Annotated in this window: 108 protein-coding genes, 1 tRNA gene and 1 pseudogene (2 of these 110 cut by a window edge); 49 read left to right on the top strand and 61 right to left on the bottom strand. The window is 40.8% G+C overall.

Translation table 11 applies throughout. The annotated features are described in order from the left end of the window. Positions 1-592, bottom strand: the 5' portion of a protein-coding gene (locus BCY91_RS14175; protein ID WP_120182701.1) for an FKBP-type peptidyl-prolyl cis-trans isomerase. 122 nt of this gene lie to the left of the window's left edge; only the first 592 of its 714 coding nucleotides appear in the window; its start codon is at positions 590-592; its stop codon lies off the left edge, out of view. A gap of 372 nt (positions 593-964) precedes the next feature. Between BCY91_RS14175 and argS the strand changes: the two genes are divergently transcribed. Continuing rightward, complete coding sequence (argS, locus tag BCY91_RS14170) at positions 965-2731, top strand: arginine--tRNA ligase (RefSeq protein ID WP_120182700.1); 1767 nt, start codon at positions 965-967, stop codon at positions 2729-2731. A gap of 413 nt (positions 2732-3144) precedes the next feature. Here the strand turns inward: argS and BCY91_RS14165 are convergent, their stop codons facing one another. From BCY91_RS14165 to BCY91_RS14115, 10 genes are all read right to left on the bottom strand, one after another. Next, complete coding sequence (locus BCY91_RS14165) at positions 3145-3966, bottom strand: enoyl-ACP reductase FabI (protein WP_120182699.1); 822 nt, start codon at positions 3964-3966, stop codon at positions 3145-3147. 73 nt (positions 3967-4039) lie between these two features. Continuing rightward, entirely contained in the window at positions 4040-5701 is a 1662-nt protein-coding gene (recN, locus tag BCY91_RS14160; protein ID WP_120182698.1) for a DNA repair protein RecN, read from the bottom strand. Positions 5702-5914: 213 nt separating this feature from the next. Beyond that, positions 5915-6811: a type IX secretion system protein PorD gene (gene porD, locus BCY91_RS14150; protein WP_120182696.1), complete on the bottom strand. Its 897-nt coding sequence runs from the start codon at positions 6809-6811 to the stop codon at positions 5915-5917. A 39-nt stretch (positions 6812-6850) separates the two neighbouring features. Then, positions 6851-8050, bottom strand: a complete 1200-nt coding sequence (coaBC, locus tag BCY91_RS14145; RefSeq protein WP_120182695.1) for a bifunctional phosphopantothenoylcysteine decarboxylase/phosphopantothenate--cysteine ligase CoaBC — start codon at positions 8048-8050, stop codon at positions 6851-6853. Between the two features lie 27 nt (positions 8051-8077). Next, positions 8078-8413 carry a DNA-directed RNA polymerase subunit omega gene (locus tag BCY91_RS14140; RefSeq protein WP_120182694.1) on the bottom strand — a complete coding sequence of 112 codons (336 nt, stop codon included), beginning with the start codon at positions 8411-8413 and terminating at the stop codon, positions 8078-8080. Continuing rightward, positions 8403-9269, bottom strand: coding sequence for an outer membrane protein assembly factor BamD (locus BCY91_RS14135; RefSeq protein WP_120182693.1), 867 nt, complete (start codon positions 9267-9269; stop codon positions 8403-8405). The genes BCY91_RS14140 and BCY91_RS14135 overlap by 11 nt, the downstream gene beginning before the upstream one ends. A gap of 169 nt (positions 9270-9438) precedes the next feature. After that, complete coding sequence (locus tag BCY91_RS14130; protein WP_120182692.1) at positions 9439-9888, bottom strand: RES family NAD+ phosphorylase; 450 nt, start codon at positions 9886-9888, stop codon at positions 9439-9441. Position 9889: 1 nt separating this feature from the next. Next, positions 9890-10315 (bottom strand): antitoxin Xre/MbcA/ParS toxin-binding domain-containing protein, encoded by a 426-nt coding sequence (locus tag BCY91_RS14125; protein ID WP_120182691.1) that lies wholly within the window; start codon positions 10313-10315, stop codon positions 9890-9892. Between the two features lie 84 nt (positions 10316-10399). Further along, positions 10400-12691: an ATP-dependent helicase gene (locus tag BCY91_RS14120; RefSeq protein ID WP_120182690.1), complete on the bottom strand. Its 2292-nt coding sequence runs from the start codon at positions 12689-12691 to the stop codon at positions 10400-10402. A gap of 85 nt (positions 12692-12776) precedes the next feature. Next, positions 12777-13892 carry a tetratricopeptide repeat protein gene (locus tag BCY91_RS14115; RefSeq protein ID WP_182995396.1) on the bottom strand — a complete coding sequence of 372 codons (1116 nt, stop codon included), beginning with the start codon at positions 13890-13892 and terminating at the stop codon, positions 12777-12779. A gap of 531 nt (positions 13893-14423) precedes the next feature. Here BCY91_RS14115 and BCY91_RS17665 point away from each other — a divergent pair. Together BCY91_RS17665 and BCY91_RS14110 are read left to right on the top strand one after the other, a co-directional pair. Further along, entirely contained in the window at positions 14424-14579 is a 156-nt protein-coding gene (locus BCY91_RS17665; protein ID WP_182995395.1) for a hypothetical protein, read from the top strand. Between the two features lie 79 nt (positions 14580-14658). Next, on the top strand, positions 14659-16029 hold the full coding sequence (locus BCY91_RS14110; RefSeq protein WP_120182688.1) for a dipeptidase: 1371 nt from the start codon (positions 14659-14661) through the stop codon (positions 16027-16029). A gap of 271 nt (positions 16030-16300) precedes the next feature. Here the strand turns inward: BCY91_RS14110 and mqnC are convergent, their stop codons facing one another. The 5 genes from mqnC to BCY91_RS14090 all read right to left on the bottom strand — a co-directional run bounded on the left by mqnC (position 16301) and on the right by BCY91_RS14090 (position 20386). Further along, the gene (mqnC, locus tag BCY91_RS14105) at positions 16301-17422 is read right to left on the bottom strand and encodes a cyclic dehypoxanthinyl futalosine synthase (RefSeq protein WP_120182687.1); all 1122 of its coding nucleotides are present in this window, start codon (positions 17420-17422) and stop codon (positions 16301-16303) included. Between the two features lie 88 nt (positions 17423-17510). Continuing rightward, positions 17511-17633 carry a hypothetical protein gene (locus BCY91_RS17975; RefSeq protein WP_262696821.1) on the bottom strand — a complete coding sequence of 41 codons (123 nt, stop codon included), beginning with the start codon at positions 17631-17633 and terminating at the stop codon, positions 17511-17513. Between the two features lie 9 nt (positions 17634-17642). Next, positions 17643-18116 (bottom strand): 23S rRNA (pseudouridine(1915)-N(3))-methyltransferase RlmH, encoded by a 474-nt coding sequence (rlmH, locus tag BCY91_RS14100; protein ID WP_120182686.1) that lies wholly within the window; start codon positions 18114-18116, stop codon positions 17643-17645. 85 nt (positions 18117-18201) lie between these two features. Beyond that, positions 18202-18576 carry a response regulator gene (locus BCY91_RS14095; RefSeq protein WP_120182685.1) on the bottom strand — a complete coding sequence of 125 codons (375 nt, stop codon included), beginning with the start codon at positions 18574-18576 and terminating at the stop codon, positions 18202-18204. A 292-nt stretch (positions 18577-18868) separates the two neighbouring features. Continuing rightward, on the bottom strand, positions 18869-20386 hold the full coding sequence (locus BCY91_RS14090) for an amino acid permease (protein ID WP_120182684.1): 1518 nt from the start codon (positions 20384-20386) through the stop codon (positions 18869-18871). 230 nt (positions 20387-20616) lie between these two features. On the opposite strand from BCY91_RS14090, the gene BCY91_RS14080 reads away from it, so the two are divergent. The 5 genes from BCY91_RS14080 to BCY91_RS14060 all read left to right on the top strand — a co-directional run bounded on the left by BCY91_RS14080 (position 20617) and on the right by BCY91_RS14060 (position 28439). Next, entirely contained in the window at positions 20617-22239 is a 1623-nt protein-coding gene (locus BCY91_RS14080; protein WP_120182682.1) for an alanine/glycine:cation symporter family protein, read from the top strand. Positions 22240-22342: 103 nt separating this feature from the next. After that, entirely contained in the window at positions 22343-23950 is a 1608-nt protein-coding gene (locus tag BCY91_RS14075; RefSeq protein WP_120182681.1) for a S8 family peptidase, read from the top strand. A 181-nt stretch (positions 23951-24131) separates the two neighbouring features. After that, on the top strand, positions 24132-24950 hold the full coding sequence (locus BCY91_RS14070; RefSeq protein WP_120182680.1) for an SDR family oxidoreductase: 819 nt from the start codon (positions 24132-24134) through the stop codon (positions 24948-24950). Positions 24951-25091: 141 nt separating this feature from the next. Next, the gene (uxuA, locus tag BCY91_RS14065) at positions 25092-26276 is read left to right on the top strand and encodes a mannonate dehydratase (RefSeq protein WP_120182679.1); all 1185 of its coding nucleotides are present in this window, start codon (positions 25092-25094) and stop codon (positions 26274-26276) included. Positions 26277-26741: 465 nt separating this feature from the next. Further along, positions 26742-28439: a sodium/sugar symporter gene (locus tag BCY91_RS14060; RefSeq protein WP_120182678.1), complete on the top strand. Its 1698-nt coding sequence runs from the start codon at positions 26742-26744 to the stop codon at positions 28437-28439. Between the two features lie 262 nt (positions 28440-28701). On the opposite strand, the gene asnS is transcribed toward BCY91_RS14060, so the two are convergent. From asnS to pdxH, 6 genes are all read right to left on the bottom strand, one after another. Beyond that, complete coding sequence (gene asnS / locus BCY91_RS14055) at positions 28702-30150, bottom strand: asparagine--tRNA ligase (RefSeq protein ID WP_120182677.1); 1449 nt, start codon at positions 30148-30150, stop codon at positions 28702-28704. 174 nt (positions 30151-30324) lie between these two features. Continuing rightward, positions 30325-30573: a PIN domain-containing protein gene (locus BCY91_RS17775; RefSeq protein WP_220699482.1), complete on the bottom strand. Its 249-nt coding sequence runs from the start codon at positions 30571-30573 to the stop codon at positions 30325-30327. A gap of 165 nt (positions 30574-30738) precedes the next feature. Beyond that, entirely contained in the window at positions 30739-30978 is a 240-nt protein-coding gene (locus tag BCY91_RS14045; RefSeq protein ID WP_120182676.1) for a hypothetical protein, read from the bottom strand. Between the two features lie 171 nt (positions 30979-31149). Beyond that, a complete protein-coding gene (locus BCY91_RS14040) occupies positions 31150-32298 on the bottom strand; it encodes an NADH-quinone oxidoreductase subunit D (protein WP_120182675.1) in 1149 nt (382 codons plus the stop codon). A gap of 60 nt (positions 32299-32358) precedes the next feature. Beyond that, the gene (locus BCY91_RS14035) at positions 32359-32859 is read right to left on the bottom strand and encodes an NADH-quinone oxidoreductase subunit C (protein WP_120182674.1); all 501 of its coding nucleotides are present in this window, start codon (positions 32857-32859) and stop codon (positions 32359-32361) included. Then, on the bottom strand, positions 32856-33509 hold the full coding sequence (pdxH, locus tag BCY91_RS14030; protein ID WP_120182673.1) for a pyridoxamine 5'-phosphate oxidase: 654 nt from the start codon (positions 33507-33509) through the stop codon (positions 32856-32858). The genes BCY91_RS14035 and pdxH overlap by 4 nt, the downstream gene beginning before the upstream one ends. A gap of 89 nt (positions 33510-33598) precedes the next feature. On the opposite strand from pdxH, the gene BCY91_RS14025 reads away from it, so the two are divergent. From BCY91_RS14025 to BCY91_RS14010, 4 genes are all read left to right on the top strand, one after another. Beyond that, positions 33599-34099, top strand: coding sequence for a hypothetical protein (locus BCY91_RS14025; protein WP_120182672.1), 501 nt, complete (start codon positions 33599-33601; stop codon positions 34097-34099). A 79-nt stretch (positions 34100-34178) separates the two neighbouring features. Continuing rightward, positions 34179-34490 (top strand): 50S ribosomal protein L21, encoded by a 312-nt coding sequence (gene rplU, locus BCY91_RS14020; protein ID WP_120182809.1) that lies wholly within the window; start codon positions 34179-34181, stop codon positions 34488-34490. 43 nt (positions 34491-34533) lie between these two features. Further along, positions 34534-34929 carry a 50S ribosomal protein L27 gene (gene rpmA / locus BCY91_RS14015; RefSeq protein WP_120182671.1) on the top strand — a complete coding sequence of 132 codons (396 nt, stop codon included), beginning with the start codon at positions 34534-34536 and terminating at the stop codon, positions 34927-34929. Between the two features lie 821 nt (positions 34930-35750). Continuing rightward, positions 35751-37046 (top strand): LamG-like jellyroll fold domain-containing protein, encoded by a 1296-nt coding sequence (locus BCY91_RS14010; RefSeq protein ID WP_120182670.1) that lies wholly within the window; start codon positions 35751-35753, stop codon positions 37044-37046. A 117-nt stretch (positions 37047-37163) separates the two neighbouring features. On the opposite strand, the gene BCY91_RS14005 is transcribed toward BCY91_RS14010, so the two are convergent. The 3 genes and pseudogenes from BCY91_RS14005 to BCY91_RS13990 all read right to left on the bottom strand — a co-directional run bounded on the left by BCY91_RS14005 (position 37164) and on the right by BCY91_RS13990 (position 39149). Continuing rightward, a complete protein-coding gene (locus BCY91_RS14005; protein WP_182995394.1) occupies positions 37164-37394 on the bottom strand; it encodes an MBL fold metallo-hydrolase in 231 nt (76 codons plus the stop codon). Positions 37395-37397: 3 nt separating this feature from the next. After that, positions 37398-38045, bottom strand: a pseudogene (locus BCY91_RS17900) (MBL fold metallo-hydrolase). A 192-nt stretch (positions 38046-38237) separates the two neighbouring features. After that, a complete protein-coding gene (locus BCY91_RS13990) occupies positions 38238-39149 on the bottom strand; it encodes an NAD(P)-dependent oxidoreductase (RefSeq protein ID WP_120182666.1) in 912 nt (303 codons plus the stop codon). A gap of 74 nt (positions 39150-39223) precedes the next feature. On the opposite strand from BCY91_RS13990, the gene mnmE reads away from it, so the two are divergent. Both mnmE and BCY91_RS13980 read left to right on the top strand, forming a co-directional pair. Beyond that, on the top strand, positions 39224-40591 hold the full coding sequence (mnmE, locus tag BCY91_RS13985) for a tRNA uridine-5-carboxymethylaminomethyl(34) synthesis GTPase MnmE (protein WP_182995392.1): 1368 nt from the start codon (positions 39224-39226) through the stop codon (positions 40589-40591). Positions 40592-40710: 119 nt separating this feature from the next. Next, entirely contained in the window at positions 40711-40947 is a 237-nt protein-coding gene (locus BCY91_RS13980; protein WP_245989149.1) for a helix-turn-helix domain-containing protein, read from the top strand. 126 nt (positions 40948-41073) lie between these two features. Here the strand turns inward: BCY91_RS13980 and rodA are convergent, their stop codons facing one another. From rodA to BCY91_RS13955, 5 genes are all read right to left on the bottom strand, one after another. Next, positions 41074-42333, bottom strand: a complete 1260-nt coding sequence (gene rodA, locus BCY91_RS13975; RefSeq protein WP_120182665.1) for a rod shape-determining protein RodA — start codon at positions 42331-42333, stop codon at positions 41074-41076. A gap of 3 nt (positions 42334-42336) precedes the next feature. Next, the gene (gene mrdA, locus BCY91_RS13970) at positions 42337-44262 is read right to left on the bottom strand and encodes a penicillin-binding protein 2 (RefSeq protein WP_120182664.1); all 1926 of its coding nucleotides are present in this window, start codon (positions 44260-44262) and stop codon (positions 42337-42339) included. Beyond that, positions 44259-44774 (bottom strand): rod shape-determining protein MreD, encoded by a 516-nt coding sequence (locus BCY91_RS13965; protein ID WP_120182663.1) that lies wholly within the window; start codon positions 44772-44774, stop codon positions 44259-44261. The genes mrdA and BCY91_RS13965 overlap by 4 nt, the downstream gene beginning before the upstream one ends. Then, entirely contained in the window at positions 44767-45606 is an 840-nt protein-coding gene (gene mreC, locus BCY91_RS13960) for a rod shape-determining protein MreC (RefSeq protein WP_120182662.1), read from the bottom strand. The genes BCY91_RS13965 and mreC overlap by 8 nt, the downstream gene beginning before the upstream one ends. Before the next feature lie 268 nt (positions 45607-45874). After that, positions 45875-47059: a cation:proton antiporter gene (locus tag BCY91_RS13955; RefSeq protein WP_120182661.1), complete on the bottom strand. Its 1185-nt coding sequence runs from the start codon at positions 47057-47059 to the stop codon at positions 45875-45877. Positions 47060-47330: 271 nt separating this feature from the next. On the opposite strand from BCY91_RS13955, the gene BCY91_RS13950 reads away from it, so the two are divergent. From BCY91_RS13950 to BCY91_RS13930, 5 genes are all read left to right on the top strand, one after another. Next, positions 47331-47759: a GNAT family N-acetyltransferase gene (locus BCY91_RS13950; RefSeq protein WP_120182660.1), complete on the top strand. Its 429-nt coding sequence runs from the start codon at positions 47331-47333 to the stop codon at positions 47757-47759. Positions 47760-47783: 24 nt separating this feature from the next. After that, positions 47784-48854 (top strand): alanine racemase, encoded by a 1071-nt coding sequence (locus BCY91_RS13945; RefSeq protein WP_120182659.1) that lies wholly within the window; start codon positions 47784-47786, stop codon positions 48852-48854. Positions 48855-48956: 102 nt separating this feature from the next. Further along, positions 48957-49676: an SIMPL domain-containing protein gene (locus BCY91_RS13940; RefSeq protein WP_120182658.1), complete on the top strand. Its 720-nt coding sequence runs from the start codon at positions 48957-48959 to the stop codon at positions 49674-49676. Between the two features lie 10 nt (positions 49677-49686). After that, positions 49687-51765 (top strand): hypothetical protein, encoded by a 2079-nt coding sequence (locus BCY91_RS13935; protein WP_120182657.1) that lies wholly within the window; start codon positions 49687-49689, stop codon positions 51763-51765. Beyond that, complete coding sequence (locus tag BCY91_RS13930; RefSeq protein ID WP_120182656.1) at positions 51752-52369, top strand: trimeric intracellular cation channel family protein; 618 nt, start codon at positions 51752-51754, stop codon at positions 52367-52369. Before BCY91_RS13935 ends, BCY91_RS13930 begins: the two co-directional genes overlap by 14 nt. Here BCY91_RS13930 and BCY91_RS13925 read toward each other — a convergent pair whose 3' ends face one another. The 5 genes from BCY91_RS13925 to yihA form a co-directional block, all read right to left on the bottom strand. Continuing rightward, a complete protein-coding gene (locus tag BCY91_RS13925; RefSeq protein WP_120182655.1) occupies positions 52370-52669 on the bottom strand; it encodes an FtsB family cell division protein in 300 nt (99 codons plus the stop codon). 82 nt (positions 52670-52751) lie between these two features. Next, positions 52752-53003, bottom strand: a complete 252-nt coding sequence (locus tag BCY91_RS13920) for a hypothetical protein (protein WP_120182654.1) — start codon at positions 53001-53003, stop codon at positions 52752-52754. 63 nt (positions 53004-53066) lie between these two features. Next, entirely contained in the window at positions 53067-54776 is a 1710-nt protein-coding gene (locus tag BCY91_RS13915; RefSeq protein ID WP_120182653.1) for a M3 family oligoendopeptidase, read from the bottom strand. Further along, a complete protein-coding gene (locus tag BCY91_RS13910; protein WP_120182652.1) occupies positions 54773-55633 on the bottom strand; it encodes a 4-hydroxybenzoate octaprenyltransferase in 861 nt (286 codons plus the stop codon). Before BCY91_RS13910 ends, BCY91_RS13915 begins: the two co-directional genes overlap by 4 nt. Positions 55634-55720: 87 nt before the next feature. After that, positions 55721-56353, bottom strand: a complete 633-nt coding sequence (gene yihA, locus BCY91_RS13905) for a ribosome biogenesis GTP-binding protein YihA/YsxC (RefSeq protein WP_120182651.1) — start codon at positions 56351-56353, stop codon at positions 55721-55723. 127 nt (positions 56354-56480) lie between these two features. On the opposite strand from yihA, the gene BCY91_RS13900 reads away from it, so the two are divergent. From BCY91_RS13900 to BCY91_RS13860, 9 genes are all read left to right on the top strand, one after another. Next, a tRNA-Leu gene (locus tag BCY91_RS13900) sits at positions 56481-56564 on the top strand. A gap of 155 nt (positions 56565-56719) precedes the next feature. Next, positions 56720-57313: an OmpA family protein gene (locus BCY91_RS13895; RefSeq protein WP_120182650.1), complete on the top strand. Its 594-nt coding sequence runs from the start codon at positions 56720-56722 to the stop codon at positions 57311-57313. Positions 57314-57375: 62 nt separating this feature from the next. Beyond that, positions 57376-59184 (top strand): MutS-related protein, encoded by a 1809-nt coding sequence (locus BCY91_RS13890; protein ID WP_120182649.1) that lies wholly within the window; start codon positions 57376-57378, stop codon positions 59182-59184. Positions 59185-59503: 319 nt separating this feature from the next. After that, the gene (locus BCY91_RS13885) at positions 59504-61045 is read left to right on the top strand and encodes a T9SS type A sorting domain-containing protein (RefSeq protein ID WP_120182648.1); all 1542 of its coding nucleotides are present in this window, start codon (positions 59504-59506) and stop codon (positions 61043-61045) included. Between the two features lie 103 nt (positions 61046-61148). Continuing rightward, a complete protein-coding gene (locus tag BCY91_RS13880) occupies positions 61149-61646 on the top strand; it encodes a pyridoxamine 5'-phosphate oxidase family protein (protein ID WP_120182647.1) in 498 nt (165 codons plus the stop codon). A 20-nt stretch (positions 61647-61666) separates the two neighbouring features. Then, positions 61667-62473, top strand: a complete 807-nt coding sequence (locus BCY91_RS13875) for a hypothetical protein (protein WP_120182646.1) — start codon at positions 61667-61669, stop codon at positions 62471-62473. Next, positions 62466-63368 (top strand): histone deacetylase family protein, encoded by a 903-nt coding sequence (locus BCY91_RS13870; protein ID WP_120182645.1) that lies wholly within the window; start codon positions 62466-62468, stop codon positions 63366-63368. Before BCY91_RS13875 ends, BCY91_RS13870 begins: the two co-directional genes overlap by 8 nt. 3 nt (positions 63369-63371) lie before the next feature. Further along, positions 63372-64427 carry a nucleoid-associated protein gene (locus BCY91_RS13865; protein ID WP_120182644.1) on the top strand — a complete coding sequence of 352 codons (1056 nt, stop codon included), beginning with the start codon at positions 63372-63374 and terminating at the stop codon, positions 64425-64427. 14 nt (positions 64428-64441) lie between these two features. Then, on the top strand, positions 64442-65731 hold the full coding sequence (locus BCY91_RS13860; RefSeq protein WP_120182643.1) for a nicotinamide mononucleotide adenylyltransferase: 1290 nt from the start codon (positions 64442-64444) through the stop codon (positions 65729-65731). 20 nt (positions 65732-65751) lie between these two features. Here BCY91_RS13860 and BCY91_RS13855 read toward each other — a convergent pair whose 3' ends face one another. The 12 genes from BCY91_RS13855 to BCY91_RS13800 all read right to left on the bottom strand — a co-directional run bounded on the left by BCY91_RS13855 (position 65752) and on the right by BCY91_RS13800 (position 78217). After that, positions 65752-66339, bottom strand: coding sequence for a histidine phosphatase family protein (locus BCY91_RS13855; protein WP_120182642.1), 588 nt, complete (start codon positions 66337-66339; stop codon positions 65752-65754). A 462-nt stretch (positions 66340-66801) separates the two neighbouring features. After that, positions 66802-67047, bottom strand: coding sequence for a hypothetical protein (locus BCY91_RS13850; protein WP_120182641.1), 246 nt, complete (start codon positions 67045-67047; stop codon positions 66802-66804). A gap of 33 nt (positions 67048-67080) precedes the next feature. Continuing rightward, complete coding sequence (locus BCY91_RS13845; protein ID WP_120182640.1) at positions 67081-67758, bottom strand: DUF3291 domain-containing protein; 678 nt, start codon at positions 67756-67758, stop codon at positions 67081-67083. Positions 67759-67836: 78 nt separating this feature from the next. Beyond that, a complete protein-coding gene (locus BCY91_RS13840; RefSeq protein ID WP_120182639.1) occupies positions 67837-68412 on the bottom strand; it encodes a MarC family protein in 576 nt (191 codons plus the stop codon). Positions 68413-68422: 10 nt separating this feature from the next. Further along, on the bottom strand, positions 68423-69178 hold the full coding sequence (locus BCY91_RS13835; protein WP_120182638.1) for an SGNH/GDSL hydrolase family protein: 756 nt from the start codon (positions 69176-69178) through the stop codon (positions 68423-68425). Between the two features lie 81 nt (positions 69179-69259). Continuing rightward, positions 69260-70891, bottom strand: coding sequence for a sensor histidine kinase (locus BCY91_RS13830; RefSeq protein ID WP_120182637.1), 1632 nt, complete (start codon positions 70889-70891; stop codon positions 69260-69262). 150 nt (positions 70892-71041) lie between these two features. Beyond that, positions 71042-71398 (bottom strand): response regulator, encoded by a 357-nt coding sequence (locus BCY91_RS13825; RefSeq protein ID WP_120182636.1) that lies wholly within the window; start codon positions 71396-71398, stop codon positions 71042-71044. Positions 71399-71417: 19 nt separating this feature from the next. Beyond that, positions 71418-71993 carry a chemotaxis protein CheB gene (locus tag BCY91_RS13820; protein WP_120182635.1) on the bottom strand — a complete coding sequence of 192 codons (576 nt, stop codon included), beginning with the start codon at positions 71991-71993 and terminating at the stop codon, positions 71418-71420. Next, positions 71975-72799, bottom strand: coding sequence for a CheR family methyltransferase (locus BCY91_RS13815; protein WP_120182634.1), 825 nt, complete (start codon positions 72797-72799; stop codon positions 71975-71977). Before BCY91_RS13815 ends, BCY91_RS13820 begins: the two co-directional genes overlap by 19 nt. Before the next feature lie 3 nt (positions 72800-72802). Next, positions 72803-73165 carry a response regulator gene (locus BCY91_RS13810; protein ID WP_120182633.1) on the bottom strand — a complete coding sequence of 121 codons (363 nt, stop codon included), beginning with the start codon at positions 73163-73165 and terminating at the stop codon, positions 72803-72805. Between the two features lie 9 nt (positions 73166-73174). Beyond that, complete coding sequence (locus tag BCY91_RS13805; protein WP_120182632.1) at positions 73175-76738, bottom strand: response regulator; 3564 nt, start codon at positions 76736-76738, stop codon at positions 73175-73177. A gap of 15 nt (positions 76739-76753) precedes the next feature. Further along, positions 76754-78217, bottom strand: coding sequence for an ATP-binding response regulator (locus BCY91_RS13800; RefSeq protein WP_120182631.1), 1464 nt, complete (start codon positions 78215-78217; stop codon positions 76754-76756). Between the two features lie 193 nt (positions 78218-78410). Here BCY91_RS13800 and ubiE point away from each other — a divergent pair, with 193 nt between their 5' ends. The 12 genes from ubiE (at position 78411) to BCY91_RS13740 (ending at position 89320) form a co-directional block, all read left to right on the top strand. Continuing rightward, positions 78411-79145 (top strand): bifunctional demethylmenaquinone methyltransferase/2-methoxy-6-polyprenyl-1,4-benzoquinol methylase UbiE, encoded by a 735-nt coding sequence (gene ubiE, locus BCY91_RS13795; RefSeq protein ID WP_120182630.1) that lies wholly within the window; start codon positions 78411-78413, stop codon positions 79143-79145. Continuing rightward, positions 79142-79903, top strand: coding sequence for a type IX secretion/gliding motility protein PorT/SprT (porT, locus tag BCY91_RS13790; RefSeq protein WP_120182629.1), 762 nt, complete (start codon positions 79142-79144; stop codon positions 79901-79903). The genes ubiE and porT overlap by 4 nt, the downstream gene beginning before the upstream one ends. Positions 79904-80052: 149 nt before the next feature. Continuing rightward, positions 80053-80826 carry an SDR family NAD(P)-dependent oxidoreductase gene (locus tag BCY91_RS13785; protein WP_394341558.1) on the top strand — a complete coding sequence of 258 codons (774 nt, stop codon included), beginning with the start codon at positions 80053-80055 and terminating at the stop codon, positions 80824-80826. Positions 80827-81028: 202 nt separating this feature from the next. After that, positions 81029-81475 (top strand): GatB/YqeY domain-containing protein, encoded by a 447-nt coding sequence (locus BCY91_RS13780; protein WP_120182628.1) that lies wholly within the window; start codon positions 81029-81031, stop codon positions 81473-81475. A 114-nt stretch (positions 81476-81589) separates the two neighbouring features. Further along, entirely contained in the window at positions 81590-82351 is a 762-nt protein-coding gene (locus BCY91_RS13775) for an alpha/beta fold hydrolase (RefSeq protein ID WP_120182627.1), read from the top strand. Next, a complete protein-coding gene (locus BCY91_RS13770) occupies positions 82352-83014 on the top strand; it encodes a CBS domain-containing protein (RefSeq protein ID WP_120182626.1) in 663 nt (220 codons plus the stop codon). Between the two features lie 80 nt (positions 83015-83094). Continuing rightward, positions 83095-83979 (top strand): NAD kinase, encoded by an 885-nt coding sequence (locus tag BCY91_RS13765; RefSeq protein ID WP_120182625.1) that lies wholly within the window; start codon positions 83095-83097, stop codon positions 83977-83979. Positions 83980-83989: 10 nt separating this feature from the next. Next, a complete protein-coding gene (porG, locus tag BCY91_RS13760) occupies positions 83990-84787 on the top strand; it encodes a type IX secretion system protein PorG (RefSeq protein WP_120182624.1) in 798 nt (265 codons plus the stop codon). Between the two features lie 22 nt (positions 84788-84809). Beyond that, positions 84810-85550, top strand: a complete 741-nt coding sequence (locus BCY91_RS13755; protein ID WP_120182623.1) for an isoprenyl transferase — start codon at positions 84810-84812, stop codon at positions 85548-85550. Positions 85551-85610: 60 nt separating this feature from the next. Continuing rightward, on the top strand, positions 85611-88136 hold the full coding sequence (gene bamA / locus BCY91_RS13750; protein ID WP_120182622.1) for an outer membrane protein assembly factor BamA: 2526 nt from the start codon (positions 85611-85613) through the stop codon (positions 88134-88136). Positions 88137-88177: 41 nt separating this feature from the next. After that, complete coding sequence (locus BCY91_RS13745) at positions 88178-88705, top strand: OmpH family outer membrane protein (protein ID WP_120182806.1); 528 nt, start codon at positions 88178-88180, stop codon at positions 88703-88705. Between the two features lie 102 nt (positions 88706-88807). Further along, complete coding sequence (locus tag BCY91_RS13740) at positions 88808-89320, top strand: OmpH family outer membrane protein (protein ID WP_120182805.1); 513 nt, start codon at positions 88808-88810, stop codon at positions 89318-89320. A gap of 403 nt (positions 89321-89723) precedes the next feature. Here the strand turns inward: BCY91_RS13740 and BCY91_RS13735 are convergent, their stop codons facing one another. Further along, positions 89724-91352, bottom strand: coding sequence for a GLUG motif-containing protein (locus tag BCY91_RS13735; protein ID WP_120182621.1), 1629 nt, complete (start codon positions 91350-91352; stop codon positions 89724-89726). Positions 91353-91500: 148 nt separating this feature from the next. Here BCY91_RS13735 and murI point away from each other — a divergent pair, with 148 nt between their 5' ends. The 7 genes from murI (at position 91501) to BCY91_RS13700 (ending at position 97862) form a co-directional block, all read left to right on the top strand. Then, positions 91501-92313, top strand: a complete 813-nt coding sequence (gene murI / locus BCY91_RS13730; RefSeq protein WP_120182620.1) for a glutamate racemase — start codon at positions 91501-91503, stop codon at positions 92311-92313. A gap of 235 nt (positions 92314-92548) precedes the next feature. Beyond that, the gene (locus tag BCY91_RS13725; protein ID WP_120182619.1) at positions 92549-92956 is read left to right on the top strand and encodes a cytochrome c maturation protein CcmE domain-containing protein; all 408 of its coding nucleotides are present in this window, start codon (positions 92549-92551) and stop codon (positions 92954-92956) included. A gap of 5 nt (positions 92957-92961) precedes the next feature. Continuing rightward, a complete protein-coding gene (locus BCY91_RS13720) occupies positions 92962-95409 on the top strand; it encodes a heme lyase CcmF/NrfE family subunit (protein WP_120182618.1) in 2448 nt (815 codons plus the stop codon). Further along, positions 95406-96167 carry a Rossmann-like and DUF2520 domain-containing protein gene (locus tag BCY91_RS13715; RefSeq protein ID WP_120182617.1) on the top strand — a complete coding sequence of 254 codons (762 nt, stop codon included), beginning with the start codon at positions 95406-95408 and terminating at the stop codon, positions 96165-96167. The genes BCY91_RS13720 and BCY91_RS13715 overlap by 4 nt, the downstream gene beginning before the upstream one ends. 43 nt (positions 96168-96210) lie before the next feature. Further along, complete coding sequence (locus tag BCY91_RS13710) at positions 96211-96543, top strand: 2Fe-2S iron-sulfur cluster-binding protein (RefSeq protein WP_120182616.1); 333 nt, start codon at positions 96211-96213, stop codon at positions 96541-96543. Between the two features lie 8 nt (positions 96544-96551). Beyond that, positions 96552-96794 carry a Fe-S cluster assembly protein IscX gene (gene iscX, locus BCY91_RS13705; protein ID WP_120182615.1) on the top strand — a complete coding sequence of 81 codons (243 nt, stop codon included), beginning with the start codon at positions 96552-96554 and terminating at the stop codon, positions 96792-96794. A gap of 75 nt (positions 96795-96869) precedes the next feature. After that, positions 96870-97862, top strand: a complete 993-nt coding sequence (locus BCY91_RS13700) for a YpdA family putative bacillithiol disulfide reductase (protein WP_245989148.1) — start codon at positions 96870-96872, stop codon at positions 97860-97862. Between the two features lie 4 nt (positions 97863-97866). On the opposite strand, the gene BCY91_RS13695 is transcribed toward BCY91_RS13700, so the two are convergent. From BCY91_RS13695 to BCY91_RS13685, 3 genes are all read right to left on the bottom strand, one after another. Next, a complete protein-coding gene (locus tag BCY91_RS13695; RefSeq protein ID WP_120182614.1) occupies positions 97867-99126 on the bottom strand; it encodes a chloride channel protein in 1260 nt (419 codons plus the stop codon). A gap of 117 nt (positions 99127-99243) precedes the next feature. Beyond that, on the bottom strand, positions 99244-99774 hold the full coding sequence (locus BCY91_RS13690) for a hypothetical protein (RefSeq protein ID WP_120182613.1): 531 nt from the start codon (positions 99772-99774) through the stop codon (positions 99244-99246). Beyond that, positions 99771-102083, bottom strand: a complete 2313-nt coding sequence (locus BCY91_RS13685) for a patatin-like phospholipase family protein (protein ID WP_120182803.1) — start codon at positions 102081-102083, stop codon at positions 99771-99773. The genes BCY91_RS13690 and BCY91_RS13685 overlap by 4 nt, the downstream gene beginning before the upstream one ends. Before the next feature lie 156 nt (positions 102084-102239). On the opposite strand from BCY91_RS13685, the gene BCY91_RS13680 reads away from it, so the two are divergent. Continuing rightward, entirely contained in the window at positions 102240-102698 is a 459-nt protein-coding gene (locus tag BCY91_RS13680) for a hypothetical protein (RefSeq protein WP_120182612.1), read from the top strand. A gap of 85 nt (positions 102699-102783) precedes the next feature. On the opposite strand, the gene BCY91_RS13675 is transcribed toward BCY91_RS13680, so the two are convergent. After that, positions 102784-103233, bottom strand: a complete 450-nt coding sequence (locus tag BCY91_RS13675; protein WP_120182611.1) for a YMGG-like glycine zipper-containing protein — start codon at positions 103231-103233, stop codon at positions 102784-102786. Positions 103234-103424: 191 nt separating this feature from the next. Between BCY91_RS13675 and alaS the strand changes: the two genes are divergently transcribed. After that, positions 103425-106031: an alanine--tRNA ligase gene (gene alaS / locus BCY91_RS13670; protein WP_120182802.1), complete on the top strand. Its 2607-nt coding sequence runs from the start codon at positions 103425-103427 to the stop codon at positions 106029-106031. Between the two features lie 170 nt (positions 106032-106201). Here alaS and BCY91_RS13665 read toward each other — a convergent pair whose 3' ends face one another. From BCY91_RS13665 to nosZ, 9 genes are all read right to left on the bottom strand, one after another. Next, positions 106202-108223: a TonB-dependent receptor gene (locus BCY91_RS13665; protein ID WP_182995391.1), complete on the bottom strand. Its 2022-nt coding sequence runs from the start codon at positions 108221-108223 to the stop codon at positions 106202-106204. A 13-nt stretch (positions 108224-108236) separates the two neighbouring features. Beyond that, the gene (locus BCY91_RS13660) at positions 108237-109049 is read right to left on the bottom strand and encodes a FixH family protein (RefSeq protein ID WP_182995390.1); all 813 of its coding nucleotides are present in this window, start codon (positions 109047-109049) and stop codon (positions 108237-108239) included. Between the two features lie 267 nt (positions 109050-109316). After that, entirely contained in the window at positions 109317-109688 is a 372-nt protein-coding gene (locus BCY91_RS13655; RefSeq protein WP_120182608.1) for a hypothetical protein, read from the bottom strand. Between the two features lie 27 nt (positions 109689-109715). Next, positions 109716-110483 carry an ABC transporter permease subunit gene (locus BCY91_RS13650; RefSeq protein WP_120182607.1) on the bottom strand — a complete coding sequence of 256 codons (768 nt, stop codon included), beginning with the start codon at positions 110481-110483 and terminating at the stop codon, positions 109716-109718. Further along, the gene (locus BCY91_RS13645) at positions 110476-111192 is read right to left on the bottom strand and encodes an ABC transporter ATP-binding protein (RefSeq protein ID WP_120182606.1); all 717 of its coding nucleotides are present in this window, start codon (positions 111190-111192) and stop codon (positions 110476-110478) included. Before BCY91_RS13645 ends, BCY91_RS13650 begins: the two co-directional genes overlap by 8 nt. Then, positions 111180-112463, bottom strand: coding sequence for a nitrous oxide reductase family maturation protein NosD (locus BCY91_RS13640; protein WP_245989146.1), 1284 nt, complete (start codon positions 112461-112463; stop codon positions 111180-111182). Before BCY91_RS13640 ends, BCY91_RS13645 begins: the two co-directional genes overlap by 13 nt. Further along, positions 112435-112872 (bottom strand): nitrous oxide reductase accessory protein NosL, encoded by a 438-nt coding sequence (locus BCY91_RS13635; RefSeq protein WP_120182605.1) that lies wholly within the window; start codon positions 112870-112872, stop codon positions 112435-112437. Before BCY91_RS13635 ends, BCY91_RS13640 begins: the two co-directional genes overlap by 29 nt. Positions 112873-112903: 31 nt before the next feature. After that, positions 112904-113491, bottom strand: a complete 588-nt coding sequence (locus tag BCY91_RS13630) for a hypothetical protein (RefSeq protein ID WP_120182604.1) — start codon at positions 113489-113491, stop codon at positions 112904-112906. A 76-nt stretch (positions 113492-113567) separates the two neighbouring features. After that, a protein-coding gene (gene nosZ, locus BCY91_RS13625; protein WP_120182603.1) for a Sec-dependent nitrous-oxide reductase crosses the window boundary here: on the bottom strand, positions 113568-115343 show its 3' portion. 204 nt of this gene lie beyond the right edge of the window; only the last 1776 of its 1980 coding nucleotides appear in the window; the start codon falls outside the window, past its right edge — the gene reads right to left on this strand; it ends in the stop codon at positions 113568-113570.

Here is a 115343-nt window from a genome sequence, read left to right as displayed (position 1 = left end):
CAACAGGCATTAATTGCACGCCTTCTGTCCAACCTTTGATAACGCCATCTAAAGGTAAAGTAATTGGCTCGCCACGGTCGTAAGAGCTGTCAAACTGTGTTCCGTCTACCAAAGTGCCCTTATAATGTACGGTTACGGTGTCTGTTGCTTTTGGTTTTACGCCTGTGCCAGGTTGAAGCACTTCGTATTGCAACCCACTAGCTGTGGTGGTAATTTTGGGGTTCTTTTTATTTTCTTCCAAAAACTTTTTGCCTGCTTCTTCTAAGGCCGCGTATTTTGCTTTGCTAATTTTTTGCAGAAACTGGTTGATGGTTTGGCCAGCCTGTTCGTCATTTACCACCAAGGTTTTTCCGGTAAAAACGTCTTGCATTCCCTGTTTTAGCAAATCGTAGTTTAAGGCCTGTACACCGTCGGATTTTAAGCCCTGTGCAATCTTCATCCCGAAAGAATAACTTGCAGAATCCAGCTCGGTTAAGGTTTTAGCAGGAGCGCCAGCAGGTTTTTGAGCCGCCGGCTTTTTTGTGTTTTGCGCATTTGTAGCCAATACGCAGCAGGCGCTAAGGCCCAACGTTAATAATGCTTTTTGAATCATCTTTTTTAAATAAAAACCGTTGAAGATAGGGAAAAGAAGTGAGTATAGGGTATTGAGTATAGAGTATAGGGTATTGAGTATAGAGTATAGAGTATAGGGTATCAAGATGATGCGCTCTTAATGTTAGCTGGCTCTTTACTAAACCAACTCGCTCCTAATGAACCAATGAACTCCTAAAGACTAATGAACTCTTAACGGACTCCTAAAAAACTAATGAACTCTTAACGGACTCCTAAAAAACTAATGAACTTCCTCCTAATGAACCATTTTAACGTTTTTATTGCCTAATCTGTGCTTTCCTAGCAAATCTATCAGAATTTAAATCGATACAAAAAACGTCTATAATGATTTTACTTTAGCTATTTTTGCGCCATGGAATTTTTACAAAAAGCCATTGTAAAGGCTTTCGCCGATGTTTTTGAAACCGAAATTTCGGCCACTCAGGTTAATTTAGAGCAAACCAAGAAAGAGTTTGAAGGGCATGTGACTTTTGTAGTTTTTCCTTTTGTCCGACAAACCAAAAAATCGCCAGAACAAACCGCAACTTTATTGGGCCAATATTTACAGGCTAACTGCCAAGAGGTGGAAAGTTTTAACGTAATTAAAGGTTTTTTAAATCTGGCTTTAACCGATGCTTACTGGCTTGGTGTTTTTAAAAACGAAGTTTTAGCGCCCGATTTTGGCCAACTGCCTAAAAACGGACAAAAAGTAATGATAGAGTATTCATCGCCTAATACCAATAAACCGTTGCATTTGGGTCATGTACGCAATAATTTGTTAGGTTTTGCCGTGTCTAACCTTTTGAAAAGCGCCGGCTTTGAGGTGATAAAAGCTAATTTGGTAAACGATAGGGGAATCCATATCTGCAAATCTATGTTGGCTTGGCAAAAATTTGGCAAAGGGGAAACACCAGAAAATGCCGGTTTAAAAGGCGACCATCTGGTGGGCAAATATTATGTGGTTTTTGATCAGGAATATAAAAAGCAAATTAACGAACTGCTAGGGCAGGGATTAAGCGAAGAAGAAGCAAAAAAGCAAGCACCTTTAATTAAAGAAGCGCAACAAATGTTGCTAAAATGGGAGCAAGGCGACGCGGAGGTGATTTCTTTATGGAAAAAAATGAACGGCTGGGTTTACGCGGGCTTTGATGAAACTTATAAAAAACTGGGCGTAAGCTTTGATAAATATTATTACGAGTCGGACACCTATTTGTTAGGGAAAGATTTGGTAGAGGAAGGCTTGCAGAAAGGCGTTTTCTTTGAAAAAGCAGACGGTTCTGTTTGGATTGATTTAACTGCCGACGGTTTGGACGAGAAATTGGTTCGCCGCGCCGACGGTACATCAGTTTACATTACGCAGGATTTGGGCACCGCGCAGTTAAAATACGACGAATTTAACTGCGATCAATCTATTTATGTAGTAGGTAACGAGCAGGATTACCACTTTAAGGTGCTGTTTCTGGTTTTGGAAAAGTTGGGCAAAAGCTGGGCAAAAGGCTTGTACCATCTTTCTTACGGGATGGTGGACTTGCCATCGGGTAAAATGAAGTCTAGGGAAGGCACGGTGGTAGATGCCGATGATTTGATTGAAGAGATGAAGCTGACGGCAAAAGAAAAAACGGAGGCTTTGGGCAAAGTAGATCACTTTAGCGACGAAGAGAAAGACCAGCTTTACCAGATGATTGGGCTAGGCGCACTTAAATATTTCTTGTTAAAGGTGGAGCCTAAGAAGCGTTTGCTTTTTGACCCTAACGAATCCATCGACTTTCAGGGGAATACCGGCCCTTTTATCCAATATACCCACGCCAGGATTAAATCGGTGCTTAAAAAAGCCGGTTTTGTTACAGGTGAAGTAAGTTTTCCGGCGCAACTTGGCACCACAGAAGTGGAGCTATTACAACTGCTGAGCCGTTATCCGCAAATTGTGGAGCAAGCAGCAAAAGATTATAACCCAGCTGCTATCGCAAATTTTGCTTATGATTTGGCTAAAACCTATAATAAGTTTTACCAAACCGAATCTATTTTAAAAACCGAACACGAATTGGTTAAAGCTTTTAGGTTGCAGTTATCAGCCAGCACGGCGCAAACCTTAAATATGGCTATGGCAATTTTGGGAATTGAGGTGCCAGAGAGGATGTAGATGTTTTAATATTTTAGACTTACGAAATTTTTGAAACTTCGGTAAAGTCTTTTTTTAGCGTTAAGCCTATTTTAGAAACTGTTTAAACGGATCAATTATAAGACTCGTCATTAGGCAACGAGACATCTCATATATAGGTTGCCACGCGATACGCATAAGCCTTGCTAGTGAGATGCTTCGACTTCGCTAAGCATGACGTGGTGGGCGTTCTTACTTAAAATACCTTTTAAAAAATTTCATGATATAAATTTAAAAGATTTATAGACTTACGAAGTTTTTGAAACTTCGTAAGTCTTTTCTTAATAGCGCTCGTTGGGAACGAGCGCTTGATCTGGGTATTCCGTTTTAGTTATTTTATTGATTACCTAAACTTAATTCTTAATATTATATATTAATCAGCGTTTTTTCTAGTTTTACTCCGCACCTTCGCCAATTGCGTTCATCACATCCATACTTACACCAGTTGAAGAATAACCGCCATCATGGAAAAGATTTTGCATGGTAACCATACGCGTTAAATCAGAGAATAGGCTAATGCAATAATCTGCACACGATGCGGCATCGGCATTTCCCAATGGTGCAATCTTATCTGCATAATCAAAGAAATTATCGAAACCTTTAATACCCGAGCCGGCAGTGGTGCGTGTAGGAGATTGAGAAACGGTGTTAATTCTCACTTTCTTCTCTAAACCATAATGGTAGCCGAAGCTACGTGCAATAGACTCTAACATCGCCTTAATGTCGGCCATGTCGGTATAAAAAGGGTAGGTGCGCTGTGCGGCCATGTAGGTTAAGGCAACCACGCTTCCCCATTCGTTAATGGCATCCAACTGTTTAGCTACGGCCAACATTTTATGTAAAGACAAAGCAGAAACATCTATACCTTTTAAAAAGTAGTCGTAATTAGATTCGGTGTACGGGATTTTTTTGCGGATGTTCACGCTCATGCCGATAGAGTGAAGCACAAAGTCGATTTTACCGCCTAAAACTTCCTGAGACTCGGTGAAAAGTTTGGTCAAATCTTCAACGCTGGTTGCATCGGCAGGAATGATTTTAGAGCCTGTTTTTTCTGCCAAAGCGTTAATTTCGCCCATGCGCATGGCAATTGGGGCATTGGTTAAAACGAATGTTGCACCTTCTGCGTGAGCCTTTTCGGCCACTTTCCAAGCGATAGAATTTTCATCTAATGCACCTGTAATGATGCCACGTTTTCCTTTTAATAAGTTATAAGCCATATATCGATTGTTTAACTTGCTGTTTTAATAGACTATTTTTGTAAAACTGCGTAAAGATAAAAATTACGTTCAATTAATTTTGCAGTAATTCCCGCGCGTTCTGTAAGGCAGATTCTTTAGGGTTTTCGCCGCTCAACATTTTGGCAATTTCTAGCACTCGTTCTTCATCTTTTAACTTTTTAATACGGGTGTAAGTGGTTTCGCCTTCATTAACTTTGTGCACAAAATAATGCGATTTTCCTTTGCTGGCCATTTGTGGCAGGTGCGTAATCGCAATTACTTGCATCGCCTTAGAAAGCTCGGCCAGTATTGCGCCAACGCGGTTGGCAACCTCACCAGAAATTCCGGTATCAATCTCGTCAAAAATAATAGTGGGCAAAGCCGTTTTTTGTGCGATCAGTGACTTGATGCTCAACATTAAGCGCGAAAGCTCGCCTCCGGAAGCTACTTTATGGATTTCGTTAGGAGATTGACCTTTGTTTGCGCTAAACAAAAATCTTATTTGGTCTGCACCATTACTATCAAAACCATTGCTGTCCAAAGTTTGCTGTTCTATTTTAAGCTTTGCATCCGGCATACCTACTTCTGCCAAAAGCGCGGCAACTTTTTGTTCAATCTCCGGAATTACCTTTGCCCGCTTAGCGCTGATTGCTTTTGCCTCTTGTGCTAATTGCTGTTCTTCTTTTTTTAGCTGTGCGGCCAATTGTTCCAGTTCTTCATCGGCAAACAAAATTTGGTTAAGCTTTTCCAGTAAATCGCGTTGCATAGCCAAAAGTTCGGCGCTGGTATTTACACGGTGTTTTTTCTGCAAACCGTAAATTATGCTCAACCGTTCGTTTATCGTGTCTGCCCGGTTTTCGTCATAATTGGTTTTTTGCTCAAGACTGTCCAGTTCTTCGGCAATGTCTTTAAGTTCAATCTGGCAGCTTCGTAAGCGCGAGGCTAGTGCGGCAATCTCTTCATCGTAATGCTCAATGCTGTGCAATTGCGTTAAAGCATCTTTAATTTTTGATAAAGCAGCCTCCTCAAAACCGTTTAGCTGCGCGTTGACGTTGTATAAATTCTTTTTAATTTCTTCGGCATGGCTCAGCGCGTTTAGCTCTTTTTCTAAGTTTTCCTGTTCTTCCTCCTGTATCAAGCTTCCTTCCAATTCGTCGTACAGGTACTGAAAATAATCTTGGTCCGCCTTTGCCTTTTCGTTCTCATCTATCTTGGCCTGATAAGCTTTTTGATTTCTGCGGTACTGTTGGTACGTTTTGCGGTAATTTGCTACCGCAGATTGTTGTTCGGCCATTACATCTAACACCAGCAACTGAAAAGCAATCTCGCTAATTTCTAAAGTAGCATGTTGTGCATGTATATCTATTAACTGCTGGCCTAGCGCTTTTAGTACGCTTAAGGTAACCGGCGTATCGTTAATAAAAGCCCTAGATTTTCCGTCGAGCGCAATTTCACGGCGTAGCACCGTTTCATCTTCATAGTCCAGATCATTCTCTGAAAAAAAATCTTTGAAATTATAATCGGCAATGCTAAAAAAACCTTCTACTACGCACTTCTTTTGTTGGTTAAAAAAGTACTTACTCTCCGCGCGTTGACCTAAAATTAAGCCCAATGCACCCAGCACAATAGATTTTCCTGCGCCAGTTTCACCGGTAATAACATTTAAATCGCCTTCAAAACTAATATCGAGGTTATCTATTAAAGCGTAATTTTTTATGGTTAATCTGCTTAACATGGGTTAGGATTGCGTAGTATTGAGTATTGAGTAGTGAGTAGTGAATTGTCCGGTAGTCCATTGTCCATTGACCATTGTCCATTGACCATTGTCCATTGACCATCGTCCATTGACCATTGTCCATTGTGCATCGTCCATTGACCATTGACCATTGTCCATCGTCCATTGTCCATCGTCCATTGTCCATCGTCCATTGACCATCGTCGACGTCCGCTACCTCAATTTTTTCAGTTCTTCGTATTTGGAGGTGTTAGCCGGATCGGCATCAACCATCACGTTATAAACTTTGGTGCGTTCCATGGGGTTTCCTTTGCTAAAAATGTCCACAATTTCATCAGCCTTAGCGGAAAAGAATACTTGGTTAAGCATAGCGCCTTGTTTTTGCTTATCCAGTTGCGCAAGTTCGGGCAAACTTTCTGCAATGGCTTTTCGGCCTTTATTCAAATCTTCGCTCATTACATCCAAACCTAAACGATGATAGGTGTAAAGAATATCGCGCAAGGGCGCAAAGCTTTTGTTGTTCAAATTTTCTGCTAACCAATATCTATTTTTTAAGCCTTCAAAAGCTTTCCATCCGGCAAACGCCGCGTTTTGCGCATTATTAACCACGGTTTGTGCTTTGGCATAATAAGGCGCACCGCCCATTTTTCCAAAGGTATCCGCATCTAAACCAATGATGACGTAAGCGTAAAAAGCAAGTATAGAGCTCAGATTGTTCTGGTAATTTTGATCCGAATAATCCAACGGCTGACCCTGCGTATAACTAAAATCGAAGTTTTTATCGTTTAAACTTAATACCGTGGTATTATAAGAAGTGCCGTAAACAGGTCTGCTGCTTAAAATTTGCGCTTCGCCTTGGTAGTTGCTGCCACCGTCCCAACTTTTTAGCGTAATAACCAGGTTGCAATCAACGCGTTCTTCGGGTTTTAGCTCAAAATTAGCCCATTTTCGGTTGTTCAAAAATTCGCTTATCGCGATTTGTAACTCCTCCAAAGGTCTTTTGTTGGTGTTTTGTATTTGTGGCGAGAGGATTTGTACCCTGCAATTTAAATCTTGCGCAAAGCTGGGCAAGCTAAGCGCGAAAAATAGGATAGCAATTAGTTTTTTCATCTTTTTAATAATTATACCTGATACTTGCTACTCAATTTCCTATTTGTCGGCAAAAATCGAGACTATTTTCTCGCAAATATCCGTAGCTACCTCATCTTTGCTTTTAAGCGGAAAAACCGTCTTCTCCAAAGTTTTGTCAATAATGGTTATTTTATTGGTGTTGTTTTGGAAGCCTGCACCGGCATCGTTCAACGAATTTAAGACAATAAAATCTAAGTTTTTCTTTTTTAGCTTTTCTGTGGCGTTTGCCTCTTCGTGATCGGTTTCTAAGGCAAAACCCACCAAAATCTGAACTGTTTTTACAGCTCCTAAAGTTGCCAAAATATCCGGCGTCTTCTTTAGTGGGATAGTGAGCGAGCTATCTTTCTTTTTTATTTTAAAAGGTGCAACTTCTTCTACGGTATAATCGGCCACAGCCGCCGCCATCACACATATTTGGCTATCGCTAAAATGCTTTTGGCAGTTTTCAAACATTTCTGCTGCCGAGGTTACGCTAATTCTGTTTACGCCCTTCGGTGCATCTAAAGCCGTTGGACCGCTTATCAACGTTACCGTGGCGCCCAGCTCCTTAAGTTTTGCGGCAATGGCATAACCCATTTTGCCCGATGAATGATTGCCGATAAAACGCACCGGATCTATCGCTTCATAAGTTGGCCCTGCGCTTACCAAAGCTTTTTGCCCTGCCAAAGGTTTTGTTTCGGATAGTTTTTGATTGATGAAATTTACAATTTCTTCCGGCTCCGCTAATCGGCCTTCGCCGTACAGTCCGCTAGCTAATTCGCCTTTCGCCGGAGAAATAATTTCATTACCATAATGGCGCAATTTTACGATATTGTTTTTGGTGCTCAGGTGTTTCCACATGTCTAAATCCATGGCCGGCGCAACGTATATAGGGCATTTTGCAGATAGGTAAACCGCCGAAAGCAAATTGTCGCACAAGCCATTGGCAAATTTTGCAATGGTATTTGCTGTTGCAGGGGCAATCACAATTAAATCGGCCCAAAGGGCTAGCTCAACATGGTTGTTCCAAACCCCAGTATCAGCGTTTGCATAGGTACTGTAAACCGGATTTTTAGATAACGTAGAAAAGGTGAGGGGCGTGATGAAGGCTTTTGCGCCATCTGTTAAAATTACCTTGACGTTTGCACCGGCTTTCACTAACAATCTTACAATTTCTGCAGATTTATAGCTTGCAATGCTACCGCAAACGCCAAGGATAATGTTTTTGTCTTTAAGCATTGTGGACATGCTCAAATATAAAACAAATTACTTTTGTTCTTTAGACGGGTTTCTGTAATATACTTTGCCGTTGATGAATTCGTCAATAGCTATCAAAGAAGGTTTTGGCATTCTTTCGTAATGCTTAGAAATTTCAATTTGCTCTCTATTTTCAAAAACTTCTTCCAAATTGTCGTTAGAGCTGGCAAACTCGGCCAGTTTGCTGTGTAATTCTTCTTTAATGTTAGAAGCAATTTGGTTGGCTCTTTTGCTGATGATTACCAAAGATTCGTAAATGTTTTTGGTATCTGTATCAAGCTGTCTTAAATCTCTGGTTACCGTTGTATTGGCAACAGTTGGTTTATTTGCGTCTTTATTGTTCATCTTCTTCTGTCTCTTTATTTTTATAGCCGTAGGCTGCTAATGTTGCTTTGGTTTGTTCTATTCCTTTTAATGAAGCTTCTTTTAAATCTAGTGCTTCTTTAGCGAAGGCGCTTTTCGGATACCTCTCGATAAATCTTTCGTATTCGTCTATCGCTTCGTTATAACGGTCCTCTTGTTTAGTTTCTAAGCTGTTTTTTGCGTACAGATATTGCGCTTTAATGGTTAAATATTCCATCTCTTCCGCATATTTTGTATCTGGGAAATCTTTCGCCGAGTTTCTGAAAGCAATGACCGCCGCTTGGTAATCACCGATATCTAAAAACAACTTGGCATTCTCGAATGATTTACGCTCCAACTTGTCTCTTAAATCTGCAATTAGCTTGCTGGCTTCTGCAACGCGTTCACTTTTTGGATACAGGTTGATAAAAAGCTGCAAAGCTTCTATTGCTTTGTAAGTATTGTCTTGATCTAAAGAATAATTCGGAGATTCTAGATAATAGCAGTAAGCAGCTAAAAACCGGCATTCTTCTGCTTTGGGGCTACTGGGATAAGTGTCTGCAAAAGTTTTAAAATGATACCTTGCTGATAGGTAGTCTTTTAGCTTATAATTAGTATAGGCGTAATAGTAATAAAGGTCTTCCGACTCGGCACGGCCACGGTAACGCTGTACCAGGTCATCAAACAAAACTAAAGCTTTAGAATAATCTTTTTTGTTGTACAAACGAATGGCTTCTTGGTATTTTTTAGCCACGTCTGTGCTGGCTCTCAGTTTTTCGAACCTGCTTTTACAACCTGTAAAAACTATGGCAATTAATAAGAAAGAGGCTAAAAGTGCTAAGCGCCCGTTTTTAAACATCCTGCAAAGATAGATTAATAAATAATACTTGTCAATTTTAAATCGTGTGGACACGAAAGTAAATTTTTTATTGCTTTTGGCAAGAGGAATTAACAAATTTTAACGATGCTTTGCTGGTTTGGTTTTCTGTGCTGGTTATTAGGAGGAATTATTGATTTGCTAATTTTTGTCAGAGTAATCGGCTGTCCCAAACCCACTCTTCGGATTTAATGATTTTCACCTTTGTGCCAAAGTCGGTGTGTTTTGTGTTGATGATGTAATTAAATTCTTGCGCTACAATTGCAGATGGCACTTTCAAAACTAGGTGTTCGCACTCTTGGTACCACAAAGAACCAACATCTTGCAAATGAGGATATGCATCCAAACTTTGCCAACTGATAGGGAGTTGACTAGATTTAATTTCTTTAATTGATGTTTGTCCGTCAAGAGCAATTGTTATAAGCCTGTAACGATTTGAAATATTAATTGATGCGCGGTGTGCGATGTTTTCAAGTACAGACAGGGCAATACTACTCCCTGTATAAATAACAAACTCGTCTTCCTTATTCCAACGGTTGGCAATTCCAGAAGCAGATAAATGATCTGCATATATGTCTCGGCAAATTTTATAAACCAACATGTTATACGTTGTCGCCGTATTCTAAAGCAGTTAGCCGTGTGTCAACAAACTTTATTCCCGTTATCGTTCCTAAAAAATCTTTCGGAGCTTGGTTGTCTAAAAATTTGTTTTCGCTTAGCAACCACTGGTCAAAAGCTTCTGTATTTCCAAAGACTTCGATACCGTGCTTGTATAACGAAATTAACAACACAAGATGCTCTTTAATATTGTCTTTTGAATTGCTTTCTGGTTTGCGGTACGTTCTTAGTGTTTTTGAATTTATATTAAGCCAAGTCGACGTGATCTCGTCATTTAGTGTTGAAATATCTCTGAAATACTTGAAATAACGCCAATTGATATCGTTATCTTTTAGGAAGAAAAAGAGCTTTGCAAAATCATTAACGGCAGGGATTTCCGCAACTTTCTCGTGTTTCAACGCAATTTCCATCTGAAAATTCTTTTTTCCAAATATAATCAAAATTACCTTCGCAAAAAGGAGATTTTACCGCGTTTTTACGCCGTGCCTATCTGCTCAAACGATCCTTAGCTTCGCAAACTTTAGCAACAATTGCTTTTGCCCAATTTCTTTAAAAAATATGGTCGCTTTAATATCTGGCTTGTTGCCTTCCAAAGTTAATACCTTGCCGTATCCGAAGCGCTCATGCTCCACCTCGTGCCCAACCTGTAGGTTTGAAGTGTCGCTAGGCGCAAAGCCTTCGCTTGGCACGTGTGCTTTTGCCAGTAAAGAAGTTGTTTTTAAAGGTTTTGTAGCCGGTTTAGGTTTAGAAAACACATCTGCTTGTGCCGGCTGATAACGGGTATTGCTTTGCCATTGCGTCCGTTCGTCATCAAAACTGCCCGAGTTAGCAATGGAGGCTTTTTTAGGCAGTTCAATTTCCAAGTAACGCGGATCAATCTCGTCCAAGAAACGGGATGGCTCACAGTTAATTAAGGTGCCAAACTTAAAGCGCGACGTTGCATAGCTAATATTCAGTTTCTTCTCTGCACGGGTAACGGCTACATAAAACAAACGGCGCTCTTCTTCCAAATCTGCTCGCGAATTGAGCGACATTTGCGAAGGGAAAAGGTTTTCTTCTAAACCTACAATATAAACCTGCGGAAACTCCAAGCCTTTAGAGGAGTGGATAGTCATTAAAGAAACCGAATCTTTGTCATCTTTATCCTTATCATCATTGGTAAGCAAAGCCACATCTTGCATGAAAACGTCTAAGCCCCGGTCTTCAATATCTTCGCGTTCAGAAAACTCTTTAATACCGTTCAGCAATTCTTGGATATTTTCGTAACGGTTGATACCCTCTACAGATTTATCATCGTACAAATCTTTCAGCAAACCCGATTGTTGCGCAATATGTAAAGCCGCATCATAAGCCGATTGATTTTTGGCTACCACGGCAAAACTTTGTATCGCAGTGGCAAAATTGGACACCGCAGCTGCCGCACGGGCATCTAAATATTGCTGCGCATCAACAATAACATCAAAAAGTGTTTTGTTCTCTTTATCAGCAGCTAAGATAATTTTATCTAAAGTAGTTTTTCCAATGCCACGCGCCGGGTAGTTAATCACCCTCTTGAAAGCTTCCTCATCTGCCGGATTAAACGTTAAACGGAAATAAGCTATCAAATCTTTAATTTCCTTACGTTGATAAAATGAAGTGCCGCCGTAAATTTTATAAGGCACGCCCAACTTTCGCAAGGCTTCCTCCATCGACCTTGATTGGGCGTTGGTACGGTATAAAATGGCAAAATCGGACCAGTTTAGGTTGGCGTCCGCACGCTCTTGTGCAATAGCTTCGGCTACTTGTTTGCCTTCCTCGTTATCGGAAAAAGAGCGGGTAACTTTTATTTTATCGCCGGTTTCATTGGCAGAAAACACGTTTTTCTCCAGTTGGTTTTTGTTGTTGGCGATAATGCTGTTGGCAATATTTACGATGTTTTGTGTGGAGCGGTAATTTTGTTCCAGCTTAAAAACCTTTACATCCGGATAATCTTTTTGGAAATTGAGGATGTTTTGGATGTTGGCGCCGCGGAAAGCATAAATACTTTGTGCGTCGTCGCCTACTACGCACAGGTTTTCGCGGATGGCAGCCAGTTTTTTCACAATCAAGTATTGCGAAAAGTTGGTGTCCTGGTACTCATCCACCATCAAATACTTAAACTTGTTTTGATATTTATATAATACCTCGGGCTGTTCTTTAAGCAGTACGTTGGTTTTAAACAGCAAATCGTCAAAATCCATTGCACCGGCTTTAAAGCAACGGTTTACGTAGGTTTCGTAAATTTTACCTAAAAAAGCACGCCCCGAGCTATGGTCGTCGGCCTGTATCTGCTCGTTCTGCTGATATTCGGCAACCGATATCAAATTGTTTTTGGCCATAGAGATACGCCCGTACACATAATTGTGGTGGTAAAGTTTATCGTCTAAACTCATTTCTTTCAAAATGGTTTTAATTAAACTTTTACTGTCGTCCGTATCGTAAATGGTAAAGTTGTTAGGATAGCCAATGTGGTGCGCCTCCACACGTAAAATCTTGGCAAAAACAGAGTGAAAAGTGCCCATCCAAATGTTTTTAGCTTCCGTACCAACTACCTTGGTGATACGCTCTCGCATTTCTTTTGCCGCTTTATTGGTAAAAGTTAAAACTAGGATGTTGAAAGGGTCGATCCCTTTTTGGATGAGGTGCGCAACGCGATAGGTGATTACCCTGGTTTTTCCCGAGCCGGCGCCGGCTACAATCATCACTGGTCCTTCTGTTTGTTCAACCGCTTCTCTTTGCGTTACGTTTAATCCTGCTAAATAATCCAAATCTGTAAGGCTTTTATTGCTTGCGAAAATAGCAAAATGAGACGGAGATTGAAACCTTGGGGCAGGCTTATTTTTGAACAGGTGCTTAGCTTAATCCTTTTTTTGTAGGGTCGTTAAGCGCATCGTTGATGTCCATGATTTTAGTGTCGATATCGTCCACGCATTTTTTAATCTGTGGCGCAATCTCGTTGCTTTGGACCATGTTTTCTTCCACCAACATCATCAAACCTTTTAAAGTAGCCACCGGTCCGCGTATTTGGTGCGATAGGTGCGACGAGTATTCGGAAAGCTTTTGGTTTTTGATGATGAGGTCTTTGGTTCTTTCCGCAATCAGCTCTTCTAGCTGATGGTTTATACGGTCAACCTTATTTTTCTGCGTGATGATTTCATCGTTCAATTCTTGCAGTTGCTGGTTTGATTCTTTTGAGCGCCTGTTGCTTTTTATGAGTAAAAAGATAACGAAGAAAGAAAGCACGGCCACAATGCCTATGGCTAAAGAAAGTTTTTTAGCATTCCGTTGCGATTGAATGGTGAGTTCGTTTTCTTTTTGGGTTTGTTGTTGTTTAAAGGTTTGTTGGACTAATCCGATGTTTGAGGCAAGGTTGCGTCTGTAGTTTAAGCTGTCGTATATATAGACTTCTTTTAAGTAGCCTAGCGCTTCTTTGAAATTATTTTGTTTTTTTTCGAGTTCGTATAGGCTATAAATAAACTGTTTTTTTCGGTGTTCATCACCAATCAGATTTGCAAATGCCAAGCCTTCGGTTATGCAATTACTGGCAGCCGGAAAATTGTTCTTCGCCATGTAAATAGAACTTAAAGTAAGATTCAGCATTGCGATGGTGTTATTTAAAGAGTATTCTTGCGCCCTGGCTTTGGCCAACAAAAGATAATTTTCAGCTAGCTCGAGATTACCTGTCCGATAATATATCAATCCGATATTTTGTAGACTTTGCGTTAATCCGATTGTGTTTTTAGTGACAGTAAAAATTTTTCTGCTCTTTTCATAATTATCCAACGAGATTTTGTATTGCTTATTTTGGTAATAAGCGTTTCCGATGTTTAAGTATGCTCCGGCAGTAAGATCTTTTACGTTTCGTTTTAACGCAATTTTCAAAACCCGTTTGAAATACACTAAACTTTTTTCATAATCAATATCCACCCAAATATTAGCAATATTGTTGGATACTCTTGCTTCCCCCAATTCGTCTTCATTTTTTTGAAATAAGCTTAGTGATTTTAAATATTTGTTTATTGCGGAATCCCTTTCGTTTAAATATGTAAACGCTATCCCAGATATGCGATACGCTTCTGCTAGCTCATTGGAATCACCGATCTTAAGTGCGATGCTTTCGGCACGCCTGGCAAAGGATAGGCTTAACTGTGGATCCGTAAGACGTAAACCATATGCTTTTTGGTGGTAAGATTTTGCTGTTTTGGCGTTGAGTGTGTCTGGTGAATTGTATGTTGCTGGAAACGCTTCTTGCACGTGTGTACCAAATCTTATTAAAAAGATTAATAAAATCAAAGTTCTGAACAGAGTGCGATTCATGTACAGTAAAGGTATTTAATAATTTAAATCTTCAATATTATTTAGAAAAAATACTTTTAAATTAATTTTTTTTTCTTTAAAATTTTAATTGATATTGTAAAAATATTTTTTTATTAAAAAACATTCTTTATAAAATAAAAAGTTCGCTTATTTGAGCTGTTTTAAATTTTAATCCCAAAGATCATGAAAAAGATTTTATTATTATCCGCTATATGCGCAACCATTTTTGCTACTTCGTGCAAAAAAGATTCAGAGGCTACTCCTTCGAAAAATAATGTAAAGGTTATGGATGATAAGATTAAACCCATTAATGGTGGCGATTATGGAAAATACGACTAACCTCCCTGCAACCTAATTAATACATCTGGCTCCAAAAAAGCTAGCCTGTATTTGATATATTTGCGTAAAACAGGTTTTTATGCAAGTAATCAAAAATTATATCGAGCAAAATAAGGCTCGTTTTTTAGACGAGCTATTTGCGCTCTTAAGATTTCCGTCTATTAGTGCCGATCCAAAATATAAGGACGATGTGCTGAACACGGCAGAATTTGTCGCAGAGAAACTGAAAGAAGCCGGTGCAGACCAAGTTGAGGTCTGCACAACCGACGGCTATCCGATAGTTTACGGCGAAAAAATTATAGACAGCCAATTGCCAACCGTTTTGGTTTATGGGCATTATGATGTGCAACCGCCAGACCCTATTGAGCTTTGGCATACGCCTCCTTTTGAACCTACCTTGCGCGACGGCAAAATTTACGCGCGTGGCGCCTGCGATGACAAAGGGCAGTTTTACATGCACGTAAAAGCTTTCGAGCTGATGATGCAAACCGGCAGCTTGCCTTGCAACATTAAGTTTATGATTGAGGGCGAGGAAGAAGTGGGCTCTGATAACCTCGGGAAATTTGTTGCTCAAAACCACGAGCGACTAAAAGCTGACGTAGTGCTAATCTCAGATACATCTATGCTGAGCATGGAAACGCCGTCTTTAGAAACTGGCTTGCGCGGTTTAGCTTACATGGAAGTGGAAGTGCAAGGCCCTAACCGCGATTTGCACTCTGGCGTTTACGGAGGCGCCGTTGCTAACCCTGCAACCATCCTTTGCCAAATGATTGCCTCACTTCATGATGAAAACAACCACATCACCATTCCAGGTTTTTACGATAACGTTGCCGTTTTAAGCGATGCGGAAAGAAAAGCTCTGAATGAAGCTCCGTTTGATCTGGAAGCGTATAAAGAAGATTTGGGAATTGAAGATGTTTGGGGCGAAGCAGGTTATTCTACCATCGAACGCACAGGTATCAGGCCAACCCTAGAAGTAAACGGCATTTGGGGCGGTTATACCGGTCCGGGGGCAAAAACGGTGCTGCCAGCAAAAGCCAATGCTAAAATTTCTATGCGATTGGTTCCGGGACAAGATTGGCAGCGTATTTCGGATCTTTTTAAAGCACATTTTGAAAAAATTGCTCCAAAATCTGTTAAAGTAAGTGTTGTGGCACATCACGGCGGAGCGCCCTACGTAACTCCGGTTGATTCCGTAGCTTTTAAAGCCGCGCACAATGCGATTGAAGAAGCTTTCGGTAAAGAACCAGTGCCAACGCGGGGCGGCGGAAGTATTCCGATTGTGGCATTGTTTGAAGAAGAACTTGGCATAAAAACCGTATTAATGGGCTTTGGTTTAGATAGCGACAACCTACACTCACCAAATGAGAAGTACGATGTTTTCAATTATTTCAAAGGCATCGAAACCATTCCGTTATTTTATAAAAACTTTGCGGAACTTAGTAAGTAGCAAGTACTAAGTATTAAGATCTGGGAGGTCGCTCTATTGAGTGTCCTTCCAAGTTTTTAATTGAGAAAGTTTACAAATGAGGTTAGCTGGTTTTTAAGCCTAATCCACAAATGAACTTGTGACTTTTTGTATAAAGCTGACTAGTTAACCGATCCATAAGAAACTAACACCTATAACCACCTGATTACTAACCATCTAACCCCCAACCAACTAATCAGTTAATGACTAATGAATTAATCCCTAACAAACTAACGCCGAACCACCTAACCAACTAATAATCAATTACCTGTTGCTCTAGATGGTCCACATTGCGCCATTCGTAACGTTGCGTTCTCAGTTGCGGTTCAAAACCTGCTTCTTTAATGGATTCTTGAATGCCGTTTGAAGTAAACCTGTGCGGTGCACCTGCTGCGCTTACTACATTTTCTTCTATCATGATGGAGCCAAAATCATTTGCGCCCGCATGTAAACAAATTTGTGCTACCTGCTTTCCAACAGTTAGCCATGAAGCCTGAATGTTTTTGATGTTAGGCAACATGATCCGGCTCAAAGCAATCATTCGGATATATTCGTCGCCGTTGACATTATTGGTAATACCGCGCACTTTTTTAAGCAGGGTGCCGTCATCTTGAAAAGGCCACGGGATAAAAGCAATAAAACCATAGTTTCCCTCTGGTTTTTCGCTTTGCACCTCGCGCAACCAAATCAAATGCTCAAAACGTTCTTCAATGGTTTCTATATGGCCAAACATCATCGTGGCCGATGTTGGGATGTTGAGCTGATGCGCCGCCCGCATGACATCCAGCCATTCTTGGCCGCCACATTTTCCTTTGGATATTAACCGCCGAACGCGATCATTTAAAATTTCTGCGCCTGCGCCGGGTAAAGAATCCAAGCCCGATTCCTTCAAAGCCTTCAGCACATCGTAATGGCTCATGTTTTCCAACTTGGCCACGTGCGCCACCTCGGGCGGACCTAAAGCGTGTAACTTCACATCCGGATATAATTTTTTAAGCTCCCGAAATAAATCTGTATAAAATTTTAAACCTAAATCTGGGTGATGTCCGCCTTGCAGAAGCAGTTGATCACCGCCGTAACGGAGAGTTTCTTCTATCTTTTGTTTGTAGCTCTCGATATCCGTAATGTAACTTTCGGCATGGCCTGGCCTGCGGTAAAAATTGCAGAATTTGCAGTTGGCGATGCAAACGTTGGTGGTGTTTACGTTGCGGTCTATCTGCCAAGTTACTTTTCCGTGCGGTACCTGTATTTTGCGAAGTTCGTTGGCTACGTACATCAGCTCGGGGGTAGAGGCATGATGGTAAAGATGCATACCTTCTTCTAAGCTAAGAAATTCAAAGTTTAAAGCCCTTTTTAATATTTCGGGAATATTCATAGCCAAAAATAAGGCAAATTTTAAAATTATCGTTGGCACCGGCTTTTAAAGCGCAAATGCTGACGGATTTTTGATAATGCGACGTTTATTAGCCGTATTCGGCAATTAAAATGAAGATTAAGCTTACGATGATTACTAAGATCCAAAATAAACGGTTCTCATTTTGGTTGCCATCGCCTTTAAACCTAAACTGTCTTTTAGTGCCAAACATTTTATTGCTTTATTCGTGATGATAAGGTTCGCCTTTTAAAATGGTAAAAGCGCGATAAACTTGCTCTACAAAAAACAAGCGGATCATCTGGTGCGAGAATGTCATCCGCGACAGCGAAAGTTTATAATGCGCTCTTTGATAAATGCTATTGTCGAAACCGTAGGGACCACCTATTAAAAATACCAAGTTTTGCACACTGCCAATCATTTTACGGTTCAGCAGGTCAGAAAAATGCGTTGAGCTTAATTCAATCCCACGTTCATCTAATACAATTACTTCGTCCGTGGGGTTGATCGCCTTAAAAAAAAGTTCTGCTTCTTTACTTTTTTGCTCGTCTTGGCTTAGGTGCTTTGTTTTTTTTAAATCGGGTATAATCTTAATCTCAAACTTAATGTAATGTTTTAAGCGTTGGAGGTATTTGTTTATGCCTTCAAGAATGTAATCGTCGTCTGTTTTGCCAATAGCAATCAAAATAATTTTCATCTGCGGTAGGTGTGATAGCTTCTGATTTAATGTTTTTAAGCACCCGTCAATACTGGAGCGTCAAAAACAGTGCAAAAAAAGGATTTTAAACAGAGGCGTTGCGCGTTTCCAAAGCTTGCCTTACTGTTTCTAAAATTACGTTAGGATAAATGGGCTTGTTGATAAAATCATAGGCGCCCATCTTTATCAGCTCTGCGGCTAAATTAGGATCGCCAAAGCCACTCACGATAATAAAAATCAGGCCCGGATAGTTCTTTTTAATGTGACGGAGGATTTCACGGCCGTCGGTGTCTTCGAGCCTAAAATCACAAAGCACTAAATCAAATTTATGCTGCGCCATTAGCTCAAAAGCTACTGCACCGCTTTCGGCGGTCACTGTTTCGTAGCCATTTTTAGACAAGAACTTAGACATTATCAAGCATATTCCAATCTCGTCGTCAATAATTAAAATCTTCTGCATATCGGATTTGCCGGGGGTCTAAGTTGTTTGTAGTGAACGAATAAAAATAGGTATTTATTTTATTGTTTATAATAGATTATTTGAAAATAGCTTAACATTTCATTTACAAATATGCTCATTATTTTTGCATTTCTACTTTTTTAGAGCGAGTGCAAAAGATAAATTGTTTCAAACTTTCGTAAAAATTAACCATCCCACTTTTGGTTTATAAAGCAGATCAAAGCTTTAAAAGAGCCTCGGAATTCACGGGATTCTAAATTTTAAAATTTACATTAGACAGTGCTTATCAGCTTTACTCTTCAATTTTTGGCGCGGGCGGATCTTTCGGGTCAACTAAAATCCCTTTCTGCAATAAGGAGTGTTTGCGGCTGTAAAGAAAGTAGATGGCCAAACCTATTGCCAGCCAAATAAATAAACGTAACCAATTAAGCCATCCTAAACCGTAAATCATTAAACCACAAACTACAATGCCTGCAATTGGCACAAATGGCACCCAAGGAGTTTTAAACTGGCGAGGCAAATCTGGATTGGTTTTTCGTAAAATAATCACCGCACCGCAAACCAACATAAAAGCGAATAAAGTACCGATACTTGTCATGTCACCCACAATATCTCCCGGCACAAATGCCGCAAATAAGCCCACCAAAATCAAAATGAACAGGTTTGCTTTATAAGGTGTTTTATATTTAGGATGCAACTGGCTAAACATTTTTGGCATTAAGCCATCACAGCTCATGGCATAAAAAACACGCGATTGGCCAAGTAGCATGACCAAAATAACAGACGAGAAACCAAATAATATCGCAATGGTAACGGTATGGCCTAGCCAAGCGTAACCCGTCATGTATTTGTTTATGGCAAAAGCTACTGAGGCTTCGCGGCCGGTGGTTCTAAAATCTTCTATTGATGCTACGCCGGTTAATACATGGCCAAATAAAATGTACAAAACGGTGCAAACCGCCAGCGAACCCAAGATACCGATTGGCATATCTTTTTTGGGGTCTTTGGCTTCCTGGGCAGTGGTGCTTACCGCATCAAACCCTATAAAAGCAAAAAACACAACGCCGGCGGCGCCTAATATCCCTAAAATACCGCCATAGTCAAACGTTATGCCCTGGTTGTCTGTATAAGTGCCTGCTGGCGGAATGTACGGCGTATGGTTTACCGGATTGATAAATCCCCATCCTATCACAATAATTAAAATAACGATGGCCACCTTAGCAACTACAATAATGCCGTTTACCAAAGCCGATTCATGCGTGCCCTTAATCAGCAAAAACGTAAGTATCGTTACAATAAGCAGGGCAGGGAGGTTGATAATGCCCGTGTGCAATCCGTCTAAACTAGTTTCAAAAGGAGAGTGGCTAAGTTCGTAGGGTATAGGGCTGGTGCCTATCACGTTGACCAGTAGGTTGTTGAGGTACTCTGTCCAGGCAATGCCTACGGTTGCGGCACCAACAGCATATTCCAAAATTAAATCCCACCCGATAATCCAGGCAATCAGCTCGCCCATGGTGGCGTAACTGTATGTATAAGCACTTCCAGCAATAGGTATGGATGACGACAGCTCGGCATAGCACAATCCGGCCAGCGCACAGCCTATAGACGCTATTAAGAATCCAATAGTCACAGCTGGGCCTGCGTGCTGGGCCGCCGCCGCTGCCGTGCGTACAAATAATCCGGCGCCTATGATCGCTCCAATACCTAAAGCAACCAATGAACTGGCCGAAAGCGTTCTTTTGAGGCTCTTGTCGGTTTCTTTGGCATCTGCCAATAATTGGGTGATTGATTTTTTCAGAAATAAATTCATCTAGAGAATAACCATGTTTCAAAGCCTTTATCGGCTTTAGGGAAAACTAAATTAGAATTTATTTTTTTTATGATGCGGTTTTCAGCACAAAATATTTGACAATCGGCTAACAAAAATTTTCGGCTTTTCCGATTTTTAGATACCTTAAACCGCTTAAACCAAAAATAAACAGATGATAGCAGGTCCAAAATATTACTGATACCTGCTTTTTTAAACAAAAACGAAAATCGATGAGAAACAAGTTACAAATTGTATGTTCTACTTTTTTACTGATGTTAATTGCAAATACGGTTGCTGCAGCAGAAGGCATTGATGACAAAATAAATAAAGCCTTTGAGCCCGTAGCCAACGCTTGGGAAGCTTTTGTTTTTACTTCTGTACCACTCGGCGATTCTTTAATGGTACCCATCGTATTAATTGTTTTAATTGGCGGTGCAGTGTTTTTTACGTTATACTTTTCTTTTGTAAATATTAGGCGCTTTCCTATGGCTATTAAAGTAGTGCAAGGAAAATATGATTTTGTAGAGGGCAACAACAATATTAAAACGCATCCCGATGAAGATGCACCGCTGCCCATCAGCGAGGAAGAACGCAGGGAAGGCGAAGTAAGCCACTTCCAGGCTTTAACTGCGGCCGTTTCGGGAACGGTTGGCTTAGGAAATATAGCAGGTGTGGCGGTGGCAATAGCGGTAGGCGGACCTGGCGCTACATTTTGGTTGGTGGTTGCAGGCTTGCTTGGCATGTCGTCTAAATTTGTAGAATGTACCTTGGGCGTAAAATACCGGGATGTGGAGGCAGATGGCACAGTGCATGGCGGACCAATGTATTACCTTTCCAAAGGTTTTAAAGAGCTGAAAATGGGTGGCCTTGGTAAAGTTTTCGCCTTAGTGTTTGCTGTTTTGTGTGTGGGCGCATCGTTTGGCGGGGGCAATGCTTTTCAATCTAACCAGGCGGTGGCTCAAATAGCCTCGACTTTTAATCTAGAGGGAGGCTTTATAAAAACTTTACTGGGTTTAGTAGTTGCCGGAATTGTTGCCATGGTAATTATTGGTGGCATTAAACGTATTGCTGTATGGACAGAGCGCTTGGTGCCTTTTATGGCCGGCCTCTACATGCTCGCCTGTCTAATTATTATTGGCGTACATATATCTTACCTGCCAGAGGCTGTCCGATTGATATTTTCAGAAGCTTTTTCTCCGTCGGCCGGCTTAGGAGGCTTTTTGGGAGTTTTAATTACCGGATTCCGGCGCGCAGCCTTTTCTAACGAAGCGGGAGTTGGCTCCGCAGCTATCGCCCATTCGGCAGTGAGAACCCGTTATCCGGCAAGTGAAGGTGTAGTTTCTTTGTTAGAGCCTTTTATTGATACCGTAGTAATTTGTACTATGACAGCTTTGGTAATCATCTTTTTTAACAAAGACGGCATTTTCGACTATGGCTTAATTAATTCGGCAGGCAACGTGGTTATCAAAAGCACCGGCCAGTCAGTAGGTGGTGTAGATTTAACTACCCTTGCTTTTGACGCGGTTATCCCACATTTTTCTTATCTACTTACCATAGCCATTGTTCTTTTTGCGTTTAGCACGATGATTTCATGGTCCTACTATGGTTTGCAGGCTTGGAAATATCTATTCGGACGCTCAAAGGCTTCAGATATCACTTATAAGGCTTTATATCTTGTTTTTGTGGTGATAGGTGCTGCCGCAACTTTAGATTCGGTGGTCAAATTTTCTGATGCCATGATCCTAGCAATGGTGGTCCCTAACATGATCGGGCTGATTTTACTTTCGCCAAAAGTAAAAATGGAGTTAGAACGTTATGTCACAGCGGTAAAAAAGGTTTTCAAGGCCGACTAATACCGCTTTATGATAATTAATTTTCTGTAAAATTTATGTGCTAAGTATTAAGATGTTAAAATATTTTAAACTTTTGTAGGTTCTAAGATAAAAAAAGACGCTTATGCAAAAATTCAATTATAAGCTGAATTTCATTTTCAGCTTCCTTTTTCTCCTGTTTACCACAGGTAATTTATTGGCGCAAAATGCCGATAAGCAAAACTGGCAACATCTTGATTATGCGAAAGACTCTGTAATGGGCGTAAGCGCAGATAAAGCTTACGCAGAAATTTTAAAAGGTAAAAAATCGACTCCGATAATTGTTGCGGTGTTAGACGGTGGCGTTGAAACCGATCATGAAGATTTAAAAACAGTTATTTACGTTAATGCAAAAGAAAAACTTAACGGTAAAGACGATGACGGTAACGGCTACATTGACGATGTTAACGGATGGAACTTTTTGGGAAAAGGCGATAAAGACATCAACTATGAAACTTTAGAGTTGGTCCGTCAAATCCGCAAGCTGAAACAAAAATTTGCGGTTACGCTAATGGACAGCGCACAAATGGCCAACAATGCCGAATATCAAAAACTGCTGGCCATGGAAAAAGATTACCAACAGCAATATGATGAAACCAAACAAACCTTAGAGGGCATCTCTCGCTTTAAGCAGCTATTGGAAGCTGTGGAAGCAAAAATTGGAAAAGATGCGTTGACTTTAAACGGTTTCAAAAGTTTTGAACCGAGTAACCCCGGTGAGGAACATATTAAAAAAGTAGTAATTGGTGTTTTAGAAGATAGCGGAATGGACTACGCTACTTTTAAAGCTACCCAGGTAGATAACGGTTACGAGCACTACTACGAAAAGCTGAACTATAATCTCAATATGGATTATATGCCTCGGAAAGAATTGGGCATTGACGATGCAACGCGCTTTTATGGCAACAACCACGTTGAGGGACCAGATGCGATGCACGGAACACATGTTGCGGGCATTATCGCAGCTAACCGTAAAAACAAATTGGGTATGATGGGCATTGCCGATAACGTAAAAATCATAGGCGTGCGTACCGTGCCAAACGGCGACGAGCGAGATAATGACGTAGCCAATGCCATCCGTTATGCGGTGGACCGTGGCGCAAAAATCATCAATATGAGTTTCGGCAAATCTTATTCGGATGATAAAAAGATTGTTGACGATGCCGTAAAATATGCAGTTTCAAAAGATGTTTTGTTGATCCACGCGGCAGGCAATGACAATAACAACCTGGACCAGCAATCTAACTTTCCTAACAAAAGATACGAAGATGGCGGAACGGCTTCTTCTTGGTTAGAGGTGGGCGCTTCTGGCCCAAACAACGACGAGAGTTTAAAAGCAAGCTTTTCTAATTATGGGAAAACTACCGTAGATGTTTTTGCACCCGGCGTACAAATTTATTCTACCATCCCAGATTCAAAATACCGCGCTTTAAACGGAACTAGCATGGCATCTCCGGTAGTAAGCGGTATTGCTGCCTTAATCCGCAGCTATTATCCAAGTTTAAGCGCTACCCAAGTGAAACAGATTATTATGGACTCTAGCGTTAAAGTTAATCACCCGGTTACGGTAATGGTTGACGAAAAGCCAACGCAAATCAACTTTTCTGATTTAAGCATTAGCGGAGGCGTGGCCAATGCCTATGAGGCTTTGAAAATGGCGGATACCATCGCTAAATCAAAAGCCAGTAAGTAAAAAACAAATTGGAAAAAAGCTGCCTTCCCCCTAAAAGAAGGCGGCTTTTTTTATACACTACTCCCTAACCACCTAACCAACTAAACGGGAACGGTTGCGTAGTTTTCGTCCACTAAATCATGTAAGCCGTGGTTTTTTTCCCGAATTTAGGGCGTCTTTAACCAATTTAATACAGAATACAATGGAAAAAAACATTTTCGACCTTAGCGGAAAAGCAATTGTTGTTACCGGTGGCACAGGTGTATTAGGCGCATCATTTGTGAAAGCGATTGCGCGCGCAGGTGCTAGCGTGGCCATTTTAGGCCGAAACAAAGAAACAGCAGAGAGCCGCGCCCAAGAAATTAATGCAAATGGCGGCCATGCAATTGCAGTAGTGTGCGACGTGCTGAATGAGCAATCTTTAATCGCAGCAAAAGACCAGATTTTAAAAGCTTTCGGAAAAATTGATGGTTTGGTAAATGGCGCAGGCGGAAATATGCCAGGCGCGGTAGTAGACCCAAGTGCATCGGTTTTTAGTTTAGATATGGATGCGCTTACGCAAGTGATGAACCTCAATTTGTTTGGCACATTATTGCCCACGCAGATTTTTGGACAAGAGATTGCCAACAACGGTGGTGGCAGCATCGTAAACATCTCATCCATGGCCTCGCAAAGAGCGATTACCAAAGTATTAGGCTATAGCTTGGCAAAAAGCGCAATAGACGGCTATACTAAATGGTTTGCCGTAGAGCTTGCCAACCGTTACGGAGATAAAATAAGAATGAATGCCATTGCTCCGGGTTTCTTTTTGACCGAGCAAAACAGAACTTTACTGACTAAAGAAGACGGTAGTTATACGGACCGAGGTAACCTGGTAATTAAACAAACGCCATTTAACCGTTTCGGTACGCCCGAAGAATTGGAAGGCGCTTTAATTTGGTTGCTGAGCGATGCTTCTAAATTTGTAACCGGAAGTATTGTTAACGTAGATGGCGGCTTCCCTGTATTTAGCGGGGTGTAGGTAGTAGTAGTGAGTAGTGAGTGATGAGTAGTCAGTATCAAGATTGCTAGACTAAGTGCTGGTTGTTCATTCACTCAAAATTCAGTCATTCACTCCTTCAAAATTCACTCTTTCAAATTCAATCATTCGCTCATTTAAAAAATGAATAACTATAAAATGATGCCGACTATGCGTTGGTATGGGCCAAATGACCCGGTTAAATTAAGTGATTTGTTACAGGCCGGTTGTACCGGGGTAGTGTCGGCCTTGCACCATATCCCAAACGGAGAGGTGTGGACGGTTGAAGAAATAAAAAAGCGCCAACAAATTATCTCAGATGCAGGCTTAGTATGGAATGTTGTAGAGAGCGTTCCGGTTTCCGAAGCCATTAAAACCCGCACCGGCGATTTTCAACGTCATATCCAAAATTATAAGCAAAGCATTATCAATTTGGCCAGTTGTGGTATTAAAATCATCACCTACAATTTTATGCCGGTACTGGATTGGACCCGCACCGATCTGGAGTTCGAAGTTGCCGACGGTTCAAAGGCGCTAAAGTTTGAAAAGGCAGCTTTTGTAGCTTTTGATGTTCTGATGTTGAAAAGAAAAGGCGCACAAGCAGATTATACCGACCAAGAAATAGAAAAAGCAAAAAAACGCTTTGCGGGTATGAGTGATGCTGAAAAACACACTTTAGAGCGGAATATTATTGCAGGCCTTCCCGGTAGCGAAGAGAGTTTCACTTTAGAAAAGTTTCAGCAAGCTTTAGATGCTTACGCCGATATTGATGCGCAACAACTGCGCGAGAACTTAGTGGCTTTTTTACAATCGATTATCCCGGTTGCAGAAAAAGAAGGGGTAAAAATGGTCATCCACCCAGATGATCCACCATTCCCAATTTTAGGTTTGCCACGCGTGGTAAGCACCGCTGCAGACATTGAATATCTGGCGAAAGCGGTTCCTTCTTTAAGTAACGGCCTATGTTTTTGCACGGGTTCTTTCGGTGTGCGTGCAGATAATGATTTGCCGGCTATGGTAAAGCAATTTGGCGAGCGCATAAATTTTCTGCATTTGCGCAGTACGCGTAGAAATGCGGATGGAGACTTTTATGAGGATAACCATCTAGAAGGTAACGTGGATATGTACGCCGTGGTTAAAGAAGTAGTTTTGCTAATGCAAAACCGTCAGCTCAGCATCCCAATGCGCCCGGACCACGGCCATCAGATGCTTGATGATTTGACAAAGAAAACAAACCCAGGTTATTCTGGCATTGGAAGGTTACGGGGTTTAGCCGAATTACGCGGACTAGAGATGGGAATCTCCAGGTCATTAGTTTATGATGCTTAAATACATTGCATATTATTAATGCAAACCATAAGAAAGCGCCTTAAGCGGGCGCTTTTTTTATGCTTATATTTTTTCAGATTTTGTTAATCGCCACATTTTTGACGTTATTTCAGCACTTTTTTTCGTCCTAAGGCCTCTCTATTAGCGCACGAAAACGCTTTTAAAAGCTGTTTTTTTTAATTCTTCCGACCTAAATTACATTCGATTGCATAAAAAAATAATGTCCATTCTGTAGAAATAAATACGTTTTATTTGTTTGTAAATCAAATGTTTATTTTAAGATTGTGCTTCAATTATCATGTTATTGTAAAACATAATTTTGATACTTATTGTAAAAAATACACTTCCATAAAAATTTATTTTGCATATTAGCTTTTATAAATCTTTAAAATTGTACATTGGACACTTCTAAAATGACAAGCTTGAGATTAACGAAATTTTAAAACCTAAATCATTTAAAAATTAATGAAAACACTTTCAACTGCGGATTACATTGTATTCCTAATCTATTTTGTGATTGTTGCCACCTACGGTATCTGGATTTACCGGAAAAAGCGGAGTGCTAAAAACGATTCTAAAGATTATTTCCTGGCAGAAGGTTCCCTCACTTGGTGGGCAATCGGTGCTTCTTTAATTGCCTCAAACATCTCTGCCGAGCAGTTCATCGGGATGAGTGGTTCGGGTTTCCAAATGGGTTTAGCCATCTCTACCTATGAGTGGATGGCAGCTATTACCCTAGTTGTGGTAGCGGTGTTTTTTATTCCCGTTTACCTTAAAAATAAAATTTTCACCATGCCACAGTTCCTTCACCAAAGGTACAACGGCACGGTAGCTATGATTATGGCAGTGTTCTGGCTGTTCTTATACATCGTTGTCAACTTATTGTCTATCTTGTATTTAGGCGCAGTTGCCGTAAGCGGGATTTCGGGCTTTAACATTTATGCCTGTATCGTGTTCTTAGCCATCTTCGCTATTATTATTACCCTTGGCGGGATGAAGGTAATCGGTTATACAGACGTTATTCAAGTATTCTTCTTAATCTTAGGAGGTTTAGTGGCTACTTATATCGGTTTGCAGTACATCAGTGATTTATCTGGCGAAACCGGTATTACTAAAGGTTTCCATATTTTATATACCGAAGCCAATGACCACTTCCACATGATATTTGACAAAAGCAACCCTAACTACATGGACTTGCCAGGTTTAACCGTATTAATTGGCGGTATGTGGATTGTGAACTTAAACTATTGGGGCTGTAACCAATACATTACCCAGCGTGCCTTAGGTGCCGATTTAAAAACTGCCCGCGGTGGTATTTTGTTTGCTGCTTTCTTGAAATTGTTAATGCCGGTTATTGTGGTTTTGCCGGGTATTGCCGCTTATTACCTGTACCAAAAAGGAATGTTCCAACAAGAGATGTTGGATTCTAAAGGTATTTTAGATGTAAACAAAGCTTATCCATCTTTATTAAACTTGTTGCCGGTAGGGATGAAAGGTTTGTCTTTCGCCGCTTTAACAGCAGCCATTGTGGCATCTTTAGCTAGTAAAGCAAACAGTATCGCTACCATTTATACCTTGGACATTTATAAAAAGTCAATCAATCCAGAGGCTTCTGAAGAAAAACTAGTTTTCTACGGAAAAGCAACTGTAGTTGTGTCTATGATTATTGGCGTTATTCTTTCTTTAATCATCGGTGATAAATTGATGGGCGAGGGTAAACAAGGTTTCCAATACATTCAAGAGTACACCGGTTTCGTTTCTCCGGGTATTTTTGCTATGTTCATTTTAGGTTTCTTCTGGAAAAAAGCATCTTCTAACGCTGCGATGTTTGCTACCATCGGCGGGTTCATTTTCTCGGTAATCTTGAAGTTTTTGCCGCTAATGGTAAACCTAGAGTTTTTGTCTTCAACAGGTTTCTCAAAAGCAGTTGTGCAGGCAGACGGTACTTCGGTTTACGAAATACCATTCTTAGACCGTATGGGCTTTGTGTTTGTATTGTGTATGGTGGGCATGTACGTAATAAGCTGGTACGACCATAAACGTGGAATCAAAACTAACGGTTTAGAGGTAGATTCTTCTATGTTTGTACCTAATAGATCCTTCACCATAGGTTCAATTGTAATTGTTGCAATTTTAACCGCATTATATACTTACTTCTGGTAAGATAGATTTGTTGAAACAACAATAAAAAAGCCTCTTGAGCAATGGCTCAAGAGGCTTTTTATTTTAAACATACTAGCGCAGGCGTGTTGTGTATACTTTAAATGCTTTAACGGATCAATGTAAGCAAATGAGATACGCGTGTGCCAGCTAATTAATTAGCAGAAGAAGACGCGATATACATTCGTCCAACTTTAGTAAGGTTCCATAAAAAAACCTGTTAGGTTTTTAAACCTAACAGGTTTCCTAATAAAAAAACGTATTCTTAAAACTCAGCGTTTTTAGGGAAACGCGGAAAAGGAATTACGTCTCTTATGTTGGTCATTCCGGTAACGAACAGCACTAATCTTTCAAAACCTAAGCCGAAACCAGCATGTGGTGCGCTGCCAAAACGGCGCGTATCCAAGTACCAATACAGTTCTTCTTCTGGAATGTGCATTTCTTGCATACGCTGTTGCAGTTTCTCTAAACGCTCTTCACGTTGCGATCCGCCTACCATTTCGCCAATGCCAGGGAATAAAATGTCCATAGCGCGGACGGTTTTCCTTCCATCGGCATCCGGCTCGTTCATGCGCATATAAAACGCTTTAATATCGGCCGGATAATCTGTTAAGATAACCGGCTTTTTAAAATGCTTTTCTACCAAATAACGCTCGTGTTCCGATTGTAGGTCAACGCCCCAATCTTCTACCAAATATTTAAATTGTTTCTTTTGGTTAGGTTTAGAGTGTTTTAAGATATGGATAGCTTCTGTATAGGTTACGCGCTCAAAATCATTTTCCAAGCAGAAGTTTAATTTGCTCATTAAATCCAGCTCGCTGCGTTGGTTTTGCGGTTTGCTTTTTTCCTCTTCTGCCAAGCGGTTGGCCAAGAAGGCCAGTTCATCCGGACATTTGTCCATCGCATAGCGGATCACATATTTTAACAGATCCTCCGCCAGGTTCATATTGTCTTCCAAATCGGCGAAAGCAACCTCAGGTTCAATCATCCAAAATTCGGCAAGGTGACGGGTGGTATTTGAGTTCTCGGCTCTAAAAGTTGGGCCAAAAGTATAAATCTCTCCTAAAGCCATGGCGCCTAATTCGCCTTCTAACTGACCGGATACCGTTAAGTTAGCTGAGCGGCCGAAGAAATCCTCTTTAAAATCAACTTCGCCACTGTCTGTGCGTGGTGTGTCATCAAATGGGAGGGTAGTTACCCTAAACATCTCGCCGGCACCTTCTGCATCAGAAGCGGTGATGATAGGTGTGTGCAGATACACAAAGCCGCGCTCATTAAAAAACTGGTGTATGGCAAAAGAAAGCGCATTACGCACCTTGAAAATAGCATTGAAAGTATTAGTTCGGAAACGTAGGTGCGCAATTTCGCGCAAAAACTCCAGGCTGTGTTTCTTAGGTTGCAACGGGAATTTCTCCGGATCGCTCTCTCCTAAAATTTGCACGCTGTCTGCTTTAATCTCACATTTTTGACCTTTGCCTAAAGATTCTACTAGTTTTCCGCTTGCGCTGATGGCGGCTCCGGTGGTAATTTTCTTTAATACCTCTTCCGGCGTATTGGCAAAATCAACCACCACCTGTAAATTGCTCATGCACGAGCCATCATTAAGCGCAATAAACTGGTTGTTTCTAAAAGTTTTTACCCAACCCATCACCGTGGTTTCACGGTTAAACTCGGTAGAAGAAAGTATATCTTTAATTTTTTCTCTTTTAATCATATCGGCAATAAAAATATCAGGTTGCTAAAATACGGATTGATAGGGGATTTTAAGGATGGAAGCGGAAATTTTAAAGCTGATTTGGGGAGGGCAGGGCTTAGGGTTTAAGGTTTATGGTTAAAGCATAATGCTAAACTTGGAAAGCGAGGATTAAAATACATTAAAACAGTTCGGTTAAAACCGTTGAAAACAATTCTCAGTTTTAAGATTTTTTATATGCTGAAAATCCTTTAAGTTGTCTGTCACTAAAGTTAATTCATTGGCGAGTGCTGTTACTCCAATAATTAAGTCAAACTCATCATGCATCGGGGTGCCGTTTTTCCTAAGCGCAGTTTTTATTTCCGCATATTCCTTTATTGCGCTTAAAATAGGTATGATAGTGATACCTATTACAAAAATTTCTACAGCTTTGTGAGATCTCACAGGACCATCACTGTTCTCTGCCCCCTACTTCAGCTCAAAGACCGTAATTTCAGAAATAAAACAATTATAAATTCCTTTCTCTTTAATAAGTTTATTAAGATCGAGCTTCCCTCGAAGAAAGAAAACGCAAATACAAAGTATCTAATAAATACTGCATAAACCTTATTACAAGTAAAGGTCTTTATCTTTAAAGCTTCTACTTTTTTTGATTTCTTTCACAATTTCTTCTGCAGTTTTATTAGGCGCAAAGGCACCAAAAGAAGTGAAAAAGTCTTTTTTTTGGCGGGGTACCTCCGCCTTTAGCGCAGTCACCATTTTCTGCAATAATTTGACCTTGCTTTTAAAACTCAAATTCTCAAAAATTGTTGAGTAAGTTTCTAAAATGTGTTTTTCAGCGTAAGTCATTTTGTTTAATGGTTTTCTAAAAAAATTAATTTAAGATGTGTAATTGTTGAAAGTTTAAAACCTATCAAATTCTAAACGGTTGATCCCGTGGATTTCGGGTTGAACCCCATCTGATTCTACACACAGTGTTCCGCCCCCAAATCTTTCGTCCATACTCTTTACTCCAAAAAATCACCTGTCCACTTCACCCAGCACAATATCCAGCGAGCCGATAATCGCAATTAAATCTGCAATCATAACGTTTTTAGAGATGGCAGGCAGTACGCTTAAGTTACAAAAGCTAGGGCCACGAGATTTAATGCGGAAAGGTTTGTCGGACCGGCCGTCGGCGATAAAATAAAAACCAATTTCGCCTTTAGGGTTTTCTGCACGCACATAAAAATCCTGCGCTTTTGGCGTCGTCTTTTTCGGGCATAAAGCTCGCGGATCAAACTCTTTCGTGCGTTTATGTTCTTTAGTGAGTTTTTCAACGCATTGCTCTATAATTTTTAAAGATTCCTCGACTTCCACCACGCGCACTTGGTAACGGTTCCAGCAATCGCCAACGGTCCCAATTTCGCCTTTGGCATAAGCCACTTCAAAATCCAGCTCGGGATAAACCGAATACTCATCCACACGGCGCAAATCATATTTTAAGCCCGACCCGCGCAACATAGGACCCGAGCAACCGTAATTGATGGCTACATCTAAAGGCAAGATGCCCACATTGGCCGTGCGCGAGATAAATATCTGATTATCCGTTAATAGCTCGTTCAGCTCTTTTAGTTTTGGTTTAAAATAGTCAACAAATTCTTTGCAGCGTTCTTCAAAACCTACCGGGATATCGTAAAACAAGCCACCTACCCAAATATAATTATACAGCATACGCGCCCCGGAAGCCCATTCGAGCATATTCATGATATGTTCTCTATCGCGAAAGCACCATAAAAAAGGTGTAAACGCGCCAATATCAATGCCGTAAGTGCCGATAGCGATAAGGTGGGATGCGATGCGGTTTAACTCGCACACCAAAACGCGGATATATTCCACCCTTTTCGGGATGTCGTTTTCGATGCCTAACATGCGCTCAACGCCCATCACGTAAGCGTGGTTGTTGTTCATGGATGCCAAATAATCCATCCGGTCCGTGTAGGGGATTATCTGGGCGTAGTTTAGCGCTTCGCCGTGTTTTTCAAAACAGCGGTGCAGATAACCAAGGTGGGGGATTACTTCTTTAACAATCTCGCCATCGGTAATCAACTCTAAACGTAAAACACCGTGGGTGCTGGGGTGTTGCGGGCCAAGGTTTAAAACCATTTCTTCGGGCAATACCGAAGCCATTTTATTTTGGTAGTTAATTAAACCTTGCTGATATTTCTGAGGGATAAGACGCTCCAAAACTTATAAGTCAATTTTAATGTTGTGGTAACTTTCTGCGTTTTTATAATCCTTGCGCAAAGGGAAGCCCTCCCAGTCATCGGGCAATAAAATACGCCTTAAATCGGGGTGGTTTTCAAAATAAATGCCCAGCATATCAAAAGCTTCACGCTCGTGCCAGTCGGCCGCTTTATAAACCGCGCTGATGCTTTTAAAAGTAGGCAAATTTTCTTCGCTACGGTCATTAGACGCAATTACCTTTAAAACAATTGTATGTTTTTTGATGATAGAGCTGAGGTGGTACACCACGCCAAACTGTTGTTTTTCCACGCCATAATCAACCCCGCTAAGGCACGATAGAAAGTCGAACCAGGTTTCGGGATGGTCGCGTAAAAACAGACATACCTCATCAATTAAATCTGCTTTTATAATTAAAGCGGGCTGTTTTTGTTCGGCTTCTTCGGCAACAATCACATCTGCGCCAAATTTTTGTCTAAGCAATTGTTTTACGGTATCAAAAATCATGGCGCTAAACGTTCAAATCTCCAACTCTGATCTTTTTCTTGTACGTATAATATACGGTCATGCAAACGGCTGGATCGGCCTTGCCAAAACTCAATGCGGTTTGGAATAACGCGGTAACCGCCCCAATGCTCGGGCCTTTGTATGTCCTTTTCCTTGTATTTTTCGGTGAGTTTAGCCAGTTTATCTTCTAAATAACTGCGGTTAGGTATCATTTCGCTCTGCGGCGATGTAAGAGCGCCTAGCTGGCTTCCACGCGGCCTCGATTTAAAGTAAGCATCAGATTCTTCCTCGCTAACCGTTTCAACCACGCCTTCTATGCGGATTTGCCTTTCCAAATCGGGCCAAAAAAACACCAGCGCAGCAAAAGGGCTTTCTGCAATTTCGCGGCCTTTTTTGCTGTTATAGTTGGTGTAAAAAACAAAACCTTCATCGGTAAATTCTTTCAACAAAACAATACGCGCCGATGGTACACAATTAGCCGTTGTAGTAGCCAAGGTCATGGCATTGGGCTCTGCAACCTGTGCGTTTAGCGCTTCCTGAAACCATTTTTCAAACTGCTGGTAGGGGTTTTCGGCTACTTCGCTTTCATCTAAAGATGCCGAGCGGTAATCTTGGCGGAGGTTTTGGATCGTCGATTTTTCGATACTCATGTAGGCAAAATTAACGAATGTAAGTATGGAATTAAAGGTTATGCGCAAATTAATACACTGTTTTTATATATTTGGAGAAAAGCTATGCTATGAACGGATTATTGGTTGCTTTGATCATCATTTCCTTTTTGATTAAAGCCTATCAGAACTTTAAAAAGGAAAGCGAGAAAGCTGCAGAACGCGCTAAGCAGGCCGATGCGCAACGTCGGGCTTCGCAAAGCCAAACAGTGCCAACGGTCCCGCACCCGCCGGTATTGGTAGAACAGCCATCGCGTAAGCAAACCGCTAAAACCTTGCAAGAAGAACATCCGCGCCAAGCAGAAAGAAAATCCGCTTACCGGGCCGAAACAAAGCCGGCTTACCAAGCTGTGCCTGTGCAAAATAAGAAAGCGGTAAAACAAAAGGAATTGCTAACAACAGACTACTACAATCCCGAAATACCATCTGCAGAGGTGCTGGCCAACCGTAAAATACACGAAAAGCACAAACACGGCATTAAACTGCCGAAACGGGAACGGCACGTAGCGGCCGATTTTAATTTTAAACAAGCTTTAATATACGATGCGATTTTGCATCGGCCAAAATATTAATGTCCTATAATTTGCTTTGTTTGCGAATATTATTTTTCTATATTTGCACCTCATTTTAAAAACACAAATTTATTTAATAATGTACGCAATAGTAAATATAGCAGGGCAACAGTTTAAAGTTGCAAAAGACCAGCAGCTTTTTGTACACAGGTTACAAGGAGATGAGGGCGCTAGTATTGAATTTGACAATGTTTTATTGGTAGCTAATGATGGTAAATTTACAGTAGGTACACCTGCGGTAAAGGGCGCAAAAGTTTCTGCTAAGATCGTGTCTCATTTAAAAGGCGATAAAGTAATCGTTTTCCACAAAAAAAGAAGAAAAGGTTACAAAAAGAAAAACGGTCACCGTCAATCTTTTACCAAAATCCAGATCGATAGCATCACAGTTTAATTTTAAAATTTACAGCTTTTCTAAAGCTAAACAGATATAAAACATGGCACATAAGAAAGGAGCCGGTAGCTCTAACAACGGTAGAGAATCGCACAGTAAACGTTTAGGTATCAAAATTTATGGCGGACAGGCTGCAATCGCAGGAAACATCATCGTTCGTCAGCGCGGTACCAAACACCACCCAGAAAAAAATGTGGGCATGGGTAAAGATCATACCCTTTTTGCTTTAATTGACGGTAAAGTAGCTTTCAGAAAAAAAGCAGACAACAAATCATATGTTTCTGTAATCCCTTTTGAAGCAGTTAGCGCTGCGGTTGAAGCACCTGCAAAAAAAGCAGCCAAACCTGCAGTAAAAGAAGAAGTAGCAGCAGAAGCGCCTGCAAAAAAAGCCCCGGCGAAAAAAGCGGCTAAGAAAACTGGCGACGCAGCAGCGGAATAGTTCTTACTATAATAATAAAAAGGGAAGCCTTGGTTCATTGAATCAGGGCTTTTTTTATTGCCTTTGTTTTGAAAGCATAAAACTTAGTAAAACGGCAGTTTTTAACAGGAGCTAAGTGCATTAATTGAAGTGTGATTTTATTTTTATATATTAAGCAGGTTTAAAAAATTAATATCCCATTAAAAAGTTATCTAAAGAGCTTCAGTCTTCGCCGTTTCAATTTAAAAATGGCTTTTACGAATTGCCTTATATTTCCAATTCGCCCGAACTACTTATTGGTAGTTTGAAACATCTGCTAGGTTCTGAATTTGATGATAATAGCAATTATTTCTGCATTAATAATGCCTACACCAACGGAACTGTAAGATATAGGAAAGTGGAACAGGGGTTTTGGGTAGTAGCTTTAGAATGTCTAAATTTATATTGCAAAAATTTTCACAAGTTCCTTTTTAAAAAAGGGAGCGCCCACTATGTCATGCTGAGCGGAGTCGAAGCATCTCACTTGCAGGGTTGCCACACTGTCGGCATTACCTTATTTGTAGGATGTTTTACTGTTCGTCCGTACCGACCGGGCGGACGTTCAACACAAAAATGCTCAGATAATACCTTCTCAGAGCAATTTTAGACAGCCTCTTAGATTTAGGTGATTTGTTTAAAATATTAATTATAAAAACAATAAAAATCAATTTTATGCATAAGAATCAATTTTTATTGTTTTTATAAGAAAAAAAAGATGTTTGCTTTTTTGTTGTTGCAGAAATAAAGGTGAAGTTTTAGATTTGCTACTCTTAATTAATAGTTTTGTGTGTAAATTAAAAAATATGAAAAAAAACTTACTGAATTGTTTCGCAATTATTTTCTTGTCGCTTGTTTCTTTAAATAAAAGCAATGCGCAAAACAATGCTCTCCATTTTGATGGGGATGCTTCAATTACAGGCTTGTCTGGCATTTCCCCGGGAAACTTTACTATTGAATTTTGGATGAAGTCCACTTATTCGGGCAGTAACCGTTATCAGGGCATTTATTGGCAAAATTCTGGTAATGAACACGGCATCTTTATGGATAATTATGAAGCAGATTATTCCCATTCTCAAACATTATCAATATTTCCTAACGCTTCAGATTATACTACATTTCAGTCATGGTCTGCCTCTACTCCTGACGGTGACATTCCATCTTCCCAACAAAATATCTGGAGGCATTATGCTATTACTTATGATGGTAGCAACATCAAATTTTACTTTGATGGCACATTGATTCGTACTGTAGCTTACTCTGGAGCAATATTGCCAACCACTAATGTGCAAATAGGCGGAACAACTTATCCAATTACAGATTACTCTTTAGATGAACTACGTATATGGAATTTTGCCAAAACCGAAACACAGATACAAGATCAGAAAGATGTAGAAGTCTCTCCGTCGTCACCGGGTTTGGTAAGATACTATGATTTTAACCAAGGAGTGGCCGGAGGAAATAATGCGAGCGTAACCACACTTATAGAAAGGGTAGGAGGAAATACAAATGGTACGCTAAACAATTTTACACTTAGTGGCGCTACATCTAATTGGGTTGGCGGAGCGCCGGTAAATAATGTTCTACCGGTAAAGCTTTCCGGATTTTGGGTTAAAACCGCAGCAACGGGCGCTATACTTGAATGGCAAACCTCGTTGGAGCAAAACCACAGCGGATTTGAAATATATAGAAGCGGGGATGATAAACAATTTGTAAAGATAGGCCAGATATCGGCTTCTTTAAATTCTTCACTTCCTGCTTTCAATTATAGTTTTACAGATAAAAGCCCCCTAAACGGTAATAATTATTATAAACTGGTACAGGTAGATGACAATGGTACAGCAACAGAATTAGGCCTTAAACAGGTTACCTTCAACCTTCAGCCTTTAACTCTTAATTTGTATCCCAACCCGGTAAAAACTCAACTGACATTTACAGTTGCTTCAACAGGAGAGGTGCTACGAATTTATAATGTTATGGGCAAACAAATGTTTTGGCAGTTGATAAATCAGCAACAAAACAGCATAAATGTTGCTGCGCTTGCGCCGGGTACGTATGTTTACCGCTATGGCAAACAGCATGGCAAGTTTATAAAAGAATAATTCCGAACCCATTAGCGGGAGGATTGCATTGGTGAATTAGAGATTGCTATTTGCTAGTGCTGTATTATTGTTAAGTTTTGTCATCGGGCTAATGCCCCGATGACAAAACTTAAAAGTTCATCGCCACCATTTTACCGTTTTATTTTCTGAGCTAAGTTCTAAAACTTCTCCAATCTGTGGTGTAAAAACAAGTTGTGCTTCATCGGCATTAGCAATAAGCAATCTCTCAACTGGCTCCGTCCAAGGATGGCTGGATAATGAAAACTTGCCCCAATGTACAGGCAAAAGTGCTTTGGCTTTTAAGTCCTTACTCGCCTGTAGCGTTTCTTCGGGCAACATGTGGATCAAGGGCTAATATCTGCCGTACTGTCCGCATTCTAAAATCGCTAAATCAAATGGGCCGTATTTTTCTCCGATTTCCTTAAAATGAGTATCGTAACCAGAATCTCCGCCTAAATAGATTTTGGCAGATGGTGTGTTTAAAACAAAAGAACTCCATAGCGTTTGCCCTCGCTTGAATTTCCGTCCAGAGAAATGACGGGCAGGCACACAAATGAACTCATTACCTTCAATGATAGCTTTGTCGTTTCAGTTTAAAGCAATGATTTGTTCGGCTTTATAGCCCCATAGTTTTAAATGTCCATCCACACCTTTCGAGGTGATGACGCTTTTTACCTTAGGTTTTAGTTCGCAGACCGCCCGATGGTCTAAGTGGTCGTAATGGTCGTGAGTGATAACTAAAAGATCAATATCCGGAAAATCTTTTGGTAGATATTGATAAGTCATTTTATAGGGTTTCCCGAAAAAACTTACCGGTGAAGCCTTGTAAAAAACCGGATCTACTAAAATGCGCTTTCCGCCGATGGTTAAAAGGTAAGAAGAATGCCCGAACCAAATCAAACTATCATCAACAACTGATAAGTTTTTCAGGTCCGTTTTAACAGATTGGATGATTTCTGATGGTGTGTTGCTTTTGGGCTTGTTAAATATTTCCCGCATTAACTTCCAATAATTTGCATCTTTGGTCATCATCGGCGTAGGCGATTGATTTTGGAAGCTCTTATCAAAAAAATTGGACGAACCTGTGAATGCAGAAGTGTCGGGCTGGCGACCAAATACATCGCTATTTAAAAAACTGAACGTAATAAAGGCCAGCAAAGCTATTGCAAATGCTATGTATATCGTCATCATTTATATTCCTGCATCGTTAGAAACTCCACCTGCAATTCCCTCAACCCAATCACTATCGTTATTGCCTTTTGCCAGGGCGCTTAATAAGCGGTTGTAAACCAAACTTAATAGCGGGGCAGGCATTTCGGCATCCAATGCCATTTTACTGGCTAAGCGGGCATCTTTAAAGCCCAAGCTTGACTTAAAGCCTACTGGCTGATATTGTTTCTTTGCGATCAGGGTTCCGTAGTTCTTATAGATAGGCGCATTAAAAACCGTTTCGCCAAAGAAATTAGCGACCTGTTCTCTGTCCAAACCTTGTTTTTCGGCTAATGTAAAAGCTTCTGCCATGGTTTCCATACTTGCCATAATCATAAAATTGCCTGCTAATTTTACCACGTTTGCAGCGCCCGGATCGGTTCCAAAATCATAAACAGCCTGACCCAGCAATTCTAAAATGGATTTTACCTTTTGCTTTATAGTATCCTCGCCAGAAGTACAGATGTATAATTTTGCTTCGGCAGCTGCATTGGGTCTGCCGAAAACAGGGGAGGAGAGATAGTGTTGGTTTTTATGCCGATGCTTTTCAGATAAATCTCTGGAAGTATCCGGTGAAATGGTACTCATGCTGATGTGTATTGCACCTTCTTGCATCACGTTTAAAAGTCCTTCTTCGCCCTCGCATATTTGGTAAAGTACATCGTCTTCTGCCAGCATAGAGATAATGATTTCTTGCCCTTCGCAAGCTTCTTTTATGGAAGTGCAGATTTCGAAATCTCCGCTCAAAGCATCTGCTTTTCCGGCAGTTCGGTTGTAAACGTTTAATTGATGTCCGGCATTGATAAGGTTTTGAGCCATTGGTAAGCCCATGTTTCCTAAGCCGATGAATGTTATAGGTTTAGCTTGTTTTTTAATGTTTTTCCTAATTTTCATATCAACCAAATATAAAAAACTGACGGTGTTTTTCGGGCGAATCAAGCTAAAACAAATTGCTAACTTTGGTGGCTATGAGTTTGTATCAGGAAGAAACTATTGTGGCCTTGGCTACTCCAAACGGAATCGGGGCTATCGGAGTAATCCGCTTATCGGGACCGGATGCTATAAAAATCATCAATAAAGTATTTAAGGGCAAGGATTTAGAGCAACAGGATAGTCATACCATCCATTTCGGGACGATTAGAGAGGGCGAAAAAATTATAGATGAGGTGTTAGTTTCGCTGTTTATCGCTCCTAAATCCTACACCAAAGAAAACGTGGTAGAAATCAGCTGTCACGGTTCAAAATATATTATTGATGCCATTATAAAATTATTGATTAAACAGGGCGCAAGACTGGCAAAGGCCGGCGAATTTACTTTAAGAGCTTTTTTAAATGGAGGGCTTGATTTATCTCAGGCAGAAGCAGTTGCAGATTTGATTGCTTCAAACTCTAAAGCTTCGCACCAGCTGGCTATGCAACAGATGCGTGGCGGTTTTTCTAACGAGCTTAAAAGTTTACGCGAGCAGTTGATCCATTTTGCCTCGATGATAGAGCTGGAGCTGGATTTTGGCGAAGAAGACGTGGAGTTTGCCAATCGCGACGAGTTGAAGAACTTAGTCTTGCGTCTTATAGCTCATATTTCACATCTCATCCGTTCTTTCGATTTAGGTAACGTAATCAAAAATGGGGTGCCGGTAGTTATTGCAGGTAAGCCCAATGTAGGGAAATCAACCTTGTTAAACGCCTTGCTGAACGAGGAGCGCGCCATTGTATCGGACATTGCGGGAACCACTCGCGATACCATTGAGGACGAGATTAACATCAAAGGTATTACTTTCCGCTTTATTGACACCGCCGGGATACGCGAAACGCAGGATATTATTGAAGCTAAAGGCGTAGAGCGTACTTTTGAAAAAATAAAGTCGTCTGCCGTGGTAATTTACCTGTTTGACCCGGAAGAAACCAAAGAAGAGGAGTTAGAAACCATTTTAGCCGATTTAAAAGCGGTAACCGCACAAAACAACAGTCAGTTGATTGTGGTGGCCAATAAGGCCGATATACATCCTTTTAAAAGCAGCCGGGCTGATGTTTTGCAACTATCTGCAAAAGAAAAGCAACATTTAGATTTATTAGAAGAAGCTTTATTGCAAGCGGTAAATGTGAACCTGTTAAACTCTGATGAGGTGATTGTGAGCAATATACGGCATTTAGAAGCCTTGCAAAAAACCGAAGAAGCTTTAGGCAAAGTAATGTACGGGATAGATAATCCTGTAACCTCCGATTTTTTAGCGATGGATATTAAGCAGGCGCTTTATTACTTAGGTGAAATTACCGGCGAGGTGACTACAGACGACCTGTTGGAGAATATATTTAGCAAGTTTTGCATCGGAAAGTAACTCCGTATTTCTCCAGTTTAGGTAGGTAGGCTTTCCTGCCCGTATTAAAGTATTCTGTCCTACCAGATTATACCTTAAAAGGTATATACAAGCGTTTGTATTTTGTTTTTATACCCGAAATGGTACTGTATCTGGTTTTTACGTGTATTTATACCGGTAAAGGTATAATTATGGACCCCATACGGTGGTTTGTAAAACAAAAACGCAAAGAGCTAAAATTAACAAAGGAAGATTTAGCGCTAAATGCCGGTGTCAGGCTTCGTTTTGTGCGTGATTTAGAACAAGGAAAAAAGACACTTCGCTTAGACAAAGTGAATGATGTATTGGCATTATTTGGAAGAGGTTGGTGTAATTGATAAAATAGGATCGTAATTGGCACGTCAAGCAGAAATATATTTTCAGCAAAAATTAGCTGGTGAACTGGCTTATATCACTAAACGTTTTGATAGGACGAAAGTAAAATCCATGTTGGAAATACCGTTTTAAACAATCCCCATCCGGTTAGAATCCAGCTTAATCAGAATAAAAAGCAAAATGGTGAAACTCAGCAGCGATGAACCTCCATAACTTACAAAAGGAAGCGGGATGCCTATTACCGGCATCAGGCCCACCGTCATGGCGATGTTAACAAAGAAGTGGCAAAATATAATGCAGGCCACAGCATATCCGTAAATGCGGCTAAATGACGAGCGTTGCCTTTCGGCCAGGTGGATAATCCGCATCAGCAGAAAAATGTAAATACCTATCACCACAAAACTGCCTGCAAAACCCCATTCTTCGCCCACGGTGCAAAAAATAAAATCGGTGCTTTGCTCTGGCACGAAGTTAAATTTGGTTTGTGTGCCTTGCAAATAACCTTTGCCCCATAATCCGCCAGAGCCTATGGCAATTTTAGATTGGTTAACGTTGTAACCCGCTCCGCGTAGGTCTTTCACCTTGCCCAACAATAAATCAATCCGCACTTTTTGGTGCGATTTCAGCACGTTATCATATACAAAATCAACGCTAAACACAAACAGCACGCACAGCAAAAAGCCTCCCACGAAAGTGGCTATCATAGCCCGCGAGCGTTGGTAATTGTAAACCAAAATGCCCAACAGCACAAATAGGCCGGCAATAATGTACAGTTTTGGGTAAAGCAGGGTAAGGATGAACAAAACAATCATCATAAAACCCGAAACCAGATACAGCGGCGAAAGTCCTTCGCGGTACAGCACAAAAATCAAAGAACCAAAAACCAAAGCCGAGCCGGCATCGGGCTGTAAAATGATAAGCAAAACAGGCACGCCCAAAATGGCCAGCGTTGGCAATGCGGTGCGCCACTCGCTTAGTTTAGAGTTCATGACGCTTAAATGCCGCGCCAGCAGGAGGGAGGTAGCCCACTTGGCAAACTCGGATGGTTGCAAACGGAAACTGCCAATGGGGATCCACGCTTGGTTACCGCCCACATTACGCCCTACCACAAGCACCACCACCAACAGTAAAACGGTGATGCCGTAAAAAACAGGGGAGAAGGTGAACATAAACCTGCTGTCTAACAGTAAAATAACAACGCCCACCACTATGGCCACAACAATAAATATCAGTTGTTTGCCCGAGTTGCTGCTTAGGGTAATGAGCGCCTCATCCTCGTTATACACCGCTGCGTGGATACTAAACCAACCGATAGCCAACAGGCAGAGGTACAAAAAGATGGTCAAAAAATCGACGTTGAAAAAGAAGTTTCTGTTTTGCGTATTCATTCTTTAAAACGTTTTTTTATTGGGCACCACGGCGGGCTGTATTACCGGTCGCTCACTTTTGCTGCTATCTGGCTTGTTGTTGCTAGGCCGCACATACACTTTCTTTTGGCCGGGTAACAGGTTGGCCTGCAACAAACGGTCGCTGTAATATTTTGGTCTGCTGATAGAATCGCGCAGGTACTGCTCTATCATTAAACTTGCAATTGGGGCGGACCACACCGAGCCGTAACCGGCGTTTTCTACCACTACAGCTATGGCAATTTTTGGATTGTTGCGCGGCGCAAAAGCAATAAAAACCGAGTGGTTATCGCCATGTGGGTTTTGCACTGTACCCGTTTTACCGCAAACCTCAATACCGTCAATTTTTGCATTGTAGGCCGTGCCGCCGGGAGCATTTACTACACGGCTCATCCCTTCAACAACCGGGTCAAAATATTTAGCATCAACACCTACATTGTTTTTTTTGGTAAACTCGGGTTTTACCACCTTTTCTTCGCCAATGGCTTTAATTAAGTGCGGTGTATAATAAAAGCCTCTGTTTGCGATAATGGCCGCCACGTTGGCCATTTGCAATGGGGTAATCCCCAGCTCGCCCTGCCCAATAGATAAGGAGATGTTGAAAGATGAAGTCCATTTATCATTACGGAAAGATTTAGTGTAATAATCTGCCGTTGGCACCATCCCGTTACGTTCGGCAGGTAAATCTATCCCTAAAGCATGCCCTAAACCAAATTTCATTACAGCCTCTCGCCAACGTTTGTAAGCGTTTACCGGCCGCATTCCGGTTTGGTCTATCATGCGGGCATAGGTGTAACCGTAATAAGTATTGCAAGAGGTTTCTATAGATTGCGCCAGGTTGATTGTGCCGTGCACGTGCGTACAGCCCATAAAACCGCGCCTGCCGTAGCGGTAACCGCCGGGGCAGTTGTAATAGGTGTTGGCGCTAATTAAGCCAAACTGCTGGGCAACTAAAGCGTTTACTACTTTAAAGATGGAGCCCGGCGGATATTCGGCTTGTATAGGGCGGATGAACATGGGCTTAAAGGGATCGCGCAAAAGCTTCATGTAGTTGTTGCCGCGCTGCCTGCCCACCATCATGTTGGGATCGTAACTCGGACTGCTGATGGATGCCAGAATCTCTCCGGTAGAGGGTTCTATGGCCACCACGCTGCCAATTTTGTTGTGCATTAAACGCTCGCCAAAGAGCTGCAGTTTTTTGTTGAGCGATGAAATGAGCTTATCGCCGGCAACGGCAGTGGTATCGTACTTTCCGCCAAAAAAGCTACCCTGCTCGCGGTTATGCACATCTACCATAATGTTGCGCACCCCGCGTTGCCCGCGCAGCAGATCTTCGTACGATTTTTCGATGCCCGTTTTACCGATGTAATCTCCCTGACTGTAAAAGCCGTTGTATTTCTCGATCTCGCGCTCGTTTACCTCGCCAATATAACCGAGAAACTGCGCCGCGGTAGAATCTGGATAATAGCGCACCGAACGGTTTTGCACATAAAAGCCCGGAAACTCGAACAGCTTTTCTTGAAAGGCCGCATAAGTTAAGGCAGATATCTGCTTCTGGAAAAGCGATGCCTTATATAAGGAGTAGTTTTTTGCTTTTTTAAAGGCACGGTCAAAATCGTTTTTGCTAATTTTTATTAAGCGACAAAACTCTAGCGTGTCCATCTCTTTCACCTGCCCCGGAATCACCATTATATCGTAAACAGGCTCGTTTTGAACCAGCGTTTCGCCGGTACGGTCCAAAATAATTCCCCTTGCGGGATAGATGATGAGTTTCCGTAACACGTTGTTATCTGCCGAAAGCTTGTACGAATCATCGATAACTTGGATGTAGAAAAGCCGGCCCAGCAAGATCAGGCCAATTAAAATGAAAATTCCTTGGATAACGTACCTACGCTTAAAAAAACTGTTCATTTACGCTGCCTCTTTTTAAAGAATACAATCTCTGCCACAAAAACCAATAACAAAGTAAATAAAGAACTGAGGAAAACACGGCTTATTGTAGCTGGGATTTCCGAAAAACGGAATACTTCTAAATTTAAAAGCGTAAAGTGGTGGATAAAGATGAGCACCAGCGCGTAAAAGAAAAACCAGCGGAAACCCATGATGGCAAGGGTAGGCTCGGGGTCGCTTTCGTAATTTTCTTTTTGTACCGTAATGCTGGTAATTAACACCCTAAAAAAGGCCGTAATTACGCAGGCGCAGGCATGTAGGCCTACGGTATCGTTAAACAAATCGATATTTAAACCTATCAAAAAGGAAAGCAGAAACAACAGCCAATTTGGCGTTTCAAAAGGTAAAAGCAGTATAAATAGGATGTACAGGTAAGGCGTGTTTAGGCCAAATAATACCATATTCTTCAACAGAAAAATCTGTATCAGCACCAGCACTAAATATCTGATGATATTTTTAATGATATTATTCATTTAAGCTCTCCTTATTGGCTTCTTCCAAAGTTTCTTGCTCTGTTTGGAAATTGTTTTTGATAACGTAAACGTACTGCAAGGCGTAAAAATCTGTCGACAGTTTAACGGCAATATCCAAAAAGCTGCCGCCACCTTTAACACCCGATTTTAGCACCGTGCCAATCAATATTCCTTTAGGGAAAATAACGCCTAGGCCCGAGGTAACTACGCGGGTTTTAGGTTTTAAGTTCAGCTGATTTGGGATGTCTGTTAAGGTGACAATGCGCGGGTCTTTACCGTTCCACACCAAAGGGCCAAAATACGGTGTGCCTTCAATAGATGAGGTAATGCGTGTATCTTCATGCAGTACCGATTGGATAGAAGCGAAGTTTTCTGAAACATTCCACACAATGCCCACCACGCCGCTAGGACCAATTACGCCCATTCCTTTTTTAATGCCCTGTTTGCTGCCGCGGTTAATGGTGATGTAATTGTTTCTGGAGTTGATGGATTTGTTAACTACCTCGGCTAAAATATACTCGTATTTTACTTTATGGATGGTATCCGTTACGGTGTTGGTGACCAGGCTGTCGTCCATGAACGAAGTTTTTAGCATGGCGTGCAGGCGGCGGTTTTCATTTGCCAAACTATCGTTCACCAACGCTAAATTAAGGTATTTGTTTATCGAGTTTACCTCTTGGTAAACACTCCCCACAATTTGGTTTGAGGTATTGAAGGTACTTGCACGCTGAAAATCGTTATTACGGATTAACAGCACCAGCGCTATCGTTAAATAGATAATCAGGAAAAAGAACGCATTATACCGGCTAATGAACCTCCAAAGATTTAACATACTTAATTTTTGGCTTTGATATTAACGCGATATTTGAAGTTTAGTGTAAGGCTAAAGATTAAATTACTCATATTATTGCCAAAAAATAGATTGCCCAAGGCATCAGTTGTCATATCCTTTTGTGTGTGCGGCATTAATAAAACCGGCTTTATTAATACGGTTTCAAAGATATAGAATTTAACAAAGATAATAAGGAAAAACACGCCTAAGTGCGAGGGGTTTTTCTGCACTGGCAGGGCCTCTCGCACAGGTCCCCGCGTCAGTATCCTTAGGCCACAGGCGCTTTCTCTTTCTTAGAACTCAGCAAACCCAAACTCATTACCACGCTGGTAGCTAAAATCATCATAAACAGTAAACCTGTTTCTACGCCGTTAATGCGCATCTCTTTTGGCAGGTTATAAAACAACAAAATGCTAATTAAACCACGTGGCGTAATAAAAACGATGGGGTTAATAGGCACTTTAGCTACAAATTTCAAGTACAACAGCCTGATAAGATAGGTTGCGCCCAAAATAATTAAGCCGTATTGGATTAGCTTTAAATCCTGAAACTGGTTTACCACTATCGTAAAACCAAAGATGATGAAAAAGAAAGTACGCATTAAAAAAGCACTTTCCGCAGATAGCTGGTGCAGCTGAACCAAATCTTTAGAAAGGTTGGGATAAATAAAATACTTGCGGAAAAAAGGGATGCGTATTTCGTCGGCATTGTTTAAAAACAAACCGAAAGCCAGCACAATTATCAGCGCAGAGAGGTGGTAGCTTTGCCCCACGGCATATACCAGCACCAAAATAGAGATGATTAAAAAGAATTTAACATGATGGCTGATTTTGCCGATAAGGTAAAGCAGCAGCAAGCAAGATACGGACGCGAACAAGAAAATCATCACCAGCTCGGCACCTAAACTTGCGAAAGCACTTACGTTAAAGCTATCATTACTGATGGCAAAGTTGAACAAAATAATGCCCGCAATATCAGAGAAAGACGATTCGTAAATCACAAATTCACGGTCGCGCCTGCCCAAATTAGCCGCCGAGGGTATAGCGATAGACGAACTAATTACACTGAAAGGGATGGCATTGGCAAAACATAGGTAATAGGTTTCGCCGGTAAGCTCGTGAATAATAAAAGTAATGGCGGCGGTAGTTACCAGCAGAATAATTACCGCAGCTAAAAGTGTTTTTTTAATTACCCGGTTTTTTTCTTGGTCGTACTTTAAGTCCAGCGCACCTTCAAAAACAATTAATATCAAACCTACCGTACCTAGCGTAGGCAATATGGTTAAAAAATCAAAGGTTTCAATCTGGAAATAGGTGACAATTTGTTTTAAGCCGATGCCCAAAAACAACAACAAAAGCACGGACGGGATTTTGGTTTTTTTCGCAATCATATCAAACAGATATGAGAAAATTACCAGTCCGCATAAGATGATTAATATGGTGTATGTTGACATATAATGTGCGTTTCTTTCAAAATTTAAAGATAAACGAATTTTGTAAACCTGTTTTAAAATATCAATTAAAGCGTCATTTTATCGATTTTTAGCTTGTTGTATAATTAATAATTAATTATATTTCATATATTTGTGCTTTTGACACATTTAATAATTCTTTTTGCCTTGCGCCATGGCTTTGCATTATGCCAAGGTTAAACGCCTCAATGGGGTGCTTTTTTAGCGGTGAACCCTTAATCTTACTACAAGGCTTGAAGTACAAAACTTATTTATGATATACCACATTCTGGACAAACAAACCGGCGAAAACCCATCATTCCCAAACCTAGCTATCGCAGCTTTTTTAGAAACCCAGTTAGGAGTTTACGGCGATAACAAAGTAGATATATTAAAATGCCTGGATTATGTATTTGAGAAAGGCGGCCTAGTGATACTGGCAGAAGAAGGCGGTTATTTAGCGGGCGCCGCAGTGCTCAACGAAACAGGGATGCAAAGCTATATCCCGGAAAACATTTTGGTTTATATCGCTGTACACGAGAATCAGCGCGGCAAAGGCTTAGGTACACAGCTGATGCAAAAATGCTTAGAGCTTGCAGAAGGAAGCATTGCTTTACACGTAGAAGCCGATAATCCGGCCAAAAAGCTTTACGAGAAACTGGGTTTTACCAATAAGTATCTGGAGATGCGTTTGCAACGTTAATTTTAAAACCCTCCAAAAAATTAAATGGCTTATTTAAAACTTTACAAAAACAAACTACAACATAACTACCAAATGCTTGCTGGCTGGTTTGCCACGCAGGGTATCGAGTGGGGCGTGGTTTCAAAGCTGCTTTGCGGCAACAAAACCTACCTGCAAGAACTGTTGAATTTAGGGGTCAAAGAATTTCATGATACCCGCATTAGCAACCTTAAAGCTATAAAGCAGCTTAACGCCGATGTGCAAACCGTGTACATTAAACCTCCCGCAAAAAGAAGTATTGCAAACGTCATCAAGTACGCCGATGTAAGCTTTAATACGGATTACAGCACCATTAAAATGCTGAGCGATGAGGCAGGCAGACAGCACAAAATCCATAAAATTATTGTGATGATAGAGATGGGAGATTTGCGCGAAGGCGTGGTAGGCGACCAGCTGATGGATTTTTATGCTAAAATCCTGCATTTGCCAAACATCAGTATCGTGGGATTGGGCACTAACCTTAATTGCTTAAACGGCATTATGCCGTCAGAAGATAAACTGATACAGCTTTGTTTATACAAACAACTGATTGAAGCTAAATTTAACATCCATATCCCTTGGGTTTCTGGCGGCACCAGCGTTACCGTTCCGCTATTGCTTAAAAAACAGTTGCCCAAGCAAGTAAACCATTTTAGGGTAGGCGAGGTGCTGTTTTTTGGCCTCGATTTATTCCGCAATAAAACCATTGAAGGCATGTACGATGATGTTTTTGAGCTTTATGGCGAAATTATAGAGCTGTACGAAAAACCCAAAGTGCCTAACGGCGAGCAAGGTTTTAATGTTGCCGGCGGTAAACCCAGCTACCCCACAGAAGACTATGGCAAAAAATCGTACCGCGCCATTGTAGATATTGGCTTACTAGATTGCAACCCCAAGTATCTAATTCTGGAGGATGATGATATGGATATCATAGAAGCCAGTTCGGATATGTTGGTGCTAGATTTTCATCAGAATAAACAAAATTATAAGGTGGGCGATTTGGTAAAGTTCAAATTGAAATATATGGGCGTGCTGGGCATTATGAACTCTAATTATGTTGATAAGGTGGTGGTTTAAGCAATTGTTTGATTAAGCTTGCGTTTATGCTTGAAATTTTAAATTGATATTTACTAGCTTTAAAGCGGCAAAGGTTTTGCCTGTATCAATTAAACACAGCAAATGAAAGACAGATTTATAATTCCGGCACTTATTATTGGGATATGCGCCATTGTGGTAGCTTTTATTTTAGCCGGCGGATTAAAGAGCATCAAATCAGACCAAACCATTAACGTTACCGGTTCTGCCAAGCAACTGATTGTTTCTGACCTAGGAATTTTAAGAGGAACCTTTAATATCGATGCGTCAAGCGCTCAAGATGCTTACCGCGAGCTATCGCGCCAACGGCCTTTGGTGGTGCAGTTTTTAAAATCAAAAGGTTTTAAAGACGCAGATATTGATCTTAAAACCATTAATGTTTATCCGCAGTACAATTATAGCAGCAGCGGGCAACAGTTGGGCGTGCGTTCTTACACCATTAACCAAACTTTAGAAGTAAGCTCGGCAGATGTAAACAAGATTAAAGAGGTTTCTATCTCAATTGCGTCTTTGTTTGAGCAGGGGCTTAACTTCAACGTTAACGCGCCAGAGTATTATTACACCAAGCTTAGCGATGTTAAAGTAGATATTCAGGCGGCGGCCGCTAAAGACGCCATGATACGCGGCGAAAAAGTGGCCGAAGCAACAAACCGCAGTTTGGGCACGCTTAAAAGCGCTAGGATGGGCGTGTTGCAAATAACTCCCGAAAACTCTAACATGACTTCTGATTACGGCATAAACGATGTCAGCTCTATCCGTAAAGAGATTACCGCCGTTGTGAACGCAAACTTTGAAATAGAGTAAGCGCCAAAATATGCCCCTACTATTTGCTTTGGTGTTTAACGATGTAAGCTTTTGGTGGGTCCTGCCATGCCTAGCATTGGGCTTCGGCTATGCTTTTTGGCTGTACCGAAAAAAAAGTTTTGACACTGTTTGGCTAAAACGCATCCTTTTTGCTTTGCGGATGCTGGTGGTGAGCTTAATTGCTTTTTTGCTTTTGGCGCCACTTTTTAAAACCAATATTTCGCGCTTAACCAAGCCTGTTGTTTTTATTGCGCAAGATGTTTCTAGCTCGGTAAGCAGCAATGCGCCGGCCGGCTTCAATCAGGTTGCTTACTATAAAAACCTTAACGCATTAGCGGAAGCGCTAAAAGAAAATTACGATGTTCGTACGCTTAGTTTTGGCTCAACCGTTTATAAAGGTTTTAAAGCAGATAACCTTGAAAAAGAAACAGATATAACTGCGGTTTTTGAGGAGATAAAAAATCAAAACCCAGAAAACGTTGGCGCTTTAATTCTGTTAAGTGATGGCGTTTACACCAAAGGTGCAAACCCTGTTCAAAAAGCAGAAAACACGGTTTTCCCCATTTATACCGTGGCGCTTGGCGATACGGTTGCAAAGAGGGATTTGCTGTTGCAACAGCCTAATTACAACCACCTGGTTTATTTAGGCAACCAGCACGAGGTTCAAATATCGGTTAAGGCGAGCGCAGCAAAAGGTGCAAATAGCCAATTGCAAGTGAGCACTAACGATGGCCAAAGAAAAACCTTCCCCTTGCATTTTAAAAGCAATGAAGACCAACAAGTTGTAAAGTTTACTTTAGATGCCAAGAAAAAAGGTATACAGAAAATCTCTCTTTCGCTTAAACCTATTAATCAAGAAAAAAGCATAAAAAACAATCAGTTAACACTTTATGTGGATGTGATAGACGGCCAAGAGCAGATTTTGTTGCTGGCAGATGCGCCACATCCAGATTTGAGCGCTTTAAGGCAAGCGATAGAAAGTAACCAAAACTATAAAGTACAATTGGCTTTCGCCGATGACGTGCCGCGCGACTTAAACAAATTTGGCCTGCTAGTTTTGCACAACTTGCCTTCTGCCAAACATCCCATCCAAAGCATAAACATCAATAATAAAGCGAGCCTGTGGTTCATCGTCGGCAACCAAACAGACATCAGCAAACTAAACGCCTTACAAAGCTGGGCTAAATTGATACCCGCGCCTACACCGCAAAGCTATAGCACCAGCTTTAATGAAGGCTTCTTTGCTTTCGCCATTACGGATCAAACTAAACAAGAGCTAAGCGCTTTGGCGCCTTTAGCCTCGCCGCTTAGTGCCATCCAAAATCAGGCTTCTGCTAAAATATTGTTGAAAGGCAAAGCTGTAAACGGAAGTACGGAAGTTCCACAATTGCTTTTCAGCGATTTGGGTGCTAAAAAAGAAGCGATTTTAAACGGCGAGGGCATTTGGCGCTGGCGCATGGACACTTACTCCAAAAACAACAACTTTGATGCGTTTGACGAGCTAATCTCCAAATCTGTCCAGTATTTAAGCGCCAAGCAAGATAAAAGAAAGTTTGTAGCACGCGCAGATGCCTCGCGATACAACGAAAACGAACAGGTTCTTTTGACTGCGGAGTTGTATAATGATAGTTACGAGCTGGTAAATCAGCCCGAAGTAAAGCTAGAACTGAAAGACAGTAAAGGAAAGCGTTACAGCTATTTGTTTTCCAGAACGGATAAGAGTTATCAGCTCACGGTGGGACCTTTTGCACCAGGAGAGTACAGCTTTACCGCAAGTACAAAATTTAACAACAACAATTACAGCAGCTCGGGCAATTTTATTGTTGAAGAACTAAATGTGGAAGATTTGGCCAATAAAGCAGATCACCAATTGCTGTATCATTTGAGCAGGCAAAGTGGTGCCAGTATGCTTATGCCTCAAAACTTAACATCATTGGCAGATTCTATCAAAAAGAACCAAAAGGTAAAACCTGTAAGCTTCCAACAGCAAAGTTACCAGCCACTTATTGCGTCGGGATGGCTTTTTGCCTTAATTTTGATTTTGCTAAGTTTAGAGTGGTTTTTAAGAAAGCGCAATGGAACAATTTAACCTTTGGATTGGCGACATCGTAACCATCTTTGGTACCTTTTCTTTTGCTGTTTCTGGCGCTTTTGCCGCCATGCAAAAACGTTTAGACGCTTTCGGCGTTTTAATTGTTGCTTTTGTTACGGCTGTGGGTGGCGGAACCCTGCGCGATTTGTTGCTGGGTATTACACCGGTGTTTTGGTTAAAAAACGCCAACTATTCTTTGCTCATCATCATCACGGCCATTGTAGCCATGGTTTTCTGGAAACGCATCAAAACCTTAAAAATCACTTTATTTTTATTTGACTCGCTAGGTTTGGGTTTCTTTACCGTAGTTGGTTTGCAAAAGGGTTTGGCTTATGATTTAAGTCCGGGTATTTGCGTGGCACTAGGTACCGTTACCGGTTGTTTTGGCGGTATTACGCGAGATATTTTGCTGAATAACATTCCCCTAATATTTAGAAAAGAGATTTATGCAACAGCCTGCATTATTGGCGGGCTAGTATATTTGCTGCTAAGCGCTTTGGGGATTAATGAGGCTTTGGTGAAATTTATTGCTGTTGCCGTAGTGTTTGCAATACGTATTGTAGCTGTAAAATATAAGCTCAGCTTGCCCCGGATTTATTAGTTATTTCTCTGCTTTGTTATCAGTAACCACGTACACATCTTCGTTGTCACGTTTCATGTAATAGCGTTCGCGGGCAAATTTTTCTAAGCTTTGGATGTTGGTGGTTAGCTCTTTCAATTCGGTATAGGCTTTTGCAATTTCTGCTTCGTAAAAGCTTTTTTCTTCCTCTAGCTTTTGTACACGGCTGTAATAATCATACTGCGATGCCAAATCGTTGCGGTCAAAAAAGAACATCCAAACCACAAAAGCAGTTCCGGCTATAAAAAATTTGTTTTTAAGTAGGTGAAGTAAATTTTTCATCTGTTCCGTTTGTTTGGCTTTCGCCGATCGCAAAAATCAAAAAAATGTTGCGCAAAACATCACGCAACACTTTATAACATTGTTAGATTAAATGTTCTGGAAAATGCGTTTGATTTTCTTGGTCCTTTGTAGCCACTAAAGCGGTTAGCAATACCACCAATACCACGGCAACTAACAGCCAAAACCAAGTTGTATTTAACAACTGCTGTCCGCTTAAATCGCTTACAGGAGCCTCAGAAATATAAACTTCCGGAACTTTACCGTTTGCGAAAGATAGGTTTCCGGTTGTTACTAAGGCAAAAAGCAACACGAGCGGTTTTATTAATTTTTTCATATTTATATTGTTTATGATGATTTTTAGCCTCGCAAAATTAAAAAGCCAAAAGAATTTATGCGCTTAATTTTCGAGTTTTTTTAATTCGTTTTGCACAAACAGTACCAAGTCTTTAATGTAAGCACTGCTAAAATTAAATTCGATGCCTGCCGTTTTATAAATTTCCTTAATACTTTTTGTATAACCTAATTTTAAAGCTGCAATGTAATTTGCTAAAGCTTTTTCGGGATTTTCTTTATAGTTTTTCCACACCGCTATCGCGCCAAGTTGCGCAATGGCATATTCTATATAATAAAAAGGCACTTCAAAAATATGCAGCTGTTTTTGCCAAAGGTTTTCTAAAGCCTCTTGTTGGCCGTCCCAGTCCACAAAATTTGCCCCAAAGCGTTTAAAAATAGCTGTCCATGCTTGGGTGCGCTCTTCTACAGAATGCGCTGGGTGGGTATAAATCCAATGTTGAAAAGCATCTACAACAGCCACCCAGGGCAAGGTTTTTAAAACATCTTTAAGCTGGTATTGTTTAGCCCTTTTTAAATCCTCGGCATTGTCAAAAAACTCGTCCCAATAATCCATAGAAATCAATTCCATGCTCATAGATGCCAGCTCAGCAACTTCTGATGGGCAATGTTTAAAATCATTAAGCTCCAGGTTCGCGGTTAAAAAAGTATGTACCGCGTGTCCGCCCTCATGCACCATGGTGGTTAAATCTCTAAAAGAATTTGCCGAGTTCATAAAAATGAAAGGTGCGCCACTTTCCGCAAGCGGATAATTGTAGCCTCCCGGCGCTTTACCTTTACGGCTTTCCACATCAAACAAGCCGTTAGCTTTCATAATTTCTAGGCGCGAACCTAAGAAAGCATCCAAACGGTTAAAACATCTGGTCGATTTTTCGATGAGCTCTTCACCGCCGTTAAATGGCACTAAGGGCGCTTTTCCGCTGGCATCTACCTCGGTGTCCCAAGGTTTTAAGCTATCTAGTTCCAGTTTTTTTCTTCGTTCTTCCGCTTGCTGAGCTAGCACAGGCACTACCTCTTGTTCAACGGCTTTGTGAAAATCAAAGCAATCTTGTGGCGTATAATCAAAGCGGCCTAAAGAGGCAAACATATAATCGCGGAAGTTATCAAAGTCGGCGTTTTTTGCCACCTGATGGCGCAATTTCACCAATTTGTTAAACAGCTGATTTAATACGTCTTTATCTTGCAAACGGCGAACGCTGATACTTTTCCATGCTTCTTCACGCACGGGGCGGTCCAGGTTTTTAAGGAAGTTAGCGGCTTGCTCTAAAGTGTATTCTTTGCCTTGCAGTTCAACAGACATAGCGCCGGTAATGGCCTGGTATTTTTGTTGCTCAACCTGCAATTCGGTTTGCAAAGGAATATTTTCTTCTCTGAACAAAGCCAAGGCCTGCTTTACACTACGTATATAGATGAAGTATTTTTCTTGATCCAGTTGTTCTATAAATTCACTTTCCACCAATTTCTTGTTCAGCTCATTGGCAATAGGTGCAATCTTAGGTTCAATTTCAGTAGCAAAGTATTGGAACGATTTTACCAAATCTTCATTAGCCGTGTCGCAGGTCATTTTAATGTATCGCCAAGCAAAATCTTCTTCCAACGCGGCTTCTAGCTCGCTTTTGTCTTTTAACCATTGCTCTAACTGCGCTAATGAAGATAGGGGGCGCTGTTTCAGCTCATCAAAAATAGGAGCTAAACTTTCCCAATCAATATTTAAGTTCTGCGGTAGGTATGTTCTAGGGGTTTTCTGGATCTTCATAAAATACTACGGTAATAAATATCAAACAAAAAACATAAGGCAAAAGCTACTGAAGCAATGCCATTGGTAGTCATAAATGCAAAATTTACCCGACTTAGGTCGTTTGGTTTCACCAGCAAATGTTGGTAAATAAGCATACCAATAAATACGGCCAAACCTACATAATAGGGTAAGCTTAGGGGGGTTAAAAACAAAGGGATAATCACAAAAATGGCTGCAAACACATGCAAAATATTGCTCACGTTTAAGGCTCTTTTTTTTCCGAGATAGGAGGGGATGGAGTGCAGTTTTTCCTCGCGGTCAAAATCTTCGTCTTGTAGCGCGTAAATAATATCAAAGCCACTAACCCAGCAAAGTACGGCCAAAGAAAAAAGTACAGGCAAAACGGCAAACTCGCCTGTTACTACCAGATAAGCGCCAATGGGCGCTAAAGACAATCCTAAACCCAATACCAAATGGCATAAAGCGGTAAAACGTTTGGTGGCACTGTAACCTAAAACAACCAACAAAGCAATCGGCGAAAGCCAAAAACATAACGGATTGATAAAAAATGTAGCCCCGATAAACAATGCGCAATTGGCGATGGTAAATATTAAGGCATTTTTTGCGCTGATGCGTCCGGATGGAATATCCCTTACTTTAGTTCGCGGATTTTTAGCATCAATATCCCTATCTAAATAGCGGTTAAATGCCATGGCGGCGTTGCGGGCAAACACCATACAAAGCACCATTAAAATAAGCTTTAGCCAAGAAAACTCACCGCCCGCCGTATTTATCGCTAAAAAAAAGCCGATAAATGCAAAAGGCATGGCAAAAATGGTGTGCGAAAAAGTAACCAGCGAAAAGTATTTTTTCATCTGCTTGCGTATTGATTTTTGTTGGCTAGCTGATTTAGCAAACCAAATATAATAAGCGCGAATTATGCCTGCCGCGCTTTACTAAAATTATTGTTGTTCTTCGGGTTTGGCAAGTTTCGGCGCCTCAAACCTTTGGTTAATATCATCCACCAAAGTAAGCACTTCGTCTTTTCCGGTGCCGTTTTCGGCAGAAGTCAAAATCATTTGGGGCACTTCCTCAAAATATGCTAACAAAGCTTTTTTAAACTGCTCCATCGCTTGCGCGGATTTGCTGCGGTTTTGTTTATCAGCTTTTGTGAAAACCAAAATGAAGGGGATGCCTCGCTCGCCCAAAGAACAGCAAAACTCGATATCTATTTTTTGTGGCTCTAAACGGCTGTCGATTAAAACAAAAACGCATTGCAGGTTTTCGCGCTTATCCAGATAATGGCGTATAAATTTAGCCCACTCTAAACGGTTGCTTTTAGAGCTTTTTGCGTAGCCGTAGCCCGGTAAATCCACAATGTACCAGCTTTCATTAATCAGAAAATGGTTGATTAACTGTGTTTTACCCGGCTTTTGCGATGTTTTTGCCAAGCCTTTTACGCCGGTTATCATGTTAATGAGGGATGATTTGCCCACATTGGACCTGCCGATAAAGGCATACTCGGGCATATCTGGCGCAGGCAATTTGCTAATTTTGGTATTGCTGACCGTAAAAACTGCGGATTTAATAATCATTGAACAAAGGTAAGCTTTTTTCTTTTTTAGGTATGCGTGGCAAGTAAGCTTGTTTGCAGGGTTGACAGGCAAGCTGAATTTCTAAAAAATAATTTCAAAATCAATTAAAGCTATATATTTGCGCCATACCCAGGTGGCGAAATTGGTAGACGCACCATCTTGAGGGGGTGGCGCCTGTACGGGCGTGGCAGTTCGAATCTGCTCCTGGGTACGTCTTTTCTTAAGCAAAAAACGCTTGCTTCTCATTCTGTCATCCAATCATTCGTCCAATTCTCAGATATGCTTTCTTTTAAGCCATTTCAATTTTTAATTTCAAATAATGGTGTTATAATTGCAGGATTTGAAACGTATTGAAAATTATAAGTTATGATTAAAGCAAATTTTAAAACTGTAGTGCTGGTTTGTAGTTTAGCTCTTGTGGCTATGTTTTACAGCTCGTGTAAATCAAAAAAAGCTGTGGTACAACAGCCTAAAGAAGAAACAGAAGTTGTGGAGCCAGCAAAACCTGCCGAGCCGGTAAAAGAAGTGGATACTGATGGAGACGGAATTCCTGATTCGCAAGATGAGTGTCCAGAAGTAAAAGGCGACGCGTCTAACAACGGATGTCCTAAAGAAGAATTGAAGCCTTATGACTACAAAAACATCCAGTTCGAGTTTAACTCTTCGGTTTTAAAAACTTCTTCCTATGCCACTTTAGAAGAAATTGCTGCGCAAATCAAAAAATCTGGCAACACTAAATTTTTATTAAACGGGCACTCTTCTGCAGAAGGTACCGAAGCAAGAAACATGGCTTTATCCGTTGACCGTGCAAACGCGGTTAAAAACTATCTGGTAAACAGCGGTGTAGCTTCAAACCGTTTAATTACCAAAGGCTTTGGCGAAACAATGCCTATTGCTGATAATTCTACGGAATCTGGCCGTATCTTAAACCGTCGTGTAGAGATTTCTCCGGAAAAGTAATAGCCAATTAATTTATAAATTTATAGCCGTTGGAACACCATCCAACGGCTTTTTTTCTGCTTATGAATTTAAAAAACAGTAACACCTTTAGTTATATCCATTTAGCAAACGAACTGAAAAGCAAATCTCAGAAATTAAAGAAACAGCTTGATTTTTACGCTTACCTGCGTTTAGCTGTATTTGCTTTAGCCGTTTTTGCCATATGGTTTCTTTTTGATTTTGGTTTATCCGCCGTTTTTTGGATTGCACTTGCCACAGTTGTTGCTTTTCTGTTGTTGGTAAAAAAGCAAAGCTTGGTGCAAAACGAATATCAATTTATCACCACAAAACTGACCTTGGTACAAAATGAATTGAACATCGAAAAAGGCGACGCCAATATTTATTCGCACGGCGCCATTTTTGAAGATGCCACACATGCTTATAGCAGTGATCTGGATATATTTGGCGAGCATTCGCTTTATGCTTACATAAATCGTTGTGCTACAGAAAGAGGGCTGTTGTCACTTGCCGAGGCACTCAAAAAGCCGGCAAATATTGCCGAGATCATCAAAACGCAAGATGCCGTAGATGAGTTGGCAAACAAAGCCATCGAAATCCTTGATTTTAGAACGCATTTGTTTGGGATTGATAAAAAAGGCGTTTTCTCCGAAAGCTTTTATCAGCAACAACTGCCACAACGTTTGGCATTTACAGCTAAATCTTGGGTAAAAGCAGGGGTCTATTTTTTCTCGATACTCAATCCGGTGTTACTGTTGCTGTCAATTTTTGTCGGAGGCCTGTTTTGGAATATTTTAGGTCTGGCTATTTTGGCAGGCGGTGCGTTTTATTTTTTATTTAAAGCACAGATTGACGTGGTGCACGAAGCCATCGGGCGAAATGTAGCGGTTTTACAGTCGTATGTGTCAAATATTAAATGGATGGAGGAAACGCAGTGGCAGAGCGCTTTGCTCCATGTTTATGTAACGCGTATCCAATCGTCAAAGCCTTTGCATCAACAAATAACGGAGTTGGCCAAAATCCTAAATTCGCTCAACGCACGCTTAAACCCCATTGTTGGCATATTTTTGAACTTATTTTTCCAATGGGATTTGCGTTGTTTAATGCGCTTGGCGCGATGGGAGCGCGAAAATAAAGCTAAGCTGATAGAAGGTGTGGAGCTGATTGGCGAATTTGAGCGTTTAATCAGTCTAGCTACTTTAAAAATCAACCATCCAAACTGGGTGAAACCCATTTTAAAAGAAGATTTTGCTTTCTGTACGCAGCAATTGGGCCATCCTTTAATTAAAGCAGAACTAAGAGTTGCTAACGACTTCCATTTAACACCAGAGGCAACGGTTGACATCATCACCGGTTCTAACATGGCGGGCAAATCTACTTTTTTGCGTACCGTTGGCATAAATATGGTATTGGCCTTTGCAGGCGCACATGTTTGCGCAAACCGCTTTGAGGCATCTATATTCCAATTGTTTAGCTTCATGCGCATCAAAGACTCCTTGGCCGATGGCACCTCTACTTTTAAGGCCGAGATTGACCGGATAAAAATGATTTTAGACCGCAGCGCCACTTGTGCAAACGCTTTTGTTTTGGTAGATGAAATGTTGCGAGGAACCAACAGCAGAGACAAATATCTCGGTTCTGCAGCGTTTATTAAAAAGCTGGTACAACAGCAAACACCGGGTTTGGTGGCCACGCATGATCTGCAATTGGCGCAACTGGCTTCAGAACTGCCCGGTAAAGTCCGCAATTTCCATTTTGATATACAGGTGAATAACGGAGAAATGTTTTTTGACTACCGCATAAAAAACGGAGAATGCCGGACCTTTAACGCTAGCATTTTGTTAAAAACGATTGGATTGGATGTGGGGTCTTAATTTGAGGGATTTATGTGCTGGCGTATGGAAATAGTATAAAAATTGTTTGCAAGTAGCTGTATTTTAGTTAGTAGTGATTATTGTAAGCCTAGAACAAGATTGTTTTCTTACTCCATTCGTTTAGTCTCTTCTATAAAAACTGATACAGGACAGCACAGGTTGCGGAGCTTGATAAAATGATTTTCTTTTGTAGAACCAATTACAATCTGAATCTCTCAGACGTTTATTGAAATATGTTCGAAATGGGGTTTTTGTGGCGTTTTTGATAAATGTATGATTGACATTTTTTTGCAAATTATTAACCAAATTTCAATAAATTATGAAGCACAATTACTTTTCAAAACACGGCTTAATGTTGGCCGTAGCAAGTGTTTTTTCATTAAACGCACTGGCGCAAACCTATACTTGGACAGGGGCGTCTGGGGATAACGAGTACACTACCCTCGGAAACTGGGACGATGGCACTGGAGTGGCACCAACAGATATTAAGGTAGGCACTTACCAAATACCGGCGGGAATTGTGGTAAACCAAACTACAGACGCTGTTGCTTCGGGAAGCTCAAATCTAAGCCTAACAGGAGTAGGTGCAACCCTAAATCTGCAAAAAGGATTTTTGGGAACTAATTTAAATATGGTAAATGGCTCGGTGTTGAACATAGAAAATACTGGGACGGTAGACGCAACTTTAGTGAATTTAAGAAACGGAAGTGGTAACTACCTTGCTGGCGGGACCATAAATGTAGGTACGCCTGCCGGTACAGGTTCAAAAGCCATATTTGCAGCTAAATCTTTGATAGCCGTAGGCAATGGTACAGACAATGTAAATGTAATGAATGTATATGCAAATGGTGGGCTAGACTGTGGTTCAAACAACTTACTAAGAATTCATTACGCCAGAGATAACGGAAGTGGCACAGTAAATGTTTTGGGCGCCGCTATTACCGTGGGAGAAATTCAAGTAGGCGAAAATACAGGCAATGATATCGGTTCTGCAACATTAAATTTATATTCCGGAACGGTCACTGCGACAACTTTAGGCATACCTAGAGGGGGCATCGCCAATGCAAACGCAACAAATCGTGTCAATATAATGAATGGCATTTTAACAGTTGCTACAAACTTACAGCTAGGAACTTATGGTAAGTTAGAGTTTAAATTAAATTCAGACAATAGCGCTCCAACCGGTAAACTAATAATGCCAACCGGTACAAAAATCGCCTTACAAGAGCATATTGACGCCGGACGGATAACCAAACCGGCCGGTTATGATTGGGTATGGGATGAAACAGCCGGAGTAAAGCTGTCAGTAATACCTTCCACCACGCCGGTAGATCTTATCTCTTTTAACGTAACTAAAACTACAAATGGTGTTATCGCTAAATGGGTTACCGCTTCTGAGAAAGATAATAAAAATTTCGTGCTGGAACACTCCGTTGATGGTAAGTTGTTTACAAATCTTGGCGAATTTTCTGGTAAAAATGGCCACGCAAAAGAAACCTATTCTTACACCCATGAAAGTCCGGCAAATGGAACAAACTATTACCGTTTATCTCAGGTAGATTTTGACGGAAAAAGTAAGGTTTTAGGACTTCATAGCGTGAAATTTGAGCTGAGTGAGGGCAATGAAGTAGTAGTATATCCAAATCCGGCTACAGAAGTGATAAATATTAGCGTGCCTGCCAAACAAAACGTGGAGAAAACGGTGACGATATTTAACTCAAACGGTGCTCAGGTTTTCAAAAGTTCGTTTAAAAACGAAACGCTAACATTAAATGTTCAAAATACTTTATCTCCGGGTGTGTATGTGGTAAAAGTTGCAGGTTTAGGTGTTGAGTATGTGAAAAAAGTAGTTGTACAATAAATAGCTTTTCGGTTTTTTATAAAGCTTCGCGCGGATAGCGCGAAGCTTTTGTTTTTTACGGCCTGTATTGGCAGTTTTTTTGCGTTTGTAAAATCAAAAAAACATGACGCCCCAGCACGCAGCGCAAATTGTAAAACTACGCACCTTAATTGAAGATGTTAATGTTGCCATGTTGCATTCTTTAAAGGCAAACGGCGAATTTTACTCGCGCCCCATGAACACCATGGAGCTTGACGACAATGCTAACCTCTATTTTTTTTCTGATGAACATACGCCAGACGAGCATGATATCGCCATCAATAACAATGTATCCGTAACGTATTCCAACCCAGAAAATAATACCTACATCGCGCTGAGCGGAAAATTATACTTAGCGCACGACCAACAAAAGATAGATCAGCTCTGGATTCCGGCAATGAAAGCTTGGTTCCCCGCAGGCAAGCAAGATCCGAAGCTAACGCTAATAAGGGTTGAAGTTTCAAAAGCCGAATATTGGAACAGTGCAGAAAGCGACATGGTGGTGCTGTTTAACATCATTAAGGCTGTAATAAAAGGAGATAAATTCAGCCAAGGCGAGCATGAACGCATCAAATTTCAATAAACGCATTAAAAATTAGCACGATGAAAAAAGTCCGTACCCTAAGCATTTTAAACCTGGTATTTTATGTAATTGCTTTCGCGACTTCAAGCTTAAGCCAATTCGGGATTTTTGGCGGTTTAACCAACCAAGAAGTTTCTGCCAAGCATGAAACCTTGTTTACACCGGCGGGCTTTACCTTTTCTATTTGGGGCGTAATTTATTTGTCGCTCTTCGGTTTTTGTATTTATCACTTGATAAAAGCTTACAAAAGCGAGGTGCACGATGAACCAAGTCAGAATGTATTGCGTATTGGCAACTGGTTCATCATCAATAACATCGCTACAACATGCTGGGTGTTCGCCTTCGCTTACGAATTGCTTTTGCTTTCGGCGTTATTAATCCTCATCCAACTTGTCAGTTTGCTTATTATTTTTATCAATTTAAATCTGTTAGATAAAAATCAAACTTTTGACAGTAAGCTTTTTACGGCATTTCCCTTAACCATTTACTTTGCATGGATTTGCGTAGCCAGCATCGCAAATATTTCCTTGTATTTAGATGCGATAAGCTGGGGTGGTTTTGGTTTGCAAGCCGAAACTTGGGCCATCATCATGTACAGTGTAACCTTTTTGCTTACGATTTTTATACTAGCGCGGCGCTCCAATCCTTTTTTTGGCTTGGTGGTAATTTGGGCTTTATATGGCATTTTACAAAAAAGAGAGGCAGATCAAATGGTGCATCAAAATTTAATTACGCTGTTATGGGCATATTTAGCAATTTTGGCACTGCTTACCATTTACCAATTCTATAAATTAGCGGTGTTTAAAAAGCATCAGCTTAATGCTTAAAATAGCTTATCACCACAAATACATACACCCTTTGCCATCTGGGCATCGTTTTCCGATGCTAAAATACGAGCTTATTCCTTTGCAATTAAAGCACCAAGGCGTAATAACAGATGAAAATTTGTTTGCACCTGGTTTGTGCGAGGAGCAATGGATTTTGCTTACGCATGATAAAGAATATTGGGATAAACTAAAAAATCAAACTTTAAGCTATCAAGAAGAGCGACGTACAGGCTTTCCGCTTAGTGCCAGTTTAGTGGAACGCGAAATTTTAATTGCCCAAGGCACCATTGAAGCAACCGAGTTTGCCTTAAAGCACGGCGTTGCTTTTAATGTGGCTGGCGGAACACACCACGCAGGTTCAAACTGGGGCGAAGGTTTTTGTTTATTGAACGATCAGGCTATTGCTTCCAACTACTTATTAAATAATAAATTAGCCACTTCTATTTTAATTGTTGATTTAGATGTGCACCAAGGCAATGGCACCGCAGAAATATTTAAAGATAATCCGCATGTTTTTACGCTCTCGGCACATGCCGAGAAGAATTTTCCTTTCCGCAAAGAGCAGTCAGATTTAGATTTGGCTTTGCCAGTAGGAATGAAAGATGACGCTTATCTAAATTTACTGCACCGCACTTTGCCAGGCATGTTTGCCCAAATAAAACCCGACTTTGTGTTTTATCTTTCGGGAGTTGATGTGTTAGCCACCGATAAATTGGGTAAACTTGCACTCAGTTTAGATGCTTGCCAACAGCGGGACCAACTTGTTTTTGAGCTTTGTCATCGTCATAAAGTACCTGTACAAGTGAGCATGGGCGGTGGCTATTCGGAAGATATCAAAATCATTGTTGATGCGCACTGCAACACTTTTAAAACCGCGAATGAAATTTATTTTTAACAGATGATTACAACCTTTGAAGCTTCTTTGCAACAGTTATCCGTTCACCGCGTTGGCAATAAAGCGCAAGACGAATACATGGTGCTTTCTGATGCGCCTTTACGTACCGATGAAGACCTATTGCGGAATTTATTAATGACTTATTTCCTCAAACCCTTTGAAAAAGTAAATGAGGTTTACCGCTTTACGCACGCTACCGAAGATTTAGCTTTAAATGAGATTTGCAGTTTTGCCAAAAAAGCTTTCGCCGATGAAACCCAATTTCACCAGCTGAGCCAGCAGATTACCAAGCATTTGTACGATGTTTCTGCGCACCCAAAAATTAAAGCGGGCGAAGTTTATATAGCCAGTTTTGATAAGGTGCAGATAGAGGGAGAACTGCATCAGGCACTAGGTATTTTTAAATCAGAAACCAAAGAAACTTATTTAAAAGTGTATCCGGATGCCGGAGGTTTTGCTTTAAGTTACGAGCAGGAAGCCATTAACATCCAGAAACTTGATAAAGGTTGCTTGATTATAGATGCCGATTCTGAAGAAGGCTACAAAGTTTTGGTGGTGGACCAAACCAATAAAAGCCAGGAAGCGGTTTATTGGAAAGACGATTTTCTTAAATTGCGCATCCGTAATGATAGCTACAACCAAACCAGCAATGTATTGGGTATTTACAAAAACTTTGTAAATGAGAAAATCGACGATGATTTCCAAATTTCAAAACCGGATAAAATTGATCTGCTCAACAAATCCATGAAATACTTTAAAGAAAAGGAGAAGTTTGATATTGATGAGTTTTCTGATGAGGTGATAGGTAATGAGGTGGCTTCAAATTCTTTTAAAAACATGCTGAGCAGTTTTGAAACCGAGTTTGATTCGCCTTTAAGTAAAGGTTTCGATATATCTGGACAAGCGGTTAAAAAACAGGCTTCAAGCTACAAAACAGTTTTAAAATTGGATAAGAATTTCCATGTGTACATCCACGGCGACCGTTCTTTATTAGAGCAGGGTTTTGATGAGCATCGTGGCAAAAATTACATTACCCTTTATTACGATAAAGAAGCTTAAACTTTTAAACGATTATGATTTTAGAAACTTTAGATACCCGCCGTAAAGCATTAAGCATCAATTTAGACCAGAATATCTACGGCACTTTCGCAGAAATTGGCGCAGGACAAGAGGTAGCGCGCAACTTTTTCACGGCAGGCGCAGCCTCGGGAACTATCGCCAAAACCATGTCGGCCTATGACATGACTTTTAGCGACGAAATTTATGGCGCAGAACCTTCTGGCAGGTACGTTTCTAAATCCCGTTTAGAAAAAATGCTCGACCATGAATTTGAGCTTTTGGGCCAGCGGCTTTGTGGCGTAAAATACGAGCAACGGAAATTTTTCTCTTTTGCAAACACGGTAACTACGCTTAACTACAGCAAATCAAATGATCCGCACGGATGGATTGGCGTAAAATTCCAGTTAGAACCCTGTGGCCCGGCCAATCAAATTATTTTCCACGTGCGCTTGTTAGATAGTGACGCTACGCTGCAACAAAATATTTTGGGCATTTTAGGTGTCAACTTGGTTTACGCAGCGTTTTACCACCACAACAATCCCCAGTTGATGATCGAGTCTTTGTCAGACAACCTTAGCAACGGATCGGTAGAGATAGATTTAATCAGCGTAAAAGGTCCTGCCTTCGAAAATCTGAGCGAGGTGTTGGTGAACCTGTATTTGATACAGAAAGGCTTTTCGCCAGCAGCCGTTTTTGTGCCTAAAATTGGCGTTATCCAATCAAAAGATCTGATGTACAAAAAGAACATCATGATTTTGCGCACCCGTTTTAATCAAAAAACTAAGCCGGACTTTGCTTTGTTTGCAGATGCTGTTGCCTGCTACAAACGGCACATGAATATTGGCGATGAAGCTTTGCTAACTATGGCCGAGCTAACATTGAATAACCTAATGGATGCCACCATCCCGGCAGATGATGAGCTGGTTTGCCGTGTTGCCAAGCGTGCCGATGAAATTTTAGAGATGGGACATGCCGTAATTATCTCCAATTTTAGCCGCAATAATAAACTTGCTAAATATTTAGGCAAAGCAAAACCGGCAAGCGTGGGCATTACCACCAATATCTCCAACCTTAAACATATTTTCTTGTCCGAAAATTACGGCGCCGATTATACCAGTGAGCTTTTGGCTTACGTGAGCGATTTGTTTAGCAATCACACCAAATTGTTGGTGTTTCCTTATCGGGATATCAAAAACAAAAAGCTGGTGACCACCAAAAACCTAGAGGTGTCTCCGGAAGCAAAACCGCTGTTCGATTTCTTGTTGCTAAACAAATACATCGTAGATATGGAAGACATCCAGTAAGAAATAGTTGAAAAATAGCATTAGGTTTTAAAAGCTAAGGCATTTAGGTTTAGGTATTCGATGCGGCTACAAGCCAAATTTATCTTTGAAATGCTACCGAAACTTATTTCTAAGCTGTTGATGTGGGATAAAGGCAAGCCTAAAATTTGCGCCAAGAGGCAACGGATGGGCAAGGGATGACTTACAAGCACAGCGCTTTCATATTTAACTTCGGCCTGTAAATTCCGTAAAAACGAAGCTATACGGATATCTACTTGAGATAAAGATTCGCCTTTGGGCATTGCGTAATTGATAGGATCTTTTTGTAGCGAAGCGATGCTACGTGAAGAAATTACGCCCCATTCTTTCAACTCCCAATTGCCGTAGTTCCGGTCGCTTAAAAATATATCTGTTTCATATTCGTCGCTTGTTAGGTAGGTAGCCAATTTGGTACATCTTCTTAACGGACTGCTTATAACCAGCGTATTTTTAATAGTAGGCAAGCGCTCTTTAATCCAGTCGAAGTCGCCGGTAAAGTTTTCTTCCAGTGGCAATTCGGATTGGCCATAACATAAATTGTGTGGGTTATAAACTGAGGTATGGCTTACAATGTACAGATTTTTTAGCATTTTTTTAATTGATGTTTTACACTAAGCACTTCAACTGAAAATAGGATTTTACGTTGTTATTTATTGAAAAGGAGAGAGGTTTAAAGAACTTAAAATCTGCTTTACAAATTTTACTTAGCACATAACTTCTGCCAAATCAAATTTTAGTTCCTTTGTTAAAATAGCGGTTTCCTTTCGTGTTTTTTCAACATCCCAATTCAACTAAACAAACCTTATCTATTCCGTTTTTTTTTGAGTACACTGTGCATTTATTCGGTGGTTATAAGCCTCAAAATATTATTTTGATTGTATATAAACATTTTTGATTGTCAATGTAATATGATGTTTATTTAAACTATTTATTTATTTTAATTTTAAAAGGCTTATTTTGATTTCATTTTTAACCAAATTTAATTCTGTTAACAGCTTATTATTACATTAAAATACTTATTTACAGTTTATTATGTTACTTTTATTAAAGTCTTAATTATATCTTTGATAAGCGTCCATAAAATTCTTCCTCATATCTTTAAAACCGGCCACCACTGCCGAAATAAAGCTTTCATCTAAAATTTCAAACACGCCATCTACTCCGTTTAACACATCCATTTCTGCCAATTTGAAAGTTTGCTCAAGCGTGCCTTGTTCAAATTTGATGATGTATTTATTGTTCATCGAAAAGATGGTGATCTTACAATCGGGGTGTGGTAATTCTGCTACTACTCTCATGGTTTTACACTAAGTCTTAATTATTGGTTTGTTTTAGGAAGAACCGAATAGCTCCCCACTGATAGAAATTACGGCAAAGCGCGCAAACAATTCTTCCGCATACCAAGCTTCATCTCTGGTGCGTTTTATCACTTCGGCATGTTTTTCATCTTTGTAAGCAAACTGCACCATATCTTCTGTTGATTCCCAAATAGAGAAAGTGGCTTGCATAAAAAATGGTGCCTCGCCAATACCTACGGAACTGATAAAGCCTTTATGCTTTCGCATAATCTCTGCTACCGGACTCACGTTTTTCCAAAAGTTTTTAAGTCGGTTAAACCGAATGGTTGCCCGTGTAAGTACTGCAATCTGCCCTTGGTGCGTCTTGTTTTTAGGTTTGCCAAAAGGTTCTTTGCCGCTCCATTTTCCGTGTGCGCTTAAGGGCTGTAGCAATACCGTGCTTTCTTTTACGCCAAAATATCGCCACCATTTACTAATGACAGAATGCTGTTTAAAGCGCCAGTAGCTTTCTTCATTTCGCCAAACCGCTAATAGCCCCCATTGGTTTAAATCTGGTGTTAAATCAAAAGAGCCATTTTTTCCGCAGCCCAGCAATTTCCAGAAACTGCAGCCTTTTGTAAAGAACAAGGGAATACGATGTAACGCCATCGCCAAAAAAGCGAAAGGAATAAAAATGGTCCGGTATCGCACTAAAGTGAGAGAAACTAGCATTCTTAAAAGCTAATTTCCAGAAATAAATAGGGATGGCAGCTAAACGTGGATAAAAAGCCGATTGTGGATAAAACCGCGCTACAAGCCGGTATTGTTTTTAAACATTTTGATTGCAATGGCCAGCAATATGATCCCAAAAGCTTTGCGCAGAATCTGTAAGCCCACGGGGCCGAGTATTTTTTCAATCCATACCGAGTTTTTTAACACTGCGTAAACGAAACCCAGGTTAACAAAAATACCCGCCACAATGTTGATGGTGGCATATTCGGCTTTTAAAGATAGGAGGGTAGTCATGGTGCCGGCACCTGCTATCAGCGGAAAAGCAAGCGGAACTATGGATATCGTTTCGGGAATTTCTTCTTTAAAAAAATTGATGCCTAGAACCATTTCCATCGCGATGATGAAGATTACAATAGAACCGGCAATAGCGAAAGAAGAAATATCCAGACCGATAATCTGCAACAAGCCTTCGCCTAAAAACAAAAAAAGCAACATCAGCATCAACGATACCAAAGTTGCCTTTTCTGATTGTATATGTCCGCCGGCTTTACGGCGCAAATCTATAATGATGGGGATTGAACCCAAGATATCGATGATCGCAAAAAGAACCATCGTAACGGATAAAATCTCTTTAGCGTTCAGTTTGTCTCCCATACAGTTATTGTTATGCCAATTTTGTTGCTTTTAGCCAGGCGTTTGCCATCAGCTTTGCGCCAGGCAAACTTGGGTGTACGCCGTCGCCTGTCCAGTAACTTCCGGGCGCGTGTTTCTGTGCCTCATCAAAAACTTGTTGGTAAGGTATAAAAATAGCTCCAAATTCGTTAGCTATTTTTTTTGCTGCTGCGCGGTATTCGTCAAATTCGGGATACCAAGAATTATCTACCGCTTTAACATCTTTTACCGCAAAGGGTTCGCCAATTACCAGTTTAACATTTGGCAACGCTTTTTTTGTCCGCTCTAATAAAGCGCGGTAATCCTTCTCATAAATAGCAGTGGTGCCATCATATTTGCCGTTGTGTTTGTGCCAATAATCGTTCACGCCAATTAAAATACTTAAAACAGAAGGTTTTAGTTCTAAACAATCGGTGTCCCAACGGTTAGCTAATTGGTACACTTTATTTCCACTGATGCCTTTGTTGTAAATTTCCGGACGTTTTGCTGCTTGACTCACCAATAGCTCGGCAGCGGCATGTAAGGCATAACCATAACCTAGGTTGTCCATCTGGTTGCTGGTTTTACTTTCTTTTTTGCGCCCGGCATCTGTGATAGAATCCCCCTGAAAAAGTATAACGTCTCCTTGGTTCAGTTTAATTGCCGGTGCAGTAAACTCGGGGATGGCGGCTTCTACAATCTGAGGGATGCTTAAAGCTAATGTTGCTGTTAAAGTAGTGTTTTTTAAAAAATCTCGTCTTTTAATCATTGGTTGGTTTTTTTGTTTTTAAATGTAGATAAAAGCCCCAATAATGTCAATATCAACGAATAGGGATTGGCTACAACTAGTTTAGCGTAAAGGGATGCTAAACGAGAAACAAGAGCCTGCGCCAAATTCGCTTTCCACACTAATTTCGCCCCCGTGCCGCTCAATAATTTGTTTGGTAAGATACAAGCCCAAGCCCAAACCACTAATGCCTTTGATGCCGTCTGCGCGGTAGAAACGGGAAAATAACTGATTCAGCTGTTCGGGTTTTAAGCCTATACCATAGTCTTTTACCGAGAACTTGGCATTACGGCCATCTGCTGTAAGGCTAACCTCAATGCGGTCCTGCTTAGGCGAATATTTAATAGCATTACCCACTAAATTAGTGATGGCCTGCTCTAAACGTTGATGATCTGCATTAATAAATACAGCTCGAGACGGCAGTTGCAAATCAATTTTATAGGTAGGAGTGGTGTGGCTAAACGTATCTGCTACATCGGCCACTAAATCTTTAAGATCAAAGTGTTCTAAATTAAAAGCCAACTTACCTGCCTGTATCCGCGACATGTCCAGCATATCATCAATAAGCAGATTCAGTTTTTCTAGCTGCGATAATGATTTTTCTACAAAACGCAGATCGGTTTCATTGCTTTGCCGTTTGGCTAAAAGTTGCAGATAACCTTTAACAGAAGTAAGGGGCGTTTTTAATTCGTGACTGGCCAAGGCAATAAACTCATCTTTTTTTGCGCTCAGCGATTTTACCTCTTCAAAAAGTTTAGAATTATCTATCGCAATAGCGGCTTGTGAGGCAACACTGCAAATAATGGCTTCGTGTTCTTCTTTAAACACGCCTTTATCGGGATGTCCAAAAATTAATGAGCCTATTACACCGCCCGAATTAGAAATTACCGGAACCGAAAAAAAGCTCCGCACTTCTAAATGTCCGTTGGGCATTCCAAAATAGGGCGCGCTTTTCCCATAACGATGGTCAGCCGTAATATCGTCTACTCTTAAAACCGCTTTATCGTCAAATGAAACCGAGAAAACGGAGGTGTGCCTAGGCATGGGAAAATCCTGAAATGCCGACCGCGGGGCGCCAGACAAAGTATAAAGCATGTAAGCATTTCCTTCTTCGTTCACCGAATTATAAAAGAAGGCGCCAAAAGCTGCGCCCGTAAGTTTAGTTGTGGCGTCTGTAACCCTTTGGAGCACCACTTCAACGTCCATTTTTTCGGAAATGCTGCGCCCGATATGGTTAAGCGTTTCTAAATTCTCTGTATATTTTTGGATTAAGGCCAAGGACCGCACCTGTTCACTAATATCGCGTGCTATTTTAGATGCTCCTATAATTTCGCCCAGTTGGTTTTTAATGGGAGATATGGTGAGCGATATATCAACAGGATTGCCGCTTTTATGTAGCCTTACAGTTTGGAAGTGGTCTATTTTTTGTCCTTTTTTTAGACTAGCGATAATCTCATCTTCCTCGTTTAAACGTGCGGGAGGAATAAGCATGGTAATGGGTTGTCCTACAGCTTCTTCTTCTGTATAACCAAAAATCCTACATGCAGATTGGTTCCAGCTGGTAATAATCCCATCTAGACGTTTGCTGATAATAGCATCTTCAGAAGACTCTACAATGGCGGCCAGCATGGCCTGCTTAGTAAAGTCGTCTTGTGCTGTTAACTCTTGCTCTTTAAAATTTTTCGGTTGTACCAATTGCGCGGAAGTGAAAAATTAGTCTAATATAACTTTTCTTAAGCGCTAAATTAGATATTTGTTGTTTTTCTGCAATTATACGTATTAAAATTGCGTATAAATTACGTAAAAGGACTATCCGGATTTAACAGCCCTTTTCCGTGTGTCACTTTAGATAAGCGTCTTTATTAAATTTTCAAGTTCATCCAAATCAAAAGGTTTTGCTAAATATGCATCTGCACCTGCTTTTTCTGCCAAAGATTTGATGTCGTTATTTGCAGAGAAGTAGATTACTGGGATGTTTTTAAAACGTTCGTCGCGTTTTAACATTTGAGTAGCTTCAATACCGCCGATATCTGGAATCCAGTTGTCCATCAGGATAGCATCTGGGTGCATCTCGGATACTTTTTCAATAATATCATGTGAAGTTTCTGAAGTGGCAACTTCGTAACCGCACTCGGTTAAAATGATGGAACATAATTCTAAGATGTTCACGTCATCGTCAAAAATGAGTACTTTTTTCTTCAAAAGTTGAGCGTGTTAAATTCTAAAATTGATTAATCAGGTCTGCAATTTCGCCGACGTTTGCAATAAAATCAGGCTTGCACAGTTTCAACGCTTCATTGGGCATTGTAGCTATTTCGGCACTTTCGGGGTCTTGTACAATTGTTGTTCCACTTTTTTGTTTTATGTACGCTAAACCTTCGGCACCGTCGGCATTTGCGCCAGATAGCAGAATACCAACCAGTTTAGATTGATAAACATCTGCTGCATTTTTAAAGGTGATGTCGATTGCCGGACGTGAGAAGTTCACTTTTTCAGAATAATCGAGCGAAAAACAGGAATCTTTCTCAATTAAAAGGTGATAATCTGCGGGCGCAAAATATATTTTCCCTTTTTCGATACGGTCTTTGTCTTCGCACTCTAGCACGGGCAAAGCACATTTTTGGTCAAAAACATCTGCAATGCTGGTAGTGAAATTGTTTTTGCGGTGCAGTACTACTACAATGGCAAAGTCAATATCCGTCCTTATTTTTGGTAAAATTTCTAAAAGCACAGTAAACGATCCGGCAGAGCCACCAATAACAACAAGATCTACTCGCCTCATTTCATTTTCCTCCATATCTTTTCTTTGCCAATTTGTTGGTAGCGCCTTTCTAGGTGCGAAAATTTAATGGTTTCTTTTGAGCCTAAAGCTAAATAACCTAAATTCTCTAGGCTAGCATCGAAAAGGTTAAACACCTTATCTTGCAGGTTTTTATCAAAATAAATTAAAACATTGCGGCACAATATCAGCTGAAACTCATTGAAAGAACTGTCTGACACTAGGTTGTGTGTAGCAAAAATCATGTGCTCGCGCAATTTGTCTACAAAACGTGCATAGTCATAATTGGCGGTATAATAATCGCTAAAATCTGTTATGCCTCCGCTATTGATGTAATTTTGCGAATAACCGCGTATTAAATGTATGGGGTAAATGCCATTGCGGGCAGTTTCTAAAACGCGGGGGTTAATATCCGTAGCGTAAATAATGGCTTTGTGCGCCAAATTAGCTTCGTGCAACAATATGGAGAGCGAGTAGGCCTCTTCGCCGGTTGAACAGCCCGCCAACCAAATTTTGATGTGCGAGTGGACACCCAATTGTGGGATAATCTCATCCCGCAAGGTTTTATAAAAATGTTGGTCCCGGAACATTTCGGTAACATTTACCGTAACTTCTTCTACAAAACGTGCAAAATAACTGTCGTTATTTAACACGCGGTAACGCAGTTCGGCAAAACTGGCAAATTTATCTAGCGTGCAAAGCCGGTTAACTCTGCGTTTCATAGAGGCTTTGCTATACTCGGTAAAGTCATAGCCGTATTTGTTGGCTACGTCATTTAACAGGGTTTCCAGGTCATCATCATCAACAAGCGTATAAATGCGCATTCTTTACAAGTACTTTTCAATAAAAAACATTAAATGGTCAATATTTACGGGTTTGGATACGTAGCCGTTTGCCCCGGCGGCTATGCACTTTTCTTTATCTCCACTCATGGCTTGCGCTGTTATCGCGATAATGGGCAATACGCATCCTTGTTTTTTTAAGATGCTAATACCTTCGTAGCCATCAATTTCGGGCATCATCATATCCATCAAAATCAAGCCAATATTGTGGGGCTGGCTCAAAATTTCTTGTGCTTCGTTAAAACTTGATGCGGTTTGGCAACTGAGTTTCCTTGCTTTTAATACCATTTGCAAAGCAAAAATGTTCCGGTAATCATCATCAATGATTAAAATGTCTTTTTTCTGCATCAGAATTTTTTAGCCTTTATATAACCAAACTCTTAATAGCGATAGCAATTGGTCCACATCAACCGGTTTTGAAATATAGTCTGATGCGCCCACCTTAATGCACTTTTCCCGGTCGCCGGTCATCGCTTTTGCTGTTACCGCAAAAATTGGCAGGTGTTTGTATTTTGGGATTTCGCGTATTTTGCTGATCGTTTCGTAACCGTCCATTTCTGGCATCATAATGTCCATTAATATAATGTCAACTTGCGGATTTTCTTCCAAGCGGGCAATGGCTTCCTTACCGTCTATCGCGCTGATCACTTTCATGCCGTGTTGCTCCAAAGCTTTTGATAGCGAGAAAATGTTGCGCACGTCATCATCGGCAATTAAAACTGTTTTGTCTTTAACAACCTCTGTAAGAGTGCCCAGTTTCACAATAGTGCTTTCTTTTTTGGCATTTTTGCTTTCATCAATCAAATGCAAAAACAAACCTACCTCATCCAATACCCTTTGGTAAGAATGTGCAGTTTTAATGATGATAGAATCTGCATATTTTTTGATTTTCATTTCCTCTACCTTGGAAATGTTTTTGCCGGTGAAGATGATGATGGGCAAATTCTCTAAACCGGGATTTTGCCTGATAGCCTCTAAAGTTTCATAGGCGGTTTGGTAAGGGACGCCCATATCCAGTATTACGCAGTTTACTTCTTCTTGCTGTAATGCGGCGGCGCTGTCGGCCACGGTGTTTTTAATTTCTGTATGAATGTCAAAATTGCCTAAGAAATAGGAGAGGGCATTTGCGTGTTTATTGTTTTCTTCAATAATCAACACCTTGCGCGAGCCTCGGTTAAGTGCATCTTCAATCTTCTTAAACACATCAGACATTTGCGAAATGGCAAAAGGTTTGTTGATAAAATCTACCGCGCCTTTTAACAAGCTTTCTTTTTTAGCTTGTAACGATGACATGATATGCACCGGTATATGTTTAGTTTCTGGATGGCTTTTTAGCTGGTCCATCACCATCCAACCGTCCATTATAGGCAATTGAATGTCTAACAAAATAGCTTTTGGTTTAAACTGTAAAGTAGCCGGCAAAGCCAAATCGCCACGAACGGCTACAATGCCCTTATAATTGCTTTTTCGAGCATAGTTGAGCAATGTTTTAGCAAAAATGGTGTCGTCTTCAACAATTAAGATCACGTTGTCGCCATCTTTGATATTGGCGCGGTCGTCTTCTACATCCTCTGGGATTACGTCTATTACATAATTCTCGTTTGTTGCCGCCTGCTCGGCTTTTTCTACATTTTCGTTAATAGACTGAAGAGGGTCTTGCACCGGAACCAAATCGGCCTTGTTAAGCGGGAATTTAGCAATGAAACGGCTTCCTTTGCCCGGGTTGCTTTCTACCATGATGGTACCTCCAAGCAATTTTACCAATTCTCTGCTGATAGACAAGCCTAAACCGGTGCCGCCAAATTTACGGCGGGTAGTGCCGTCTGCCTGTTGAAATGCTTCAAAAATAATCCGCTGCTTGTCCTCGGCTATGCCGATGCCGGTATCCGTTACTTTAAATACGATGTGTTTGCCTTTTTCTTCGATATCTAAAGTTACGCCGCCATGCTCGGTAAATTTGATGGCGTTGGAAAGCAGGTTTTTCAGTATCTGCCCTAAACGTACAAAATCGGTATCAATTTCTTTGCGCTCGGTATGTACGTTAATCTCAAAAGCTATGTTTTTGTCTTTTGCGGTTGGCGTAAACAGGTTTTTAAGCTCTGTAGTGATGGTGTTAATCGGCGTAGGCTCTATGTGAACTTCCATTTTGCCTGATTCTATTTTAGACAAATCCAAAATTTCATCAATTAAAGCCAACAAGCCGTTGCCCGAGCTTTGGATCACTTTTGCCGATTCTATCTGTTCTTCCGTTAGGTTGCCCTCGGGGTTTTCTGCAGTAAGCCGCGATAGCAGGAGAATCGAATTTAGAGGCGTGCGCAACTCATGCGACATGTTGGCCAAAAACTCTGATTTATATTTGGTGCTTAAAGCTAATTCTTCTGCTTTGCGCTGTATTTCCGCATTCCGCTCTACTATTTCCGAGTTTTTTTCTTCTAACTGTGCCGAGCGTTCTTCCAGCTCTTTGTTGGACTGTAGTAGCTCTTCTTGTTGCACCTTTAGCTCTTCTTCAGATGCTTGCAGTTTCTGTGTTTGCGCTTCTAGCTCGGTATTTAAGCTCTCCAGTTCCGAGTGCTGTGCCTGTAGCTCTTCTGTTTGTGCCTGCGTTTCTTCCAATAAATCTTGTATATGCCTGCGAGAGCGCGCGCTACTGATGGCAATGCCCATAATTTCGGCAACACGCGAGTGGAATGTGGCATCTGTTTCTGTGAAAGCGCTGTGGCTACCCACTTCAACCACACCAATGGCAATATTATCAACGGATATTGGGCACAATAAAAGGTTAGAGAGCTGAATGGTGCCGGTACCTGTGCTAACCGTAAAGCTTTGGTCCAAATTGTTTAGCACCTGCATTTTTTTGTCTTTAAAAACTTGCCCCACCAGGCCTTCGCCTTCTTCAAAAAACGGTTTCATAAACCCCTCACGTGCGTAAGAGCGCTTCATCATCAGTTTACCGTCTTCGTACAGATAAATAGCGCCATTTGCGCATTCGCCATAACCAATAAGGTGGTTAATTGCTTCTTCGCAAACGGTATCTACCGTTTTGTTACCTACTAGCTTTTCGTTCAAATCTGCCAGGCCCTTTTGCAACCATTCGTTATCATTTAATCTGGTGAATGATGTTTCCAAAGAAACTGCCATGTTGTTGAGGCTTTCCGAAAGTTTGGCTAACAGACCAATCGGGTTACGGTCTACCCGGGTTGCATAATTGCCAATGGAAATTTGATGTGCAATTTCTTCAATCTGTTTGATGCCGTCGCTGGTTTCTTGGTCTTTTTTCAGCAAGCTTTGTTTTAACCTTTCGCGCTCGTTAAAATCATTGCGGATGCGGATGTAAAAAACCAAGGTGATAATTAAGGAAATGATAGCCGAAACAATTAGCAGAATAGGTGTAAGCGTAGATGAGTTTTGGCTTGCTAAAAGTCGTTGCTCTAGTAATTTGCGTTCAATGTCCTTCATCCGCACAATTTGTCTTTGGATGCGCTCCATCAGCTGGCGGCCGTTATCTATCTGCTCAGCGGTTTCTGTTTTTGTCTTTGTTTGGGTAATTAGCCCTTCTAAAACAGCGTCATAATCGCTAAACTGGCTAGCTAACAATTTGGTGTTTTCTACTTGTACGGGATTGTCTTTTACTTGGGCCGCTAAGGCGCTCAATAAAGAATCTTTGCTAATCCGGCTGTTATAGTATGGCTTCACATAAGCGTCTTCCCGCGTTAGCAAAAAGCCGCGCATACCAATTACCTTGTCTTTTAAATTCAGATGAACGTCATCTAAAGTTTTTAAATTTTTTAAAGAGTGTTTTACCCAGCCCTGATTGGTTAACAGCTGCTCTATAGAAATATAAGAAGCTGCCGAGCTAAGGATGAGTAAAAGAAAAGATACGGTAAAACCGATTTGTAAGTTTCTGATAAACTTTGATGCCATGTTTAGGAAAAATGTTTATTTAACTGGTATAGCGAAACAGAACTCAGATCCGTCCCCGAAAACGCTTTCAACGCCTACGTATCCGTTGTGGCGCTTAATAATCTCTGCACAAATATATAGCCCAATGCCCAAACCTTGAAATTTAAGCGAGGATTCTTCTACACGGTAAAACTTGGAGAAGATGTTTTTATGCTTTTCTGGCGGAATACCGATGCCAGAATCTTTAACTTTTACCACCACGTTGCCGTCTGCTACGCTTCTGGTGATGCGTAAACTTTTATGGTCTGGCGAATATTTTAAAGCGTTGGTAAGGTAGTTGATTAAAACCTGCTCGATACGGCTTTCATCGGCATTTACGATTAAAGGTTGCTCGTTACCGATGATTTCCAGTTCAAAATCGCTATGGGTTTGTTGTATGGTTTCTACCGCAGACTCGATCATCAGTTTAATGTCGAAGTCCTTTTTATTTAATTTAAGCTCGCCACTTTCAATTTTAGAAATATCCAATAGGTCAGATATCAGCTCATTAAGTTTTTCTACCTGAAGTTGTGCTTTTTCTATATAGGTTTTAATCTGATCTGATTCATGTTCCCTTAAAGAGCGCGAAAGCAACTGTATATACGCTTTAACACTGGTTAGGGGCGTCTTTAACTCGTGGCTGGTGATACTTAAAAATTCGTCTTTCTTTTTTTCTATCTGCTTTTGGTCTTCAATATCTGTAAAAGTACCAATCCATTTAAGCAGTTTCTGATTTTCCCAAATGGGGACAATACGCAACAGGTGATGCTTGTATTTTGTGCTGTAAAGTTCCTTAATGCAAACTTCTAGCTCTAAGCTTTCTTGCTTGGCAAAAGCAATTTTCCATTCCTTTTCAATATCTACTTCGTTTTCAAAAGTTTCTGGAAATTTATCGGCGCTTTTGGCGTATTTGAACCAGTTGTGGTTTACAAACTCTATTTCTCCGATTTCATTAGCTGTAAACGCAATTAAGGGCAGTACTTCAAGTGTGTTTTGGAGTTCTTCTACGCGTTCTTTAAGCTCCGATTGTACCCTTTTCCGGATATCAATTTCGGCGCGTAAAGCCTGCTGTGCGGTTTGTAGTTCTTTAGTTTGCTGGTAAAGCTTAACAAAGGTATTTACTTTTAAAAGCAGTATTTCGGGGTCAAAAGGCTTTACTACATAATCTATCCCGCCAGATTCGTAACCTTTATTGATGAATTTATTGTTGGTATTTACCGCAGAAAGAAAAATGATAGGAATATCTTTTGTTTTGTTGAAGCCGCTTAAAGTTTCGGCAACCTCAAAACCGTCCATTACTGGCATTTGCACATCTAAAATAATGAGTGCATAATCTGTATTAAGAACTTTTTTTAAACCTTCTTCTCCAGAAAGCGCGGTATCGACAGCAAAACCTTTAGATTCTAACAGTTTTTTGAGAGAATAAATGTTCTCTTGCTTGTCATCAACTATTAAAATCATCTACAATGTAAAGTAAATCCAACCACCAATCGTTTTTTGATAAATAAAGTGTTGCAACAATAATTAAACCAAAAAAAGTAAAATTGGCTGATATTTCATAATTGGTGTTTTACCGCAGTACTACTCACTACTCACTACTCATTACTTAATACTTACTGCTTGATACTTCATACTAAAGCCTATCTTTGCGCAAATGAATCCGGAAAACGTTACCCCCTATAAAAACCAACAGGCCGCAAAAAAAGAGCAGGTGGCCACCATGTTTAATAATATTTCAAAGACTTATGATTTTTTAAATCATTTTATGTCTTTAGGGATAGATATTATCTGGCGTAAACTAGCGATAAAAGAACTTTTAAAAGATCGCCCGCAAACAATTTTAGACGTGGCCACCGGTACCGGCGATTTTGCTTTTGAAGCTTTGGAAATACTGAAGCCAAAAAAAATTATAGGTGTGGATATTTCTGAGGGGATGCTGGCTGTTGCTAAAGAGAAGATTAAAAAACGGAAAAAAGAAGATTGTTTTGAAGTAAGATTGGGCGACTCTGAACGTTTGCTGTTTGATAACGATAGTTTTGACGCCATTACTGTGGCCTACGGCGTGCGTAATTTTGAAAATTTAGAGAAGGGAATTGCTGATATGTTAAGGGTTTTAAAGCCCGGCGGTAAAGCGGTGATATTGGAATTTTCTAAACCTAAGGCTTTTCCTATCAAACAGCTATATAACTTTTACTTTCATTATATTACGCCTAGCATTGGGAAGGTTTTTTCAAAAGATTCCAGCGCTTACACCTATTTGCCAGAATCTGTAAATGCTTTCCCAGACGGAAAAAACTTTACGGATTTAATGGATAAAGTAGGTTATAAAAATACCAAATGCCGCCCCTTAGCGTTTGGGATTTGTTCGATCTATACCGGCGTTAAATGACCAACAAAAGGGTAATATTTTCATTAATCGTTCTTTTGAGCTCGTTCTCTGCATTTGCGCAGGGCAATTATGGTGGCGGTGTGGATAATGATAACCTGCACTTTGGCTTTGGTTTCCAATATTTAAGTTCCGAGTATAAAATACAACGCTTTGCCGACTGGGAAAAACCATTTGTTGAAGATGGAGCCCAAGTTACTGCTGGTTTAAAAAGTATCCGATCTATCCAAAACCCGGGTTTCGGGATTGGTTTTGTGTCTGATTTGTACGTTACGCCGAATGTGAATTTGAGGTTTACGCCTGTTTTTGTTTTTGCCGACAGAATTATTGATTACGAGTTTACGGATGGTGTTTCGCATGACCGCAAAGGCTTAACATCGCCCGAAGGGTTTACACGGAGGGTTGTTTCGTCTACCATGTTCGAGTTTCCTTTGGGGATCAAATTAAAATCGGACAGGCGCAATAATTTTAGAGCGTATTTATTGGCAGGCGGCAAATACGGGATTGATATTGCAGCAAAAAAAAATGCCGATGATGTAGGAGAAATTGCGGTTAATAAACAGCTTAAAAACAATAAAGGCATTTTGTCTTACGAAGTGGGGATAGGTTTCGACTTGTATTTCGAGTTTTTTAAGCTTTCGCCAGAAATTAAACTGAGCAATTCGGTGAAAAGCGTACTCAAGCGCGAAGACCATCCGTATGCCAGCCCTATCGAAAAACTGTTTTTACGGAATTTCGTCTTTAGCCTTTATTTTGAGTGAGGACGCTCTTCTTATCTAACTTATCTGATCGTTCTTCGGCATTTCTTGCCTTAGCTACAACGTTTTGATAATGGTGCCTGTGGACAATAAGGATAATTTTTTCGGTGCTTTTCAATTCTTATAATTATTTTGACCAAAAAAGTAACATCATGCCACAAATACCAAAACTTGCTTTAATTACCGGTGCCACATCGGGCATTGGCGAGGCTTGCGCTATAACTTACGCTTCTAACGGTTTCAACCTCATCATCACCGGAAGGAGAGAGGAACGCCTACAATCGCTTAAACAAAAATTAGAACAGCAGTTTGGCATCAGCGTAAGCGCATTAACATTTGACGTACAAGATAAAAATGCCGTAACACAGCATTTAAATGCTTTGCCTGCGGAATGGAAAAACGTGGACGTGCTAATTAACAACGCCGGTTTAAGCCAAGGAATGGATGATTTTGATGAGGCTAAATTAAGCGATTGGGAAACGATGATTGATACCAATATTAAAGGTTTGCTTTACGTATCTAAAATAATTTCTGGATGGATGGTTGACCGCAAACAAGGCTTTATTGTGAATTTAGGTTCTATTGCCGGAAAAGAAGTTTATGCCAAAGGCAACGTTTATTGCGCCACAAAACATGCGGTAGATGCGCTGAGCAAATCTATGCGGATTGACCTTTTGAAGCATAACATCCGTGTATCGGTAATACATCCCGGCGCTGTGGAAACCGAATTTTCTGAAGTCCGCTTTCATGGAGATAAAACGCGCGCTAAAAAAGTATATGAAGGTTACCAGCCTTTAACAGCCAGCGACATCGCAGAAACTATTTATTTTATCACCAGCAGGCCAGCTCATGTAAACATTAACGATTTACTGATTATGCCTACTGCACAAGCTTCGGCCTTTTATTGGGAAAAAGGTAAAAATTAAAAAGTAAAAATTAAAAACCCATAAATTAGCCAAGATAAAAGAGACCCCAATAGGTCTTGATACTTGATACTTTTGTCTTGATACTCAATACTCACTGCTCAGTACTAATAAGAAATCATAAAAGTAAAAATTCAAAAACCTAAGTTTACCGAGATAAATTGCCACACAAATCTTAATACTCACTACTCACTACTAAAAAAAAATGCTAGAAAACACCATCAACCAAGATATTAAAGCCGCCATGTTGGCTAAAGACGAAGCTACATTAAGAGGTTTGCGCGCTATAAAATCGGCTTTGCTGCTGGCTAAAACAGAAAAAGGAGCGTCACAGGAAATTAACCAAGATGCAGAAATCAAGGTTTTGCAGAAGCTGGTTAAACAAAGGAAAGAGTCGGCAGATATTTACAAAAGTCAAAACCGCGAAGATTTATACCAAATTGAGGTGGAAGAAATAGCTGTTATCGAAAAATATTTGCCTAAACAATTATCGCAAGAAGAATTAGATGCGTACATTAAGGACCTGATAGCGCGCTTGCAGGTAAGCAGCGTAAAAGATATGGGTAAATTGATGGGCGTTGCCAATAAAGAACTTGCCGGAAAAGCCGATGGCAAGGCAATTTCTGCAACTGTAAAAAGCTTGCTTGCCTAATGCAAGTAATTGCCGTAGCGCCTATTTTTTGCATTTTATAAGTGTTTTTATACTCATTTTAAAAACAGACTATTAATTTAGCACAATTAATGCATATTACCTTTTGTAGAATTTATGGATTACATAATTAAAGAAGAAGACGGTTTTAAATACATTGAAGAAGGTAATGGAGAAGTGCTATTGCTTTTACACGGCCTTATGGGCGCACTAAGCAATTGGGAGCATGTGATTGAACAGTTTAAAGGACGCTACACCGTAGTTATCCCTATGTTGCCGATATATGATTTGCCACTGTTAACTACCGGGGTAAAAACTTTATCAAAATACGTTCACAGATTTGTGAAATTTAAGGGCTACCAAAAGGTTACTGTTTTAGGAAATTCTTTAGGAGGCCACGTTGGGCTCATTTATACTTTGGCTCATCAAGATTTTGTAAAGGCTTTGGTGCTTACCGGGAGCTCGGGTTTATATGAAAACGCCTTTGGTGGCTCTTTCCCAAAACGCGAAAGCTATGATTTTATCAAAGAAAAAGTAGAATACACCTTTTACAACCCGGAAACAGCTACAAAAGAATTGGTAGACGATGTGTTTGAAACCGTAAACAACCGTAACAAGGTAATCCGCATTTTGGCGATGGCAAAATCTGCCATTAGGCATAACATGGCCAAAGATTTGTCGAAAATAAAAGTGCCCGTAGCTTTAATTTGGGGCAAAAACGATAAAATTACTCCGCCCGAGGTGGCTGTTGAGTTTGAAGAACTGTTGCCAGATGCCGAACTGCACTGGATAGACCAATGCGGACACGCACCAATGATGGAACAGCCCGAGCAGTTTAACAGTTTGCTTGAAGCGTTTTTACAAAAGAAAGGCCTTTAAATGATTGCAAGTGACCTCATATCTACATCGATATCGCCATTAAAACCAGCTGACCCTATACAGAAAGCTTTGGATAAAATGGCGGATTTTAAGGTGAGCCATTTGCCCATTGTTAACGAAACGCAGTTTTTAGGCCTTTTAGCCGAAGAAGATTTAGCCAACGAGCTTGATTTTACCGAACCAGTGGGCGCCATCACGCTGTCGCTTATAAACCCGTACGTAATTGAAAGCCAGCACGCTTATGATGTAATTAAAACTTTGAACGACCAAAGTTTAAGTCTTTTGCCGGTGCTGGATGCAAAGATGAATTATCTGGGCGCTATCTTTATTGATGATGCCGTAGAGTACCTTGCCAACATTACGGCTGTGGCTAGTCCCGGCGGTATTATTGTTTTAGAAATCAGCAACAGAGATAATTCCTTGGCGCATATTGCCCAAATTGTGGAGTCGGATAATGCGCAAATTTTAAGTTCTTATGTAGATGAACATCCAGATTCTACCAAGCTAACCGTGACCATCAAGGTGAATAAAATGGACATTACCCAGATTGTAGCTTCTTTTTTGCGTTACGATTACGTGGTGATGGCTACTTTCAACAACTCTAATCCTTACAATAAGGACACAGACCGGTACGATTCTTTAATGAACTACCTTAGTTTTTAAGCAATAAACCATCATCCCGCCAAACAGGCATAGGGACATCAAAATATAAAATCAATTCATCATCATAAAAAAATTAGCCGATGAAAATTGGAGTTTACGGCCGGCAGTTTAATCATACAGTTATACCGTACATTCAGCAAGTATTTGATTGCTTGGTAAAACACAAAGCCGAGGTGCTTATATATCAAGGTTTTTATCAGTTTTTGAAAGACAAGCTGAGGTTCCCAAGCAGGTTTACCGTGTTTAAAAATCACGATGAGTTGGTGCACCATCATGTGGAGGTAATGCTGAGCCTTGGCGGCGATGGCACCATGCTAGATACGGTGGCTCTGGTGCGCGATTCGGGCATTCCCATGATTGGGATTAACTTTGGGCGTTTGGGTTTTTTAGCCAACGTAAATAAAGAGGAGATAGAACAGGCGGTACAAACCTTGGTAGCCCGCCAATTTACTTTGGATGTGCGCCGTTTGTTGCAAATAGAAACCTCTGCCAATCTTTTTGGCGAGTTAAACTTCGGGTTGAATGATTTGACCATCATGAAGCGCGATACTTCTGCCATGATATTGATTCACTGTTACCTAAACGGCGAATTTTTAAATTCTTATTGGGCAGATGGTTTAATCATTGCAACGCCAACCGGTTCAACCGCTTATTCTTTAAGCTGCGGCGGGCCCATCATGTTCCCGCAATCGGGTAATTTTGTGATTACGCCTATCGCGCCGCATAATTTAAATGTACGGCCTGTTATCTTATCAGATGAAAACGAGCTCACTTTTGAAATAGAAGGCCGTAGCCCTAAATACTTGCTAAGCTTAGATTCACGTACCGAAGTAATCAATCCCGGAACCCGTATCCACTTAAAAAGAGCCAATTTTGATATTAATTTGGTAAGGTTAAACAATCAATCCTATTTATCTACGTTAAGAAACAAATTGCTTTGGGGTATAGATACCAGAAATTACTAAGCCATTCTTAATGACTCATTTTATCAAAGTATTTATACTTTCCTTCTTCGGGTTTTGTAGCCTTGCAGCGGCGCAAACTTGGGAGCTGGGCCTTACGGGCGGTGCAATGGGCTATATGGGCGATTTAAACCAAAACAATCCTTTAGCACTCAACCATCCGGCCTTAGGCTTAACCGTAAAAAGAAATATCGATAGCTATTGGGCCATTAAATTTGGCGTACTGCAAGGCAAAATCAGCGATGACGAGTCAAAATCGAAATATCAGCAAGAAATAAACCGTAACCTCAGTTTTTTTTCGCCCGTTACAGAGGGGAGCGTCAGCTTAGAGTTTAATTTATTCGACTACGGATTTGAGTTCCGTCAAAAACGTTTCACGCCGTTTTTATTTGCTGGCGTAGCTTTAGCCGGCTTTAATCCTAAAACAGATTTTAATGGTGATGTGTACGAGCTGGTATATTACAAAACGGAAGGCCAGGCAGAAGAGTATAAAACCATCGCTTTTTCTGTACCTTACGGCGCAGGTGTAAAATATAACTTTGGCCGCTATTTTAACATCATTGGCGAAATTGGCTACCGCAATACCAATACAGATTATTTGGATGATGTGAGCGGTGTTTATCCTGATCCCAGCAAATTAGCTGAAACAGATCCAAACAAAACTGCGTTGCGGCAGGCACTTTCGGACCGTTCGGCAGGCAAAATAGGGAATCCCGGTACGCAACGTGGCGATTTCAGAAAAAAGGATAGCTATCTATTTGTGGGTATTACCTTATCTTATACCTTTGTGAGCCAAAAATGTCCTTTTTAATTATATAATCGCTTTTAAGCAGATGAGTTTCAAAGAAAAACTGAATCTTGAGAAGTTACCGCAACACATAGCCGTTATTATGGACGGCAACGGGCGCTGGGCTAAAGAGAAAGGGAAGTTGCGGGTGTTTGGACATAAAAATGGCGTGCTGGCGGTACGGGATACGGTTGAAGGTGCAGCCGAACTGGGCGTTAAAAATCTAACGCTTTACGCTTTTTCTACCGAAAATTGGAACCGGCCAAAACTGGAAGTTACCGCGCTGATGGAGCTTTTGGTAAGCACCATCAACAAAGAAACCAAAACTTTAATGGATAATGATGTGCGTTTAAATGCCATAGGCGATTTAAAATCGTTACCATCTCGCTGTTACAAAGAACTGCAAGAAGCGATACAGAAAACGGCAGGCAATAAACGTTTGACCTTAACTTTAGCGCTTTCGTACAGTGCGCGTTGGGAGATTACCGATGCCACAAAACGCATTGCCGTCGATGTTGCTAACGGACTAATAAAAGAACAGGACATTACAGAACAGTTGTTTTCCAGCTACCTATCTACGCATAACCTGCCCGATCCGGAACTGATGATCAGGACTAGCGGAGAGCACCGCATCAGCAATTACCTGTTATGGCAATTGGCTTACGCCGAGCTATATTTTACGCCTAAGCTTTGGCCAGATTTTAGGCGCGAAGACCTTTACGAGGCAATTTACAACTATCAACAAAGAGAAAGACGTTTTGGTTTAACCAGCGAACAAATAAGCTAAATTTTACTTTTAACAAAAATTAACAAACAATAGAGGTATTTTAGCCCCACAACAGAATAAATGAAGAATATTTTTTTAGTTATATTTCTATTTGCCTTCTCGGCGAACAGTTTTTCACAGCAATTACCCACGTTAAGATCTTCTAGCAGCAGCCAAAGCCAACACGAAGATTTGGATTACCTTAACCCCAAAGAATATGTAATTGGCGGGATTAATATAAACGGTGTCGAATACCTGGATAAATCTGTACTGATTACCATTTCAAAGCTGCAGGTTGGCGAGCGTATTTTAGTGCCTGGCGATGCTACATCAGACGCGGTGAAAAACCTTTGGGCGCAAGGCTTGTTTGATGATGTAGCCCTGCTTATTAACCGCACTAGCAATGACACCGTTTACTTTGATTTAAATTTGGCCGAGCGTCCGCGCGTATCTAAAATTGTATTAAAAGGGCTTAGCAAAAGCGAAACATCTGATATACAAGAAAAGCTGAGCAACCAAAAAGGAAAAATCGTTAACGAAAACCTTAAAAACACCGTTAACAGCATTATTACCAAGCATTTTGCAGATAAAGGTTACTTATATACCACCGTTAATATTAACGCGATTAAAGATACCGCCGATGCAAACAGCCGCATAGTAAATGTAACCGTTGATAAAAAGAATAAGGTAAAAGTACATGCCATCAATTTTGACGGAAATAAAGATTTTAGCGATGCACGCCTAAAGAAATTCATGAAAAAAACGCATGAACAGGCTTGGTATAAAGTTTTTGGTTCGGGTAAGTTTATGCGCGACAAATACGAGGAAGATAAGGAAAAGCTGATAGCCAAAATGCGCGAAAAAGGCTACCGCGATGCGGAAATCCTGGACGATTCGGTGTATCGTTACAATGATAAATCTGTAAATATTGATATTAAGCTAAACGAGGGGCATAAATATTATTTTGGCAATGTCACCTTCGCAGGTAACGCAAAATATCCATCTACCTTATTGCACCAGATTTTAAAAATCGAAAAAGGAGAGGTGTACTCTGAGGCTAAGCTTGAAAAAACCTTGAGAAGCAGTCCGTCAAGCAACGACGTTTCTTCGCTTTACTTGAACGATGGTTACCTCACTTTTAATGCAGACCCAGTACAAACCCGCATTTACAACGATACGGTAGATTTAGAAATCCGTATTTACGAAGGGCCGCAGTACACCATCAACAAAGTAATTTTAAAAGGCAACGAGCTAACCAACGACAGGGTTGTTTTACGCGAGATTAGAACACGGCCGGGACAAAAATTCTCTAAAGACATGTTGGTGCGTTCGCAACGCCAAATTGTGCAGCTGGGCAATTTTGACGAGCAAAAAATTGACATTAAGCCTATTCCAAATCCGGCAGACGGCACGGTAGACATCCAGTACACCGTGGTAGAAAAACCATCGGATCAAATTGAACTTTCGGGCGGTTTTGGCGGCGGCCGCGTTATCGGTACTTTGGGTTTAACCTTTAACAACTTTTCGGCGCGTAACCTCTTTAACTTAAAAGCCTACAAACCTTTACCAAAAGGCGATGGACAAAAGCTAAGCATCAGAGGGCAAACCAACGGCAAATATTATCAGTCGTATAGTTTTTCTTTCTCCGAACCTTGGTTTGGCGGTAAAAAACCCATTTATTTTGGCATCAGTGCCTTTACTTCTTTGCAGAGTAATGGTTTAAGCAACAGCAATCCAAACCTGCAAAAAATACGGTTAAACGGTTTAACCTTTAGCTTGGGTAAACAGTTAAAATGGCCTGATGATTATTTCCGTATTGATTACGCAGCCAACTTACAACAGTTTAAACTGCGTAATTACCGCGGTTATTTATTTGAAAACGGCGATTCTTACGATTTAAGCTTAAGCCAAGTGCTAAGCCGCAACTCGGTTGATGCGCCAATTTTCCCTACATCCGGTTCAAACATTAAGTTTACCGTTCAGGCTACTTTGCCTTACTCATCATTCAACGGCAAAAATTACAACAACTTATCAACTTCAGATAAATATAAATTTGCCGAGTACCACAAATGGAAGTTTGAGTCGCAGTTTTTCCAAAAGATTTACGGAAAGCTAATTTTAAAGGCACAAGCGCAATTTGGTTTCTTGGGCTATTATAGCAAAGATGTGGGTCAGGCGCCGTTTGGCCGCTTTAAGTTGGGCGGCGATGGCTTGCAGGGCTTCGACTTTTTACAGGGCTCTGAGGTGATTGGCTTACGCGGTTACTCAAATAACTCGGTGGTGCCAGAAGGTGCGCCAACAAGTGCGGGTTCGCCTATTTTCAATAAATACGTATTAGAGTTAAGGCATCCAGTAACTTTGGGCGAATCGGCAACAGTATTTGTTTTGGCTTTCGCCGAAGGAGGTAATACCTGGAATAAGTTTTCGGAGTTTAATCCGTTTAATGTTAAACGTTCTGTGGGCGTGGGTGCCAGAATTTTCTTGCCGATATTTGGTTTGTTAGGTATTGATTACGGTTACGGATTTGATGCCATCCCGGGCCAACCGGATGCCAATAAAGGACAGTTCCACTTTAGTATAGCCCAACAACTGGGAGGTTTTAACTAAATTTGGATTTTGCCACACACCAGAAACAACAAAATATTTACATGAAGAAATATATCATTCTGTCCGTATTAGCCGTTATGCTTTGCGTTGGTGCGCAGGCGCAGCGCTTAGCTTTTGTAGATTCGGAGTATATTTTGAAACACATCCCCGAATATTCATCGGCACAAAAACAGTTGAATGCTTCGGCAAAAAAATGGCAGAGCGATATTGACGCGAAGTTTGCCGAGGTAGAGAAACTTAGAAATGATTTTCAGGCGGACCGTGTTTTGCTGACAGATGATATGCAGAAACAGCGCGAAGCGGATATTTTGCAGAAAGAACGCGAAGCAAACGAACTGCAGCAACAAAAATTTGGATACGAAGGCGAGCTTTACCGCGAGAAATTGCGTTTAATAAAGCCCGTGCAAGACAAAGTAGCCAAGGCGGTTGAAGAGTATGCCAATTCGGAAAGCGTTGATATTGTTTTGGATAAAAGCACAGTGACCTTATTGTTTGGACGCGCGAATTTTGATGCTACTAACCAGGTGATCGAAAAAATGGGTTACAAGCCCGGTTCATTTGCTAAATAGCAATAATTATTTTAAACTCGTAAATTAAATTAACACACATATAATTGGAAGTTGAGGGCAATTAAGATTGCTTCAGAGCTATTAAAAACAGAAAAAACACACATGAAAAAATTATTTAAGATTGCATTGGTAGCAGGAGGATTGTTATTTGCAGGTAATTTGGTAAATGCACAGCAAAAAATTGCGCACATTAACTCAGCAGAACTAATTAAAGCAATGCCAGAAGTGGCTACCGCCGATAAACAGTTGGAAACGTTTAAAGCTTCTTTAGATGCGGACGGAAAAACCATGTACACCGAGTACCAAACTAAAGTGCAGGATTTCCAGTCAAAAGAAAAAACTTTGAGCGATGCCATGAAAGACGCTAAAGTGAAAGAAATCCAAGATTTGCAGAGACGTATCGAAGAGTTTCAACAAAAAGCCGGGGAAGATTTTGAGAAGAAAAGAGGCGAGTTGTACGACCCGATTTTGAAAAAAGCAGAAGACGCTGTGAAAGCCGTTGCTAAAGAAAAAGGTTACGCTTATGTATTTGATACTACACAACCCGGTATAGTTTACTTTGATGGCGGTATCAACATCATGGCAGAGGTTAAAACGAAATTAGGCTTGAAATAAGGTATAAGTTTTAAGGTGTAAGGCTTAAGGTTTAAGCTCACTTAAAATTAAATGCGAAGTAGGATAAAATCTGCTTCGCATTTTTTGTTTTATAAAGTAATAAATCTTAGTGAGCCAATGCTTTTTACGTCATCGAGGCAGCGAGACATCTGACGATAGCGTGTGACATTTATGTGTATGATGTTTCTCCGCCAGCCGGCGGATCAACACGACGGAACCCTTTAAATAATAACGTTGAACGAAGCAGAATAAAGGTGCGTTTCAATCTGGGTTCGATTAATGATTTTTGGGATTATCAATAGGAAAGGGCTTTAGCCAAAATAAGTTTCGGCTAAAAAAAATGCGAAGCCTGTTTTCAGGTTTCGCATTTTTTTGTTTTAACTTTTTGTATTGCAGAATAATTTTATTTTTTCAACACTTTTTCTGTACGGACGCCTTCTGCTCCCTCAAAACGGAATAAATAGGTGCCAGGTGTGTAATTAACTAAAGAAACAGCCAAATTGTTTTGTTCTGGCTTTAGCATTACCTCATCCAATATTTTCCCATTAAGGTTCACAATGTTCAAACGCTTATAGTTATGTTTGCCAAGCGAAATATTTACTTTGTTGGCTGTTGGATTAGGATAGATCTGCAAGCTGATTTCTGAAAGATCAAAACGTACTGTAGTAAGGCCTAAATTTGTTTCTTTTCCATTCTCATCTATCTGCACAAGTTTGTAATAATTATTTCCGTTTAAGGGTCCATTATCATAGCAATAATAGTTCTTTAGGGTAGATGAATTTCCAGATCCAGCTACGGTGATTAATTTCTCGAAATTTTGTTGGTCACCGCTTCTGTAAACAACAAATTCTTTGTTGATACTTTCGGATGCAGTTTGCCAAGCTAGTTTAACGTTGTCAGTTTGTGCATGTGCTTTAAAACTCAATAAAGAAACCGGAAGAGGGGTAAGCGTCATCCAGCGTAAGCTTGGTTGTGAAACATTTTCTTCTATTTTCCATACGTTGGCAAAATCCCAACCTGCAAAAGTCGCCTGCTGTTTCATTTCTGTATCGGTTTTGCCGGTAGCACCTGTGCCGTTGCCGTTACTTTGCCCCGAAGTGGTAGTGTTCCAATAACAATTGCTTGCATCGCCTCCCGCTAAACCAACTAAACCACCTTGCCATCCACTGCCACTTACACTCCCAGAAGCGTAGCTGCTTGAAATAATGCTCCCGTTAGCTGTATTGTAACCTACTAATCCTCCAACATCATCATTTCCTGTTACACTGCCGGTAGCATAGCTGTTACTTACTTGTCCGCCGTTTTGGTTTCCGCCAAGTAAGGCACCTAAATAATAACTTTTATATTCTATAGTTTGATCGGGTGTTCCGGGTATAACCGTGTCGGGTGTTCCGGGCATCCACATACCGGGACCAGGCATACCTGGCATAGGCATCCAATAGCCAGGTGTTCCTGGTATGACTATGTCAGGTATTCCAGGTATGAGCGTGGAATATACATAACTATTTCCCTGTACTGTAACGTTGGCATAAGATTCAGAAACTGTTGCAGGAGAAATTTGCCAACCCGCTAGGCCACCAACGGCATAATATCCTTTTACGGTACCACTCAGTACCGCCACTCGGTATATCTGTCCTTTGCTATATCCAACCAAAGCTCCAACTTCCTTTGAGTCTCCCTCGAGATTGATGTTTACGTTCTTTAAATGCAGGTTTTTCAGTTGTCCCCCTTCACCTAGCTGGCTAAAAAGCCCCTGGTCACTTTTACCCGTACCGCTAATTGTTAGGTTGCTGATAGAATGGTATTGCCCATCGTATGAGCCGGTAAAAGTTCCAATTGGTGTCCAGTTGGCATAGCCAGAAAGGTTAATATCGGCGGTTTGCTTGTAACTGGCGTCTAAAGGATAATCGGGGTCATTTCCGATTTTGGCCAACTCGGTAGCATTGTTTATTGAAATTGTTTGCGCCTTTAATGAGTCATAAGCGACAAAATAAATCACAAATAAAACCAATGGTCGTAAAATTTTTTTCATAATAATTGTTTATTGGTTAAAAGAAATAAGTAGATGCTTCAAATATAAGAGTCTAATACAAAAAACCTTTTATTCACATTTAAAATTGCGGGTTTTTAAAAAATAAAAGACTTTTGTGTAGATATGAACGATCATATTCTGCAAAACAATGAGACAAGCGCAACCCATAGGCATATTTGATTCGGGCATTGGCGGTTTAACCGTTGCAAATGCCATCCGTAAGGTTTTACCGCACGAAAACCTAGTTTATTTTGGCGATACGGCTCATATGCCTTATGGCGATAAATCGGCGGAAGCCATTAAATATTACAGCTTAAAAATTGGCAAGTTTTTACAGGCGCAAAACTGCAAAGCCATTGTTATTGCCTGTAACACCGCGTCTTCTTTAGGTTATGCCGATTTAAATGAGTTTTTAGGCGATAGCTTGCCCATTTTAAACGTGATAGATCCGGTGGTTGATTTTTGTGTAAAACAGAGCAATTATCAAAAGATTGGCGTTATCGCAACCAAGGCGACCATTAAATCGGATATTTATGCAAAAAAACTGAAGCAGGCCATGCCCGATGTTAAAGTACAGTCTTTAGCAACACCGCTTTTGGCTCCAATGATAGAGGAAGGTTTTTTTGAAAACAATATCAGTAAAACCATCATTAACGCTTACCTGTCATCGCCTAAGCTGAAAAAAATTGACGCTTTAATTTTAGCCTGCACTCATTATCCTTTAATCCGTAAAGAAATCGACGATTATTATCGCAACCAGGTTGAAATTTTGAACACCGCCGAAATTGTGGCGCAGGATGTGAAAACAAAACTGGCCGGGCTTAATTTGCTTAACCCATCGGAAGATGCACCTAAGCACCGTTTTTTTGTGTCGGATAAAACCAGTTCGTTTGAAAGCAGTACACAGCTGTTTTTTGGCGATAAAATCAACTTAGTACAACAAAATATTTGGGAGCGGTAGCCAGTTAGTTAGTTAGTTTTAGAAAAACTCTCTACATTTCAGAGGGCGGCTAAGCTTCTACTCAAGGAGTCTATGTTTCTGTTTAGAACGTTTCTTAATAAATAACATTTTTGTTAGAATTAGTCCTTACCCTTTGCTATTCGTATTTTTGCCCCTTGATAGTCACAAATTTAACTATCAAACAAATTATAGTTTGTGAAAAGCACACAGGCTGTAAAGTCTAAAACGAAAAACGATGAAAAAAAGCTCTATTATCGGGATGATCATTATTGCGATAGCAATAGGTGCCATCATTAGTACTTATGCAGACAGCAGTACTTACGGTACTTTTTCTGAAGCTAAAGAAACAAGCAAGGAACTGCACGTGGTAGGCAAGCTGGATACCACCAAAGCCATGTTTTACGATCCGGAAAAAGATGCCAACTACTTCTCTTTTTTTGTGAACGACAATAACGGAACCAACTGTAAAGTAGTGTTCACAGGGGCTAAACCGCAAGATTTTGAGCGTTCGGAACAAATTGTACTCACCGGACAAATGCTGGGCAACGAGTTTCATGCTAGCAAAATTTTAATGAAATGCCCATCTAAATACACTCAAGATAAAATTGAGGTAAAAGAAGTTAAAGCCCAAGGTAAAATATAAGTTTAATGGACATCCAATTTACAGGTGAACACCTGTTGCCGGGAAAGCTCGGTCAATTTTTTATTGTGCTTTCCATCGGCACATCTATCCTTTCTTTCATCAGTTATTTGTTGGCTACAACCGCTAAAGATCAGTTGGATTTATCTTGGCAAAAGTTGGGGCGTTTAGCTTACCGCTTAAACCTTGCGGCGGTGGTTGGTATAGGTGCTTGCTTATTTTATATTATCTATAACCATTATTTCGAGTACCACTACGCTTGGGCGCACTCATCTACCACTTTACCAACCCATTATATCATTTCTTGCTTTTGGGAAGGGCAGGAAGGAAGTTTTTGGTTGTGGACCTTTTGGCAAGGTTTGCTAGGCTGCATTGTCATCGCGAAAGCAAAAACTTGGGAAAACAGCGTGATGACGGTGATATCGGCATCGCAAGTGTTTTTGGCTACCATGATTATCGGTGTAGAAATTTTTGGAGCAAAAATAGGTTCGTCGCCTTTTGTGTTGTTGCGCGAAGCCATGGAAGCGCCAATTTTTTCTCGTCCGGATTATCTTTCACTGATACAAGACGGTAACGGCTTAAACCCGCTTTTGCAAAACTATTGGATGGTTATCCACCCGCCAATTTTGTTTTTAGGTTTTGCATCTATGATTGTGCCTTTTGCCTACGCTTTTGCTGGACTGTGGCAAAAACGCTATGCGCTTTGGATTACGCCAGCTTTGCCTTGGGCTCTGTTTGCCGTAGTTACCTTAGGTTCTGGTATCATCATGGGGTCGTTTTGGGCTTACGAGGCATTAAACTTTGGTGGTTTCTGGGCTTGGGACCCAGTAGAAAATGCTTCTATCATCCCTTGGTTAACTTTAATTGCCGGTGTACACGTAATGTTGGCATTCCGTAATACGGGCCACTCTTACTTTACCGCAACCTTTTTGGTGTTGATTAGCTTTGTGCTGGTGTTGTATGCTTCTTTTTTAACCCGCAGCGGTATTTTAGGCGAAACTTCTGTACATGCCTTTACCTCAATGGGCATGGATACGCAATTGCTCATTTACCTGGCTTTTTTCCTGATTATCCCAATTGTGTTGGTGATAAAAAACTGGAAGCAATTACCTATCACTAAAAAAGATGAGGAGACTTACTCGCGCGAGTTTTGGTTGTTTATTGGCGCAATTGTGCTTTTTGTTTCTTGTATTCAAATTTTAGCCACTACCTCTATACCCGTTTTCAATAAAATTTTAGGTACAGATATCGCACCGCCTACAGATGCTATCCAGCATTATAATAAATGGCAAATTGCTTTTGCCTTCGTAATTGCCGCAATCTCTGGTTTCTCGCAGTTTTTAAAATATAAGAAAACAGAACCGCGCCGTTTTTATATCCGGATAAGCGTTTCTTTGGTGGTGGCCATTTTGCTTACCGCGATTGTGGTTTATGTGGCCGATATTTACGGCAATGCCATGTACATTTTGCTCACTTTTGCTGCCATTTTTTCCATTCTATGCAACGGAAATATTTTAGGCGAGGCCTTAAAAGGAAAATGGAAATTGGCCGGTTCGGCAGTGGCGCATATTGGTTTTGCCATGTTGCTGGTTGGTGCTTTAATTGCGGCCGCAACCAACAAGGTGGTTTCTATCAACAACACCGGAATTGGCTTTGGTGACGAGTTTGCCAAAAACAATAACCCTCGCGAAAATATCATCCTGTACAAAAACGAACCTACCAAGATGGATAAGTATTTGGTGACTTATCTGGGCGATTCTACATTTGGAGTAAACACTTATTATAAAGTGAATTATCAGGTAATAGGCGAGGACGGTAAAATTAAAGAGAACTTTAACCTGTATCCAAACGCGCAACAAAATGCAAAGATGCGCCAAATTATTGCATCGCCAGATACCAAGCATTACCTGTTACACGATATCTATACCCACGTAAGTAGCGTACCGTTGAAAGAGGAAGAACACCATGAAGATCATGAAGGACACTCGGACGATGAAAATTACCTTAAACCAGTTGCGCACGAAGTTACCATAGGGGATACCGTACGTTTCCGCACAGGTTATTTGGTGGTAAAAGACATTAATAAAAGTGCAAAAATAAACGATATCGCTTTAACGGATAAAGACGTTGCCATTGGTTTAGTGCTTGCTGTTTATAGCGATAATAAAACGTACAGCGCCGAGCCTATCTTTTTGATAAAAGGAAACGCGAAGGTGGATTTTGGTAAAAAAGTAGACGAAGCCGGCATTAAGGTGCGTTTTACCAACGTATTGCCCGATAAAAACAAAATGGAGCTTACGCTTTACGAGAAGCCTAAAGAAGACAAAAAAGATTGGATTGTGCTAAAAGCAATTGAGTTCCCATACATTAACCTGTTTTGGGGAGGCACAATTATCATGGTCATCGGTTTTATCATGTCTATCTTCAGGCGTTCAAAAGAAATTAAATCAGCATGAAAATAGCCCTGCTTGGTGCCGGCAATGTGGCCACGCATTTAAGTAAAGCGTTGATTAAAAAGGGCCATCCGGTAATACAGGTGTGGAGTAACACACGCCAAAACGCGGTTGATTTGGCCTTGGCGATAGGGGCAGATTCTATTGCTTCTGTGTTGGATTTAAGTTTGGATGCCGAGCTGGTTATTATAGCAGTAAAGGATGATGCGATTGAAGAAGTAGCAAAGCAGATTCCGGCGACTTCCAAGGCAATTGTTGTACATACCTCCGGCTCAACAGCGATGGCTGTATTACGAGGACGCACTCATTACGGCGTGCTTTATCCCTTGCAAACTTTCTCTAAAGCGGTAGATGTTGATTTTGATGATGTTCCTTTGTTTTTAGAGGCTTCAGATCCGAATACAGAAATTAAACTCAGTGAATTGGCTTCACAGTTGAGCGCCCGCGTACAGCTTGCAGATTCTGCCCAAAGGCTAATATTGCATGTGGCGGCCGTTTTTGCGTGTAATTTTACCAATCATTTTTATAGCATTGGCGAGCATCTGTTGAAGCAACAAAATTTAGATTTTAACCTCTTGCGACCGTTAATTGCAGAAACAGCCGAAAAAGCACTAAAGTACGCTCCTTCATCGGTGCAAACTGGACCAGCTGTTAGACTTGATGTGCAAACCATGAACAAACATTTGGAAGCTTTGACCGGGCATCCAGATCTTCAGGAGCTGTATCGTTCAGTGAGTCAGAACATAGTAAAAAATTGCTAGGCAAACCAGCCTCCAGCCAAATAAATTGCTAATTTTACGGCTTATGAGCGTTTTTAAGATTAAAATAAATTTCGAGGAAAAAGATCACGAAAGCGTAGAACTGCCTATTGCAGTAGGCGAGTCTGTGTTGGATGTTTGCTTAGACAACGGGATCGAGCTGCAGCATAATTGCGGTGGCGTTTGCGGGTGCAGCACCTGCCATATATACTTAACAAAAGGCGAGGATAACGTGCAAGAGATTTCAGATAAAGAGGAAGATTTTATTGATAGGGCAGTAAACCCAAAAATTTCTTCCCGTTTGGGTTGCCAGTGCATTTTAATTGACGGCGATTTAGAAGTTACTATTCCGGACCAATCACAGTTTTTAGGACACTAACAATCAAGATGAACAACGAAAAATTCGCGCTTCCAATACATTGGAACGATTATGAAGATATCGCAATGGGTTTGTACGAGAAATTTGGCGATGATTTTGACGAATCAAAAATTTATAGAATCCGTTTTACCGATTTGATGGATTGGGTTTTAAGTTTGCCCAATTTTAAAGGCACTAAAGAAGAGTGTAACGAAGGCCACTTAGAGCAAATCCAGTCTGGCTGGGTGTACGAGTGGCGCGATAATCAATAATTAAAGAGCAAAGGGTTTTAAACAGTTAAAGCCCTTTGTTTTTTAAAGTAGTTTACGCCGCATAAAAAACATAATTTGAAAGCTACCGAAAACATTGAACATTATAATTTAGTGATTATTGGCGCTGGGCCCATTGGTTTGGCCTGTGCTATTAAAGCTAAAGAGGCAGGTTTAAGCTATCTTATTGTAGAAAAAGGTTGCTTGGTAAACTCGTTGTATAACTATCCGCAAAACATGACCTTTTTCTCTACTTCAGAAAAACTGGAAATTGGCGGTGTTCCTTTTGTTTCAAATAATCCAAAACCTACCCGTGCCGAAGCCCTAGAATATTATCGGCGTGTAGCCAATAAATTTGAGCTAAAAATCCATCTTTTTGAAGAAGTTTTGGCGGTAAATAAAATCGCTGCACACTCATTTAACATCCAAACTACTAAACGCCATTATACCAGCGAAAACGTGGTGGTAGCAACCGGGTTTTACGATATCCCGGCTTTGCTTAACATCCCCGGCGAAAACTTGCCTAAGGTGATGCACTATTACAAAGATCCGCATTTTTATGCGATGCAGAACCTGGTAGTGATAGGTGCCAGCAATTCTTCTGTTGATGCTGCTTTAGAATGTTACCGTAAAGGCGCTAATGTCACCATGGTGGTGCGCGGTGCCGAGATAGGCCAACGTGTTAAATACTGGGTACGCCCAGATATAGAAAATCGTATTGCCGAAGGGAGCATTAAAGTTTACTTTAATTCGCATTTAAAAGCAATTGAAGCCCAAAAAGTAGTTATTGATACACCTGAGGGCGAGGTTATAATAGCGAACGATTTTGTGTTAGCGCTTACCGGCTATCAGCCTGACTTTAGCTTTTTAGAGAAAATTGGTATTCAGCTAAGCGATGACGACAAGCGCTACCCGCAACACCAAACCGCCACCATGCAAAGCAACCAAGAAGGTATTTATTTAGCAGGCGTAGTTTGCGGGGGCATGGATACCCACCTTTGGTTTATAGAAAACTCGCGCATCCACGCAGATTTTATCGTAGCTGATATTTTAAGAAAACAGGAAATGTAACCGCTTATTTTCCTTTATAGCTGTAAACGGTATAGCTACAAAAGTACTTAGCAGTGTATTTGGCGATAAAACATCCTATCGCAACAGGGATAAATATTACATAGCCACCGTTCACAATGCTGCATCCTAAAAATATTGACGTCAAAGGTGCATCTATCGCTGCGCTTAAAACAGCCACACCGCCTATAATGGCAAAATTTAAAATAATTAAATCGGCATCAAACAAATAGTTGAACAACATTGCTGTAAGGATGCCCAAAACGGCGCCCGCTACAATGCTGGGCGCAAACACACCGCCATCGCCGCCGGCACCTAAAGTTAAGGCAGCAACCAAAGGTTTTAAAAACACCAACGCCAATAAAAATATACTCAATTGCAGGTTTAAATTTTGCGAGTGCGAATCGAACAATAACTCGTTTATGGCATGATAGCTATCCCCGTATAGCTGCGGAAAAAATAAAATTGCGATACCTACCAATAAAGCGCCCGAATTTACCCGTAAGAAGTTGTTGCTAATGTTACCGAAGAACTTTTTGAGGTAAATTACTGTTTTTGTAAAGTAAATAGCTACAAAACTAGAAGCTAAACTTAGGATGATAAAATAGGGGATGGCGTGTGCATTCCAGCTTTGTACAGTAAAATCAACAATACGCTCGGAGTTTAACCGGGCCAAACTTGCCCATGAAACCAAAGCCGCACAGGCAGAGCTTAACAAAACCGTGCGGTTAATGTTTTTACGCGCAATTACCTCCACCGCAAAAAAGAAACCCGCTATCGGACTTGCAAATATGGTGGCAATACCTGCGGTAACGCCTGCGCAAATCAGCTCTGTTTTGTAGTGCTTTACCAAGCTGATATTACGCTGGCCCATCGTGCCAACAGCGGCAGTGGCAACCACCGTAGAAACTTCGATACCGGTAGATCCGCCAAAAATTACGGTTAAAAATCCGTTTAAATAGTGTGAAGGAACTTTAAACGCTGGTAAGGTGTTTTTTCGGCTATCAATACATTGGTAAATTTCTTTTATCCCTTTGTTTGGTTTGCCCCTAAAAACATATTTGCGCAAAAAATAAATTGCGGTGATACCCACAGAAGGCAGAATAATGTACACCAAAGGCACTTTTTTACTTTGGTTAAAGATGAAAGTTTCTGCGTGTTCTGTAATGCTCTTCAGGGAGTCGGCCAGGGTTACACAAATAATGGCGATTGCAATAGATGCTACAACCAAACCAACCATCCGAGCGCTATGATTTGGATATTTCATTAAGAACTAATGATATAAATAAGAGATTTTTAATGAGCGCAAAGGTATGATAAAAATTACAAAATTTTGCCATGCCAAAGCCATCGCGCCTAAAATACGCTAAGTGGCTTATGTTCTTTAAAATATGTTGCGGATACCGTCAACAATTGATTCGAAGAAAGTTGGAATGGAAAGCCCTTTGCTGTAATAAAAGTAGAATAAAAGCATCAGCACAAAAATAACAATCCCGATTAAGCGCCTAAAAAGATAGCCGAGCAAGATTAGCCCCAGCGGCACAATTAATAAGATATACCAGTTAATGGCGTAAGGATATAAATCGCTGTCTTTTTTATAAACATAATAAATTTTGGATGGGCTTTTTAAATCATTAATGTGTTTGATAAATACAAATGCCGATTTTTCAATCTGCAGCGGGCAAACGGCCACACCATCGTTAAAACGTAAATCTTGGCGAAAACCGTTCACAGAAAAACTGAAAACTCCGTTAATATGTTCTTGGGGGACATCTAACGAGTCGGTAGCGATGATTGCCAATTTTTCGCCTTTCAGCAAGTTCTCTTTTACCGTGAAATAATTAATGTGCTGGCCCTCTTGCGCAAAAGCAAAACCCGAAATAAAGAGCGTAAAAAAGTAAAGCAAAGTTTTCATAACTCTAATGCTCGCTTATTATAAATCAGGTAGCCAATATGGAAAAAAACTCCAAAATTTTTAGGCTTATCATCATAATAATTGAAATTTAACGCAATGGGGCCAACCGGACTGTGGTAAACTGCTGCGCCTGTAAAAATAAAGCTTCGTGATGAAAGCGCGTCTCCGTAATTTGTAGCCTGCAAGCCGCTTCGTCTAATTTCTTGATAAGGTTGAAAAATATAGCCTTCTAAACGGAAATCTAAATGGCGCGTGGCGCTATATACATTTTTGATGCCCGCGGACAAATACTTATCTGCACGTAAAGATTCTAAAAATAGGGTTTTGCTGTCCGATAGGGGATAAAACGGCGATGCGTAAAGTAAATTGCTTTTGTAGCTAGAAAAATCTGGCCGGTTGCTGTAAACCCCTTCAAATTGATAGCCTATGCTGTATTTACGGCTAATGGGGCTGTATTTTTCGCTGCTTATTTTAGCTACAAACCACTGCCGATCATTTTTTTGTGGCTTTAGGCTTGGGTAAATGGGTTCGTCTTTGAAAACATCGCCAGGATAATACTTTTCTGTGCCATTAACGTAGCTAAATCCGGCAAAAAGCTTATTCCCTTTTGAAGCATATTGCTTTCTATTTAGCTTATCGCGCTGATACTTTATGCCTGCTGTAAAACCGTTAAAATTTGTTTTATCTAAGTCGGCGCCCGTTATGAAATTATCAATTGGGCTGTAGTTATTGGTGTTGGATAATACACCTCCAAAAATTAAGGTTTTGGCGCTTTTACCTGTAGAAAACCCTATATTTTGTATAAAACGGCTGTCCGATTGCTCTAAAAACGTGGGCTTTGCATCTTCTAAAAATAACTGGCTCGATTGGAAAAAGTTCCAATGGTTGTAAGTTAACTCGCTTTCTAAATAAAAGGGCGCTTTTTTAGGTATATCAATACGAAAAGCGCCCTGTGCCGATTCGTGGAAGCGCCCGGTATAAAAATTAGCGCTAAGCGTATAAGATTGTCTCCTCAAAAAGTTGTATTGCAAACCTATAAAAGCAGTGCCCACCGGACGGTTGGATACCGCCCCGCCAAAATCAATCCTGAAATTTTTTTCAGGCTGTACAATCAGTTCAAATTCGTAAGTATTTTCGGCTGGCAGGTAGTTTATTTTCGGGTAAACGGTTTCAAAATTGTCATCGCCTAAAAGTTTATAATAAGCCCGTTTTACATCGCGCAAGCTTAAATCATCGTTCATGTTTTTGAATAAGCTTTGCACATATTGTTTGCGCTTGCCGCTAACGCCAGAAATCCGAATATTTTTAAACGTAAAGTAAGGGTTTTTGGCTACAAAAGCCTTGCGTTCTTCTTTTACCTTTTCTTCGCTTGCGCGCCGACCTACCTTGGCGTTAATCTTTTCCAGTTCGGCTATGGTGGCATCGTATCCCTTTTTTATCAGCTCCTCAACCGGCGTAAAGTTGGTAGCGGTATAATTTGTTAAATCGGGCTGTATGTAAACGCCGTTTTCGCCAATAGCGGTGGAATCTGTTTTGCTTAAAAACAAGTACATCAAAAACTTGTTCATCAACTTTTCATCAATATCTTTTGGGTAGGTATTAAACGTTTTTGACGATACGTTTGAGCCGATGATCACATCGGGTGCAAATTCTTTCTTCATCACATCTACCGGAAAGTTGTTGTACAAGCCACCGTCAAAAACATACTTTTCTTCAACTTTTATAGGCCTGTACACTAAGGGGACGGTAAAAGTGCCACGCACCGCTTCTACTAAAGAACCCTCTTTCATTACAATTGCCTTTTGCGATAACACATCAGCTACCACACAGCGGTAGGGCACAAACAGCTTGTTGAAATTGTTTTTCGCATTGGCGGATGCTTGCCCCAGCAGTTCTAACAAAGCAAAGTTTAACGGAATATCGTTTACCAGGTTAGAGCGGAAACGGAAATTGAAACCCGTATCTATCTGTAATTTAGCAGTTATAAATGATGGGTTATCTTCTTTTTTCTTGAAAAAGTAGCTGTAATCGCTAGTGTACTTACCCGAAACCCAGTTTTGAAAATCGCTGCTTAGGGCAATGTATTCAATTTCTTTAGGCGAGTAGCCTGCCGCATACATGGCGCCAACCACGCCTCCCATAGACGTCCCAGCAATGTAATCAATAGGGATGTTGTTTTCTTCCAAGGCTTTTAAAACCCCTATGTGGGCCAAACCTTTTGCGCCGCCACCACTTAATACCAGCCCTACTTTTTGGGCATAGGCGCCATTTGCAGCAAATAGAAATAAAATCAACAGAAGCTTTTTCAAAGGCAATCTTTTAAGCTCCTAATTTACAATTTAATTTATTACAAAGCCCTTTGGGTAGGTAAAGAGGGAGGTACGCGCAACTAAAAAATACGTAAAATTACGTATGGTTCACGGCAAGCTAAGCCCGTAATTTTGAAGCAACCAAAATTCACAAATATGAAAACCTTATTTACCACAATCTTTTTGCTAGCGTTCGTAGCGGGCGTTTCACAAGCACAAACCAAGTATTTTTACACTACGGTTTCCAGTCCGGATAAAACCATTGACTACCTTTTCGGATTTTATCCTTCTACAGCTTCTTACACAGAGTCGGCAACTGTTAAACCTTACACCTCCATCAAGGCTGCCCTTATCAACCAAAAAGGCGCTAAAGATTTTGTTTCTAAAGATGATAAAATCATGATTTTGCTAAAATCAGGGAAACTAATCAGAAACTATACCACCCAAGCCAAAGAGGGCGACTATGCGGTAGAATATACCACTAAACCGGGCGAAACCCATGCACAGTATTATTGCTTTAGTGGCAAAGTGGATATTAATGATATAGACCGTGTTTGGTATATTTTAAGCGATACCCAAATTTTTGAGCTTTTAACGGCAGAAACTAAAAATTAACGTTTGACACAACGGTTAACAAAAAAGCCCGTTCCTCTTAAAGAAAGAACGGGCTTTGTTATATGATAGGGTTAATGTTGCCTTTTTATTGCGCTCTTCCGGTTTTTTTGTCTTTGTCCCGGCCAATTAAGTAACCTGCACCGGCGCCTGCTGCTCCGCCGATAAGAGCGCCTCTACCTTTCTTTTTATCAATTAAAGCACCGCCAATTGCACCTGCTGCGCCTCCAATTACAGCGCCTTTAGCTGCCGAGCTCCAGCCTTTTTTCTCGGCTTGGGTTTGCGTGGTGGTGGTTGTATGATAATGGTTTACCACAGTTGGCTTTTTAGCTGCTGCAGCGGACGCAGCGGCTTCTTCCTCTTGCCTTTGTTTTTCTGCTTCTGCTTTAGCGGCTTCCGCACGTTTAAAACTATCAAGCGTTAAACTGTCTTTTATCATTTTTAATGAATCTGCACGTTCTTCAGAACTTGCCTTGTATTTGTTGTTACATGCAGCCAAACTCGCCGCAATTAAAACTATTCCTATGATCCTTTTCATCACTAAATGGTTTAAATTATAAATTATAAAGCCAATAGAAATAACAGTGCCAAAAATGTTTGTTGTGGAAAATTTGCGTTAAACAGACTGCTTTTTTTGAAGCCTCAAATGTATCTCAGGTGCTTTTAAAATCCGATAAACAGCCGGTAAATTACCTGTGTAAAATGCTTAATCTGATTATATTTGCGCCTATGAATAATAGTGCCCAGCAGATACGCCAACAGTTTTTAGATTTTTTTAAAAGTAAAGGACATCAGATTGTGCCATCGGCACCTATCGTTGTAAAGAACGACCCTACATTGATGTTTACCAACGCCGGTATGAACCAGTTTAAAGAACTGTTTTTAGGCGAGGCCACCATTAAATATCCACGTGTGGCAGATACACAGCGCTGTTTGCGCGTGTCGGGCAAGCATAATGATTTGGAAGAGGTAGGGATTGATACCTATCACCACACCATGTTTGAGATGCTGGGCAACTGGAGTTTTGGCGATTATTTCAAGAAAGAAGCCATTACTTGGAGCTGGGAACTGTTGACAGAAGTGTACAAATTACCTAAAGACCGCTTGTACGTCACTGTTTTTGAGGGAGACGATAGCGAGGGTTTGCCTAAAGATCAGGAAGCTTATGATTTTTGGAAGGCTTTTGTTGATGAAGACCGCATTTTACTGGGCAACAAAAAAGATAATTTTTGGGAGATGGGCGAAACTGGCCCTTGTGGTCCATGCTCGGAAATCCATTTCGACAGTCGCAGCGATGAGGAGCGGGCACGCGTTAACGGAGCTGCTTTGGTAAATGCCGACGACCCTTTGGTGATTGAGATTTGGAACAACGTATTTATGCAGTTTAACCGTTTAAAAGACGGAAGCCTGAAAACGTTGCCTGCACAGCACGTAGATACCGGGATGGGCTTTGAGCGTTTGGTGCGGGTAATACAACAAAAAACTTCTAATTACGATACGGATGTTTTTCAGCCGATGATCCAGTTTATTGCCGAAAATGCAGGAATAAAATATGGCGAGGCCGAGAAAACAGATATTGCCATGCGCGTTATGGCGGACCATATTAGGGCTATTGCCTTTGCAATTGCAGACGGGCAACTACCTTCTAATAACAAGGCCGGTTATGTAATCCGCCGAATTTTACGTCGCGCGGTACGTTATGCTTACCAAACCTTAGGTTTTAAAGCGCCATTTCTTAATCAGCTGGTTCCGATACTGGCTCAACAATTTAATGGTGTTTTTGATGAGCTGTATGCGCAGAAAGATTTTGTGCAAAAAGTGGTGCTGGAGGAAGAAAATAGCTTTCTACGGACCTTGGAGAACGGCATTAGCCGTTTCGAAAAGATGGAAGAGATTAGTGGAGAAAAAGCTTTTGAACTGTATGATACTTTCGGTTTCCCGATAGATTTAACGGAGTTAATGGCGCGTGAAAAAGGCTTAATGGTGGATATGCAAGGTTTTGAAGCCGAGTTACAAAAACAAAAAGCCCGCTCAAGAGCCGCCACTGCAATTGATACGCAAGATTGGGTAATCGTAAACGAAGGCGATGAAACCGAATTTGTAGGTTATGACGAATTAGAATCGCAGGCCCAAATCTTAAAATACCGTAAAGTTACCGCTAAAGGGAAAGAGCAATATCAATTGGTGCTGGATCGCACGCCATTTTATGCCGAAAGCGGCGGGCAAGTTGGCGATAAAGGTTTATTGATAGGAGAGGGCGAAGAAGTTGCCGTTATCGATACCAAAAAAGAAAACGGTTTATTCATCCACTTTGTGGCAGAACTGCCCAAAAAATTGGAAGCGAACTTTGTAGCTCGGGTAAACCCGCTTCAACGCTCCTCTACAGAAAACAACCACTCGGCAACCCACTTATTGCACGCCGCATTAAAAATGGTGTTGGGCGAGCATGTAAACCAAAAAGGTTCTTTGGTTAACGATGAGGTGCTGCGTTTTGATTTCTCGCATTTCTCTAAACTTACGGATGAAGAAATAAAAGAAGTAGAAGGCATTGTGAACGAGAAGGTGCGTGCAAATATCCCGTTAAAAGAAGAACGCAATGTAGCTTATCAGCAAGCACTGGATAGCGGTGTTACCGCTTTGTTTGGCGAAAAATACGGCGACTTTGTACGTGTAATTACTTTTGATGATGCATTCTCGAAAGAGCTTTGTGGAGGCACGCACATAAAAGCAACCGGACAAATTGGTTATTTTAAAATAGTGGCCGAGAGTGCCGTTGCAGCTGGGGTTAGACGTATAGAGGCCATTACAGGCGCTAAAGCAGAAGCTTACATCCGCCAGCAAGATGAGCTGTTGAAGCATTTAAAAGAAATTTTAAAGAATCCGCAAGATTTAAGCAAATCTGTGGAAGCTTTGGTAGAAGAGAACTCACGTTTAAAGAAAGAGGTAGAAAAAGCAGTTTCCGAGAAAGCATCCGGTTTAAAAGACGAGTTGAAAGCAAAAGCTACCGCTATAAACGGGGTTAATTTTATTGCCGAAAAAGTTGCGCTTCCTAACGCTGAAGCCATCAAAAATTTAGCTTTTCAGCTTAAAGATGTGGTAAACAACTTGGTATTGGTTTTGGCAGCCGATATAGAAGGCAAACCCTCGCTTACCGTAATGATTTCTGAAAATATCGTAAAAGATAGAGGCTTTAATGCCGGAAATATGGTGCGCGAGCTGGCGAAAGAAATACAAGGTGGCGGTGGCGGTCAGCCGTTTTATGCCACGGCAGGCGGTAAAAATGTAGCTGGACTAGATGCTGCTTTGGCAAAAGCTAAAACTTTGGTAGAAGCTTAGCTAGTTCTACGTCAAACTTACGAAGTTTCAAAAACTTCGTAAGTTTCTCATCACGCCTAAATCGAAAACGGAATATTAAAGTTCTCTAGTTCGCCGATTGCATTACTGTGAAAACAAAAACGGCTATGAACTTCTAAAACTTTACAAATTTTATTCAGCCGCTTCTCTGGCTAAAATAAATAAGACAAACCTGTAATTAAACTCCGGCCTGGGCGCGGGATATTCCCCCAATCTAAATGCTCGCGGTAGTAGGTGTCAAATATATTTTCGAGCGCCACGTTTAATTCAAACCGCTGTTTTTTAAGCAGAAAGTTGTAACCTGCACGTGCGTTAAATAATGCGTAAGCTGGCGTACTTTTCTCGTTTACGGCAGTGCTTACGCGGTTTTGTGCACTTGCCCAAATGCTTTCTGCCTGCAAACTCAGCTGCTTTTGTTGATAATGTAAAGAGCCGGTTAGTTTTAGCGGAGAAATCATCGGAAGCGGATTGCCGCTATAGTCGTTTGCGTAGGTGTAACGCAAGTTGCCTATAAAATTAAGATGCTTCGCAAAGGTTACATTTAAACCCAATTCGAAACCTTTAAGCGTAGCATAATCTACCTGCTCGTAAATTTTAGTGCCATTAGCACCAATGGTCATCACACTCAACTCGGGGTGGTATTTTCCTAAGGTATAATTGTAAACACGGCTGTTAAAAAGGGTCAGGTTTACATCTGACCAAGCATTTTTGAAGCCGTTGCTAAGCTCCGCGTTCAAAGCATATTCATTTTTAAGTGTTGGGTTTCCGATATAATCATAACCGTCATAAGCATTAAAAAGATAAAACCCATAAAGTTCATTGGTAGAAGCGGGGCGTTCTGCATAGCTAAAGTTTGCCACGCTGTAATAGCCATTTTTGCGATAGCTTAAACCCGTACCGATATTCTTTAGCAAACGTACGCGCGGGGCATCTACATCGTAATTAAAAACATTTAATTGTTGCTTGCCTAAGGCACTTGTCACAGATGCTCGGTTTACATCTAACCTGCCGTTAAGGCTGAAAGTTAATTTGCTGTTTATCGCGTAATCGTTATTGGCAAACATGCCGATGTTGGCGCTGTGCACATCCGGCCAAGTGAGCATAAACATAGGCGTGCTGCCGTTGGGGTACATCGTCATTTCCGCATGGCTCATATTGCTGTATCCATCAGCCCTTAATGTAAGCCTACTTTTATGGTTCCAGTTCAGTAATGCTTCGGCGTAAGCACCATAAGTATTGCTGGTGCCGGGCATGTCCATATGCATAGGTGTAAGCGGACGTTTGGTGTCGTCCATGCTGTGGTTAATGTTGTTTCCGTAAGCTTTCGCTTCAAAATACTCGAAACTGGAGTTTTTTGGATAAACTTTGTACGACAGCGCATAGATTTTAGCTTTCGCAAAAGCCACATCCATGGGCAAGGCAGCATAGCCGATATCCCAACCGTCATCCATCAATACATCTAAACTCAAAAAGCTATTGTCTTTAAGCATGTATTTACCGTTAACGCTAAAGTTCACTTTCTGAAACTGTGTAAAAGGCACTTCTTGGTTTTTTGCTTGGTAATTATTGGCTTTACGGTAAACACCGCTTAAGCGGATACCAAAATTTTGAGCGCCGTAATTTAGCTCCATCACGTTGTTTGTACTTTGTGTACCCATGGCGTAAGAGCTACTAAACATTCCGCTAAGCGGATTTTCTGTAGCGAGCTGCGCTTGTGCCAATTGCAAATTTAAAGAACCGCCAATGTTTGAGCCATATTTGCATGATGCGCCGTTTGTAGCCAGTTGGATGCTTTTTAAATTTGAGGGCTCAACATACGATGTTGGCGGGTCCATATGGTCCGTACAGGCGCCAAAAATTTTGATACCGTCTAGCGTTAAGCCTATTTGGTTGGCAGAAAAACCGCGTATTACCGGCTCCATGGCATAGTTGCCACGGCGTATCAAATTTACCGCCGCCAAACGGCTTAAAACATCTTCGGTAGCAGAGGTTTTGTGGCTTTTATAAAACTTTAATAAAGCGTTATTGTCATTTAGTTTTTCGGTTACCACAACTTCTTGCAAATCGCAATGTTTAAATACGCTATCGGTTGGGCAACAGGCTTGCGCCATTACAGCGGCAACAGCGCCAAGGCTGATACCGATGCTTAAAATGGTGATTTTTAAAATTGCCATGGCAAAATGTTTTTTAGAAGGTAATGTTGAACGCGGTATCTTCGGCGATAGCCACTCCACTAGCGTTTTTAATTTGGAGGTTGACTTTCCAATAGCCAGACATGGTGAAATTGACTTTCCCTTTGTAATGACCATTGCTGGTTAAAGCCGGATTTACATTGTTAGGTGATCCGTGGCCCATGTCTGGCATTTCTGGTTCTATCGATAATTTTAAATCATCAGCCGGGGTGTAAGTCATACCGTTAATTTTTTTGGTGACAAAAAGTTCAAAATCATTAACCCCGATTTTGTAGGTGGCGTTTGGGATTAATGCAACCAAATAGTTGCTGTTGTCTGCCGTAGATTTTACCATAAGCAAGCGCGATTGTTTAGGCTCTTTTACGCTAAAAGGGATTACTGCCTTTTTGTTGTTGATAGTAACTTCCATTTCCCAAAAGCCAGAATCTGTTGTAGGCATGCTAAAAACCGCTGCGGCGGGAGTTAAACCGTCTTTTTTTGCACTTGCGTTTGCTTGCTCAAAAGGGCAGGAGTGCTGCATTTTCATACCACCGCTCATGGTCATCGTCATCATGGGCAAAATATTGAAGTTGACATCGGTTTTGGCTTGACCACTTACCGAATCTATTGCGCTTAGGTATAATTTGTTGTAACCAGTTTCTAAACCGGCATCGGCCCAAAGCTGTATTTTAGTGGCTGCACCAATGGCGTAGGCCTCACCAATTTTGATTTTGTTGCTGTTAAAAGGTAAAGTTTCATTGTCTTTACTGCAAGATGCGAGTGTGAAAGCTACGGCGCTTATTGCGATATATTTGAAGAAGTTTTTCATGATTTTAGTATTGAGTATTGAGTATTGAGAGCTTAGCGCAAATTGCTTTGCTTCGGTTGCACTAAGCATATTTTGGGGTGTATAAGAAAGCCGGGTTATAATACATACCTATTGCTTACAAGCCAACATTTATAAATTCTACGATGGTAAAAAGCTATGAAAACCGTAAGACTTACAACTGCTGAACAAGTTGTGTTGAGTAATAAGTTTAAGTCCTAAATATTAAGTCTGGCAGCTTAAACTTCTTTTTTATAACAAAGCAATCTTTTAGCTATTAGCGGGCGGGGGATGAAAAATGGAAGTAGGTGTCTCTTGAATATGTGGATTTTTGAAAAAGAAATTTGGAACTTCCATCTCAAAATAAACGTTTTCAAACTCAAAAGCTAGATCTGCATGCACGAAGGCATCTAAAACCCGAGTGTTGAAAGCTTTTTTGTTTTCTTTTTCCTGATCTGTTTTTTTCAATAGCTTGCTTAAAACGCATTGGCCATCGCAGTGCATTTGTGGTTTGGCAATGTTCTCACATTCGTTTTTTGCAATATAATCTCGGTTTACCTCAAAATAAAGGAATGCGCCAAACTGGGCCATCACTTGGAAAGCGAGTCCAATTAAAATTAATATGGCGATTCCCTTCTTCATTTTATAGCGGGCAATTCGAATGCTTTTTTATAAATCTTTTTTTCTGAAAACCCTAAGCGAGATGATCAACGGCACCACAAACCAAACCATTAACAACCCAAAACTGAAGACTATACCGAAACCGCTGCCAAAGAAATCTTGGAACAATGCGCCGGTATAACCCATTAAAGCGGCAATATCCAGTTGTAGCAGTACCAAGATACGCGCAAGGTCTATCGGGTTAAAAGCAGTAATGGCAATTAAAACTTTTTCTAGCGGATAATCGCTTAAAGCGTATAAAAACACCAGCACCAAACCGTCAAAAATAATGGAGCAATAAAACCAAATCATCAGCGCTAAGCCAATTCCTTTAGCTTTATCGCGCATGGCAACAGAAGCTAAAAATGCTAGCGAAATAAAGCAAAGCGTTAACAAGCTGCCGGTTAAAATAAGGATGATACCTGTGCTACCAAATGCGAACAATAGCACCGGTACGCCCACTCCAATTAAAAAAGCACTCAAAATAGAACTGCTTATGCCTATATACTTGCCCAGCAAAATATTTTTACGGCTTATAGGTTGCGATACCAGCAGCTCGGTGAATTCTGCAGCATTAAAATAATAGGTTGTGGCGTACACCACGCTTACTAAAGGCACAATAATGAGCATGATGGTGGTAATGCTTACCAAACCTTTGGTCACATCGGCATCTGTTAAAAAAACGCTGATACAAATAGCCATCAGCAACAGCGTATAAGCCATCACCACTTTACTTTTGATGATATCTAGTGCGATATATTTTGCTATTTTAAACATTTTGAGTCAGGATTTTTGTAAGTGCTTTACCCAGTTTTTGTTCGCCAGCCTCGGCTTTTAATGCCGATAATGGCTTGTGGAATTTGATGTTGCCTTCAAATAAATACATAATATCATCTGCCAGCTCGTCCACCTCGGTTAAAATATGCGATGTGATCAAAATCAACTTTCCTTTTGCTTTCTCGGCGTGTATTTTATCTTTCAAAATTTCAGCAGCTAAAGGATCTAAACCAGCAGTAGGCTCGTCCAAAATCAAAACCTTTGGATTAAACAAACAAGCCAAAGCGGCGCTCACTTTTTGGCGCGTTCCGCCACTTAACGTGCGCATGGCTTTATCGTACATGGCATCTAAGCCATAGGCGCTAATCAGATCGGTGTCCAGATTATCGTGTACGTTGCGTAAATCTTTCATCATTTTAAACAGCTCACCAATTTTCATATTGTCTGGGTAGCGGCCAATTTGTGGCATATAACCAATCTGTTTTTTGTAATCAAAAGAGCGTGCAACCGGTTTTCCGCCGAAATAAACTTCGCCTGCATCTGGGATTACCATCCCTAAAATAGATTTGATGAGCGTAGTTTTGCCCGATGCATTTGGACCTAAAATGCCCACAATGCCCCCTTGTCCAAAGCTGCAGTTTACTTCTTTAAGCACTTGCAGTTTGCCGAAAGATTTTTTGAGCTGTTTTACTTCTATTATATTTTCCATGGTTTCATTTGTGGGCTATCATCTTTTACAGATAAAGGCGTGATAGATGGGATAGAGCGTTCCACTTTATCCAAAAGGTTAACAATAAAGCTGCGCATTAAAATTACACTCTGGGGAATGCGCTCCATTATTTGCGCGTACAGGCTTACCGGCCTAAAAGGAACATCACCAATGCCGTCTTTATTCAAATCGTAACCCTCATATTTATCCCAATAGTTATGGGCAAAATGATTTTCCAACAAATCGCCGTTGGTGGTTACGTCAAAAGTGTTTCCTTTAAAATTGTTTAAGGTAAAATTATTGTCTTGGCAGTTTGATAATACCCTAAGTGCCAATCCATTGTTAGAGAAACTGTTAGAATAAATTTTGTTGCGGTTGCAGCTTTCCATAAAAATAGCCGAAGTATTTTTGTAAAACGTGTTGTGCGCAATTTGGCTGTCTAAAATCTCTTTCAGCAACAAGCCGTAAATAGAACTTCCCCAGTTTTCGTTAAACTGGTTGTACTGCATTTTTATACGTTTAGAGTACATTACGGCCACACCCGCTTGGTTGTTTTTAAATTGGTTGTGGATGTAGCTGTTATCGTTAGAAAACATAAAGTGCAGGCCATAACGCAGGTTTTTTTCGCTGCTATTGTCTTTGATGTGCGAGTTTTGCACAAACTCGAAATAAATACCGTCCCGGTGTGCAGTAACCTGGTTGCCGGTAATGGTAATGTGATCTGATTTCCAAGCCTGAATGCCGTTGCCAGCTTGCCTGCGGTTATTGTTGCCGGTAACTTTGTTGTTGGTTACGCTTACGCGATGCGAATCTGAAATGTAAATACCGAAAAAATTATTTTCCAGTATATTATCGTTCACGTGTACGTTGCTTGCTCCAAAAATTCGTAGACCTGCATAATCGCGCAAATCGCCAGTTTTAGAGTTGCGTAACAGGAAGCCCTCTATTTTAACATTGCTGGCGGTAACGGTTAACACCTCGTCTTTAAATTGGGCATCCAAAACGGGGCGGTTTTTGCCTAAAATGGTTAGCGATTTATTTACCACCGTATTGTGCGATGCGTATATCCCTTTTTGTACCACAATGGTATCACCGTTTTGCGCCATCGCGATAGCTTCTTTTAAGCTTTGCGGTTTTGCGCCAGATTTAACCACAATGGTTTTTGCCTGTGCGTTGCCAAACACTATAAAAAAGCTTAAAGTGAAATAAATTATATAACGCAAAAGGTACATTTCGGTAGATTTATTTTCTGCTGGCCAATGCTTGTTCAAAACTTAATATTTTGGCATCGGGACTAATCATGTTGTTATCAGCGTGCATTTCTGTTGCAAAAGGTGCAATATTGCCGCCCATTGGCGATTGGTATTCTTTATCAATAAGGTAAAAAGCTGTTGTTGCGTCGATAAAATTGGTGGGTTGCGCAAAGTTGATCACATACAATTTAGCACCATCTTTTTGTTCTTGGTTATCGTTCACATAATCCATTAAACACTCGGCCGAGTCGAACTTAAAGATTTTGCGTTTTTTGGTAATCAGTTCTGCACCATATTTCTCATCTGCTATAGCCATTTTGCAATGTTCGCAGAGGTCTTTTCCGTAATTAATTGCTTGAGGTTCGCTACTTCCACAACCTGTAAATAAGGCTGTTAACATCATCAAGCTGTAAATAATGTTTTTCATGATTGTTGCTAATTTTATTTTGCGTTTGCTTTTAAATTAGAGATTTTCTTGGCAAACTGTTTTTTCTTTTATTTTCTATGTACAACACTCCGGCTGCAATGAGGCCGCCGATGCCTACTAAAATACCACCAATATCTGGGAACGATCCGGCTAAGAAGTTAAGCAATTGCTTGTAGCCGATAAGCGGCGGCTGGTAGGTCATTCCCTCAACTTTAATTGCCGCAGTTGGGTCTAGGTTATGTCCGTAATCGTATTCCCAAAGATAAAAATCTACTAAACCAAATACCGTAAACGCTAGCAGTATGCCTAGCCAAACCCATAATAATTTGACACTGCCTTTCCAGGCCACTAAAAATCCAATCAGCACAATTGCACCGTACAAGTACGGCAGTACTTTAAACTCCCAAAAATTCTCCACTACAATATGTTTCATCCCAATATAGTGGTTCAAACCATTAATCTGATCAACGTTTCCGGTTATGCCGGTAAGCCAAATCTGCATTTCTAAACCTTCTGGGTATTGGGGTGCTTCTAACACAATTCTCCAAAGCGGTAACACATAAATGCTAAGCATTAATAAGGCGCTGATGCAGATAAGGATTTTGGATGTACTTTTCATGATGTTTGTGTTTTGCAAAATAGAGGCGGGGCTGTGCCATGTCGCTGGGAAACCCCGTCCTCTACTGCTTTATTTATTATTGTTGATGTTCAACCTTGGTTCCGATACCGTATTTAAGCGGTGTTGAAGAACCTTTTGGGGATACCCTTAGGTAACCCTGCATTTCCTGGTGCAGTGCAGAGCAAAAGTCTGTACAGTAATAAGGGAACATGCCCGGTTTGCTAGGCGTCCATTTTAAGGTGTTGGTTTCGCCTGGCATAATCAGCAATTCTGCTGTATTTGCACCTTTAATCGCAAATCCATGTGGCACGTCCCAGTCTTGCTCTAAGTTGGTTACGTGGAAATAAACTTCATCTCCAACTTGTACACCTTCGATATTATCTGGCGCTAAGTGAGAGCGGATGGCTGTCATGTAAATATCTACACGGTTGCCTTTGCGCACTACGCGTGCATCTTTCTCTGATGAAGTAACAAAGGGGTTTTTGTTCTCTTCAATTTTGTAGAACCTTTTTTGGTTTTTAACGATTTTTTCTGCCGGTATAGATTGTGCGTAGTGAGGTTCGCCAATAGTTGGGAAGTCTAAAAGCACTTTCATTTTATCGCCGGTAATATCAATTAGCTGAGCAGATTGTGTAAGTTCTGGGCCGGTAGGTAAATAGCGGTCTTTAGTGATTTTATTTAACGCAATTACGTATTTACCGTAAGGTTTTTTAGAGTCGCCACCCGGAATTGATAGGTGACCTGGAGAGTAATAAACCGGGATACGGTCCACTACTTTATAATCTTTCAAACTCCATTTTACCACTTCAGAAGATACAAACATAGTGGTGTAGGCAAAACCTTTATCGTCAAACTCGGTGTGTAAAGGGCCTAAACCCGGTTTTTGCACTTCTGCTTGCAATACAGATTCGTATTTTAGTACAGGCAGGTTGCCCGCAACTTTACCCTCGTAGCTTTTGTTTTTGATGGCCTCTAACATTTTTTTGAAAGAGAAAACCGGAAGCGTTGCCGCTAATTTACCGCTGGCTACCATAAATTCGCCATCTGGCGTAATATCTACGCCGTGCGGAGATTTAGGACATGGCATGTAATACACCAATTCTGGGAAATCTTTCACATCCAATACCATTACAGAATTTTCCATAGTGCTGGTAGCGGTGTGGGTATTTTCATCTAAAATGTTGTGCGCATATTTAGCAGGTGTTTTTTTGCCTTTGCCTTGTGCAATTAACTCTTCGGCTTTTTTCCAGTTTAACGCCATAATAAAGTCTTTGTCTTTTTGGCTGGCGTTTACTTCTAATAAAGTGTGCGCTTGCTCGGTGTTGTAGGTGGTAAAAAACATCCAATCGTGAGATGGACCTTTACCGGCGTGCGCCAAATCATAGTTGAAGCCCGGAACTCTTATCTGAAATGCCACACTCATACGGCCAGATTTAGGATCCACTTTAACAAAAGACACGTTTCCTTGGAAAGTTTCTTTGTAGGTATCAATCGGCACGTCGTCTTTACCTTCTTCTGGCACAGAGAAACGGGTGTTACCTACTAAATATTCGGTATTTTCTGTACAGAAAGGCGATGCGTGGTTACCCGCAGAGTTAGGCAGTTCGATGATTTCGGCGGTTTTAAAGGTTGCCAAATCAATACGTGCAATGCGCGGCGTGTTGTTGCCGTTAATAAAAATCCACCGACCGTCATCCTCACCATTGGTTTTACTTAACTCGGGGTGGTGCGCATCATCCCACGGGATAAAGCCGTTAGAGGTATTCAGCATGGCTTTGGTGTTTTCGTTGTAACCCCAGCCGTTTTCCGGATTTTGCGAGAAAACAGGGATTACCTTCAACAACCTGCCAGA

Origin of the sequence: Pelobium manganitolerans (genome assembly GCF_003609575.1) — a bacterium.
GTDB classification, from domain to species: domain Bacteria; phylum Bacteroidota; class Bacteroidia; order Sphingobacteriales; family Sphingobacteriaceae; genus Pseudopedobacter; species Pseudopedobacter manganitolerans.
The sequence above is the reverse complement of the archived record's forward strand: the minus strand, read 5'-3'. Positions and strand labels throughout refer to the sequence as shown.

Excerpts from the sequence above, each read along its gene's own strand:
- BCY91_RS13740 (WP_120182805.1), top strand. The coding sequence starts at position 88,808 with ATGAAAAAATTATTTAAGATTGCATTGGTAGCAGGAGGATTGTTATTT.
- BCY91_RS13745 (WP_120182806.1), top strand. The coding sequence starts at position 88,178 with ATGAAGAAATATATCATTCTGTCCGTATTAGCCGTTATGCTTTGCGTT.
- yihA (WP_120182651.1), bottom strand. The coding sequence starts at position 56,353 with ATGATTATTAAATCCGCAGTTTTTACGGTCAGCAATACCAAAATTAGC.
- BCY91_RS13930 (WP_120182656.1), top strand. The coding sequence starts at position 51,752 with ATGGAACAATTTAACCTTTGGATTGGCGACATCGTAACCATCTTTGGT.
- BCY91_RS17975 (WP_262696821.1), bottom strand. The coding sequence starts at position 17,633 with ATGTTTGGCACTAAAAGACAGTTTAGGTTTAAAGGCGATGGCAACCAA.
- BCY91_RS13945 (WP_120182659.1), top strand. The coding sequence starts at position 47,784 with ATGGCTTATTTAAAACTTTACAAAAACAAACTACAACATAACTACCAA.
- iscX (WP_120182615.1), top strand. The coding sequence starts at position 96,552 with ATGAACAACGAAAAATTCGCGCTTCCAATACATTGGAACGATTATGAA.
- BCY91_RS13835 (WP_120182638.1), bottom strand. The coding sequence starts at position 69,178 with ATGATTAAAAGACGAGATTTTTTAAAAAACACTACTTTAACAGCAACA.
- BCY91_RS14165 (WP_120182699.1), bottom strand. The coding sequence starts at position 3,966 with ATGGCTTATAACTTATTAAAAGGAAAACGTGGCATCATTACAGGTGCA.
- BCY91_RS13755 (WP_120182623.1), top strand. The coding sequence starts at position 84,810 with ATGAGTTTCAAAGAAAAACTGAATCTTGAGAAGTTACCGCAACACATA.
- BCY91_RS13875 (WP_120182646.1), top strand. The coding sequence starts at position 61,667 with ATGAAAAAAGTCCGTACCCTAAGCATTTTAAACCTGGTATTTTATGTA.
- BCY91_RS13715 (WP_120182617.1), top strand. The coding sequence starts at position 95,406 with ATGAAAATAGCCCTGCTTGGTGCCGGCAATGTGGCCACGCATTTAAGT.
- rplU (WP_120182809.1), top strand. The coding sequence starts at position 34,179 with ATGTACGCAATAGTAAATATAGCAGGGCAACAGTTTAAAGTTGCAAAA.
- BCY91_RS14095 (WP_120182685.1), bottom strand. The coding sequence starts at position 18,576 with ATGCAGAAGATTTTAATTATTGACGACGAGATTGGAATATGCTTGATA.
- BCY91_RS13965 (WP_120182663.1), bottom strand. The coding sequence starts at position 44,774 with ATGAATAATATCATTAAAAATATCATCAGATATTTAGTGCTGGTGCTG.
- BCY91_RS13865 (WP_120182644.1), top strand. The coding sequence starts at position 63,372 with ATGATTACAACCTTTGAAGCTTCTTTGCAACAGTTATCCGTTCACCGC.
- BCY91_RS13650 (WP_120182607.1), bottom strand. The coding sequence starts at position 110,483 with ATGTTTAAAATAGCAAAATATATCGCACTAGATATCATCAAAAGTAAA.
- BCY91_RS13720 (WP_120182618.1), top strand. The coding sequence starts at position 92,962 with ATGGACATCCAATTTACAGGTGAACACCTGTTGCCGGGAAAGCTCGGT.
- BCY91_RS17665 (WP_182995395.1), top strand. The coding sequence starts at position 14,424 with ATGAAAAAGATTTTATTATTATCCGCTATATGCGCAACCATTTTTGCT.
- uxuA (WP_120182679.1), top strand. The coding sequence starts at position 25,092 with ATGAATAACTATAAAATGATGCCGACTATGCGTTGGTATGGGCCAAAT.
- BCY91_RS14070 (WP_120182680.1), top strand. The coding sequence starts at position 24,132 with ATGGAAAAAAACATTTTCGACCTTAGCGGAAAAGCAATTGTTGTTACC.
- BCY91_RS13630 (WP_120182604.1), bottom strand. The coding sequence starts at position 113,491 with ATGAAAAGTACATCCAAAATCCTTATCTGCATCAGCGCCTTATTAATG.
- BCY91_RS14140 (WP_120182694.1), bottom strand. The coding sequence starts at position 8,413 with ATGAACAATAAAGACGCAAATAAACCAACTGTTGCCAATACAACGGTA.
- BCY91_RS13860 (WP_120182643.1), top strand. The coding sequence starts at position 64,442 with ATGATTTTAGAAACTTTAGATACCCGCCGTAAAGCATTAAGCATCAAT.
- mreC (WP_120182662.1), bottom strand. The coding sequence starts at position 45,606 with ATGTTAAATCTTTGGAGGTTCATTAGCCGGTATAATGCGTTCTTTTTC.
- porD (WP_120182696.1), bottom strand. The coding sequence starts at position 6,811 with ATGAAAAAACTAATTGCTATCCTATTTTTCGCGCTTAGCTTGCCCAGC.
- BCY91_RS14130 (WP_120182692.1), bottom strand. The coding sequence starts at position 9,888 with ATGTTGGTTTATAAAATTTGCCGAGACATATATGCAGATCATTTATCT.
- mnmE (WP_182995392.1), top strand. The coding sequence starts at position 39,224 with ATGAGTTTGTATCAGGAAGAAACTATTGTGGCCTTGGCTACTCCAAAC.
- BCY91_RS14045 (WP_120182676.1), bottom strand. The coding sequence starts at position 30,978 with ATGACTTACGCTGAAAAACACATTTTAGAAACTTACTCAACAATTTTT.
- BCY91_RS14075 (WP_120182681.1), top strand. The coding sequence starts at position 22,343 with ATGCAAAAATTCAATTATAAGCTGAATTTCATTTTCAGCTTCCTTTTT.
- BCY91_RS13680 (WP_120182612.1), top strand. The coding sequence starts at position 102,240 with ATGAAAACCTTATTTACCACAATCTTTTTGCTAGCGTTCGTAGCGGGC.
- BCY91_RS13785 (WP_394341558.1), top strand. The coding sequence starts at position 80,053 with ATGCCACAAATACCAAAACTTGCTTTAATTACCGGTGCCACATCGGGC.
- porT (WP_120182629.1), top strand. The coding sequence starts at position 79,142 with ATGACCAACAAAAGGGTAATATTTTCATTAATCGTTCTTTTGAGCTCG.
- mrdA (WP_120182664.1), bottom strand. The coding sequence starts at position 44,262 with ATGAACAGTTTTTTTAAGCGTAGGTACGTTATCCAAGGAATTTTCATT.
- BCY91_RS13710 (WP_120182616.1), top strand. The coding sequence starts at position 96,211 with ATGAGCGTTTTTAAGATTAAAATAAATTTCGAGGAAAAAGATCACGAA.
- mqnC (WP_120182687.1), bottom strand. The coding sequence starts at position 17,422 with ATGAATATTCCCGAAATATTAAAAAGGGCTTTAAACTTTGAATTTCTT.
- BCY91_RS14035 (WP_120182674.1), bottom strand. The coding sequence starts at position 32,859 with ATGATTTTTGATACCGTAAAACAATTGCTTAGACAAAAATTTGGCGCA.
- BCY91_RS13775 (WP_120182627.1), top strand. The coding sequence starts at position 81,590 with ATGGATTACATAATTAAAGAAGAAGACGGTTTTAAATACATTGAAGAA.
- BCY91_RS13935 (WP_120182657.1), top strand. The coding sequence starts at position 49,687 with ATGCCCCTACTATTTGCTTTGGTGTTTAACGATGTAAGCTTTTGGTGG.
- BCY91_RS13690 (WP_120182613.1), bottom strand. The coding sequence starts at position 99,774 with ATGAAAACTTTGCTTTACTTTTTTACGCTCTTTATTTCGGGTTTTGCT.
- BCY91_RS14025 (WP_120182672.1), top strand. The coding sequence starts at position 33,599 with ATGAACGGATTATTGGTTGCTTTGATCATCATTTCCTTTTTGATTAAA.
- BCY91_RS13725 (WP_120182619.1), top strand. The coding sequence starts at position 92,549 with ATGAAAAAAAGCTCTATTATCGGGATGATCATTATTGCGATAGCAATA.
- BCY91_RS13820 (WP_120182635.1), bottom strand. The coding sequence starts at position 71,993 with ATGGAGGAAAATGAAATGAGGCGAGTAGATCTTGTTGTTATTGGTGGC.
- BCY91_RS13880 (WP_120182647.1), top strand. The coding sequence starts at position 61,149 with ATGACGCCCCAGCACGCAGCGCAAATTGTAAAACTACGCACCTTAATT.
- asnS (WP_120182677.1), bottom strand. The coding sequence starts at position 30,150 with ATGATTAAAAGAGAAAAAATTAAAGATATACTTTCTTCTACCGAGTTT.
- rpmA (WP_120182671.1), top strand. The coding sequence starts at position 34,534 with ATGGCACATAAGAAAGGAGCCGGTAGCTCTAACAACGGTAGAGAATCG.
- BCY91_RS14040 (WP_120182675.1), bottom strand. The coding sequence starts at position 32,298 with ATGGCTTCGGTATTGCCCGAAGAAATGGTTTTAAACCTTGGCCCGCAA.
- BCY91_RS13770 (WP_120182626.1), top strand. The coding sequence starts at position 82,352 with ATGATTGCAAGTGACCTCATATCTACATCGATATCGCCATTAAAACCA.
- BCY91_RS13850 (WP_120182641.1), bottom strand. The coding sequence starts at position 67,047 with ATGAGAGTAGTAGCAGAATTACCACACCCCGATTGTAAGATCACCATC.
- BCY91_RS13925 (WP_120182655.1), bottom strand. The coding sequence starts at position 52,669 with ATGAAAAATTTACTTCACCTACTTAAAAACAAATTTTTTATAGCCGGA.
- coaBC (WP_120182695.1), bottom strand. The coding sequence starts at position 8,050 with ATGCTTAAAGACAAAAACATTATCCTTGGCGTTTGCGGTAGCATTGCA.
- porG (WP_120182624.1), top strand. The coding sequence starts at position 83,990 with ATGACTCATTTTATCAAAGTATTTATACTTTCCTTCTTCGGGTTTTGT.
- BCY91_RS13765 (WP_120182625.1), top strand. The coding sequence starts at position 83,095 with ATGAAAATTGGAGTTTACGGCCGGCAGTTTAATCATACAGTTATACCG.
- BCY91_RS13805 (WP_120182632.1), bottom strand. The coding sequence starts at position 76,738 with ATGGCATCAAAGTTTATCAGAAACTTACAAATCGGTTTTACCGTATCT.
- recN (WP_120182698.1), bottom strand. The coding sequence starts at position 5,701 with ATGTTAAGCAGATTAACCATAAAAAATTACGCTTTAATAGATAACCTC.
- bamA (WP_120182622.1), top strand. The coding sequence starts at position 85,611 with ATGAAGAATATTTTTTTAGTTATATTTCTATTTGCCTTCTCGGCGAAC.
- rodA (WP_120182665.1), bottom strand. The coding sequence starts at position 42,333 with ATGAATACGCAAAACAGAAACTTCTTTTTCAACGTCGATTTTTTGACC.
- BCY91_RS13645 (WP_120182606.1), bottom strand. The coding sequence starts at position 111,192 with ATGGAAAATATAATAGAAGTAAAACAGCTCAAAAAATCTTTCGGCAAA.
- BCY91_RS13885 (WP_120182648.1), top strand. The coding sequence starts at position 59,504 with ATGAAGCACAATTACTTTTCAAAACACGGCTTAATGTTGGCCGTAGCA.
- alaS (WP_120182802.1), top strand. The coding sequence starts at position 103,425 with ATGAATAATAGTGCCCAGCAGATACGCCAACAGTTTTTAGATTTTTTT.
- BCY91_RS13660 (WP_182995390.1), bottom strand. The coding sequence starts at position 109,049 with ATGAAAAACTTCTTCAAATATATCGCAATAAGCGCCGTAGCTTTCACA.
- BCY91_RS14135 (WP_120182693.1), bottom strand. The coding sequence starts at position 9,269 with ATGTTTAAAAACGGGCGCTTAGCACTTTTAGCCTCTTTCTTATTAATT.
- BCY91_RS13980 (WP_245989149.1), top strand. The coding sequence starts at position 40,711 with ATGGTACTGTATCTGGTTTTTACGTGTATTTATACCGGTAAAGGTATA.
- BCY91_RS14080 (WP_120182682.1), top strand. The coding sequence starts at position 20,617 with ATGAGAAACAAGTTACAAATTGTATGTTCTACTTTTTTACTGATGTTA.
- BCY91_RS13665 (WP_182995391.1), bottom strand. The coding sequence starts at position 108,223 with ATGGCAATTTTAAAAATCACCATTTTAAGCATCGGTATCAGCCTTGGC.
- BCY91_RS13635 (WP_120182605.1), bottom strand. The coding sequence starts at position 112,872 with ATGAAAAACATTATTTACAGCTTGATGATGTTAACAGCCTTATTTACA.
- ubiE (WP_120182630.1), top strand. The coding sequence starts at position 78,411 with ATGAATCCGGAAAACGTTACCCCCTATAAAAACCAACAGGCCGCAAAA.
- BCY91_RS13675 (WP_120182611.1), bottom strand. The coding sequence starts at position 103,233 with ATGAAAAGGATCATAGGAATAGTTTTAATTGCGGCGAGTTTGGCTGCA.
- argS (WP_120182700.1), top strand. The coding sequence starts at position 965 with ATGGAATTTTTACAAAAAGCCATTGTAAAGGCTTTCGCCGATGTTTTT.
- BCY91_RS13845 (WP_120182640.1), bottom strand. The coding sequence starts at position 67,758 with ATGCTAGTTTCTCTCACTTTAGTGCGATACCGGACCATTTTTATTCCT.
- BCY91_RS13735 (WP_120182621.1), bottom strand. The coding sequence starts at position 91,352 with ATGAAAAAAATTTTACGACCATTGGTTTTATTTGTGATTTATTTTGTC.
- BCY91_RS13940 (WP_120182658.1), top strand. The coding sequence starts at position 48,957 with ATGAAAGACAGATTTATAATTCCGGCACTTATTATTGGGATATGCGCC.
- BCY91_RS14060 (WP_120182678.1), top strand. The coding sequence starts at position 26,742 with ATGAAAACACTTTCAACTGCGGATTACATTGTATTCCTAATCTATTTT.
- BCY91_RS14110 (WP_120182688.1), top strand. The coding sequence starts at position 14,659 with ATGCAAGTAATCAAAAATTATATCGAGCAAAATAAGGCTCGTTTTTTA.
- BCY91_RS13990 (WP_120182666.1), bottom strand. The coding sequence starts at position 39,149 with ATGAAAATTAGGAAAAACATTAAAAAACAAGCTAAACCTATAACATTC.
- BCY91_RS13800 (WP_120182631.1), bottom strand. The coding sequence starts at position 78,217 with ATGATTTTAATAGTTGATGACAAGCAAGAGAACATTTATTCTCTCAAA.
- BCY91_RS13870 (WP_120182645.1), top strand. The coding sequence starts at position 62,466 with ATGCTTAAAATAGCTTATCACCACAAATACATACACCCTTTGCCATCT.
- rlmH (WP_120182686.1), bottom strand. The coding sequence starts at position 18,116 with ATGAAAATTATTTTGATTGCTATTGGCAAAACAGACGACGATTACATT.
- BCY91_RS13810 (WP_120182633.1), bottom strand. The coding sequence starts at position 73,165 with ATGCAGAAAAAAGACATTTTAATCATTGATGATGATTACCGGAACATT.
- BCY91_RS13915 (WP_120182653.1), bottom strand. The coding sequence starts at position 54,776 with ATGAAGATCCAGAAAACCCCTAGAACATACCTACCGCAGAACTTAAAT.
- BCY91_RS13855 (WP_120182642.1), bottom strand. The coding sequence starts at position 66,339 with ATGCTAAAAAATCTGTACATTGTAAGCCATACCTCAGTTTATAACCCA.
- BCY91_RS14090 (WP_120182684.1), bottom strand. The coding sequence starts at position 20,386 with ATGAATTTATTTCTGAAAAAATCAATCACCCAATTATTGGCAGATGCC.
- BCY91_RS13950 (WP_120182660.1), top strand. The coding sequence starts at position 47,331 with ATGATATACCACATTCTGGACAAACAAACCGGCGAAAACCCATCATTC.
- BCY91_RS13655 (WP_120182608.1), bottom strand. The coding sequence starts at position 109,688 with ATGAAGAAGGGAATCGCCATATTAATTTTAATTGGACTCGCTTTCCAA.
- BCY91_RS13695 (WP_120182614.1), bottom strand. The coding sequence starts at position 99,126 with ATGAAATATCCAAATCATAGCGCTCGGATGGTTGGTTTGGTTGTAGCA.
- BCY91_RS13815 (WP_120182634.1), bottom strand. The coding sequence starts at position 72,799 with ATGCGCATTTATACGCTTGTTGATGATGATGACCTGGAAACCCTGTTA.
- murI (WP_120182620.1), top strand. The coding sequence starts at position 91,501 with ATGAGACAAGCGCAACCCATAGGCATATTTGATTCGGGCATTGGCGGT.
- BCY91_RS13895 (WP_120182650.1), top strand. The coding sequence starts at position 56,720 with ATGATTAAAGCAAATTTTAAAACTGTAGTGCTGGTTTGTAGTTTAGCT.
- BCY91_RS13780 (WP_120182628.1), top strand. The coding sequence starts at position 81,029 with ATGCTAGAAAACACCATCAACCAAGATATTAAAGCCGCCATGTTGGCT.
- BCY91_RS13920 (WP_120182654.1), bottom strand. The coding sequence starts at position 53,003 with ATGAAAAAATTAATAAAACCGCTCGTGTTGCTTTTTGCCTTAGTAACA.
- BCY91_RS13955 (WP_120182661.1), bottom strand. The coding sequence starts at position 47,059 with ATGTCAACATACACCATATTAATCATCTTATGCGGACTGGTAATTTTC.
- BCY91_RS13840 (WP_120182639.1), bottom strand. The coding sequence starts at position 68,412 with ATGGGAGACAAACTGAACGCTAAAGAGATTTTATCCGTTACGATGGTT.
- BCY91_RS14125 (WP_120182691.1), bottom strand. The coding sequence starts at position 10,315 with ATGGAAATTGCGTTGAAACACGAGAAAGTTGCGGAAATCCCTGCCGTT.
- BCY91_RS13890 (WP_120182649.1), top strand. The coding sequence starts at position 57,376 with ATGAATTTAAAAAACAGTAACACCTTTAGTTATATCCATTTAGCAAAC.
- pdxH (WP_120182673.1), bottom strand. The coding sequence starts at position 33,509 with ATGAGTATCGAAAAATCGACGATCCAAAACCTCCGCCAAGATTACCGC.
- BCY91_RS13910 (WP_120182652.1), bottom strand. The coding sequence starts at position 55,633 with ATGAAAAAATACTTTTCGCTGGTTACTTTTTCGCACACCATTTTTGCC.
- BCY91_RS14010 (WP_120182670.1), top strand. The coding sequence starts at position 35,751 with ATGAAAAAAAACTTACTGAATTGTTTCGCAATTATTTTCTTGTCGCTT.